The sequence below is a fragment of the Arenibacter latericius DSM 15913 genome, assembly GCF_000424985.1.
GTDB classification, from domain to species: domain Bacteria; phylum Bacteroidota; class Bacteroidia; order Flavobacteriales; family Flavobacteriaceae; genus Arenibacter; species Arenibacter latericius.
In genome coordinates, this window is the sequence record NZ_AUKX01000007.1 from 57,672 (window position 1) to 142,013 (window position 84,342).

The 84,342-nt window shown below is 36.2% G+C and carries 68 protein-coding genes (1 of these 68 cut by a window edge); 33 read left to right on the top strand and 35 right to left on the bottom strand.

Going from position 1 to position 84,342, the window contains the following annotated elements; all coding sequences use genetic code 11:
- From ilvA to pxpA, 8 genes are all read right to left on the bottom strand, one after another.
- Window positions 1-639, bottom strand: partial view of a threonine ammonia-lyase IlvA gene (gene ilvA, locus H344_RS0104670; protein ID WP_026809238.1) — the 5' portion only. 615 nt of this gene lie to the left of the window's left edge; only the first 639 of its 1,254 coding nucleotides appear in the window; the start codon lies at window positions 637-639; the stop codon falls past the left edge of the window.
- 70 nt (window positions 640-709) lie between these two features.
- Window positions 710-2,185, bottom strand: coding sequence for a ketol-acid reductoisomerase (gene ilvC / locus H344_RS0104675; protein ID WP_026809239.1), 1,476 nt, complete (start codon window positions 2,183-2,185; stop codon window positions 710-712).
- A gap of 45 nt (window positions 2,186-2,230) precedes the next feature.
- Window positions 2,231-2,755, bottom strand: coding sequence for an acetolactate synthase small subunit (gene ilvN / locus H344_RS0104680; RefSeq protein WP_026809240.1), 525 nt, complete (start codon window positions 2,753-2,755; stop codon window positions 2,231-2,233).
- A 124-nt stretch (window positions 2,756-2,879) separates the two neighbouring features.
- Window positions 2,880-4,613 (bottom strand): biosynthetic-type acetolactate synthase large subunit, encoded by a 1,734-nt coding sequence (gene ilvB / locus H344_RS0104685; RefSeq protein ID WP_026809241.1) that lies wholly within the window; start codon window positions 4,611-4,613, stop codon window positions 2,880-2,882.
- Window positions 4,614-4,690: 77 nt separating this feature from the next.
- Window positions 4,691-6,373 (bottom strand): dihydroxy-acid dehydratase, encoded by a 1,683-nt coding sequence (gene ilvD / locus H344_RS0104690; protein ID WP_026809242.1) that lies wholly within the window; start codon window positions 6,371-6,373, stop codon window positions 4,691-4,693.
- Window positions 6,374-6,783: 410 nt separating this feature from the next.
- Window positions 6,784-7,620 (bottom strand): 5-oxoprolinase subunit C family protein, encoded by an 837-nt coding sequence (locus tag H344_RS0104695; protein WP_026809243.1) that lies wholly within the window; start codon window positions 7,618-7,620, stop codon window positions 6,784-6,786.
- Window positions 7,613-8,350: a 5-oxoprolinase subunit PxpB gene (gene pxpB, locus H344_RS0104700; RefSeq protein ID WP_026809244.1), complete on the bottom strand. Its 738-nt coding sequence runs from the start codon at window positions 8,348-8,350 to the stop codon at window positions 7,613-7,615. Before pxpB ends, H344_RS0104695 begins: the two co-directional genes overlap by 8 nt.
- Window positions 8,347-9,090, bottom strand: coding sequence for a 5-oxoprolinase subunit PxpA (pxpA, locus tag H344_RS0104705; RefSeq protein ID WP_026809245.1), 744 nt, complete (start codon window positions 9,088-9,090; stop codon window positions 8,347-8,349). The genes pxpB and pxpA overlap by 4 nt, the downstream gene beginning before the upstream one ends.
- A gap of 663 nt (window positions 9,091-9,753) precedes the next feature.
- Between pxpA and H344_RS0104710 the strand changes: the two genes are divergently transcribed.
- Window positions 9,754-10,197: a hypothetical protein gene (locus H344_RS0104710; RefSeq protein ID WP_026809246.1), complete on the top strand. Its 444-nt coding sequence runs from the start codon at window positions 9,754-9,756 to the stop codon at window positions 10,195-10,197.
- Window positions 10,198-10,287: 90 nt separating this feature from the next.
- Here H344_RS0104710 and H344_RS0104715 read toward each other — a convergent pair whose 3' ends face one another.
- Window positions 10,288-12,789, bottom strand: coding sequence for an ABC transporter permease (locus tag H344_RS0104715; RefSeq protein WP_026809247.1), 2,502 nt, complete (start codon window positions 12,787-12,789; stop codon window positions 10,288-10,290).
- 50 nt (window positions 12,790-12,839) lie between these two features.
- A complete protein-coding gene (locus H344_RS0104720; RefSeq protein WP_026809248.1) occupies window positions 12,840-13,529 on the bottom strand; it encodes an ABC transporter ATP-binding protein in 690 nt (229 codons plus the stop codon).
- Window positions 13,530-13,609: 80 nt separating this feature from the next.
- Here H344_RS0104720 and H344_RS0104725 point away from each other — a divergent pair, with 80 nt between their 5' ends.
- The 3 genes from H344_RS0104725 to H344_RS0104735 all read left to right on the top strand — a co-directional run bounded on the left by H344_RS0104725 (window position 13,610) and on the right by H344_RS0104735 (window position 17,173).
- Window positions 13,610-14,302: an arylesterase gene (locus tag H344_RS0104725; RefSeq protein WP_026809249.1), complete on the top strand. Its 693-nt coding sequence runs from the start codon at window positions 13,610-13,612 to the stop codon at window positions 14,300-14,302.
- 195 nt (window positions 14,303-14,497) lie between these two features.
- Complete coding sequence (locus tag H344_RS0104730; protein WP_026809250.1) at window positions 14,498-15,223, top strand: YoaK family protein; 726 nt, start codon at window positions 14,498-14,500, stop codon at window positions 15,221-15,223.
- Between the two features lie 93 nt (window positions 15,224-15,316).
- Window positions 15,317-17,173, top strand: coding sequence for a Xaa-Pro dipeptidyl-peptidase (locus H344_RS0104735; RefSeq protein WP_026809251.1), 1,857 nt, complete (start codon window positions 15,317-15,319; stop codon window positions 17,171-17,173).
- Between the two features lie 115 nt (window positions 17,174-17,288).
- Here the strand turns inward: H344_RS0104735 and carB are convergent, their stop codons facing one another.
- Together carB and rpmH are read right to left on the bottom strand one after the other, a co-directional pair.
- Window positions 17,289-20,141: a carbamoyl-phosphate synthase large subunit gene (carB, locus tag H344_RS0104740; protein WP_026809252.1), complete on the bottom strand. Its 2,853-nt coding sequence runs from the start codon at window positions 20,139-20,141 to the stop codon at window positions 17,289-17,291.
- A 98-nt stretch (window positions 20,142-20,239) separates the two neighbouring features.
- The gene (gene rpmH, locus H344_RS0104745) at window positions 20,240-20,401 is read right to left on the bottom strand and encodes a 50S ribosomal protein L34 (RefSeq protein WP_026809253.1); all 162 of its coding nucleotides are present in this window, start codon (window positions 20,399-20,401) and stop codon (window positions 20,240-20,242) included.
- 207 nt (window positions 20,402-20,608) lie between these two features.
- On the opposite strand from rpmH, the gene H344_RS0104755 reads away from it, so the two are divergent.
- Window positions 20,609-21,514 (top strand): DUF6263 family protein, encoded by a 906-nt coding sequence (locus H344_RS0104755; RefSeq protein WP_026809254.1) that lies wholly within the window; start codon window positions 20,609-20,611, stop codon window positions 21,512-21,514.
- The gene (locus tag H344_RS0104760) at window positions 21,495-22,010 is read left to right on the top strand and encodes a hypothetical protein (RefSeq protein WP_026809255.1); all 516 of its coding nucleotides are present in this window, start codon (window positions 21,495-21,497) and stop codon (window positions 22,008-22,010) included. Before H344_RS0104755 ends, H344_RS0104760 begins: the two co-directional genes overlap by 20 nt.
- Window positions 22,011-22,185: 175 nt before the next feature.
- Here H344_RS0104760 and cls read toward each other — a convergent pair whose 3' ends face one another.
- From cls to H344_RS0104775, 3 genes are all read right to left on the bottom strand, one after another.
- Window positions 22,186-23,649 carry a cardiolipin synthase gene (gene cls, locus H344_RS0104765; RefSeq protein ID WP_026809256.1) on the bottom strand — a complete coding sequence of 488 codons (1,464 nt, stop codon included), beginning with the start codon at window positions 23,647-23,649 and terminating at the stop codon, window positions 22,186-22,188.
- Window positions 23,650-24,615, bottom strand: a complete 966-nt coding sequence (locus H344_RS0104770) for a lytic transglycosylase domain-containing protein (RefSeq protein WP_026809257.1) — start codon at window positions 24,613-24,615, stop codon at window positions 23,650-23,652. It lies immediately after the preceding gene.
- A gap of 109 nt (window positions 24,616-24,724) precedes the next feature.
- Complete coding sequence (locus tag H344_RS0104775; protein ID WP_026809258.1) at window positions 24,725-25,387, bottom strand: alpha/beta fold hydrolase; 663 nt, start codon at window positions 25,385-25,387, stop codon at window positions 24,725-24,727.
- Window positions 25,388-25,540: 153 nt separating this feature from the next.
- Here H344_RS0104775 and H344_RS0104780 point away from each other — a divergent pair, with 153 nt between their 5' ends.
- Window positions 25,541-25,834: an N-acetyltransferase gene (locus H344_RS0104780; RefSeq protein ID WP_026809259.1), complete on the top strand. Its 294-nt coding sequence runs from the start codon at window positions 25,541-25,543 to the stop codon at window positions 25,832-25,834.
- A gap of 220 nt (window positions 25,835-26,054) precedes the next feature.
- Here H344_RS0104780 and mtaB read toward each other — a convergent pair whose 3' ends face one another.
- The 3 genes from mtaB to H344_RS0104795 all read right to left on the bottom strand — a co-directional run bounded on the left by mtaB (window position 26,055) and on the right by H344_RS0104795 (window position 29,188).
- Window positions 26,055-27,389, bottom strand: a complete 1,335-nt coding sequence (gene mtaB / locus H344_RS0104785; RefSeq protein WP_084148736.1) for a tRNA (N(6)-L-threonylcarbamoyladenosine(37)-C(2))-methylthiotransferase MtaB — start codon at window positions 27,387-27,389, stop codon at window positions 26,055-26,057.
- A gap of 306 nt (window positions 27,390-27,695) precedes the next feature.
- Window positions 27,696-28,871, bottom strand: a complete 1,176-nt coding sequence (locus H344_RS0104790; RefSeq protein WP_026809261.1) for a GlmU family protein — start codon at window positions 28,869-28,871, stop codon at window positions 27,696-27,698.
- A gap of 65 nt (window positions 28,872-28,936) precedes the next feature.
- The gene (locus tag H344_RS0104795; protein ID WP_026809262.1) at window positions 28,937-29,188 is read right to left on the bottom strand and encodes a type B 50S ribosomal protein L31; all 252 of its coding nucleotides are present in this window, start codon (window positions 29,186-29,188) and stop codon (window positions 28,937-28,939) included.
- Between the two features lie 171 nt (window positions 29,189-29,359).
- Here H344_RS0104795 and H344_RS0104800 point away from each other — a divergent pair, with 171 nt between their 5' ends.
- The 7 genes from H344_RS0104800 to fumC all read left to right on the top strand — a co-directional run bounded on the left by H344_RS0104800 (window position 29,360) and on the right by fumC (window position 39,030).
- The gene (locus H344_RS0104800; protein WP_026809263.1) at window positions 29,360-29,884 is read left to right on the top strand and encodes a DUF4199 domain-containing protein; all 525 of its coding nucleotides are present in this window, start codon (window positions 29,360-29,362) and stop codon (window positions 29,882-29,884) included.
- Between the two features lie 35 nt (window positions 29,885-29,919).
- Complete coding sequence (locus tag H344_RS0104805; RefSeq protein WP_026809264.1) at window positions 29,920-30,879, top strand: glycosyltransferase family 2 protein; 960 nt, start codon at window positions 29,920-29,922, stop codon at window positions 30,877-30,879.
- A 43-nt stretch (window positions 30,880-30,922) separates the two neighbouring features.
- Window positions 30,923-32,632 (top strand): phospho-sugar mutase, encoded by a 1,710-nt coding sequence (locus H344_RS0104810; protein ID WP_026809265.1) that lies wholly within the window; start codon window positions 30,923-30,925, stop codon window positions 32,630-32,632.
- The gene (locus H344_RS0104815) at window positions 32,632-34,452 is read left to right on the top strand and encodes an ABC transporter ATP-binding protein (RefSeq protein ID WP_026809266.1); all 1,821 of its coding nucleotides are present in this window, start codon (window positions 32,632-32,634) and stop codon (window positions 34,450-34,452) included. The genes H344_RS0104810 and H344_RS0104815 overlap by 1 nt, the downstream gene beginning before the upstream one ends.
- Before the next feature lie 253 nt (window positions 34,453-34,705).
- Entirely contained in the window at window positions 34,706-36,883 is a 2,178-nt protein-coding gene (locus H344_RS0104820; protein ID WP_026809267.1) for an endonuclease MutS2, read from the top strand.
- Between the two features lie 169 nt (window positions 36,884-37,052).
- The gene (locus H344_RS0104825) at window positions 37,053-37,463 is read left to right on the top strand and encodes a thiol-disulfide oxidoreductase DCC family protein (protein ID WP_026809268.1); all 411 of its coding nucleotides are present in this window, start codon (window positions 37,053-37,055) and stop codon (window positions 37,461-37,463) included.
- Window positions 37,464-37,629: 166 nt separating this feature from the next.
- Entirely contained in the window at window positions 37,630-39,030 is a 1,401-nt protein-coding gene (fumC, locus tag H344_RS0104830; protein WP_026809269.1) for a class II fumarate hydratase, read from the top strand.
- Window positions 39,031-39,178: 148 nt separating this feature from the next.
- On the opposite strand, the gene H344_RS0104835 is transcribed toward fumC, so the two are convergent.
- Window positions 39,179-40,066: a hypothetical protein gene (locus H344_RS0104835; RefSeq protein WP_026809270.1), complete on the bottom strand. Its 888-nt coding sequence runs from the start codon at window positions 40,064-40,066 to the stop codon at window positions 39,179-39,181.
- 166 nt (window positions 40,067-40,232) lie between these two features.
- On the opposite strand from H344_RS0104835, the gene H344_RS0104840 reads away from it, so the two are divergent.
- Window positions 40,233-40,706 carry a GNAT family N-acetyltransferase gene (locus tag H344_RS0104840; RefSeq protein WP_026809271.1) on the top strand — a complete coding sequence of 158 codons (474 nt, stop codon included), beginning with the start codon at window positions 40,233-40,235 and terminating at the stop codon, window positions 40,704-40,706.
- Window positions 40,707-40,717: 11 nt separating this feature from the next.
- A complete protein-coding gene (locus H344_RS0104845) occupies window positions 40,718-41,515 on the top strand; it encodes an MBL fold metallo-hydrolase (RefSeq protein ID WP_026809272.1) in 798 nt (265 codons plus the stop codon).
- Window positions 41,516-41,594: 79 nt separating this feature from the next.
- On the opposite strand, the gene ettA is transcribed toward H344_RS0104845, so the two are convergent.
- The 3 genes from ettA to H344_RS0104860 all read right to left on the bottom strand — a co-directional run bounded on the left by ettA (window position 41,595) and on the right by H344_RS0104860 (window position 44,875).
- Entirely contained in the window at window positions 41,595-43,286 is a 1,692-nt protein-coding gene (gene ettA / locus H344_RS0104850) for an energy-dependent translational throttle protein EttA (RefSeq protein WP_026809273.1), read from the bottom strand.
- 350 nt (window positions 43,287-43,636) lie between these two features.
- Window positions 43,637-43,819 (bottom strand): CAL67264 family membrane protein, encoded by a 183-nt coding sequence (locus H344_RS0104855; protein ID WP_026809274.1) that lies wholly within the window; start codon window positions 43,817-43,819, stop codon window positions 43,637-43,639.
- Window positions 43,820-43,900: 81 nt separating this feature from the next.
- Window positions 43,901-44,875 (bottom strand): Gfo/Idh/MocA family protein, encoded by a 975-nt coding sequence (locus H344_RS0104860; protein ID WP_026809275.1) that lies wholly within the window; start codon window positions 44,873-44,875, stop codon window positions 43,901-43,903.
- 222 nt (window positions 44,876-45,097) lie between these two features.
- Here H344_RS0104860 and H344_RS0104865 point away from each other — a divergent pair, with 222 nt between their 5' ends.
- Window positions 45,098-46,726: an acyl-CoA carboxylase subunit beta gene (locus tag H344_RS0104865; protein ID WP_026809276.1), complete on the top strand. Its 1,629-nt coding sequence runs from the start codon at window positions 45,098-45,100 to the stop codon at window positions 46,724-46,726.
- Window positions 46,727-47,030: 304 nt separating this feature from the next.
- Here H344_RS0104865 and H344_RS0104870 read toward each other — a convergent pair whose 3' ends face one another.
- From H344_RS0104870 to menC, 3 genes are read right to left on the bottom strand one after another with little or no spacing between them, the layout of a single operon-like run.
- The gene (locus H344_RS0104870; RefSeq protein WP_026809277.1) at window positions 47,031-48,128 is read right to left on the bottom strand and encodes an AMP-binding protein; all 1,098 of its coding nucleotides are present in this window, start codon (window positions 48,126-48,128) and stop codon (window positions 47,031-47,033) included.
- Window positions 48,112-49,071 carry a CPBP family intramembrane glutamic endopeptidase gene (locus H344_RS0104875; RefSeq protein WP_026809278.1) on the bottom strand — a complete coding sequence of 320 codons (960 nt, stop codon included), beginning with the start codon at window positions 49,069-49,071 and terminating at the stop codon, window positions 48,112-48,114. Before H344_RS0104875 ends, H344_RS0104870 begins: the two co-directional genes overlap by 17 nt.
- Window positions 49,062-50,114, bottom strand: coding sequence for an o-succinylbenzoate synthase (gene menC, locus H344_RS0104880; RefSeq protein ID WP_026809279.1), 1,053 nt, complete (start codon window positions 50,112-50,114; stop codon window positions 49,062-49,064). Before menC ends, H344_RS0104875 begins: the two co-directional genes overlap by 10 nt.
- 48 nt (window positions 50,115-50,162) lie before the next feature.
- On the opposite strand from menC, the gene H344_RS0104885 reads away from it, so the two are divergent.
- Window positions 50,163-50,957 (top strand): SDR family oxidoreductase, encoded by a 795-nt coding sequence (locus H344_RS0104885; protein WP_026809280.1) that lies wholly within the window; start codon window positions 50,163-50,165, stop codon window positions 50,955-50,957.
- Here the strand turns inward: H344_RS0104885 and H344_RS0104890 are convergent, their stop codons facing one another.
- From H344_RS0104890 to H344_RS0104900, 3 genes are all read right to left on the bottom strand, one after another.
- On the bottom strand, window positions 50,958-51,638 hold the full coding sequence (locus H344_RS0104890) for a metal-dependent hydrolase (protein WP_026809281.1): 681 nt from the start codon (window positions 51,636-51,638) through the stop codon (window positions 50,958-50,960).
- Window positions 51,639-51,661: 23 nt separating this feature from the next.
- Window positions 51,662-53,632, bottom strand: coding sequence for a sensor histidine kinase (locus H344_RS0104895; protein ID WP_026809282.1), 1,971 nt, complete (start codon window positions 53,630-53,632; stop codon window positions 51,662-51,664).
- A gap of 491 nt (window positions 53,633-54,123) precedes the next feature.
- Complete coding sequence (locus H344_RS0104900) at window positions 54,124-54,891, bottom strand: XRE family transcriptional regulator (protein WP_026809283.1); 768 nt, start codon at window positions 54,889-54,891, stop codon at window positions 54,124-54,126.
- A 352-nt stretch (window positions 54,892-55,243) separates the two neighbouring features.
- Here H344_RS0104900 and H344_RS19720 point away from each other — a divergent pair, with 352 nt between their 5' ends.
- Window positions 55,244-55,960 carry a TIGR03915 family putative DNA repair protein gene (locus H344_RS19720; RefSeq protein ID WP_051254117.1) on the top strand — a complete coding sequence of 239 codons (717 nt, stop codon included), beginning with the start codon at window positions 55,244-55,246 and terminating at the stop codon, window positions 55,958-55,960.
- A 157-nt stretch (window positions 55,961-56,117) separates the two neighbouring features.
- Here the strand turns inward: H344_RS19720 and H344_RS0104920 are convergent, their stop codons facing one another.
- The gene (locus H344_RS0104920; protein WP_026809284.1) at window positions 56,118-56,645 is read right to left on the bottom strand and encodes a hypothetical protein; all 528 of its coding nucleotides are present in this window, start codon (window positions 56,643-56,645) and stop codon (window positions 56,118-56,120) included.
- A gap of 124 nt (window positions 56,646-56,769) precedes the next feature.
- Between H344_RS0104920 and uvrA the strand changes: the two genes are divergently transcribed.
- From uvrA to H344_RS0104945, 5 genes are all read left to right on the top strand, one after another.
- The gene (uvrA, locus tag H344_RS0104925) at window positions 56,770-59,601 is read left to right on the top strand and encodes an excinuclease ABC subunit UvrA (RefSeq protein WP_157378140.1); all 2,832 of its coding nucleotides are present in this window, start codon (window positions 56,770-56,772) and stop codon (window positions 59,599-59,601) included.
- 110 nt (window positions 59,602-59,711) lie between these two features.
- Window positions 59,712-60,398, top strand: coding sequence for an LOG family protein (locus tag H344_RS0104930; RefSeq protein ID WP_026809286.1), 687 nt, complete (start codon window positions 59,712-59,714; stop codon window positions 60,396-60,398).
- A 12-nt stretch (window positions 60,399-60,410) separates the two neighbouring features.
- Window positions 60,411-63,257 (top strand): gluzincin family metallopeptidase, encoded by a 2,847-nt coding sequence (locus H344_RS0104935; protein ID WP_316929557.1) that lies wholly within the window; start codon window positions 60,411-60,413, stop codon window positions 63,255-63,257.
- 170 nt (window positions 63,258-63,427) lie between these two features.
- Complete coding sequence (locus tag H344_RS0104940) at window positions 63,428-65,839, top strand: alpha-ketoacid dehydrogenase subunit alpha/beta (RefSeq protein WP_026809288.1); 2,412 nt, start codon at window positions 63,428-63,430, stop codon at window positions 65,837-65,839.
- A 126-nt stretch (window positions 65,840-65,965) separates the two neighbouring features.
- Window positions 65,966-66,328 (top strand): DoxX family protein, encoded by a 363-nt coding sequence (locus H344_RS0104945; protein ID WP_026809289.1) that lies wholly within the window; start codon window positions 65,966-65,968, stop codon window positions 66,326-66,328.
- Window positions 66,329-66,337: 9 nt separating this feature from the next.
- Here the strand turns inward: H344_RS0104945 and holA are convergent, their stop codons facing one another.
- Entirely contained in the window at window positions 66,338-67,339 is a 1,002-nt protein-coding gene (gene holA / locus H344_RS0104950; RefSeq protein ID WP_026809290.1) for a DNA polymerase III subunit delta, read from the bottom strand.
- A 26-nt stretch (window positions 67,340-67,365) separates the two neighbouring features.
- Here holA and H344_RS0104955 point away from each other — a divergent pair, with 26 nt between their 5' ends.
- The 3 genes from H344_RS0104955 (at window position 67,366) to H344_RS0104965 (ending at window position 69,974) form a co-directional block, all read left to right on the top strand.
- Entirely contained in the window at window positions 67,366-67,812 is a 447-nt protein-coding gene (locus tag H344_RS0104955) for a type I restriction enzyme HsdR N-terminal domain-containing protein (protein WP_026809291.1), read from the top strand.
- A 204-nt stretch (window positions 67,813-68,016) separates the two neighbouring features.
- Window positions 68,017-69,021, top strand: coding sequence for a glycosyltransferase family 2 protein (locus H344_RS0104960; protein ID WP_026809292.1), 1,005 nt, complete (start codon window positions 68,017-68,019; stop codon window positions 69,019-69,021).
- A 104-nt stretch (window positions 69,022-69,125) separates the two neighbouring features.
- Window positions 69,126-69,974: an OmpA family protein gene (locus tag H344_RS0104965; protein WP_026809293.1), complete on the top strand. Its 849-nt coding sequence runs from the start codon at window positions 69,126-69,128 to the stop codon at window positions 69,972-69,974.
- Between the two features lie 278 nt (window positions 69,975-70,252).
- Here the strand turns inward: H344_RS0104965 and H344_RS0104970 are convergent, their stop codons facing one another.
- Window positions 70,253-70,873, bottom strand: a complete 621-nt coding sequence (locus H344_RS0104970) for an L-threonylcarbamoyladenylate synthase (protein ID WP_026809294.1) — start codon at window positions 70,871-70,873, stop codon at window positions 70,253-70,255.
- A gap of 48 nt (window positions 70,874-70,921) precedes the next feature.
- On the opposite strand from H344_RS0104970, the gene H344_RS0104975 reads away from it, so the two are divergent.
- Entirely contained in the window at window positions 70,922-71,767 is an 846-nt protein-coding gene (locus H344_RS0104975) for an alpha/beta hydrolase (RefSeq protein ID WP_026809295.1), read from the top strand.
- A 35-nt stretch (window positions 71,768-71,802) separates the two neighbouring features.
- On the opposite strand, the gene H344_RS0104980 is transcribed toward H344_RS0104975, so the two are convergent.
- The gene (locus H344_RS0104980; RefSeq protein ID WP_026809296.1) at window positions 71,803-74,124 is read right to left on the bottom strand and encodes an ATP-dependent helicase; all 2,322 of its coding nucleotides are present in this window, start codon (window positions 74,122-74,124) and stop codon (window positions 71,803-71,805) included.
- Between the two features lie 327 nt (window positions 74,125-74,451).
- On the opposite strand from H344_RS0104980, the gene H344_RS0104985 reads away from it, so the two are divergent.
- From H344_RS0104985 to H344_RS0105000, 3 genes are all read left to right on the top strand, one after another.
- Window positions 74,452-75,729: an amidohydrolase gene (locus H344_RS0104985; RefSeq protein ID WP_034256162.1), complete on the top strand. Its 1,278-nt coding sequence runs from the start codon at window positions 74,452-74,454 to the stop codon at window positions 75,727-75,729.
- Between the two features lie 440 nt (window positions 75,730-76,169).
- A complete protein-coding gene (locus tag H344_RS0104995) occupies window positions 76,170-76,976 on the top strand; it encodes an OmpA family protein (protein ID WP_026809298.1) in 807 nt (268 codons plus the stop codon).
- A gap of 140 nt (window positions 76,977-77,116) precedes the next feature.
- Window positions 77,117-77,635 (top strand): DUF7935 family protein, encoded by a 519-nt coding sequence (locus H344_RS0105000; RefSeq protein ID WP_026809299.1) that lies wholly within the window; start codon window positions 77,117-77,119, stop codon window positions 77,633-77,635.
- 190 nt (window positions 77,636-77,825) lie between these two features.
- On the opposite strand, the gene H344_RS0105005 is transcribed toward H344_RS0105000, so the two are convergent.
- Genes H344_RS0105005 through H344_RS0105015 form a run of 3 tightly spaced genes read right to left on the bottom strand, consistent with a single transcriptional unit; the run spans window position 77,826 to window position 81,732 of the window.
- The gene (locus H344_RS0105005; protein ID WP_026809300.1) at window positions 77,826-78,743 is read right to left on the bottom strand and encodes a patatin-like phospholipase family protein; all 918 of its coding nucleotides are present in this window, start codon (window positions 78,741-78,743) and stop codon (window positions 77,826-77,828) included.
- A complete protein-coding gene (locus H344_RS0105010; RefSeq protein WP_026809301.1) occupies window positions 78,740-79,651 on the bottom strand; it encodes a patatin-like phospholipase family protein in 912 nt (303 codons plus the stop codon). Before H344_RS0105010 ends, H344_RS0105005 begins: the two co-directional genes overlap by 4 nt.
- Complete coding sequence (locus H344_RS0105015; protein WP_026809302.1) at window positions 79,648-81,732, bottom strand: M1 family metallopeptidase; 2,085 nt, start codon at window positions 81,730-81,732, stop codon at window positions 79,648-79,650. The genes H344_RS0105010 and H344_RS0105015 overlap by 4 nt, the downstream gene beginning before the upstream one ends.
- A gap of 148 nt (window positions 81,733-81,880) precedes the next feature.
- Between H344_RS0105015 and recG the strand changes: the two genes are divergently transcribed.
- Window positions 81,881-83,980 (top strand): ATP-dependent DNA helicase RecG, encoded by a 2,100-nt coding sequence (gene recG, locus H344_RS0105020; protein WP_026809303.1) that lies wholly within the window; start codon window positions 81,881-81,883, stop codon window positions 83,978-83,980.
- A gap of 74 nt (window positions 83,981-84,054) precedes the next feature.
- The coding region (locus tag H344_RS0105025) for an ISAon1 family transposase N-terminal region protein (protein ID WP_034256163.1) at window positions 84,055-84,342 on the top strand (288 nt) is incomplete at its 3' end.

The window sequence follows — 84,342 nt, forward strand, 5'->3', positions numbered from 1 at the left end:
CCCTTCTGGCTCTACTCCTATTATTTTTGTTTGAGGGGATAAGGTTTTAAAAACAGCACATAAGCCCGAAGCTAAACCACCACCACCAACTGCAACAAAAACATAATCAATTGGATCCTTAGCCTGTTCTAAAATCTCCAATCCTACAGTTGCCTGACCCTCAATAATTTTAGGATCATCAAATGGATGGATAAAGGTTTTCTTGTTTTTAGAACAAAATTCCATAGCAGCATTAGAGGAATCGTCAAAAGTATCACCTTCTAAAACTACGGTTACCCACTCACCTCCAAACAATTTTGTTTGCTCTACCTTTTGTTTAGGGGTAACACTTGGCATGTAAATAGTTGCGTTTATGCCTAAATGATTGCAGGCAAAAGCCACTCCCTGGGCATGATTTCCAGCACTAGCACAAACCACACCATTTACCAATTGTTCGGAATTAAGAGAGGAAATCTTGTTAAATGCTCCTCTAATTTTATAGCTTCTTACTCTGTGAAGGTCCTCACGTTTTAATAAAACATTGGAATCATAGGCTTTAGAATACCGAATACTCTGTGTTAATGGAGTGATATCCGCTACCTGACGAATCGTAATTGCCGCCTTTCGGACATCTTCAAGTTTGGGAAAATACGAACTCATATATAATAAAAAAAAGAAGACCTGTCTAGTTATTAAAACCTGACAGGTCTTATTATTGGATTAAAATAAATTAGACAATAGGTTTCATTGCGGTCATAGATGCACGCAACCTTGCTCCTACTATTTCTACTGGATGCTCTCGCAATGCCTTGTTAACGGCAATAAGCTTAGCATTATCTACTCCTACATGTTTTTCATCTGCAAAATGCTTACCAATTACATCGGTATCGATAGTTTTCATAAAATCGGCCAATAATGGCTTACAAGCATGATCAAACAAATAACAACCGTACTCTGCCGTATCAGAAATTACTCTGTTCATTTCAAACAACTTCTTTCTTGCAATTGTATTCGCAATTAAAGGAGTTTCGTGCAAGGACTCGTAATAAGCAGACTCTGCAATTATACCAGATTCTATCATAGACTCAAATGCCAATTCCACTCCAGCACGTACCATAGCTACCATCAATACTCCGTGGTCATAATATTCTTGTTCTGAAATATCATGGTCACCAGCTGGCGTTTTTTCAAAAGCAGTTTCTCCTGTTTCTGCTCTCCATGCTAATAGATTCTTATCATCGTTAGCCCAGTCTTCCATCATTGTTTTGGAGAAATGACCACTCATAATATCGTCCATATGCTTATGGAAAAGAGGACGCATAATATCCTTCAATTCTTCAGAAAGCTCAAAAGCTTTAATCTTAGCAGGATTGGATAGGCGATCCATCATATGAGTAATTCCACCATACTTTAATCCTTCAGTAATAGTTTCCCATCCGTACTGAATTAACTTAGAAGCATATCCTGGCTCAACACCTTTTTCAATCATTTTATCGAAACAAAGGATAGAACCGGTTTGTAACAATCCACAAAGAATAGTCTGCTCACCCATTAAATCGGATTTCACCTCAGCAACAAAAGAAGATTCTAAAACCCCTGCTTTATGACCTCCTGTTGCTACTGCGTAGGCTTTAGCCTGGGCAAGACCCTTTCCTTCTGGATCGTTATCTGGATGTACTGCAATTAAAGTAGGTACACCAAATCCTCTCTTAAATTCTTCTCTTACCTCAGAACCTGGACACTTAGGAGCTACCATAATAACGGTTAAATCATTACGGACATCCATTCCCTCTTCTACGATATTAAAACCGTGAGAGTACGATAAGGTTGCCCCTTTTTTCATAAGTGGCATAATAGCAGATACTACAGCTGTATGCTGCTTATCTGGAGTTAAGTTAACAACTAAATCAGCTGTTGGAATTAACTCTTCGTATGTACCTACATTAAATCCATTCTCTGTAGCATTTAAGTAAGACTGTCTTTTTTCTTTTATTGCTGCTTCCCTAAGGGTATAAGAAATATCTAGTCCAGAATCTCGCATGTTTAACCCTTGGTTTAACCCTTGAGCACCACATCCTACTATTACTATTTTTTTACCTTTTAAGGCCGATACTCCATCAGAAAATTCGGTAGATTCCATAAATCTACATTGTCCCAATTGAATCAATTGCTCCCTTAATGATAGCGTATTAAAATAATTTGTCATTTTCTTAACTCGATTTTTTATCCTGACGCTCGCCAGAGTTATTATTTATTGATTAAATTCTTTAAGTATTGCCGAAATTTGCATCTCTGATTTAGAAACTGCAATTCTTCCTGATCGAACAAATTGCATGATACCATATGGTTTTAATTGCTGGTACATTTCGTCTATTTCATTCCTTCTGCCACTTTTTGCCAAAACAAAAAAGTCTCTAGACACAGTAACAATCTGGGAATGACTGTCCTTAATTATATTTTGAATATTCCTTTCGTCGAACAACAGACTAGAATCTATTTTAAACACCGCTGATTCCTGATAAATAATCTCCTCATCGGTATGATAAAAAGCTTTGATGACCTCTATCTGCTTTTCAACCTGTCCAACGATATTACGCACCCAATCCTCAGTAGTATATACTACTATAGTAAATTTAGATACATTATCTATCTCTGATTTAGATACGTTTAAACTCTCTATATTAATATGACGTTTTAAAAATATCCCAGATATTCTATTCAGTAACCCTACGCTGTTTTCGGAGTATACTGATATCGTAAACCATTTTTTTTCCATCCCTTAATTTCTTGCCCTTCCGAGATATCGAAATTTTCGAGCAATTTTAATTTATATTTATTTTATTTCAAAAATGATTAGCCTTCACAGCACTCTCATTTTAAAAAGCTTCGGTGAGTTCTAATTATTTTAGCCTAATATCTGATACAGACGCTCCGGAAGGTACCATAGGAAAGACATTATCTTCTTTCTCTACACATACCTCAAGGAAATAAGCATCCTTAGAAGCCATCATTTCTTGAATGGTTGCCTTTAAATCCTTGCGCTCACTAATACGTTTTGCTTGAATGCTATACCCTTCCGCTATTTTTACAAAGTCTGGATTTACCATTACTGTAGATGCATACCTACTTTCAAAAAACAATTCTTGCCACTGACGCACCATTCCTAAGTGTTCGTTATTAAGCACTACGATCTTTACCGGTGTTTTATTCTGAAAAATAGTTCCAAGCTCTTGAATAGTCATCTGATAGCCGCCATCTCCAATAATTGCCACTACCTCTCTATCCATAGCACCCATTTTAGCTCCAATAGCTGCAGGCAAAGCAAATCCCATTGTTCCCAAACCTCCTGAGGTTACGTTACTTTTAGTTTGCTTAAATTTAGCATAGCGACATGCAATCATTTGGTGCTGACCTACATCAGAAACTATAATGGCTTTGTGACCAGAAGCTATATTAATTTCTTCCATCACCTCTGCCATGGTTAGCTTTTCCTTGGTAGGATAAACATCATTTTTTATAACCTGCTCAAACTCCACCTCATACTTTTTCTTAAACTCATTATGCCATGCTTCGTGTTTATTAGGTTTCACTAAGGGCAATATAAGTTCTAAGGTATCTTTGGCATTCCCCAATACGGCAACATCGGCTTTTACATTCTTACTTATCTCTGCTGGATCAATATCAAAATGAATTACTTTAGCTTGTTTGGCATAAGTAGCCAAGCTTCCAGTAACCCTATCATCAAAACGCATCCCAATTGCGATCAACACATCACACTCGTTTGTTAAAACGTTTGGAGCGTAATTTCCATGCATCCCCACCATTCCCACATTTAGAGGGTGTTTGGTGTCCATTGCTGAAAGTCCCAAAATAGTCCAAGCAGCAGGAATTCCCGCTTTTTCAACCAACGCTTTAAGTTGCTCTTCTGCCTCACCTAAAATTACACCTTGACCAAATACAATAAGTGGCTTTTTAGCAGAATTAATTAAATCTGCAGCAATTTCAATTGATTTTGGATCTGGCTTAGGGTATGGAGTAAAACTACGAACCCCTTTACAGTACGAATAACTAAAATCGAACTCCTCAAATTGTGCGTTTTTGGTAATATCTACCAATACAGGACCTGGTCTTCCTGACCTAGCGATATAAAAAGCTTTTGCCAATACTTCTGGAATTTCAGAAGCATTAGTTACTTGACAGTTCCATTTTGTAACCGGAGTGGAAATACCAATGATATCGGTTTCCTGAAATGCATCAGAACCCAATAATTCACGTGGCACCTGTCCGGTGATACACACCATAGGAGTAGAATCTATCTGAGCATCTGCCAATCCGGTCACTAAATTAGTTGCCCCCGGACCAGATGTTGCAACAGCTACACCTACTTTACCTGTTACCCTAGCATAACCCTGAGCAGCGTGGGTAGCACCCTGTTCGTGTCGGGTAAGTACATGGGTAAGTTTATCTTGAAACTTATATAGCTCATCATAAAATGGCATAATAGCACCTCCTGGGTAACCATAAATTAAATCTACCCCTTCTGCCAATAGACAGTGAATAATAGCCTCAGCACCACTAATTCTTAGGGATTTCTGATTTTCTAACTCTACCTTCTCCTTTTTCAATGTTTCCATAATCACAAACCAAATCGGTTAACATATTGGTATTTCTACCCTTTAAATCTCCTTATCCGGAAATTGTTTATTTACAGTTAAAACTCATCAGTAACACATCCTTGAGATGCTGACGATACTGTTTTTGAATATTTATAAAGGACGCCACGCTGAAACTTTAACGCTGGTGCTTTCCAATTAGCTCTTCTTTTTTGTAGTTCCTCGTCTGAAACTTCAATGTTAATGGTGTTTTTCACCGCATCGATGGTAATAATATCTCCATTTTCTACTAAGGCTATATTACCTCCTGTTTGCGCTTCGGGTGAAACGTGGCCTACTACAAATCCATGTGAACCTCCCGAAAAACGTCCATCAGTTATTAAAGCAACTTCTTTCCCCAAGCCTGCTCCCATAATAGACGAAGTTGGTTTTAGCATTTCTGGCATTCCAGGACCTCCTTTTGGCCCTTCATACCTAATAATAACCACATCTCCTTTTTTAACTTTTCCGTTTTTAATCCCTTCATTTACAGCATCCTCTCCATCAAACACATTTGCTGTACCTTTAAAGTACAATCCTTCTTTACCTGTAATTTTTGCCACGGCACCTTCTGTAGCTAGGTTTCCAAAAAGAATTCGAATATGCCCTGTTTCTTTTATAGGCTTATCCAATGTACTAACCACGTCTTGCCCCTCTAACAAATTAGGGACATCTTTTAAGTTTTCTGCTAGAGTTTTACCGGTAACTGTTAAACAATCACCATGAAGCATATCGTTATCCAATAAGTACTTTAATACTCCAGGTATCCCTCCTACTTCGTGCAATTCTTCCATTGAATATTTTCCACTTGGCTTAAGGTCTGCCAATAGCGGAGTATTATCACTTATCTTTTTAAAATCGTCTAAAGTAAATTCAATTTGAGCCGCTTTTGCAATAGCTAAGAAGTGAAGTACGGCATTAGTAGAACCACCAAGAACAGTAACCAACCTAAATGCATTTTCCAATGATTTTTTGGTAACGATATCCGAAGGCTTTATATCTTTTTCTAACAATAGGCGAAGTGCTTCCCCTGCTCTAACAGATTCTTGCTCCTTTAATTTTTCACTACTTACAGCTGGATTAGACGAATTAAATGGCAATGACATCCCTAAAGCCTCTATTGCAGATGCCATAGTATTTGCGGTATACATACCACCACAAGCACCAGCACCAGGACATGCTTTGTGTATAACTTCCTGAAATTCAGATTCATCTATGGTTCCTGCCACCTTTTGCCCATAAGCTTCAAAAGCAGAAATAATATCTAATTTCCTTCCGTTATGACAACCTGAAGCAATTGTACCCCCATATACTAAAATTGAAGGTCTATTTAATCGTAACATTGCCATTAAAGCCCCTGGCATATTTTTATCACACCCAACTACAGTAATAAGTCCATCATAGCTCATTCCCTGTACTACAGTCTCCATAGAGTCTGCAATTATATCTCTAGATGGCAATGAATAACGCATTCCCTGCGTACCATTTGCAATCCCATCACTAACTCCTATCGTATTAAAAATCAGTCCAATCAATCCAGCATTATCAGCTCCTTTTTTAATGTAAGTAGCCAAATCATTCAAATGCATATTGCAAGGGTTCCCCTCATAACCTGTACTACCTATACCAATTAATGGTTTTTGCAAATCTTCATCTGTTAATCCAATTGCATGCAACATAGCTTGTGCCGCTGGCAAGGTAGGATCCTGAGTAACGCTTTTACTAAACTTATTTAATTCCATTTATATCTATCTATTTTAATCCAGTCTAATAACCAAAGATAAAAGTTTAAAACCCATTAGTTCTTTAACATAAAAGAATGATTTAAATCCAGTCTCACCAATAGCAACTCAAGAAGTTGAATATCAGGCATATAGACCTGTAATTTATATCATATTCAGTCGGATTTTATTCTTCAGTATTTCAATTTATTTTATGCTTATAATGTCGAAAATCCTCTTCCTATCAATTTTCAATAAAAAAAGCCTGTATCGTTTATAATGGATACAGGCTTTTTTATAAATCAAAATAAATCCGTATCACCCCTATCAAGGGATAATAATGACGAAATTGATTATGATATTATTTATTTTCATGAGCATAAAATTAGATATTATAATTCAATATCCAAAAATATCTTATGTTTTTTGCCTTACAAGCTAAATCGGATTGAATCTCCAGATTTTTTTTGAGATAGTATGTCAATAGCTTTTTCAGCTAATTGTAATATTCTTGGGTATCCCCCTGTTGATTGTCCGTCTTTCATTAATACAATCAGTTTTCCTGAAGGGGTCAACTGGATCGTTCCTGGCAATGTTGCCGAAGTTAGCATTGACAAATTAGAGCCATCTATGGTTTCATTAAGCTGATAAGCCATTCTATTATTTTCTTTTGCTACAGAAAACTCTTTAGTAAACAGTTCCTCTAGTTGCTTATCCGTTAACTCATCAAATTCTGGGCCCCGATATACCTTTAAACTTTCTTCATCTAACATATCATCTACCTTCATCTCTGAAATTTTTGGAGTAAAATCCCCTGCAGGGGTATACGGCAAGCTATCTAAAGATTTTATACAGCTATTCTTAGTTACAGGAAAGTAAAAAGATCTACTACCCAAAATCGAAGCAGTTTTAAAACCATCTTTAATCGCTAAATAGGACCTAAATCCGCGTTCTAATCTACCATAACTAAGAACATCACCTTTTTTTATCTTAATTACCTTATAATTTGGGATGGGAGAATTATTTAGCATAGCCGTCATTTCGGCACCACCAAGAACAATAAAAGTTTCCGCCTGAAATTCTAGGGTTGGTCCTGTCATAGTTATTTCCATCACTGCTGCCGATTCTTCATTTTCCAAAAGAGCATTCACCCTAGAACCAGCGTAAGAATCCATTACCCCAGCAACCGGAACTCCTTTATCGCGATATCCAAACCTACCACAGTCTTGCACTGTAGTAAAAAATCCAGGTTTTAAAATTTTAAGCATCTAACTCTAATTTTTCAATTTGATAAATTCCAACTTCATTCTCTATAAGGTGTAGTTGATACTCGCCTTTTGAGATAGCATAAAACTGAATTTTATCGCCTACCTTAACAAAACAAGGGTCATCATTTTTTGAATCAAACATGGGCACAGAACAACTGCCAATTATATTCCAGCCCCCAGGAGATTCTTGAGGGTAAATGCCCGTTTGCTTTCCTGCTATAGCAACAGCTCCCTTTGGTACCCTAGGACGAGGTGTTGCCCTTCTAGGCACCTCTAATTCACTTGGCACACCTCCTAAATACATAAAGCCTGGTAAAAAACCTATACCATAAACGGTGTACACAGAAGAAGTATGGAGTGTAATAAGTTTATCTACAGAAATTTGTAATTTATTAGCTGTTTCTATTAAATCTACACCAAATTCCTCATCATAGCACACAGGTAACTTCCATAAATGCCTATTTTGTATAACTGTTTCCTTCTTATTATTATACCATTTCTTAAGTTTGGGTAATAATTCGTTGAAGTTAACAACACTACCTTTACTTACAAGAGTAAGCGAATTATAAGCTGGTATAAACTCCCATTCGGGTTCAAGTAAATGGTTCTCCTTAAGGTATCGGGAAAATTTTAAAATATCTAACAAAATATCTTCCTCCACTATTTTTGGCCACTCTACTAAAATGGCATGGAGACCAAATTGTCGGATCGAAATAGTATAGTTTTTCAATTTTTAATATAGATTTTATGCTTTGGTAACTCGTTGGAAAGATACGTTAATATTTGCAATGTAGAGGGAGCATCCCCATGAATACAATAAGTATCTGCTAATAACGCTATAGAGTCCCCTTTCACTGTTTTCACCTCTTGATGGGTAACCATATAACGTAGGTGATTTAAAACTGCATTGGGATCTTGAATTAAGGCATTATCCTGTGTACGAGAAACTAAAGAGCCGTCTGTATTATAATTTCTATCCGCAAATGCCTCGTACTTTATCTTAAACCCGTTTGCTAAGGCAACTTCTCCAACTATTGATCCATAAGGCACAAACAGCGCCACCCTCCCCTTATACTCTTCAATGGCCAAAATAAAGAGCTTTGCCAACCTACGATCCTTTGCAATATCGTTATACAATGCACCATGTGGTTTAATATGCGTTAAAGAAATATTTTGCTCCTTTAATATCCCTTCTAACTCTTTTATTTGAGTCCTTATACTTTCTATTAATCGTAAATCCAAAATATCCATGCTAATTCGCCCAAAATTTTCCTTGTCAGGATATGAAGGGTGAGCGCCTATAAATACATTGTGTTCCATTGCCAAGGCAACTACTTTTTTCATTGTTTGCCTATTTCCAGCATGGCCTCCACACGCAATATTACAAGAGGAAATATACGGCATAATTAAAGCTTCATTATCAAGCCCCTCCCCTAAATCGCAGTTAATATCAATGGTATATATTTTCATAAAAACCTCCTGATAAAATTAAAACCTTCTGTCCTACTAACATCTAGTTGATAATTATTTTTAATAGTTCGCTCCAAGGTGATTATATTTCCCATAAAAATCCCTTAGCATTTACTCCATTAAGTTCTCATTATTAAAAGGACGAATATCGAAATGCTCTATTCTTCATTTTAAAAACTACAGCGTTTTGGAATTACAGAACAAAACGCTTAAAAAGTGAAGATAGCAATTCATTTGATTCTCCAAAATTAATGGAGTGTAGAACATTTAGAGTAACAGCAATTAGAAGGGGTCTATTAAAATTTCCTAATCCTAATAGCCTGGAACAATTGCCTATTATAAAATCTAATTAGTAAGATTTGGGCCTTTCACAGTATACTCCCCAATCTGCCTGGTTAAAAACTAGGTATATTAAAAACATATAGACCGAAAAACAGATGGAATTCCTGGATATTTTAAGTACTTTTAACCGTCATGTAAGTATAATCGGATATTTTAAAGAAGATTTTCATAAAATACAAAGGGATAATATCACATACAACGTGCTGTTCATCCGAAGTTTTGCAGTTCATCTAAAACTTAGATTTTTTACAGCACCCACGTATAATAAACCTTAAAAATTATGGTTATAATAGTCCCAAATTAATTTCTTAACCTACTCAAATGACTTGTTTAGAATGTAGAGAAAAGCTTAGTTTTATTGATTATAAAAATGCAATGGACGCCTTTGGATTAGAGCTCTGCTCAAAACACAAGCTCCGAGTCGAAAAGATTATAAAACTTAAAGGCACACCAAAAGAAGCCATACAGTTATATTACGGCTTAAAAGACGCTGGAGTAGATCCAACGTTAGAATGGTGGGACGGCAAAAAGTCTGTAGACATTGCAATATCTAGGGTGCGTCTGAATATTGAAGTCGACACCGAATACCATCGTATCTCCCACGAACAGGCAATTACTGACTTGGAAGAGGCTATGCATTCCTTTAAAAACGGATTTACAACCATTAGAATACCTAATGTGATTATTGAACTCTATTTAAAGGAAACCGTACAAAACATATTGGGCATAGTGGAAGGGTTAAAAGCCAACATAAAGGCAATATAAATCCAAAATCAATTACCTCAGTCAGGATCTTTGCTCTTTTTACTTGGAATTAAACTCCAACCTAAATGTTGCAATTTAAGATAGCCATTATTAATCCCCTTCCTTTCTAAGTACAACTAAGGGTGGACTTGTAATTACGCTCCGGCTATTCATTAGCCCAATAAATAATACTAATAATACAATACCAGGAAACAACACTAAAAATGGCACCAAAGATGGTACAAATGGCGCATCAAAAACCCACCATGCCATTAGTTGACTACTTACTAAAGAAAGTACTATTCCTGAAAGGCTTCCTAAAACCCCTAAATACAGGTATTCCAAAGCGGTTATCCACAGAATCTGACTACTTTTAGCCCCTAAGGTCCTGAGCAAGACACTCTCCTTAATTCGTTGATATTTACCAGTACGAATAGCCCCCAAAAGCACAATTATCCCAGTAAGGATACTGAAGAAAGCCATAAAATTAATTATCCAGGAAATTTTATTAAGGAGCCCTTCTATAACGACTAATATCTGCCTAAGATCCAATATAGAAATATTGGGGAATTTATGGACCAGATCTCTTTGCAATCCAGCAGATATAGCCTGACTGGGAGCATTAGTGGTTAACACTCTAAATTGAGGGGCATTTTCCAAAACCCCCTTAGGAAAGACTATAGTAAAATTAGGCTGCATACTACTCCAATCCACAGTCCTAATACTAGCGACTCTGGTATTCACAATCACCCCTTGTACATTAAATGTAATTTTATCATCTAAGGATACTTTGGCATCTCTAGCAAAATTATCACTGATAGATATAGGAATTTCCGACTCCTGCTCCACTACACCAACCCAATCCCCAGATTCTAATGATTCTGACGAGGTTATACTATCCCTATAGGTTACCCGAAATTCGTGGTTTAAGATCCATCTTCTCACAGTGGAAGTAGTATCCTTACGTATCTCGTTAACAGATCTACCATTTAATTCTTGCACCCTCATGGTCACTATAGGAATATCATTCAACACAGATAAATCATTATCCTTTATAGTTCCTGCAACCTCTCCACGCTGCTCAGTTTGAACATCTAGAAGTATTATGTTGGGACTATTTGCTTGCTTTTCCATATTGGTCTGTGCTAGCAAAAAATCTTTTGTAAAATATAGGGTACTAATTAGAAAGGTTCCTACCCCAATTGACAGTATTAAAATTATGGTCTGATTTTGAGGTCGGAATAAGTTTAATAAACTCTGCCGGGCAGGAAAACTCCAGGAAGAGGGAAAATACACTTTAATCCCTCGCATTAAAAAATGGGCCACCGCAGCTAATATTGAAAAGGTAATTAGTATACCTGCAACAAATGCAACGGCATATCGCCATTCCCTTATCAGCCACAGTGAAAAAAGGAAAATAAATATAAAAATACCTCCCGAAACCAATACCCCCGATAATTTAGAAGCAGATTCGCTTTTATTTCCTATCCGCAATGCTTGTAATGGAGAAACGTATAGCGTACTCATTAAAGGGTATAAGGCAAACAAAACCGACATAAACACCCCTAATGCAAGCCCCATAAAAATCGCTTGTGGTGCCCACGAAACCTGAACCTCCACGGGCAATAATCCTTGTAATAGTATAGGAAACCCTTGTTGCAACAGCAAGCCTACCGTAGTCCCTATTAGTCCACCCACAAAACCTATTACAGCAATTTGGATTAAATAGATTAAGAAAGTCTGTCTTTTTGTAGCTCCCAAACACTTTAGCACAGCTACATTAGGTAGCTTTCCTTTTATATAGACATGAACGGCACTCGCAATACCAATGCACCCCAACAAAAGAGCGATAAACGCCACCAGATTAAGAAATTTTCCAAAATTATCATATCGCCTACCTAAATTTCGACTAGTTGATAAATGGGTGTCTAGATCTGCTTCTTCTGCTTCCAAAATAGGATTCAGGGTTTTATCTAACAGTTCTAGATCCATATTTGTGTCGGCCACAAAATAGTACTCATACTCCAATCGGCTTCCTTGCTGTATCAGTCCTGAGTTTTCAATAAATCGATACGGGATTACAACAGGAGGAGCTATAGAACTAAATATGGAAGAACTCCCTGGAATGGAATTAATAGAACCAGCAATTGGCAAAGTAACCTCGCCCACCTTTATACTGTCTCCAGGCACCACCCCCAATTGATGCATTACTGTAGCATCAACTAGAGCTGCACCCTTTTCTTGATACATCGATGCGGCTTCTTTAGGCTCCGTATCTATTTCCCCATAAAATGGAAATCCGCCTTCAACACCACGTATCTGCACCAATTTTGAACTGCCTTTATTTACAAATACAGCCATGGAAGGAAAATTAATTTCCTTGGCATTGGCACCCCCTAGAGAATCCATGATTCCCATAACCCTAGCATTGGGAGGCTGCTTACTATCTATAATAAAATCGGCACCCATTAGGGACTTAGATTGCAAAGAAATGTTTTTCTTAAGATTGTCCCCAAAAGACTGAATGGAAACTACTGCGGCAATTCCTATTACGATAGAAGCCATAAAAAGCACCAATTTTTTGGCACTAGCTTTCCCGTCCCGCCAAGCCATCTTTAAAATCCAAAGAAAGTCTGCTTTGGTATAATCGTTGGAATTCTTTCTCACAATATGGGTGTATTTTGGTCTACAACAATCTTTCCTCCTTTTAACCTCATCTGATGCTGCGTCATTTCTGCCAACTCCATATCATGCGTAACAATTACCAAAGTAGTGCCAGTATCTGCATTTAGATCAAACAGCAATCGAATTATCTTTTCACCTGTCTCGGCATCTAAATTACCAGTAGGTTCATCGGCAAATAATATTGAAGGTTGATTAGAGAATGCTCTAGCAACTGCAACCCGCTGTTGCTCCCCACCTGAAAGCTGTGAGGGGTAATGGTGTAACCGATTTGCTAATCCAACCTTCTCTAACAACTCTATTCCTTTTTTAGAGGCCTTCTTAACTCCCTGTAACTCTAAGGGTACTACTACATTTTCTAATGCGGTAAGCGTAGGTAACAATTGAAAGTTTTGAAACACAAACCCCACTTCTCTACTCCGCAGCAAAGCCCTCTCATCTTCACCTAAGCCTCCAAGATCCATCCCACAGAGTTCTATGCTCCCCGTATCTACCCTATCTAAACCGGCACAAAGTCCAAGCAAAGTAGTTTTTCCACTTCCAGAAGGACCTACTATAGAAAAAGTATCGCCTTTTTCTATAGAAAAATTAATGTCTTGGAGTACGGATAATTTTTTAGAACCACTAGAGTAAGATTTCCCTAGATTGCTTACGTTTAATATCTTTGCCATTATTCTTCTAATGTTGCTTTTGTTTCCTTTGTTTCAATTGGACAAAATAAGAAAATGATTTTAATTAAATCCATTATCACATGCGAACCCTGTTAAGCTTTTGTTATTTATTTATTTTAACCTTACTAATGTCTTGTGGGGAAAAATCACAGAAAAATGTCTCCAAAGATTCAATACAAAGTGAACAGGAAACATTAAAAACAACACCAACCGAGGATAATAGAATTATCCTATTCTATGGCAATAGCCTTACTGCGGGAATGGGACTTGATCCCAACGAAGCTTTCCCTGCACTCATTCAAGAGAAATTAGACACTCTTGGACTACCCTATAAAGTTATTAATGCAGGATTAAGTGGAGAAACTACTGCCAGCGGTAAGAATAGAATTTCTTGGGTGCTTAAGCAAAAGGTAGATGTCTTTGTTTTGGAGTTAGGCGCCAATGATGGGTTAAGAGGAATTCCATTGGTAGAAACTAAGAAAAACCTACAAGATATTATTGACGTAGTAAAAACAGAAAACCCTAATACAATCATTATCCTAGCTGGAATGCAAATTCCGCCCAATATGGGTCCGGAATACACCACAGAATTTAAAAACATATTTCCACAGTTAGCATCAGAAAATAATCTAATGCTAATTCCATTTTTATTAGAAAACGTAGCCGGAATCCCTGAACTAAACCAAGCCGATGGTATTCACCCTACAGCTGAAGGACAGCAAATAATCGCAAAGAATATATGGCCAATAATTAATAAAGCCATATCAAATTAAATATTTGAATTCCTAAACACCATAAAAGCGCTGCATTTATTAATTAACAACAACATCAAGTTTTAAATCAATAATCCGCTTAATTTTCCTATTCAGAAATTGAATTAAAAAACCGAACTTCACATGGCTCATAAACTATAAACTTACAATAGTCGCAAAAACTGATTAGGTTTTTGCACCCTATATAAAAATAAAATGTTTAGACATCAAGGTAAATTCAGAACCGCCAAACACAATTTAAAGATTGCATCCTTACTTTCCTTTGTTGCAGGAATTGTAAACGTTACCGGCTTTTTGTCTATCCATAAGCTTACCACAAACGTAACGGGGCACTTTGCTTTTTTTATTGATGAAATCCATAGATGGGAGCCGTGGCAAGGAACGGTATATTTACTTTATATTCTTTCATTCCTCTTTGGGTCATTTCTTTCTAGCACGTTAATAGAGTTGACTAATATTGGTGAAAGGATAAATATTTATATACTCCCCACTCTGTTGGAAGTGATAACTCTAGTACTCGTCGCAGTTTTGGTACATATAACACCAGATTTATCTGCAAGTATAATTGCCTGTCTCCTTCTTTTTGCAATGGGAGTCCAAAACTCGTTTGTAACCAAAATATCAGATGCCGTAGTGCGTACTACTCACTTAACCGGGCTTTTCACAGATTTGGGGATAGAGCTATCTTATTTAATGTTTCCTAAGAAACATGCGAATAAGAAACATGTCTTAACTAATATTAGACTACGACTTTATATTATTAGTTTTTTCTTCTTAGGCGGAATTATTGGTGGGTACCTATATACCATTATTCATTATAATGCCCTTTTAGTAGCTGCTGCATTACTTCTAATTGGCTTAATGTACAGCCGTATCAAGTTTAAGGCTATTTTAGTCAAAAGAAGGTATCAAAATAGATAGGAATAATCCCGAACAGACATAAATCTCAACTTTAAGAAAGGTTTTACGTAGTTTTATAGCTTATTCGTAAACTAAAATTCTAATTATCGTACTATGATTAAAAAAAATAACCTCGCGCTTTGCCTATCCCTCATTTTTGGGTTCATAAGCCTAATAAATGCTCAGACAGAAGAGGTTTCGGCAACTAAAAAGGCACTACCTATTTTTAATAATGGGGAAGCTCAAATAGTTCCTGAATTTAAAGATGCTTCAAAATGGATACGACACGATCTCTGGGTAGAAACCGAATTTGATACGGACGGAGATGGTAAAAAAGACAGGATGCACGTTTCGGTGACAAGACCGTACCAAACCGATACCGAGAAACTTAAGTTACCAGTGATATATATTACTAGCCCTTATTTTGCAGGGGTAGCTCCTTTTGTTGAAGGTAGTTTTTGGAATGTGAAACATGAGCTAGGCGAAGCTGCACCGCCACGCGTTCACCCCGAAGTGGTCCGTACTGGGGAAAGACCAATAATTTCAAATTCTCATATCCACACCTGGGTACCTAGAGGGTACATTGTGGTCCATTCCTCCTCTCCTGGTACAGGCCTCTCACAGGGCGCCCCTACCGTAGGTGGCGAGAATGAATCACTGGCTCCAAAAGCAGTAATAGATTGGCTAAATGGTCGTGCTAAGGGATATACAGAACCCTATGGCAAGGAACGAGTAAAAGCATATTGGTCTACAGGAAAAGTAGGTATGACAGGTACTAGTTATAATGGCACGCTCCCACTAGCAGCTGCTACAACAGGGGTAAAAGGCTTGGAAGCTATTATCCCGATAGCACCAAACACTTCCTATTACCATTATTACAGGTCTAACGGACTTGTAAGATCTCCAGGTGGTTATCTAGGTGAAGATATTGATGTGCTATACGATTTTATTCACAGTGGTGATGAAAGTAAACGAGCTCACAACAATGCCATTATAAGAGATACGGAGTTGAAAAATGGCATGGATAGAATTACAGGCGACTACAACGACTTTTGGGCAAATCGAGATTATTTAAATAAAATAGAGCCCATGAAAGCCGCTCTATTAATGGCTCATGGGTTTAATGATTGGAATGTAATGCCAGAACACAGTTATAGAATATATAAGGCTGCCAAGGACAAAGGCTTACCTACACAAACCTATTACCATCAAGATGGTCATGGTGGAGAGCCTCCATTAGAAATGATGAACCGATGGTTTACCCGATACCTACATGGAATTGAAAACGGGGTAGAAAACGACCCAAAGGCATGGATAGTAAGAGAGAATGATGCTAGAAACGAGCCAACTCCATATAAGGATTACCCAAATCCTGAAGCCGCTCCGGTGGTATTATACCCAACTAAAGGGGCACCAGAAGTTGGTGGTCTATCATTAAAAAAAGAAACTACTCAAGTAAAGGAAAAAATTATAGACAACTATTCTTTTTCGGGAGCTGTTCTTGCACAGGCAGAAAATACCAATCACCGATTGTTATATGTAACTCCAACCTTAACCAAAGATCTCCATATATCTGGGACACCTAAAGTTACTATTTCCCTTGCAAGCAATAAAGCTGCAGCGAACTTATCGGTTTGGCTAGTTTCATTACCATGGAACAACAACCGTAAAGCCAAAATTACCGATAATATTATTACCCGGGGATGGGCCGACCCACAAAACCATAATTCTTTAACGAATGGAGAACCTTTAAACCCAGGACAATTTTATGAAGTATCTTTTAGCTTAATGCCCGATGATCAAATTATCCCAAAAGGACAACAAATTGGGTTAATGATTTTCTCTAGCGATAGGGAGTTTACGCTTTGGCCAGAACCTGGAACAGAACTAACAGTAGATCTAGACAACACTAACCTAACAATTCCTATTGTTGGAGGTACAGAAAGTTTTAAAGAGGCTACTACAGAATAACCTATATCCAAATAGAATAGTAGGGAATTAAACCCCTTACAATAAAAAAACTCCTTTGCCACAAGATTAGGCAAAGGAGTTTTTTATATGGGGATATCCCCTATAAAATGGAAGCTTATTTGCTTAAGTACATCTTACGTCTAGCATAAAGGTTGTAAAACTGATCATCCTTTAAGTTCTCAATAAACAATATACTCTCCCCAGTACTCTTCATTTCTGGACCAAGATTTTTGTTTACATTAGGGAATTTCTCAAAGGAGAATACAGGCTGCTTAATTGCAAATCCTTCCTGTTGTGGATTAAAATTAAAATCCTTCACTTTTTTCTCACCTAGCATTACTTTGGTCGCATAGTTTACATAGGGCTCCTTATAAGCTTTTGCAATAAATGGAACAGTTCTAGAAGCTCTAGGGTTAGCCTCAATAATATAAACTATATCGTCTTTTATAGCGAATTGTATATTAATTAGTCCTACAGTATTTAAGGCCAAGGCTATTTTTTTGGTATGATCTTTTATCTGCTGCATTACAAGCTCCCCTAGAGTAAATGGAGGTAATATAGCATTAGAATCACCAGAGTGAATACCACATGGCTCTATATGCTCCATTATTCCTATGATATACACATCTTCGCCGTCACAAATAGCATCTGCTTCTGCCTCAATAGCACCATCCAAGTAGTGATCTAACAGAAGTTTGTTATTAGGAATCTTCCTTAAAAGATCCACGACATGCTCTTCTAGCTCATCTTTATTAATCACAATCTTCATTCCCTGCCCTCCAAGAACATAGGAAGGACGTACTAGAAGTGGGAAGTCTAGCTCATCGGCAAGATTTAAAGCCTCATCAGCAGTTTCTGCCACCCCAAATTTTGGAAAAGGAATGTCATTTTTCTCTAACAGTGTAGAGAAACTTCCACGATCTTCTGCTAAGTCTAAAGACTCAAAGCTAGTTCCTATAATTTTAATACCGTACTTTTCTAACTTTTCTGCAAGCTTAAGAGCTGTCTGCCCTCCTAACTGTACAATTACCCCTTCTGGCTTCTCATGTCTAATAATATCATAGATATGCTCCCAGAATACAGGCTCAAAGTAAAGCTTATCGGAAATATCGAAGTCGGTAGATACTGTTTCTGGGTTACAGTTAATCATGATAGTCTCATAACCACATTCAGCCGCAGCTAATACCCCGTGCACACAGCAATAGTCAAATTCTATCCCTTGTCCAATTCTATTAGGTCCAGAACCAAGCACAACAATTTTTTTCTTGTCACTTACTACACTGTCGTTCTGTACATATTTAGTGCCATCAGGTTTTTCAATTTCAGCTTCAAAAGTGGAGTAATAGTACGGGGTCATTGCTTTAAATTCTGCCGCACAAGTATCAACCAACTTATAAACCCTATTTATATTAAGAGCAACACGTTTATTATACACTTCACTTTCGTAACAGTCTACCATATGTGCAATCTGCCTATCAGCAAAACCTTTTTGTTTAGCCTCTAGTAACAAATCTTTAGTAAGGGATTCTATTGAATACTTACAAATTTCTTTTTCTAGTTGGTATAGCTCCTCATATTGACGTAGGAACCACATATCTATTTTGGTAATCTCATGGATAGTACTCAATGGTATTCCCATCTGAATAGCATCGTAGATTACGAAAACTCTGTCCCAACTTGGAACTGTTAGTTTTTGAATAATTTCCTCGTAATTAGTATACCCTTTACCATCTGCACCAAGTCCGTTTCTTTTAATTTCTAGGGACTGTGTAGCTTTGTGTAAGGCCTCTTGGAAAGAACGACCTATACCCATTACTTCACCTACCGATTTCATCTGTAGTCCTAAAGTACGATCAGACCCTTCAAATTTATCAAAGTTCCATCTTGGAATTTTAACGATCACGTAATCCTGAGTTGGCTCAAACAAAGCAGAGGTAGATTTAGTAATCTGGTTACTTAGTTCATTTAAGTTATACCCAATTGCCAATTTAGCTGCAATTTTTGCGATAGGATAACCAGTAGCCTTAGAAGCCAATGCCGAGGAACGAGATACACGCGGATTAATCTCAATAGCAATAATATCTTCTTTTTCATCTGGACTAACAGCAAACTGTACGTTACATCCTCCTGCAAAATCTCCAATACTACGCATCATTTTAATGGCCATATCGCGCATTCTTTGGAAAGTGCTGTCCGATAAAGTCATCGCAGGAGCTACCGTTATAGAGTCCCCTGTATGGATTCCCATCGGGTCCATATTTTCAATGGTACAGATAATTACAACGTTATCATTCTTATCACGTAGCAATTCTAACTCATACTCTTTCCATCCCATTAGTGCCTTGTCTATCATCACCTCGTGAATAGGAGAGATTTCCAAACCATTAGAAAGCATCTCATCAAAATCCTCAGGTTTATAAACTATAGATGCACCAGCACCCCCTAAAGTATAGGAAGCTCTAATCACCAATGGAAAACCAAACTCTTGGGCTATTTCCTTTCCTTTTAAAAACGAGGTTGCAGTAGCCTGTGGCGCCATACCTACCCCGATTTTAAGCATAAGTTCACGGAATTTTTCCCGATCTTCTGTAATATTTATAGCATCAATATCTACTCCTATAATTTCTACTCCAAAATCTTCCCAAATACCCTTATTATCTGCCTCAATACAAAGGTTTAACGCAGTTTGCCCACCCATAGTTGGTAGTACCGCATCTATATTTGGATGCTTCTCCAGGATTTCTCTGATTGAGTTGGTGGTTAACGGTTTTAAATAGACATGATCAGCCATAGTAGGATCAGTCATAATCGTAGCCGGGTTACTATTGATTAGGATTGTCTCTATCCCATCTTCCCTTAAGGACCTAAGCGCTTGGGTACCTGAATAATCAAATTCACACGCCTGACCAATAACGATGGGGCCAGAACCAATAATTAAAATGGAGTTTAAATCTTTTCTTTTGGGCATTGTAGTGAGTATTATAAATATAAAAACAAATCGGGCAAAAAAAAGGTGCTACTTTGGAAAAAGTAACACCTTTGTTAATTATAATAACAGTATTCTCATTATTTCTTGTGCTTCAACTCAGAAGATACAGATAATTTCTTTCTACCTTTTGCGCGTCTTCTAGCAAGAACTTTTCTACCATTAGCAGTAGCCATACGTTCTCTAAAACCATGTTTATTCTTTCTCTTCCTTTTTGATGGTTGAAATGTTCTTTTGCTCATCGTGGCGTATTTTTAAAAGTCTTCTTAAGTTTCTATTCTAAGTTCTATGGATTTTGCAAATGTACCAGACAAAATCCGGGTGCAAATATACAAAGAGTTTTTGCTTTGGCAAGCCTTATTAAAAAAATATTTTTTTATAATTGTCCACCTCTAGGCCGGTACTAATTTATTACTTTTGCATCGGTTTAATTAGAATCATAATTTCACATGAAGCGGTTTCTTCTTTTTACAATTTTTACCCTACTCCACATAGTGGTATTCGGGCAAGTTTCCTTGGGGTATAATTTGCACAAAGGAGACGTATTTAAGGTGAAGCAAGAAGCCGAGCAAATCATTACTCAAGAATTGGATGGAGCTTCCCATGTAATTACCAATTTAATTAATGGAGTTCTAGAATTTAAAGTTCTTAATGAAGTAGCAGAAGGTTATATAATAGCCCTTACCTTTAAAGATTTAAATCTTAGAATGACTTCTAGTATAGAGGGTGAATTAATGAATATTAAAGCTAAGGAGGTTGTTGTAGGAGATATGCAATCTAAAATATTCAATACTATATTAGAAAATCCAGTTACATTAACTCTAGCTAAAACAGGAGATATTCTTAACGTACAAGGGGGAGATAGCCTAGTCTCTAAAATGGCAACTGCCTCTGGTCTAAAAGATGAGTTTGCACTTAACCTGATGAAAAAATCCCTAAGAAAGGAATTTGGCTCAGAAGCCTTATCCAATAGTTACAAGCAAATGACTTACATCTACCCCAATAAAAAAGTACAGGTTAGCGATACTTGGGAAAACACCTACTCGGGGAAATTAAAAACAGCCACTACTTGGACTTTAAAGGGAATTTCAGGTCAGAAATCAACAATAACTGGGAAGGGCACCATAGTAATGGACGTAAAAGAACCCAATACCACCATGAAACTAAAAGGAAATCAATACACAACAATTTTGTCTAGCATTGATACCGGTTTCATTATAAAAATGACTGTGGAAGGAACATCTAAAGGAGTGTCTACCTTAGTGCAATTGGGAGACCAAGAATTGCCTACCACTATAAAATCTAAAATCACTTACGAATTAATTAATAAGGAACATGTTCAACAAAAACTTTAAGATAATTATTGCCGCACTGATTATTGCGTATGCGGTTTACCAATTTGTAGAAGGGAATATAGGTAACGGAATCTTCTTGATTCTATTAGCCTCTATTTTTGTATTTCTTTATTTTAGAAATGAAATTATCCTTTTAGCCTTCCTACGGATGAGGAAACAAGATCTTGAGGGTACTAAGAAATGGCTAAATAAAATTAAAAATCCCGAAACGGCTCTTACTCAAAAGCAACATGGGTATTACAACTACCTTAACGGTATAATCTTTTCCCAGACCAACCTTACTCAGGCTGAAAAATATTTTAAAAAAGCTCTAAAACTTGGCCTTAACATGGACTATGACGTAGCAATGGCAAAGTTAAGTTTGGCGGGTATTGCTATGCAGAAACGCAGAAAGAGGGAAGCTACTATGCTATTGCAGGAAGCCAAGAAGCTAGACAAGCAAAATATGCTTACTGATCAGATTAAGATGATGCAACAACAAATGAAAAAAATATAGGTGTTGAATAACTAATATGTCGTGAAAATTTAATTTTTATTTTTTAGACAGAATTAGTAATTTTCCCTAGTATAACGTTTATTATTTATATTTTAGAATCGCCAATACCGAACAGAAAAGTACAGGTATTGGCTTTTTTCATTCATTATAACAGCAGTGAAAATCGTTGATTAACCTATAGTAATGGCGCCCACAACCTACTAAAAGACTCCTTAAGCTTTCGTTTAATCCCCCTATTTTCCCAGCGGTCTAAGGTCACCTCTTCGCAATCTTCTAAGTCTATATTAAACTGATCTACCATTTGCTGATTAACATCCCTATTATACAGGAGAGCATTGATTTCAAAATTCATAGAAAAACTCCTGTAGTCCATATTAGCTGTTCCAATACTAGAGAACATATCGTCTATCACTAAGGTTTTAGCATGTACAAAGCCTTTAGAATACCTGTACACTCTAACCCCAGACAGAAGACACTCTTCAATATAGGAATCGGTTGCGTATTGAGCTGCCCAGGAGTCCGATTCATAAGGAATTATTATCTTCACCTCCACTCCACTCCTAGCTGCCGTTGTTAAGGCAGTAAGTATAGACGCATTAGGCATAAAATATGGGGTAGTAATTAACACACGATCCTTAGCCGAATTAATCATACAAAAAATAGCTTCCATTATATTTGCCCAATCACTGTCTGGTCCACTTGCAGCAATTTGGATAGCTACGGGCTCTTTAACACTCGGTTTCTTTTTGGGTAATAGAATTTCTTCAATTTCCTGCTCCTCCTTGGAAACAAAATTCCAGCTTAGAATAAAAGAAGACTGCAATGCCCCAACAGCACCTCCCATAACGCGCATATGAGTATCCCTCCAATAGGTATCGTTATCATAAGTGTTATCATACTTTTTATCCAGATTAATTCCGCCTACATACCCGATTTCCCCATCAATAACCACAATTTTCCTATGATCTCTGTAGTTCAGCTTACTGGTGGAATTGGAAAATAGAACAGGGAGGAAGGCAAAGTGTTGCACCCCGTTTTTGGTGAGCTTCTTTTTATTCTTGGAAGAAATATCACTACCTACATCATCATAAATCAACCTAACAATAACCCCTTCCTTAGCCTTCTTACATAAGACATCTATAATCTCATCACCAAATTCGTCATCGAGAACTACAAAATATTCTAAGTGAATATGATGTTTTGCATTCGCAAGGTCTTTTCTAAGCTGTTTAAATTTCTCCTCTCCATTTATAAGAATAGACACCTCATTATCAAAAGTAAGCACCGCTTTTTCATTGTTTTTTAACAGCCGATACACCTTAAGTATCCCTTCTCCAAATAGATCTCCTAAATCTTCTCTCTCCTCCGCATTAAGACTAATCTTATTTTTCCATTTTCTTAATCTATCGTCATCAAGGATATACTTTTTATCAAATATCTTATCTTTTCTATAATCTTGCCCAAAGAAATAATACACCAATAGCCCCACAAAAGGCAAAACGGCAAGCACAAAAATATAGGAGAGTGTCTTTACAGGGTTCCTATTTTTAAGGACAATAACAATAGAAAATACAATAACCAATAGATAATTTACTTCTAAAAGGACCTTCCAAACATTACCTTCTAGAAAACTAAACATCTACTTAGCTAATTTATAATAGCCTTTATGAGGTATTTCAATGATATACTTCTTTCTAGAATCATTGTTAAGGTGTGGCTCTCGCAACCATGGGTTATGTCTCTTTAAAATCTTATAATTGATTTCATATTCATGGGCAAAATCCGCAAAATTCGCGATAGGCTCATCTACCTCAATAGTAAAAGTAGGCACCTTTTTATATAGATCATTTTCCTCTACATGAAATCCATATTTCTCAGGATTTGAAAGAATCTCTTTAATCGCTAGTATACGAAATACGTAACGCCCTGTTTCTTGTCCCAAAAGAAGATCATAATAATCTTCTACCTTCTGAGTGTTCATATATCTTTGCATTCCTGCAGGACCGGCATTATACGCGGCAGCGGCCATCGTCCAACTACCAAATCTTTCCTTAGAACGTTTTAAATACTGACAAGCTACCTCTGTAGATTTTTCAACATGGTACCGCTCATCTACATTTTTATTTATCTCCAAACCATAATCCCTACCTGTACCACGCATAATTTGCCAAAATCCTGTTGCACCCGCAGGGGAAACTACATTTTGAAGTCCACTTTCAGCAAGGGCTAAATATTTAAAATCATCCGGTATACCATTTTTAGCCAAAATAGGCTCAATAATCGGAAAATACTTATGAGCCCTCTTCATAAACAACAAGGCATTAGATTGCCAATAGGTATTCACTAAAAATTCTCGGTCTACCCGCTCCATTATATCTGGATCTTCATATGGAACTATCTCCCCTGCAAAATTTAACCCCTCAGGAATCTCAATAGCCGTAATTCGGTAACCAGAATTTTCATTGCTTGTATTTCTAGCACTATCAACGCTAGCAGAATCCTCTACCATCGCTATATCTTGACTATTATTTTGAACTGCAAAAATTAATGTGCTTCCCACAAAGAGCACACCCAATATCATTAAAACATTCTTCACTAATTTCATATTGTTCTTTGTTGTTTGTTGTAATTAAAAAAAATAATTGAATTCTCACTAATAGTCTCTCTCTTAACACAAAAATCCAATTATGTCAAAGATATTAAATACATCCCCCTTATTGCAATATAATTGACGGTAAGTGCTCATTAAACCACCTATACCTGTGAATAATAATAGTATGAGTACCATTCTTCACTAAAATACAATCTTTAATATGACTTATTGGAAAAACAGGATCTTTCTCTCCATGAATATGTACTAGTTCTGGATCACATTCAGCCTGATTCCAATTTACAATATTATCAATGGACCAATCCAAGTAATATTTATCCCGTACAGACAAGTATTTTTCATAAAGCGCTAATCGTTTGGTAGCCATTTCCCCAAAAGCATATTTAGACAGCAGTTCTACATTATTTACCAAACCAGTTGGCAATAGCTTATGGACTTTGGTATATTTTGCAAATATCATGCGTTTAGGTAATTCTGACTTCTTTTTCACACTAGAAATAATTATTACTTTTCGCACCTGTATATGCTTAGCCATCTCCTGCACCATTATACCCCCAAACGAAACGCCAATTAGAACGGGATTTGAGTGCTTTATACGCGTGCACATTTCCAAGGCATAATCCTCTAGACTTATACCTTTACTTGGAATTCTCCAGTCTAAATAATGCTGAACAAACTTTTCTTCAGGAAGCCGTATATTCTCAAATATGGAAATATTTGCAGCCATTCCTGGCATAAAATAAACATGTATTTTACTGTTGACCATTAACTTAAGTATACACTAACAAATAGGAATATATCTTTTTTATTATTAAATTTGTACTCCGCCTATTTTTAACTACTTATCTTAACTATTCATTTTGGAGTATCATATGTAATATCATAATCCAAAACTAATGAATTAATAAAACGAATCTATATGAATGAAGTAGAAATTAAAGACAATAGTTTCTTGCGTCAATTTGAAACTAATCTTAATGGGCATTTAGCCAAAATAGAGTACGCTTCTCAGGAACGTAAAGTTTTCTTAACAAAATTAGTTATCCCTGAAGAAATCAATGATGCTAAGTTTAAGGAAAACTTTATTAAAAGTGTTTTAAACCACATCCAAAAGGAAAACCTGCGAGTAGTACCAACTAGCCCCGAAATCACCCGATTTTTGAGAAAAAATCGACAATACAAAGAAATGCTCCCCGTAGGGATTAAATTATAAGTCAACTACTCGAGAGTAAGCCACAAGGCATTAAAAGATATATATATTGATTTTGAGGCCCGCCTGAAAAATTCGGGCAAGCAAGTCTCGGAGTATTTATAACTATAAAAGAAAAAGCCTTTCGTAACGAAAGGCTTTTTCTTTTATAGCTACTTTTACACTATTTCTAGATTCGGAAACTATGGAGTTATTTAGGAGCTATATAATGCTTAAAAAAGAATTAACGAACTGTAACGCCCTCTTTTTCTAATATGGTACACCTCACCAATCCATCTTCCGCAATAGTATCTAACTTCACTTCATGTAACATATTACTCAACCCAGGATCCCATGGGTACTTTACTTTTACATAATTCTCCGTAAACCCATGAATATAGCCTTCCTTATTTTCACTTTCAAATAATACCGTGCGCGTTGTACCCAATTGTTGCTCATAAAATGCCCTACGTTTCTTAACAGAGAGCCCTCGCAACATTTTAGACCTTTTATTCCTCACTTTTTTAGGCACTACCCCTTCCATTTCAGCAGCAACGGTATTGTCTCTTTCAGAGTAGGTGAAAACATGCAAATAAGAGATATCTAAGTCGTTTAAAAAGTTATAGGTAGTTAGAAAATGCTCATCGGTTTCACCAGGAAAACCAACTATCACATCCACTCCTATACAAGCATCTGGCATTACCTCTTTAATCTTATTTACCCGATTTACATATAAATCAGACATATAACGTCTTCGCATTAATTTTAAAATCTCATCGCTACCACTCTGTAATGGAATATGAAAATGAGGCACAAAAGAGTTGCTATTCCCCACAAATTCGATGGTTTCATTTTTCAACAGATTAGGCTCAATAGAAGAAATTCTTAGTCGATGTATACCTTCTACAGTATCTAACGCCTTAACCAAGTCTAAGAAGGTGTGCTCGTGTTTTTTGTTTCCAAATTCACCCTTTCCATAATCCCCTATATTAACTCCGGTTAGAACTATTTCTTTAATTCCTTGTTCCGAGATTTCTTTTGCATTCTTCAATACATTCTGCAAGGTGTCACTTCGAGAAATCCCTCTTGCTAGTGGAATGGTACAATAGGTGCATTTATAATCACAACCGTCTTGCACTTTTAAAAATGCTCTAGTTCTATCGCCTATAGCATAGCTCCCTACATAAAAATCGGCCTCATTAATTTCACAGGAATGCACTTCCCCATAATCATTTTTAGACAGGTCGTTTACATAGTCTGCTATATTAAACTTCTCTGTAGCTCCTAAAACAAGGTCTACCCCATCTACCGCGGCCAAATCTTTAGGTTTAAGCTGTGCATAACAACCAATTGCCGCTACAAACGCATCTGGATTAACCTTTTGAGCCTGTTTTACAATAGTTTTAAACCGTTTATCTGCATTATCAGTTACCGAACATGTATTTATAACATACATATCAGCATGTTCTGTAAAATCTACCCGTGTAAAGCCCTCGTCTACCAGATTACGAGCAATTGTTGAAGTTTCTGAAAAATTGAGCTTACAGCCCAATGTGTAGAAAGCGACCTTTTTTTTCATATCCATCTCTCTTTCACCAAATTGACATTCAATTTAGTTTCCTTTAAAATTCTGCTAAATGCGGTGCAAATATACCAATAATCCAAAACCTAGTGGTAAGTTTATAGCGAAATAACACATCTTGAATCGCCACAAACTACAACTATCCTAAGCTAAAAATCTTTAATTGATGGTTGAATTTCAATTATTTTTAAAAGAAACAGCTCTATGAAAAACCGGAGGTTTAGATGATAATTTCAGCTTAAAACATCATCTTCCCATCGACAACAGGTTATAAGTAGCGCTTAATAAATTTAGACTCTACCCTTAATCATTGCGCCATTTTTTTGATTCCTCAAAAACATGCGTCAAGATTTTAGCATCCATTTCATTAAATTCTACTTCCCTTCTTGCCATCATCACTTTAGCAGCTTCAAAAGCTTTTTCTGGCTGGTAAGTACTAAAACCAGTTGCGCCACCCCAACTAAAACTAGGAATAAAATTTCTAGGGAATCCAGGCACATAAATATTACAATTTACACCAATCACAGTTCCCGTATTAAACATCGTATTAATAGCGGTTTTACTATGATCTCCCATCATTAACCCACAGAATTGTAATCCTGTAGGTTCAAATGTTTCCGTTTCATAATTCCACAACCTAACTAAGGCATAGTTATTTTTTAAATTGGAGTTATTAGAGCTAGCTCCAATATTACACCATTCTCCAAGAACAGAATTTCCCAAGTATCCTTCATGCCCCTTACTGGAATACCCAAAAATAACCGAATTACTAAGCTCCCCAGCAACCTTACTATAGGGACCAACAGTAGTAGCGCCATAAATCATAGTCCCCATTTTAACTACTGCTTTTTCACAAAGGGCAAATCCTCCACGAATAAGGTTTCCCTCCCACACTTCAGAGTTTTTCCCCAAGTATATAGGACCATCAGTAGCATTTAAGATGCTATACTCTACCTTTGCTCCTTCCTCAAGAAATATATTCTCGGGGCATATAAGGTCGTTTGTTTTAGAAATTGGAGCACTTTTTCTGCCTTCAGTAATAAGATCAAAGTCGGCCTGTAAAGCCTCCGCATTTTTAGAAAATATATCCCATGTATTCTCTATCCTTAAAACATCACCCTCATATTCAGTAGCACTATATGTAGAGAAGTCTATTTCTTCCTGGGCCTCACTAGCATAAAACGCAACTATCTCATCATGGTACAAAATAATCTCGTTTTGTTCTAGATTTAAAATTAAATCTACCAAATCGGGATTAGGCAATAAAGAAGCATTAATCAATACATTATGCTCCATTTCCACTAAGGGATATTTTTCCGACAAATAATCTTCGGTAATGGTGGTTGTGGTACTACCAAGATATTTCTCCCACTTTTCCCGAATGGTCAAAATACCTATTCGTATTTCTGCTACCGGTCTAGTATAGGTGAAGGGTAATAAAGCATTTCTTACAGTACCATCAAAAAGAATATAATTCATACAACTAATTTAAAACAAAAAAAGTCACGCTAATGCGTGACTTTTAATCTTTTTAGTAAAAAAGTTTATTTCTTAAATTTACCGTATTTATTCTTGAACTTATCAATACGACCAGCCGTATCCAATAACTTAGCTTTACCAGTATAGAATGGATGAGAAGTTCTAGAAATCTCTAATTTCACCAACGGGTACTCTACTCCCTCAACATCTAAAGTCTCCTTGGTCTCTGCTGCAGATTTAGTGATAAAAACCTCATCATTGGACATGTCCTTAAAGGCTACCAATCTATAATTTTCTGGATGTATATCTTTTTTCATTGTAAAAACGTTAATTCCTTCTTGATCTTGATTTCGAGGTGCAAATTTAATTATTTTTCTGATATGAACAATTTATATCCTTAAAAAAGAGAAAATAAATATAACTTATCTTTATTTGTAACAAATATAGGCCAACAAATACAAATCTAAAAACAACTTAATCATAAAAAAATGGAATTAGAAAAACCTAAAACTGGAAAATTTGCATCAACCTACGGACTAATCCTAGGTTCTCTAAGCGTTATATTTGGACTAATGCTTTATTCTTTGGATATGCATTATCAAGGCGGGATGATGGTTCTTGCAGTAAGCCTCATTTTAACGATTACCGTAATTACTATAGGTATGTTCCAGTTTAGAAAAGCGAACAATGGTTTTATGTCCTTTGGTCAGGCGTTAAAACTTGGAGTTGGTATTGGTTTAATAGGTGGTATTATCAGCATCTTATTTAATCAGTTAATGGTAGGTGTAATAGATCCTGATATGATGGAAAAGGCGATGACCTATCAAAAAGGACTACTCCTAGAAACCACTAATATGACTCCAGAGCAGGTAGATGCGCAAATGGAGATGGGCAAAAAATTTAATACAACCACTATGCAAATAGCATTTGGACTATTATTTAGTGTGATAAGTAGTTTTATATTATCCTTATTCCCTGCATTAATTTTAAAAAGACCGGAAACTATTCAGTAATTTGTACTTTTGAAAAGATTTTGCATTAGTACCGAATGAATATATCTATAATAATCCCTTTACTCAACGAGGAAGAGTCGTTAACAGAACTGCATGATTGGATTGTACGTGTTATGCAATCCAATCAATTTTTATATGAAATCCTATTTATAGATGATGGGAGCTCTGATAAATCTTGGAAAATTATCACCCAGCTAGGAAACAACAACCCTAATGTAAAAGGGATTCGATTTTTAAAGAATTTTGGTAAATCCCAAGCTTTACATGCAGGTTTTAAAGCGGCAAAAGGTGATGTAATTATTACCATGGATGCCGACCTACAAGATAATCCTGAAGAGATACCAGAACTATATAGGTTGATACACGAAGATGGTTATGACCTAATATCGGGGTGGAAGAAAAAAAGATATGATTCTATCCTTTCCAAAAATCTTCCTTCAAAATTATTCAATTGGGCCGCTAGAATAACATCAGGCGTTAAACTTCACGATTTTAATTGCGGGCTTAAAGCCTATAAAAAAGAAGTAGTAAAAACCATTGAAGTATCTGGAGAAATGCATCGCTATATTCCCGTATTGGTAAAATCGGCCGGATTTTCTAAGATAGATGAAAAAGTAGTAAAGCATCAGGCACGAAAATATGGCAAGACAAAGTTTGGAATGGAACGTTTTATTAATGGCTTCCTAGACCTAATCACCATTTGGTTTGTGTCTAAGTTTGCCAGAAGGCCAATGCATCTATTCGGGGCATTAGGTGTATTGATGTTTACTATTGGATTTGGATTTGCTATTTATTTAGGAGTAGATAAATTATTTATAAATCCTTCAGGACGTCTTCTTACAGACCGTCCTCAGTTCTTCTTTGCACTAATAGCTATGGTAATAGGTTCTCAATTATTTTTAGCCGGCTTTCTAGGAGAAATTATTGTTAGGAATAGAAAAAATGAGACCCGATACACTATTTCAGAAGGTTTAAACCTTAATCAAAATAAATAATAAATCTTTGTATTTTTAAATACATAATCAAACCAAAGATACTATGGAAGCAATAATGAAAAATGCTAAAGATTGGTTAACGGATTTTTTTGACACTAAGACAAAAGAAGAAGTAAAAGATCTAATCGAAAATAATACGGAAGAATTAAAAGATCGCTTTTATAAGGATTTAGAATTTGGAACCGGGGGAATGCGCGGTATTATGGGGGCAGGAACCAACCGTATAAATAAATATACCCTAGGCAAGAGCACCCAAGGACTTAGCAATTATTTAAAAATAGCATATCCTAACACCGACCTAAAAGTGGTAATCGCCTATGATTGTAGACACAATAGTGATACCCTTGCGCGTACGGTAGCCGAAGTATTTTCGGCCAATGGAATTCAGGTTTATCTTTTTTCTGAACTCCGCACTACTCCAGAGCTTTCATTCGCTGTTCGTCATCTTAATTGCCATGCAGGTATTGTTTTAACCGCTTCCCATAATCCACCAGAATATAATGGCTATAAGGTATATTGGACCGATGGCGGACAAATTGTACCCCCACAGGACGGAAAAATAGTTGCAGAAATAAACAGCCTTTCCTTTGAGGACATCAAATTTGAAGCAAATAACGACCTTATAAAATTAATAGGTAAGGAAGTAGACGAAGCCTTTATTGATGCCTGCGTAGCAAATGGAAGTTTTAACGCCAAGGGAAAGGACGACTTTAAGGTGGTATTTACCTCCCTTCATGGAACCTCTATAACAGCAGTTCCTGAAGTACTTAAAAGAGCAGGTTATAAAAATGTAACCGTTATTGAAGAACAGGCCAAACCAGATGGGGATTTCCCAACGGTAAAATCGCCTAACCCTGAAGAGCCAGAAGCCTTATCAATGGCCATAAAAAAGGCTGAAGAAATAGGTGCAGATATCGTAATAGGAACAGATCCCGATTGCGATCGCTTAGGGGTTGCCGTTCGTAATTTAGAAGGAAAAATGGAGATCCTAAACGGAAACCAATCCATGATTATGATGACCAAGTTCTTATTAGATCAACGAAAAGAAAAAGGCATTAATGGAAATGAATTTGTAGCTTCTACAATTGTTTCTACACCAATGATGGATTCTCTCGCTAAGGCTTATGGCGTAGAATGCAAAACTGCATTAACAGGCTTTAAATGGATTGCTAAAATGATTAAAGACTTCCCTGAACAGCCGTTTATAGGTGGCGGAGAAGAAAGTTTTGGTTTTATGGTAGGCGATTTTGTACGTGATAAAGATGCCGTGACCTCTACCCTACTCGCCTGTGAAATAGGTGCCAGTGCTAAAGCAAACGGCAGCTCTTTTTATAAGGAATTAATAGATAGTTATGTGGCCTTCGGATTTTACAAGGAAAAATTAATTTCTCTTACTAAAAAAGGAATGCAAGGTGCAGAGGAAATCAAGCAAATGATGATCGATTTTAAAGAGAATCCGGTAGAGTCAATTGATGGTTCTAAAGTAATAACCGTGGAAGATTACAACACAGCCACCTCTAAAAATGTAGAAACAGGTGAGGTAACTCCACTTGATATTCCAAAATCTAATGTACTGATTTACATTGCAGAGGATGGCACTAAAATGGCAGCTAGACCTAGTGGAACAGAACCTAAAATTAAATTCTATTTCAGCATCAATGCTCCTTTGGAAAAGGCGGCCGACTTTAAAGAAGTAGACGCCCAATTGGATGCTAAGATTAATAGAATTCTAAATGAACTGAAAATTGATTAATGGAGTACTTTAAAAAGATCCTTCGCTTTGCAAAACCATACCGTAAATACGGGTTTTTAAATATTTTTTTTAACATCCTCTACGCTCTTTTCAGTGCTCTAAGTTTTGCAGCATTGATTCCTATGTTAGATGTGTTGTTTACACCCGAAAAAAAGGTATTGCAAGAACCGGTTTACACTGGTTTTGGACAATTGAAGGATTACTTGCAAGATTACATCAATTACAAGGTAACAGCCTATTCTGGAGACGATGAAATGAAGGGTCTAGTCTTGGTTATTGGCTTGGTATTGGCGCTTTTCCTTCTAAAAAACCTCTTTAATTATTTGGCCATGTATTTCATCACCTTTTTAAGAAATGGGGTTTTAAAGGATATCAGAAATAGCATGTATAAAAAAATAGTAAATCTGCCCATTTCTTTTTATTCTGAAAAGAAAAAAGGAGATGTCATTGCTAGGATAACCTCCGATGTACTTGAAATTCAACATTCCTTTCTTTCGGTATTAGAACTCATTGTACGGGAGCCGCTGACTATTTTATTTACTATTATTATCATGTTCGGCATCAGTACGGAGCTAACCCTGTTTGTATTTATATTTATTCCCATTGCAGGTATGATTATTTCTAGGATAGGAAAATCCCTTAAAAAGCAATCTGACCGAGTGCAAAAAGAACAAGGTGATTTTCTTTCTATTGTAGAAGAAACTTTGGGCGGACTCCGCGTAATAAAAGCATTTAATTCCGAATCTAGATTCTACCAAACATTTAGTAGTTCTACAAATAGATTTTTCCGATATTCTAATCAGCTCCTTAACAGACAAAATTTAGCTTCTCCAACGGGAGAATTCCTAGGAATTTTAGTTATTGGTGTGCTGTTGTGGTTTGGGGGAAGAATGGTATTAATAGAGAAAACCTTAGATGCCTCTTCCTTTATAGCTTATATGGGATTAGCCTACAACATACTTACTCCTGCAAAATCTATTAGTAAGGCTTCTTTTGGTGTTAAAAAAGGGAATGCTGCAGCAGAACGGGTTCTAGAAATTTTAGAAACAGAAAATCCGATTGTTGAAAAACCAAATGCCATCGTAAAAGAGGATTTTAATACAGGAATCAATATTAAGGACATCTCTTTTAAATACGAGGATGAATACGTGTTAAAGAATTTTAACCTTACCGTACCCAAAGGTCATACCGTAGCCTTAGTAGGACAATCTGGAAGTGGAAAAAGTACCATCGCCAATTTAGTAACTAGATTTTACGATGTAAATGAAGGGGACATCCAAATTGACGGAACCAATATTAAAGATTTTACTAAGAAATCCCTACGGAATTTAATGGGGCTAGTTACGCAAGATTCTATCCTATTTAATGATTCTGTAAAAAACAACATTGGATTAGGAAAAGAAAATGCCACAGAGGAAGAAATTATTGAAGCTGCTAAAATTGCTAATGCTCACGATTTTATAATGGGGCTTCCTAATGGGTACAACACCAATATTGGTGACAGTGGAAACAAGTTAAGTGGTGGACAAAAACAACGTTTATCTATCGCCAGGGCCGTACTTAAAAATCCGCCTATTATGATATTAGACGAAGCTACCTCTGCTTTAGATACAGAAAGTGAACGTCTTGTACAGGATGCATTAGAGAAAATGATGCAAAACAGGACTTCTATTGTCATTGCTCACCGACTCTCCACCATCCAAAATGCAGATAATATTGTAGTGCTCCAAAAAGGAGAGATTGTAGAACAAGGGTCTCATGCAGATCTATTGGCAGCAAATGGCGTATACAAAAAATTAGTGGCTATGCAGTCCCTTTAATAAATAAGCTGTTTTATTTTAAATTAGCCCTTAGGTGATTAATATAAATTATCTAAGGGCTAATTATTTGCCTATTAATCCAAGCTTGATCCACCTTTTTATGCAGAGGCTATAATATTTGATAATACAATTTTGCCTTATCCTTATAAACCAATCCACTTCCATAATTCATAAACAAAAGTAGTTATCCTTGCCATGATATAGCTATTCATATCCCTCCTATTCCTTACCTTTGAAGCGTTTAAATGTTACTATGGCAAAAATAAGCAGCAAAACTCTTCAAGATTTAGAATTCAATACTGTACTTCAACAGCTATCCGTTAGATGTAATACGGAACTAGGGAAGGAAAATGTGCTTAATGTAGGCCCTATTGAGTCTCAGGAAGAACTTATGGCCACTCTCGGTCAAACATCAGAATACCTATCCTCCTTTACGAATGACAATACAATTCCCAATCACGGTTTTGATGCTATTTTAAACGAGTTAAAACTGCTTAAAATTGAGAATACTACGTTAGAAATAGGTGGATTTAGAAGGATAGCCTACATCTGTAATACGGTAGCCACACATATCAAGTTTTTTGTAAAGTTTAAAGATTACTATCCGCAGCTACTTAATGTGACAGAATCTATCACCTATCACCCAGAGATTGCGAAATCTATAGATATCGTAATCGATAAGTTTGGAGAAATAAAAAATACAGCTTCCCCAAACTTACAAGATATACGCTCACAAATAGGTTCGGTAAAAGTAAAGATTAATCAAAGTTTTGCTTCCGCGCTCTCCACTTATCAGGCTGCCGACCTATTGGATGAAATAAAAGAATCTGTAGTAGACAACAGACGTGTATTGGCCGTAAAAAGCATGTACAGAAAAAAAGTTAAAGGCTCTGTCATGGGATCCTCTAAGACAGGAAGTATTGTTTACATAGAGCCCGAAGCTACTTTGAGATATAGCAGAGAGCTTAATAACCTAGCATTTGAGGAAAGAGAAGAAATTCAAAAAATCCTAAAAGACCTTACCAATAAGATCAGGCCTTTTGCCATTCCATTAGCAGACTATCAAAACTTCTTGGCGTATATGGATATCACTGCGGCGAAAGCTAAATATGCATCGGAAATGGACGCTCTTTTGCCAGAAATTACAGAGAAAAGGGAACTTTATTTAAGGGATGCGTATCACCCTTTGCTATTCTTGAATAACAAGTATAAAAACGAAAAAACATATCCCCAAACCATTACCCTGCATCCAGAAAACAGAATCATTGTAATTTCAGGGCCTAATGCGGGAGGAAAAAGTATCACCCTTAAAACCATAGGTCTTTTACAACTTATGTTGCAGAGTGGGTTGCTTATCCCAGTACATGAACGTTCTAAAGTTTGCTTGTTCAATAATATTCTGACCGATATTGGAGACAACCAATCTATTGAAAACCACTTGAGCACCTATAGTTATAGATTGAAAAACATGAACTATTTTTTGCGTAAGTGCAATGACAAAACCTTATTCTTAATAGATGAGTTTGGTACCGGAAGCGATCCAGAACTTGGTGGGGCCTTGGCAGAAACATTTTTAGAGGTATTTTATGAGCGAGGGGCATATGGTGTTATCACCACTCACTATTCAAACTTAAAGCTTTTAGCTAATGAACTACCCCATGTTTCCAATGCAAATATGCTTTTTGATGGAAAGTCGTTAGAGCCCACCTTTCAATTAGTTATTGGGCAAGCAGGAAGCTCTTTTACCTTTGAAGTGGCCCAAAAAAATGGTATTCCTTATAGTCTGATTAATAAAGCAAAAAAGAAAATAGAACGCGGAAAAGTGCGTTTTGATGCTACTATTGCGAAATTGCAAAAAGAACGTAGCAAGATGAAAAAGACAGGGTCTAAGCTACAAGAAGAGGAATCCAAAGCTAGAATTGAGGCTCAAAAATTAGAAGAGCTCAACTTAAAGATCAAATCCAAATTAGAAAATTACCAGGAACTCTATGATCATAATCAACGAATGATCTATTTGGGTAACAAGGTAAATACTGCTGCAGAGAAATATTTTCAGACTAAAAAAAGACGCCCTTTAATCTCCGAATTACTAAAGATAGTAGAAACGGAGAACAGCAAACGCAAAAAGCAAACTCCAAAGGAGATAAAAGTCCAAAAGGAGAAGAAAGCAAAAGTAGAACAAGAGGTTATAAAGAAGGTGGAAGTAATCCGCGAAACTAAAAAAGTAGAAAAAAAGAAGGCGGAAGTAAAAGAGAAAAATAAGCCTCGCCCTATTTTTAAAATTGGGGATCGTGTACGAATGTTAGATGGTAAGGCAGTAGGAACTATAGATAACCTAGAAAAAAACAAGGCTATTGTAAATTACGGTATTTTCACCACCAATGTAAATGTAGACCAACTAGAATTGGTGCAAGCTGCCAAAAAAAAGTAATCTTTTAGCAGTTATATTGGTTAAGTTTTACTAGACAATTGCATTTTAAAAGGTCATATCATCAAACTTATCTACTGTATATAATGATGGTTATTACCCGACTTTATTTGATGTAGTTTGTACACTTTTAAATTTAGTATTATTCTTTCTACCACAGTATCTTTGTGAAATGGAAACAAGCCCAAAAAAAATTTTATTATTTGATGGCGTTTGCAATTTATGCAATAACGCCGTTCAATACGTAATTAAAAGAGATAAGAACGATACGTATCGGTATGCGGCACTTCAGAGTGATATTGGCAAAAAACTAACTTCTGAACGACATATAGACACCTCAAAGATAGACTCCATAATTTTAATAGAACCTGGTGTAGCCTATTATACTAAATCTGCCGCCGCATTAAAAATAGCAAAGTCCTTTGGAGGAGTTTGGGGGCTAGTAGCCATTTTGGAATGGATACCGGAGAGCATTAGCAATAAGGTTTACGATTTTGTAGCCAAGAATCGATATCGTTGGTACGGTAAAAAAGAAGCTTGTATGATCCCTACCCCGGAATTAAAAGCCAAGTTTTTAAATTAGCATAAATGAATACTTACATTGGGCATTCTATCATTTGACTCCCCCCAATTCATGATATCATTATTGCTTATTTAGAGAAACTACAATATAGAATGCTAGGGAATAAACTTTCTTTCTTAAGCATATAACCGTAAATTTGTAATTATCATTAAACGGAATATTAATTATGGAATATCGCATTGAAAAAGATACCATGGGCGAGGTAAAGGTACCGTCCAATAAGTATTGGGGCGCACAAACCGAACGCTCTAGAAACAATTTTAAAATTGGTCCAGCGGCCTCTATGCCCTTAGACATTGTTTATGGTTTTGCTTATCTAAAAAAAGCGGCTGCCTATACCAATCACGAACTCGGTGTTTTAGAAGTAGAAAAAAGAGACCTTATAGCGCAGGTTTGTGATGAGATTTTGGCAGGCAAGCACGACGATCAATTTCCGTTAGTAATTTGGCAAACTGGCTCTGGAACCCAGAGTAATATGAATGTTAATGAGGTAATTGCCAATAGAGCACATGAGCTTGCTGGAAAAAAAATTGGTAAAGGGGAAAAGACCATTCAACCCAATGATGATGTAAATAAATCCCAATCTTCTAACGATACCTTCCCTACCGGGATGCATATAGCTACTTATAAGAAAATTGTAGAAACAGCAATTCCTGGAATCACCCAGCTTAGAAATACATTAAACAAAAAAGCTAAGGAATTTGCCAATGTGGTTAAAATAGGCCGTACGCATTTAATGGATGCTACCCCCCTAACCTTAGGACAAGAAATTTCTGGTTACGTTTCCCAATTAGACCACGGGTTACGGGCATTAAATAACACTTTAGACCATTTAAGTGAACTAGCATTAGGTGGCACCGCCGTAGGAACAGGTCTTAACACCCCCGAAGGCTATGACGTACTTGTAGCAGAGTATATTGCTAAATTTACTGGACTACCCTTTAAAACAGCTGAAAATAAGTTTGAGGCTTTGGCTGCTCACGATGCCTTAGTAGAATCGCACGGCGCATTAAAGCAATTGGCAGTAGCATTAAACAAGATTGCTAATGATATAAGAATGATGGCTTCTGGACCTAGATCTGGAATTGGCGAAATAATAATTCCAGCTAATGAGCCTGGTAGTTCTATTATGCCAGGAAAAGTGAATCCTACGCAATGTGAAGCATTAACTATGGTTTGCGCCCAAGTAATGGGGAACGATGTAGCTATTACTATTGGTGGTACTCAAGGGCATTATGAGCTAAATGTCTTTAAACCAATGATGGCTGCCAATTTACTGCAATCGGCACAACTATTGGGTGATGCCTGCGTAAGTTTTGATGAGCACTGTGCCGTAGGAATAGAACCTAACCACGCTGTAATAGAGCAGTTGTTGAATAATTCATTGATGTTGGTAACCGCCTTAAATACTAAAATTGGGTATTACAAGGCTGCTGAAATTGCAAATACTGCCCATAAAAATGGAACTACCTTAAAAGAGGAGGCTATTAATTTAGGGTATGTAACTGCCGAGCAATATGACGAATGGGTTAAACCTGAAAACATGGTGGGTTCTCTTAATAAGTAAACTACATCGGGGTAGGCCCGCCTGAATGGAACGGGCAAGAGGGTCTCGGAGCATTTAAAGCTCGATTATTGAGTAAACCAAGGCACCAATAAATAGAAAGGCCGATCTAAAAACAGATCGGCCTTTTTTTGATTAATGGTAGTGTGTGTTATTTTAATTCGAATTTGGAAGTTCCCAATAGCTTTAAACTATTGTCATACACATTCACCATATAGTTTCCTTTTTGGAAATCTCCCGCTGGCTTATCTATAAAATCACATACATCAAGAGCACGATTCTCATAATAAAAGTCAGTACTCTTGCTATAAGTTACAGATGCACCAGAATCAGCAGTTTGTGAAGAACTATCTCCTAAAACATTCCCCTGCGGATCTAACACTTCTATAAAAAATTGTCTATCACCTGCTTGTGCTATAACATTATCAGCAACAGTAAAACAAACTTTTAATTTATCTGTAGCCCTAGCTCTTGAGGTAGAAACTAGTTTCCCACTATTTCTTTCTTTTACCGCATCTACACTAAACTTAGATAAGTTTAAGGTAGAACCTTTTTCAACTACATCAGCCAATTGGGTATTCTGCACTATTAAAGAATCATTAAAAACAGTTTGTTTTTCTAATTCAACATACGTACTATCTCTTTGCATTGCAAGGAAAGTATTAGATCTAGTAAGTGAATCTACTTTTCTCAATAACTGCTCGCGTTCCTTAGTAAGTATACCTACTTGCTTTCTATACCTGTACAAATTAGCTATATCTGCTTTCATCGTCTTTACGGAGTCAATATATTTTGCAATATTGTCCCTAGCAGAAATTAACTCCTCATTAGTAGCATTGCTTTCTAAGATAGCTTTATCGTACTCCGATTTTAAACTGGTAAGGTCTTCAACTACTAATTCTTTTTCTTTAGTTAATAAAGCCGTATTTTTTTGTTTATCCTGATAAAGACTTACTGTGTAGATAATTACACCCAGTAAGATTACCGCAAGTAAGCCTGCTATAACTTTTAATCCGTTATTGCTTTTTGTTTCAGTCATAATTTTAAATGTTAATTAATTTTCTTTGGTTAACTTGAATATTAGTTTGTATCAGTACTATATACGATATAGTTTGAATTTTGGATTTTTTTGGCAAAAAAAATAATTTATCTTCAAAAACTTAAGATGCTTCCACTAACTTTACAAATATTATTATTAAATAGCTATGTCCCTAGAAATCATCCCTTTTGAACCCGAAAATTCGGAGCATACTAATAAATTTAGAGCCTTAAACGAAGCTTGGTTAAAAAAATTCTTCTATTTAGAATCAAAAGATCGTAAGATTTTAATGGATTCTAAAGCTAATATAATCAATAAAGGCGGATATATTTATTTCGCCCGTTATAATGGTGAAATTGTAGGGTGTTATGCGCTTTTACCCCACAGCGCTAGTCAATACGAATTAAGTAAAATGGCTGTTGATCCAGTCTATCAAGGCTTAAAAATAGGACAAACGCTTTTAAAACATGCCATTAATATTGGTCAACAAAACAACTGGGAAAAGATTATATTATACTCCAGTACTCGTTTGGAAAATGCCATCTATATGTATAAAAAAATTGGTTTTAAGGAAGTCCAATTAGAGGAGAGTTTACCTTATAGCAGAAGTGATATTAAAATGGAAATGGCTTTAACCTAAAATTCTAGAATATGAAGACTTATCATTTATTTAGATTAATACTAGTAATAATTACTGTTCTTGTTTTAAGCTGTAAAGAAAAGTCTAAATCTGCCGCTCCTATAAATGAAATTGTTCCGCAGAAAGAAAACAAAGCAGTAGATATCCAAATTTCCCCCATTGAACACGCATCTGCCGTCCTCATTATGGATGACGTTACCATCTATATAGACCCAGTTGGTGAAATAGATTCTTATGATGATGTTCCCGAACCAGACTTAATACTCATAACCGATATTCATGGAGATCATTTTAGCTTAGAGACCCTAGAGGCACTAAATACGCAGAATTCTAAAATAATTCTTCCTCAAGCAGTGGCCGAAAAAATGCCTGAAAAATATACTCCTCAATTAGATATTTTAGATAACGGAGATCATAAAGTTCGTTTTGGAATTACGATAGAAGCTATTCCCATGTATAATTTAAGGGAAGAGGCAAAAGACTTTCATCCCAAAGGCCGAGGCAATGGTTATGTAATTAGCAAGAACGAGGAGCGCATATATTTCTCTGGAGACACCGAAGATATACCTGAAATGAGAGCGCTATCACAAATAGATAAAGCCTTCATTTGTATGAACCTTCCATATACTATGGATATTGAAAGCGCTGCAGAGGCAGTTCTAGAGTTTAGACCAAAACAGGTTTACCCTTATCACTACCGTGGCAATCCGGATGTAAGCGATGTTTCATTATTTAAAAAAATAATTAACAGTGAAAACCCGGATATAGAAGTGGTACAATTAGATTGGTACCCTAATATGGATTATTAAGACTAGTAGCTTCTACAAAATAAAAAATCCGCCAATACTTTGTTTAGCATGGCGGATTTTGTTGAATAGAAATGGTAATCTAACGGATTAATTTCTTGTATTTTAATCGTTTAGGAATTAAATCACCTCCTAAGCGTTTTCTTTTATTTTCTTCATATTCTGAGAATGAACCTTCAAAGAAATAAACTTGCGAATCCCCTTCAAAGGCTAGAATATGGGTACATATTCTATCTAAAAACCACCTATCGTGGGAAATAACTACGGCACAACCAGCAAAATTCTCTAACCCTTCTTCCAATGCACGTAAGGTATTCACATCCAAATCGTTAGTAGGCTCATCTAAAAGCAATACGTTTCCTTCTTCCTTTAAGGTCATTGCTAGGTGCAAACGGTTACGTTCCCCACCTGAAAGCATGCTCACTTTTTTATTCTGCTCATTTCCTGAGAAATTGAAACGACTTAAATAAGCTCTAGAATTTACCTGTCTTCCTCCCATGAGGATTAGCTCTTGCTCGTCACTAAAATTTTGCCATATTGTTTTTTCAGGATCAATATTAGAGTGATTCTGATCTACGTAAGCAATCTTAGCTGTTTCACCAACTATAAACTCACCTTTGTCCGGGGTTTCCTCTCCCATAATCATACGGAAAATAGTAGTTTTACCCGCCCCATTTGGACCAATAATCCCTACAATACCAGCTTGTGGAAGTTTAAAATTAAGGTCTTCATATAATAGTTTATCGCCATACCCCTTACTTACTCCTGTGGCCTCAATAACATTGGTTCCTAGTCGAGGTCCGTTAGGGATATAGATTTCCAACTTTTCGTCTAATTGTTTCTGATCTTGACTCATTAGCTTGTCGTAGTTCTGCAAACGAGCTTTCTGCTTGGTCTGACGTCCCTTAGCTCCTTGTCTAACCCAATCTAACTCCCTCTCCAACACTTTTTGACGTTTAGAAGCAGTCTTACTTTCTTGTGCCAAACGTTTCGATTTCTGGTCTAACCAACTAGAATAGTTACCTTTCCATGGAATACCTTCCCCACGGTCTAATTCTAAAATCCATCCCGCTACATTATCTAAAAAATATCTGTCGTGAGTAACCGCAATCACGGTCCCTTTGTAGGATGCCAAATGATGCTCTAACCAATGTACAGATTCCGCATCCAAGTGGTTAGTAGGCTCATCTAACAATAAAATTTCAGGCTCCTGCAACAACAACCTACATAAGGCAACACGTCTGCGTTCTCCTCCAGATAGGATTCCAATTTTTTTATCGGAATCTGGTGTACGCAAGGCGTCCATCGCAATTTCCAATTTAGTATCTAACTCCCAAGCGTTGCTAGCATCAATTTTATCCTGAAGTACTGCCTGACGATCCATTAATTTTTGCATCTTATCGGCATCTTCATACACTTCCGGAAGACCAAACATATCATTGATCTTATTATACTCATCCAAAATAGCAACGGTTTCTGCAACACCCTCTTTTACAACTTCTAATACCGTTTTTTCTTCATCTAACTGCGGCTCTTGCTCCAAATATCCTACTCTGTATCCAGGAGAAAAAACAACATCTCCCTGGAAGTTTTTATCTACGCCGGCTATAATCTTTAGTAAGGTAGATTTACCCGAACCGTTAAGTCCTAAAATTCCAATTTTAGCTCCGTAGAAAAAGCTTAAATAGATATTCTTTAAAACTGGGGTATTAGCTGTTTTATAGGTCTTGGTTACCCCAGACATGGAAAATATCACTTTCTTATCGTCTGACATATCTTAATTTTCGTGTTAATTGTTAAATTATTTTTCTTTGGACACTAGTCCCTAGGGTTCATTTTTATAAATGGCTCTTCTGCTAAGTTTTGAAGCTAATCTACTTTACAAAACCACTTATTCCTGAGTAACTATTTTAACTTAAACGGACCTATCCAAGGCCACATTTAGTAATTATAATAAGGTTATTCCTAAACCACCTCGATTAAAGAGCTGACAAAATTTATATAAGCCACTCACTTGTTCATAATTTTCACCCCTTACTCTTAAAGAGTTCACCCTCTTTTATAATACTGCTAATCTGCCAAAACATTCATGAGGGTTAATGAATAATGACCAACTAAAATAAATTACACTCTACCCTTTAAGGCATTAAACACCCAAGCAATGGCAAAAAAGCCAATACCTACAGAGGCAAATCCCCAACCAGCAACGTCATCATATCTAAAAGCACCTAATGCAATAAGTGCAAGTCCTACTATTATCATTATAAAGGTTGCCCATGCAAGCACCGTATTCTTATTCATTCCCATATTAAATTTGGTTTAAATTGTAGAAGGCCAAATATCGTAAATTTTATAAGATTATATCTGTCAAAATGCACTTAATTCAAACTATGAAAAGTTGATCCCATTTTGATTTCTCACCGTATCCATTAATCCAATAAGATCTAAGCTGTTTTGATGACTCCATAAATCACTCTCTATTTTCCCTTCTGCAAGACATGTATGCACTTCTTCAATTTCATAGAAATACCCCTTACCGTGAGTAGGCAGGTTAAACACTTTTTCTTCATTTTCTTTATTTATTCTATACCCTTGGGCTTGGTGCCATCGATTAGGTATAACAATAGTACCTTTCTCTCCCGCTATTTGTACCGTCATTTCAGATTTACTATTAAATCCAGAATATAAGATGGCGTGGGTATGTGGATATTTAAAAATCATAGAAGTTTGTATTTCCGCTCCATTTGTATGAAAGTCAGAGGTAGACAAGATCTCATCTGGTTTTCCTAATAGCAGATAGGCTAAAAATATAGGATAGATACCAATATCTAAAAGTGAGCCCCCTCCTAATTTAGGATTTAATACACGACCTTGCAAATCCCTATCCATTGCATAGAAAGCGAAATCGGCATGTAAATAAGTGACATTTCCAATTTCACCAGATTCCACCAAGGATTTCACTTTACGGATAGCAGGATTAAACCTGCTCCAAAGCGCCTCCATTAAAAACACCTTGTTTTTTTTAGCTGATGATATCATTCTTTCTACTTCCCGTTTATCCATGCCCAAAGGTTTCTCACATAACACATGCTTTCCTAAGTCCATCGCCATTATGGACAAATTTGCATGCAAACTATGCGGCGTTGCAATATAGACTACATCTACTTCCTCACACTCTAATAACTCTTCATAGCTTCCAAATGCTAAGGGCACACGGTACTCTTCAGCAAATACCTTAGCTTTCTCTGCACCTCTAGAGGCAACCGCACTAATTACAGCGTCTTCAACTAGCGCCAAATCCTTTACAAAAGAGTGTGCGATATTACCAAGCCCAATGATTCCCCACCGTATTTTTTGCTTCATACTATTCTTTATAGTTTTTTTAAAAATTTTGATAAAATTATTTTTTTTTGAGATACTCCTCTAAAAGAAGACAAGTCCCAACACTAAAGTCCTTAATACACAGTGGAATTGCATTAATTAGCAAATCCGTCTACTTTAAAAAAGAGATTATTGCCCCATATTTAATTTAAGTTAATAAATATAACTCCTTATCTTTAGTGCGCAAAGCAAACCCACGACTACATGGATATTAACTTCAACAAAAACGAAGACCACAATAAACTATTACTTTCGGAATTAAAGCGCAAACTAGCCAAAGTAAAACTTGGCGGGGGCAAACAGCGTTTAGATAAACAACATGCTCTTGGAAAAATGAGCGCTAGAGAGCGCATAGATTATCTTTTAGACGAGGGAACTAGTAGTATTGAAATTGGAGCATTTGTTGGGGAAGGAATGTACGAGGACCACGGTGGGTGTCCCTCTGGAGGGGTTATTGTGAAGATTGGGTATGTAAAAGGCAAACAATGTATTGTAGTCGCAAATGATGCTACTGTAAAAGCAGGTGCATGGTTTCCCATCACCGCTAAAAAGAATCTACGAGCACAGGAAATCGCCATAGAAAATCGACTTCCTATTATCTATTTGGTGGATAGCGCTGGCGTTTATCTTCCCATGCAAGACGAAATATTTCCAGATAAGGAACACTTTGGAAGAATATTTAGAAATAATGCTATAATGAGCAGTATGGGGATCACCCAAATTGCAGCGGTAATGGGTAGTTGCGTAGCTGGAGGGGCTTACTTGCCTATTATGAGTGATGAGGCTTTGATCGTTGATAAAACGGGTAGTATTTTTTTAGCAGGCAGCTATCTTGTAAAAGCTGCAATTGGAGAGGTAATAGACAACGAAACCTTAGGAGGCGCTACCACTCATTGCGAGATTAGTGGAGTAACAGATTATAAAGCTAAAGACGATAAGGATGCGCTAGAGACCATTAAAAACCTTATGGATAAGATTGGGGATTTTGACAAGGCAGGTTATAATAGAATAGCTCCCCTTAAGCCAAAAGATACGGAAAAAGACATCTATGGAATACTTCCTAAATCCAGGGCCGAGCAGTATGATATGTTAGAAATCATTAAACGCTTAGTAGACAACTCGGATTTTGAACAATATAAGGAAGGCTATGGAAAATCTATACTTACCGGCTATGCCCGTATTGATGGGTGGGCAGTTGGGATAGTAGCCAACCAACGTAAAGTGGTAAAAACAAAAAAGGGAGAAATGCAATTTGGAGGAGTAATTTATTCCGATTCTGCAGATAAGGCTACCCGGTTTATTGCCAATTGCAACCAAAAGAAAATCCCCCTAGTTTTCTTACAAGACGTCACCGGTTTTATGGTGGGCAGTAAGAGTGAGCACGGAGGTATAATTAAGGATGGAGCTAAAATGGTAAATGCAGTTAGTAACTCTGTAGTTCCCAAATTCACTATTGTTATAGGAAATAGTTATGGTGCAGGAAATTACGCAATGTGCGGTAAGGCTTACGACCCAAGGTTAATAGTAGCTTGGCCAAGCGCAGAATTAGCAGTGATGAGTGGTAATTCTGCAGCAAAGGTATTATTGCAAATAGAAACAGCTTCCCTTAAGAAAAAAGGTGAAAAAATCACCCCTGAAAAAGAAGAGGAACTATACAATAAAATAAAGCAGCGTTACGACGAGCAGATCTCTCCTTACTATGCTGCCTCTAGATTGTGGACCGATGCGGTAATTGATCCTTTAGATACCCGTAAATGGATTTCTATGGGTATTGAAGCAGCCAATCACGCTCCAATAGAAAAACCCTTTAATTTAGGAGTAATTCAGGTGTAACGACCTATTAATGTACCAATAAAACAGTGTGTAAATGTACTAATTACCTAATGGAACAAGGTTGATTTAGAAATGAGCCAATATACTAATGTATCAATTTGATAATTTGGAGCTGAGTTAATTTGGAAATATACTAAGGTGAATAATGTAATAATATGGAATGAAGTCATGTTGAAAAAAAAATTTTACTTGACTTCGAATCCACTCTGCCACCTAAATCTATGAATTATGTTAATGCCGAAATTTGTCTATTTAGGTATGTGACAATAAGAAAAATGCTCACAGTAAAATGCCACTGAGAACTTCAATTTAACCCCAAAACCCGTAGCGTTTCTCCCCTATTTACCTTTCCACTTCCTGTTTCTATAAACTTAGGAAGGGTATATATTTCCTTCGGAACTTGATATTTATTAATTGTATTGAGGGATTTTATATTATTTAGCAAGGTAGCGGTCTCCTCATGCCCTTCCACTACAAGAATTAATTTTTGTCCTAAACTAGCATCTACTTTCCCAGCTACAAAAAATCTATTGGGTATCAAACTAGATAACTGGGTTTCTATTTGTTCGGGAATTAACTTAATCCCACCGGAGTTAATCACGTTATCGTAACGACCTAACCATTTAAACTCCGTATTAGATATTAAATCAACCATATCATTTGTCACCACATCAATATCAGATATATGTGGCGCATTTATTACTAAACACCCCCGCTGATCCGTAGTGAAGTTAACTTGAGGAAGGGCTTTAAAAGTTAAATCTTCATTAGTTTCAGAGGAATTATTTTTGAACGTGTTTACTCCTTTCGCAGCGATATGGGTTACAGTCTCGGTCATCCCATAAGTCTCGTAGACTTTAGTGAAAGCACAGGATAGTTTAGATTTTAAATCTCCCGACATAGGGGCTCCCCCAACAATTAGTGTACCTATCAGAGATATATTAGTAAGAGAATTTTCTACTTGTAGCGGCACCATTGCCCCAAAATCGTAGTGCCCTTTAGCATGTTCCATTGGATGAGAATTAGGCGCTACACAATGTATATCCCATCCCAAGACCATAGCTCTAACCAACATCATTTTACCGGCAATAAAACGGGTAGGCAAACAGTGTAACGCCTTAGTGCCTTCCTGCATTTTAAAAAATGTACCAGTTGCCAAAGCAGAGTTCACCATGTACTTTTTTTGAAGCGGAATAATTTTAGGAATACCCGTAGAACCAGAGGTACTTACGTACACTGTATTGGAACTATCTAACCAATCTAGCAAGAAATCCCCAATAGCTATTTCATATTCCTCACCCTCCTTTATTAAGCTATATGCTAATTCTAAAAGCTCTAGAAAATCGTAGTGCTTCCCGTTGAATTTAAACCTAGGATGAACAAACTTATAGCTTCGGTCCATTTTCTTCTAACACTTTATATTCCTCCTTCAATAATACCTTCCCTGTAAGTCGCTCTTTCCAATTATGCCAGTTATACTTTTTAGAGAAAACATATATAAGAATAGGGTAAATCACCAATACTGGTACAAATACATCCCATCCCAATTTAGGTTCAGAGACATCTAAATATATCGACTCTGTCTGAAACGCCGTCCAATCTGCGGTAACCAATAAGGCAGTTAGTAAATTATTAGCAGCATGAAAACCAAGGGCCAATTCTAACCCCTCGTCCATCAGGGTAATAATTCCCAAGAAAAAACCAGTTCCAATATAATAGACCATAATACCATAGCCTAATTTATCTACCTCTGGATTAAATAAATGTAACAGTCCAAAGATCAAGGATGTTACCACCAAAGGCACCCATTTATTACCGACAACAATACCGATACCTTGCATTAAATATCCGCGCATAAAATACTCCTCAAAACTAGTCTGCAAGGGAATAAAGAGAATAGCTATAACGCAAAGGATTAAAAACGGCACTAGTTTAAAATTCAACTGATAATCTTCTGGGGAAAGATAAACATCAATCCCTAAGACTATTATGGTAATTCCTGCCCATAGTCCAAATGCGTAAAACACCCTTTTCCAATCTATCCTTTTTCTGCTAGTTGTAAGGGAAACAATAGATTGTTTGTGTATATATTTTACAGTGATAAAAGTAGCTAGCAATCCAAAAGCGAAAGATAATAACATAAGGAACAAAAACAGATTGCTTCCTAAAAGCTTAGACATACCGCTAACATCCATAGGCATTGGTCCAGACCCTAGGGATTTAATAACCAAAGCAGCCATAAGAGGAATCATTCCAATAACCTGCCACCCTAAGAAAATTAACAACAACCCAACTAAGTAAACCCAAGATTCACGATTACCCTTATACCCTTGTTCTATATACATATTCTTTCCAATAATTTTTCTTCCCAATTTATACTTTTCGCATATCCCAAATGACCATTTTTAACCGTTAACGGGCTAGAAAAGTTATTGGTATACAGACTGCCAGTGCCTAAGCCTTGAGGCAGTTTATTTTTTAAGGTATACGTCCATTGTGCAATAGCATTTAAGCCAATATTACTCTCTAAAGCACTAGTTATCCACCATTTAACATTAAGCTTATCTGCAATGTTTATCCATTCTTCACTACCTCTATATCCGCCCACCAAACTTGGTTTTAATATTATATATTGCGGTTGAATGGTTTGTAGCAGTTCTTCTTTGTTTGCAACCTTATTAATCCCAATAAGTTCTTCATCTAAAGCAATTGGGATGGGCGTATTACTACATAATTCTTTCATTGCCATAGTTTGCCCGGCTTTAATTGGCTGTTCTATGGAATGTATATTAAAAGGCGCCAAGAGATGAAGTTTCTCCATAGCTTCTGAAGGTGAAAAAGCTCCATTTGCATCTACCCTTAATTCTATTTGATCTGGATTATACGAGTCTCGAATGGAAGCTAATATTTCCAATTCCTTTTCAAAATCAATCGCGCCAATTTTCATTTTAATACAGCGAAACCCCTCCACCAACTTTTGTTGTATTTGCTGATGCATGAAATTCTCATCTCCCATCCACACCAAACCATTTATGGGAATGACCTTCTCTCCATTGGTAAATTCCGACGGATATAAGGTAAACGTATCTTTAGAATTCAAGGATAAAAATGCTTGTTCTACTCCAAACTGTATACTGGGATAATCAACAAGAGCTTTCCAAAGTTCTTCTTTTCCCAGATGGATATTTTCACAAGTCCATTTTAGTTTCTCCTCATAATTAGGAGTATCGTCGTAACTTAATCCTCTTAAAATACCACATTCTCCAATTCCTAATTCACCGTTATCTTCCAAAATAAGAAACCATATTTCTTTTTGGGTCATTACTCCTCTAGAAGTACCACTGGGTCTTTTAAACTGTAGAATGTATTTTTTATAAGTAGCTTTCATATTCAATAAGGCCAAATTTAACTATCTTTTTCTTTTTAATGAGATAAAATGGCAACAAACAAAAATAAGATTATATGGATTACAGGAGCATCTTCCGGACTAGGCAAAGCGCTTACTTTAGTACTTAGCAAGAAAGACCATAAATTAATTATTTCTTCTAGAAACAAGGATCAGCTCAATAAGGTAAAAAGTAGTTGTTCTAACCCAGAAAATATTGAAGTGCTTCCTTTAGATTTAGAAGATATCAGTTCAATGTCCATCAAAGTAGATAAAGCTATGCTAATTTATGGTTCCATAGACATCTTAATTAACAATGCCGGAATAAGTCAACGATCTCTAATTATAAATACAGAGATGAGTGTCTACAAGCAGCTTATGGATATAAACTATATGGGAACCATTGCGCTGACTAAAGCATTACTCCCTCACTTTGTGCGGCAAAGGCAGGGTCAGTTTGTTACTGTAACTAGTCTTATGGGTAAATTTAGCTCCCCTTACCGGTCTGGTTATTGTGGAGCCAAACACGCGTTGCACGGTTTTTTTGATGCCCTTAGAATGGAGCATGCCAAAGATAACATAAGCGTTACTATGATCTGCCCTGGATTTGTTAACACAGATATAGCCAGAAATGCACTCACTAGTACGGGGACTCCCCAAAAAGAGAACGATAAAGCCACTCAGAATGGAATGTCCCCAGAAATATTTGCAAAAAAAATGATGAGGGCAATTAAGAACAAAAAGTTTGAAGCCTACATTGGAAAACGGGAAGTAATGGGCATATACGTAAAACGCTTTTTCCCAAAGCTCCTACACCGAATGGTTTTAAGGAGTCAGGTACGCTAATTATACAGTTAGCTGTTCTCCTATATCCAATAGAATTAACTCTTTCCCTGCATCTGAAAAGGTTTTCTTTGCCTTTTCATGATCTATTTCAATAAACCCAAAAGTATCAAAGTGATACCCTAAGACCTTGTCACATTCTACAAAATCTGCCGCTATAACCGCATCTTTGGGTCCCATGGTAAAATTGTCTCCCACAGGCAAAATAGCAAGATCTAATTGAGCGAACAAGGGAATCAACTTCATATCCATAGTTAAGGCGGTGTCTCCAGCAATGTAAATCTGCTTTTTTCCTGAGCTTAAAATAAATCCTCCAGGTTGTCCTCCATAGGAGCCATCGGGAAAAGAAGAAGTATGTATAGCGTTCACATATTTTAAATCTCCAAAATCAAAACTCCAACTTCCACCGTGGTTCATAGGATGGGTAGAAAGACCTTTATTTTCAAAATAAGTGGCGATTTCAAAATTACTAACCACTACTGCTTTGCTCCTCAAGGCTATTTCTTCAACATCTAAGATATGATCTTGGTGAGCATGGGTAATTAAAATATAATCGGGGTTAAGATCATTAATATCAATTATCCCCTTTGCTTTTTCGTTTCCAGATATAAACGGGTCAACCAATAGGGTCTTACCTCCTACAGTAATTTGTAGTGAAGCGTGACCTAAAAATGTAATTTGCATATTGAACTTGTTTTAACCCAAAGTTATTTAAAATTGAACCAATAACGAACTCCTTCTGAAGTTTTGTCGATATTTAAGGTAGATTGCAACTGATTAGCCAAACGATTCATAAGACGTATTCCCATGGAAGCGTTCTGATTTAAGTCTGATTCCTCAGGTAACCCTACTCCATTATCAGAATATTCGAAATAACCTTTTTCGGAATCTTTACTTAAATAGATAGAAATCTTTTCTTCGGTTTCTTTCCTTACCTCATCGGGGAATGCATATTTAAAAGAGTTGGAAACCAATTCGTTTAAAATTAGGCCAAAGGGAATAGCCCTATCGATATCTAACTCTACCCCTTCCGCATCTATAATGATATTAATATTATGTCCTCCTTTTTTATATACTGATTGCACACTATTGATTAGGCTTTCTATATATCCCTGCATTTCAATAACCGATAGGTCTTCATTTTGATACAGTTTTTGATGTATTAATGCCATAGCTTTTACCCTACTCTTCCCTTCCTCTAACGCCTGTATTGCAGCCTTGCTTCTCGTATTTTTAGTTTGTAAGCTAAGCAGGCTTGAAACCATTTGTAAATTATTTTTCACCCGGTGATGTATCTCCTTTAAAAGCGAATCTTTTTCCACTAAAGCTGCTTCTATCATCTCTTTCTGATTCTCTATAAGTCGCTGATTTTTAATACTCTTTATATACGCATACACAAGTCCCGCAAAACCTAAAAGAGTGAAAATCAGGGAAATAAATACAATATTTATCCGTTCTTCCTTAGCTAATAGATCGGTTTTAGACTTATCTAAGTCTAGTTTTTGAGCCTCCATCATTTTTTTAGAATACTCAATTTCCTGTCCAGCTACTGCAGCCAACTGCTGCTTTTTCATTGATGTTTCATTTTTAACCAACGAATCATTTATCCTTACATTTCTTTTTAAGTAATCTACAGAACTTTTATAATCATTAGTTTTTGCAAAATAGGCAGCTAGCAGTCCATTTCTTCTAACAACATTTTCAACTGTCGCAGGCGCAGCCACTTTTTTAAGTAAATCTCTAGCCCGATCATATTCCTCCTTTTGAAGATAACAATCTGCTAACTCCAGTGTGTTTACTATTAATTCATTAGAGGGCCTTCCTAAATTACTCCCTTGCAAAGTGGTAATAGAGGTCTCTAACAATGGAATGGCAAGATCAAATTCCTTTAGAAGAGCATAACACTTGCCTATATTTCCTTCTATGATACCTTTAAGCAAATTGCCTTTTTCTATTTCAAGATCCGATTTATCTCTTCTAATATCAGTTAAGTAAATATTGATAAAACTTTCAGCTTTTTTAAAGTAGGTAAGTGCAGTAGGTGTAGATAAATCCAAAAACAAATAAGTCCCCACATTATTATGATATTCGGCTTGCCCATAATAATCGAACTCCCCCACCGTTTTCAACATCTCCTTAATATAATCGTCCATCGCCTTTCTATGGAGACCAAGATTAGAGTAAATGTCATAAAAAACAACCTTATCTGACAGCCCCAATTCCCTTTTCTCGTTCCTTATTTCAAATTGACGATCATAAAGTCCAAGTTTCGCATAATTATTATCAATCAAATCCAAAAGAATCCTCTTAGATTCTAAGCTTGTACCTTCCCATTTGCTGTACAACTCATTGGCTATAGCTACACTTTTGCTATAATCACCAATATCATAAAACAACTGCGCTTGCATTATTTCATACTTCATTATACTTAATGAATCGTTGACATTTTCTGCCTCTTTATGATACTTATTTACTATAGCCTGCCAATCATAGGCAGAGTTATCTTTATAGCGATTAGTACTATCAAAGAAAAGCTGAAACTTTTCTTCGGCCATTTGCAAACTCTGAAATTCTTGAAAAAGATTAGGTTTCACAACTTCCTCTTGGGCTAAAGCGCTCCCTAGGCCTATAGAGAATAGGGCAAATACCATTAGTATTTTTCTTAGGAATTTTGTCATTGTTTTAGTTGTGCATCCAAATTAAGTTACCCTTCCATATTAGTATGCTAATCCTTGGTAACAGTAAAGATGTAATATTTAAATTAATAATCAAGCATAAATTCACTTGCATTGTCTCGCCATTACCATCAACAATGACAAGATTCACTCCTATAAAATTAATCGATTTACCTGCCCACTGCTATAGTTAATTAGGTGTAAGTAAATTTGCTATTCAATTCTCTGAATCGATTCCTTATAATAAATAGGATTGAATTTGCTATAGTTAGCGTAGTCAATAAAAAAGGCAATACAAGTTAATTGTAGTGCCTTTAAGTATATGTAAAACGATAAGATTTGGGGTCTTTTATCAAGATTAAAAATAGCTTGTCTTTACAGTAAAGCTACAATAATGTTGTGTAACCATCCAATTTTGTGGTGAAGATTATAATTTGCAATATATTATGATTCTAGTTTCCCTAAAAATAATAGGATAGTACTTGTTACTATATTTAGTTATTTACCCTTTTAATCTGACTTTTCAGTTCTTCCATTGATTCCTGTAATTGTCGCAACAGTCCACTTTCCGAAGTGGCGTCTACACCAAAGGTAATTTTACTTCCCACTTGCCAAAGTTCCTGTAGCTCATTTGTCTTAACACGATAGGGTGGGTAATTTTCATTTATAGAAATAAGAGAAATCTCTGTAGGGTCTGGAGATCTTTCAATTTTCTTTACTAAAACGGCATCTTGTAGAACAACAACATAAATTTTATTGGGACTTATATCCTGCAATCCTTCCACAGCCTTGGCTAAAACCCACTCCCCTGGCCTCAAATTAGGTAGCATACTATCTCCTTCTACTTGAAAGCCACGATAAGTAGCATTTCTAAACTCCGGAAGAGGGATATCGAACGCAGGAAGTTGACGATACCAACTAGTATCTTGTATATTCTGAGGGTACCCTGCGGCAGCTTTAGCATTTACTAAAACCATATTCTCATTATCTGAGGAGTCTACAGTTACTACTTTTGGCATTACACTGCTATTTGCCGTAGATAAATTCTTATGAATACTATCTCCATACAACCAAAGAGGATTCACGTTAAATTGTTTGAGCAGTTGAGCAACTACAGTTCCAGATAATTTGGTCCTACCACGCTCTATATCAGCAGTAGTATTGGAAACTCCCAAAAGCTTGGCAAATTCTGCCTGTGTAAAACCTAATTCCCTACGAATCTCTGTAAAACGCTTAACTGCAATCTCTAAATTATCGTTCATATCCCAAAATTTAAATTAAAACTCCCAGATAGTATCCATTCTCTATAGGGAATAACAGACCATAAATATAATTCAAATATACACAATTTGGAGTATATCCAATAAAATTGTTGGATTATTTCCATATTTAGGAATAAATCCATATATTTGGATTAATTACAAAACGCTACATTATGACTATTGAAGAGCTACACCACAAATTAAGTCTATTAGCCCTAACTGCAATAGGAGATGAACCCTTGATAACACCCAAACCAAGGATTAGAAAACCTAAACTAAAAAGGTCTACACAGCCTAAGCCTGATTGTTTGGAAAACAAGAATTATATACAATTTAGTTTATTTGATTAAGCATGGAAAATGTAAAAATTTTACGATATGATGGAAGTCTAAATGGTTTCTTATGCGCCATATACCGGGCTTTCGAATCAAAATTAAGAGTAATCGATATTCAAAAAAGCGAAAAGGCTCAAAAAGGTTTATTTACGGAAGTAGAAACTATTATTACGGATGTAAATAAAGCTAGACGTGTATGGATAGGTATCCAAAAGAAAAACAATGCGGCGATCAAAAATATCTACTTTTCATTTCTGAGCGAATCAAAAGGGATTGAATTACTGCTGTATAAATACATTTGCTCTCTCTACAATACGACATCTGATACTGAATCAGAAGAAGAATTACAGACCATACGAATAAAACTATACCAATATTCAGGTATGGTATCTAGAGAAAAACTCCGAATTGAGTCGATCGCTAAATTCAGAGTTTCCCAAGATGGTATTTATTTTTCTGCGGTATCACCATACTATGATGTATTACCACTTTTAAGTAAATACTATAGATCAAAATTTCCTAATAAGGCGTTTGCTATCTACGATCTCAAAAGACGTTATGCTGTTTTTTATGATCTAGAGACAACACAAATAATTAGGACAGATCTTTCCAATATCCAATCTATAGGTCCATTATCTAAAACAAATTTAAAACCTTTAATTAAGAGGGAGCTTTTCACTCATGATTATACACCACATGCCACTAGTTTCTTTAGTGAAAAAGAGGCCGTTTAAGACAAACTAGAGTCTAAGAATAATCTAATCGTAATACTCAACACTTAATCTAAGACGAATTACTTCTTTACTCCCAAATAAAGAAGGTTTAAACCTAAGTTTTTCTTGGACTTATCATTAAAGTTCATTGAACCATCCAAAATCGGTTATTTAGAAATTATTTACTTTTTGCACCTACAAAATTATCGCTCTGATTCTTAAAGAGAACATTAAAAGTTGTTAAGCTACCATAAATACGAGTAATGTATTGTTGCAAGTCAACTTTTTCTTGGTCATCCAGATTAGAACTACTATTAATTTTCTGTTCCATCACCCTTATACGGTCTCGCACCATAACTATCTTATGAAAAAAAGTATCTATTGGTATTTTCTTTTCTGATAAATTGGCATCCCCAGGCTCTAGAACTAAGGTTCCCCCTTTCCATTTATCTGCTATTGGAGTAACGGAACTGGCATCACTCCACCTTCTAAGTATCTCTATTAAAGACTGTTCAACTTCAGAAAAGCTAATAGAATCTACCTCATCTTCCAAGGCCTCAATTACTTCAAAATCTGAATCAATAGCAATGGTTTCTAGGCCGCTATCCATAAAGGTTACCCAATAATGCTTGGAGGTCACATTAGTAACCACCCCTTTACCTAATTCTTGATGCTGTATTCGCGACCCTATTCCTAAAATCTGCATATATTATTATTTTAAATTTATATCGCTAATGTATATCTAAGCCATTAAATAACAAAAAACTAAATTGTACCGCCTTCATTTTTAAAGGTCAATATTGTAACTTCGCGCTTTGATGACAAAAACGATGGCATACGAAGAAAATATTGAGGTTCAGGGAGCTCGGGTACACAACCTAAAAAATATAGATGTTACTATCCCTAGGGAAAAGCTGGTAGTAATAACCGGACTTTCGGGTAGTGGTAAATCATCTTTAGCTTTCGATACCATTTATGCAGAAGGTCAACGAAGATACATAGAGACTTTTTCTGCTTATGCACGACAATTTTTAGGAGGATTAGAACGTCCAGACGTGGATAAAATAGACGGACTTTCTCCTGTTATCGCGATTGAGCAGAAAACCACCTCTAAATCTCCGCGTTCCACAGTTGGCACCATTACCGAAATTTATGACTTTCTTAGGTTATTGTTTGCAAGGGCGAGTGATGCCTACAGCTACAATACCGGTGAGAAAATGGTTAGTTATGATGATGAGCAGATTAAAGACCTCATAATATCAACCTATAAGGACAAAAGGATTAATATTCTTGCCCCGGTAATTAGATCTAGAAAGGGACACTATAGGGAACTGTTTGAACAGATTGCTAAACAGGGGTTTGTAAAAGTAAGAATAGATGGGGAAATAAAGGATATTGTAAAGGGCATGAAAGTAGACCGTTACAAAACCCATGACATTGAAATTGTTATAGACCGACTTAAAATTTCTTCTGGCCCTGAATTAGATAAGCGTATTTCTGAAAGTATTAATACTGCTATGTATAGCGGAGATAATATATTGATGGTTTTAGAAGAGGGCAAAGACGAGCCTCGCTATTTTAGTAGAGACCTTATGTGTCCTACTACAGGTATCTCTTATCCCTCACCAGAACCAAATACATTTTCTTTTAACTCCCCAAAAGGAATGTGCCCTGATTGTAATGGTTTAGGAAATATTCATGAGGTGAACGAAAGCAAAATATTCCCCAATAAAAAATTATCAATTACCGCTGGTGGTATAGCACCCTTGGGGCCTTACAAAAAATCATGGGCTTTTAAGCAAATAGAAATCATTGCCCAGCGTTACAATTTTAGTTTGGACGATCCCATATCTAAAATTCCAGATGAAGCAATTAAGATATTGCTATATGGAGGAAAAGAAAGTTTTGAAGTAGATTCCAAAATTTTAGGAGTTAAAAGAAAATATAAGATTGATTATGAAGGAATTTCGCATTTTATAAAAAGTCAGTTCCACGAAGCCAATTCAACTTCCATAAAAAGATGGGCTAAGGAATATATGGACAAAATTAAATGTCCAACCTGCGAAGGCACTCGCTTAAAACAAGCTTCTTTAAACTTTAAGATAGACGCTAAAAACATTGCTGAATTATCCAATTTGGATATTTCTGACCTAGCAGATTTTTTCGGGAATTTAGAAGAAAAGCTATCAGGTAATCAATTGAAGATCGCTGAAGAAATAATTAAAGAGATTAGAAGCAGAATCCAATTTTTATTGGATGTAGGCTTAAACTATCTTTCATTAAACCGTAGTAGCAAGTCTCTTTCTGGTGGGGAGGCTCAACGGATTAGACTTGCTACCCAAATAGGCTCTCAACTAGTAGGGGTACTTTACATTTTAGACGAACCCAGCATTGGTCTACATCAAAGAGACAATGAGCGTTTAATAGCTTCCTTAGAATCACTAAGAGATATTGGAAATTCTGTTATTGTAGTAGAACATGATCGGGATATGATAGAGCGTGCAGATCATGTAATAGATATTGGACCAAAAGCTGGAAAATACGGTGGGGAAATAATATCACAAGGGAGTCCTGCAGAGCTCAGAAATCATCACACCCTTACCGCAGCATATATAAACGGAGAGAAAGAAATAGAGGTACCTAAGACTAGAAGATCTGGCAATGGGAAATCTATAAAACTTACCGGTTGTACTGGTAATAACCTTAAGAATATTTCAGTAGAATTCCCTTTAGGTAAAATGATCGGGGTAACAGGAGTATCAGGAAGTGGAAAGTCAACTTTAATTAGTGAAACATTGTACCCTATTCTAAACGCTTATTATTTTAATGGCGTTAAAGAACCAATGCCTTATAAAAAAATAAGTGGATTAGAACATATAGATAAAGTAATAGACATTAATCAATCTCCCATTGGTAGAACCCCAAGGTCTAATCCAGCCACCTACACTGGAGTATTCAGTGAAATACGAGCCCTGTTTGCAAAGACCCAAGAAGCCGCAATTAGAGGCTACAAACCTGGGCGATTTAGTTTTAATGTTACAGGTGGACGTTGCGAAACTTGTAAAGGTGGTGGTTTAAGAGTTATAGAAATGAATTTTCTGCCAGATGTATATGTAGATTGCGAGACTTGTAATGGAAAACGATTTAACCGAGAAACCTTAGAAATAAGATACAAAGGAAAGTCAATTGCAGATGTTCTAGAAATGACCATCAATGAATCGGTAGATTTTTTTGAAAACATTCCTAAAATCCATAGAAAACTTAAAACCATACAGGATGTAGGGTTAGGATATATTTCTTTAGGTCAACAATCCACAACACTTTCTGGAGGAGAGGCACAGCGAATTAAGTTAGCAACTGAATTATCTAAAAAAGATACTGGAAACACCTTTTATATTTTGGATGAACCCACTACTGGCTTACATTTTGAGGATATTAGAGTACTTATGAATGTTTTAAACAAACTTGTAGACCAAGGGAATACCGTCTTAATTATAGAACACAACATGGATGTTATAAAAATGATGGATCATATCTTGGATATTGGTTATGAGGGGGGGCGAAATGGAGGAATGGTGGTTGCAAAAGGTACTCCTGAAGAAGTAGCTAAAGATAAAAAAAGTCATACTTCCAAGTATCTAAGAAAAGAATTAGGTTTGTAACTTTAGCAGTTTTGATATTATAAAAATTGCTATACTCAACATAATTTTGGACAGCCTAAGAATTTTTAGCACATTTAACAGACTTTAAAACAATTGATTTACGATATATTATGAGAAAAGAACAACATCACAAGGGATGGAATGAAATAAAAACCAACGATTCATGGGCATTATTTAAGATAATGGGAGAATTTGTAAACGGTTTTGAAAAAATGAGTGCCATTGGTCCTTGTGTTTCCATCTTTGGATCTGCCCGTACCAAACCAGAAGACCCCTATTATGAACTTGCCGTTAGAGTAGCTAAAAGCATTTCTGAAGCAGGCTATGGTATTATTACCGGAGGTGGTCCTGGAATAATGGAAGCAGGAAATAAAGGAGCTCATTTAGCTGGCGGCACCTCGGTTGGTTTAAATATAGACTTACCTTTTGAACAGCATGACAACCCATATATCGATAACGATAAAAGTTTAGATTTTGATTATTTCTTTGTCCGTAAGGTGATGTTCGTTAAGTATTCTCAGGGCTTTGTAGTTATGCCAGGAGGCTTCGGAACCTTAGATGAGCTTTTTGAAGCCATTACTCTTATTCAGACCAATAAAATTGAAAAATTCCCAATTATTTTGGTCGGCACAGAGTTTTGGACTGGATTGATAGATTGGATAAAAAGCTCCTTACTTAAGGTTGGAAATATTAGTCCAAACGATTTAGACCTAATTCAAATTGTTGATACAGAGGAAGAAGTAGTAGATATTATTGATGCTTTTTACAAAGGCAACCTACTTACTCCAAACTTCTAAAATCTTATCTACTTGAGAAAATTGTTGAATAGCTTACTAAGTAACCTACCCCTAATTATTTTATTATGGGGACACCTAAGTTATTCCCAAAACAGTAATAAAGTTACTGCTTCCTTGGATGAGGAAACAAAAGTAATAAGCATTCAACAGGAATTAACTTACTACAATCAATCTCAAGATACATTAAACAACATATTTTTAAATGATTGGGCCAATGCCTATGCCGATAAGAATACGGTATTGGCCAAAAGATTTGCTGAAGAGTTTAAAAAGAGCCTTCATCTAGCAAAAGAGGACGAACGTGGACATACCAAAATAATAAGTGCTGTAGACGACAAGCATCAAGGGCTAAGTTGGAGTTATACTACAGCCCGGGATATCGTTAAAATAGATCTCAATACTCCCTTACCTCCAAAATCCTCTATTAAACTATTTATTACCTATAAGGTTAAACTACCCCCCAATAAGTTTACACCTTACGGGTTTAATAGTAATAGGGAATATTTTCTTAAGGACTGGTATTTATCTCCCGCAGTTTATGATGGGGAATGGCACCTCTATTCTAATAAAAATTTAGAAGATTTATATACGGAAGTTACAAACACTACAATACATCTCACTCTTCCCAAAGATTTATACGCAGTTTCAAATTTTAACGAGTCTGATAAGTCTAGCCTAGGAGATAATCAACATATCACCTTAATTGGTACGGATCAAAAAAATGGAGAAATACTAATTACACCTTACAGGCGATTCACCAAACATGTAACACCAGCACTCACAGTAATTACAGATCTACAAACAATAAGGTATGATGAAATATCCTCCGGAATTTCAATTAATAGGATTACCAAATTTCTACAAGAAAGCCTAGGAGATTTTCCGCATCAACATTTATTGGTAAGTGAATGGGACTATGATAAGGACCCTCTATATGGAATAAATCAACTACCTAAATTCATAAGACCATATGAGGAGCAGTTTCAATTTGAAATGAAGTTTCTAAAAACTGCCTTAAACAGTTTTGTTAAGGAAACTATGTTCATAAATCCAAGAAAAGAAAAGTGGGTAACAGATGCTATTACAAATTATCTGATAATAAACTTTGTAGAGCAACATTATCCGGATCAAAAGCTTTTGGGAAAACTATCGAGCATTTGGGGTATTCGTGGTTTTCATTTGGCAAAAATGAATTTTAATGAGCAATATCCTTTGTTACATATGTTATCTGCTCGAAGAAATGTAGATCAGGCTTTAACCACTCCCAATGACTCGTTAATAAAATTCAACCAAAAAATAGCGAACAGATATAAGGCTGGATTAGGTTTAGCATATTTAGCAGACTATACTGGTAAAGAAAAAGTAGATAAAAGTGTTAGAGATTTTTACGAATTCTATAACCTGAAAGAATCCACGGCGGCAGATTTTAAGTTTATAGTAGTAGAAAATTCGGACAAGGATATCAATTGGTTTTTCGATGAATATGTATCTACCACCAAGAAAATTGATTTTAAAATAACGAAGGTTTTAAAATCTCAAGACTCTTTATCGGTCACCTTAAAGAACAAACAAGGAACTAATGTTCCCATTTCACTATTTGGAATTAAAAACGATTCTATTGTTTCCAAATATTGGTTCACCAATATTACTGACGAGAAAACCTTCCATATTCCTAGAGAAGACGAGGAGCGATTAGTACTAAATTATGATCAGACCATTCCTGAATTTAACCAACGTGACAATTGGAAATCTCTCAATGGATTCTTTTCTAGTAACAAAAGATTGAAATTTCAATTCTTTAAAGATGCTGAAGACCCATATTTTAATCAAGTTTTTTATGTTCCAGTTCTAAGTTTTAATAAATATGACGGACTTGCCCCTGGGATACGTCTCCATAATAAAACCCTATTAGAGCGTCCTTTTGTTTTTGATGTAGCTCCTTCCTATGCTCCCAATGAAAAAACCCTTGTGGGCTATGGAAGTTTTAATTTTAGACAGTATCACGCAAAAAAAGGGTTATACGTTACCAACTATTCTTTAAGAGGGTCTACTTCACATTTTCAAAAAAATTCTCGATACACCACTATTAGTCCTTCAATTGGTTTTGGCTGGAGACCAGACAACTTGCTATCTAACAAACGAAACTATTTACTTTTTAGGTCTGTAAATGTCTTTAGGACAGTTGACGAAGCCCTTGAAAGCAGTGGCTTAGAGACTGATCCAGATTACAATGTACTTAACGCTAAATACATTCATACTACCAATAACATATTAAATTATTTTTCCTGGTCATTTGATGCACAACATTCCAATGTTTTTACCAAAGTTGCCTACGAATTAGAATATCGAAAGCTTTTTGAAAACAACACTCAATTTAACATACGTTTTTTTGCTGGAAAGTTTATTAACAACAAATCAGCTGGCGACAGCAATTTCTTTAGTTTTTCCCTAGATAGACCAACAGATTACTTGTTTGATTATGATTACTTAGGAAGGTCTGAAGGTTCCGGAATTTATAGTCAGCAAATTATAGTAGCAGAAGGTGGATTTAAATCGAAATTAGAAAATCCATTTGCAGACGATTGGATGGCAACCGTTAACTCTAGTGTTAATCTCTGGCGATGGGTAGAGCTTTATGGCGATATTGGTTTAGTGAAAAATAGGGGGCTAAAAGAACGTTTTGTTTATGATTCTGGGATCCGTCTAAATCTATTGACTGATTATTTTGAACTTTATTTCCCTATCTACTCTAATAATGGTTGGGAAATTTCTCAGCCCCAGTACGATCAAAAAATTAGGTTCGTGATTACCTTAAGTCCAAGGACCTTAACCGGCTTATTTACTAGAAAATGGTTTTAAAACTTTACCACATTCTTAAAATATGCGGTATTTTTTGCGACATCAACAACGATTAATTTATCAAAACCCTAAACGTTAAGGATTTATTAAGTAATATCGTATTTTATCGGTTGCAAAAACCATTATGATTTGATACTTTTGCGTAAACCTTTAATTCCGTTGATTCCGTAATGAATATAGATTCCGAAACTAGTAGCGACATTTCATTTGATGATTTTCAAATTCAAATATTAAAGGATTACGAAATTGCAGTTACCAGTAGGGAGTGTAGTTTGTTAGGAAGAAGAGAAGTTTTAACTGGTAAAGCGAAATTTGGAATTTTCGGTGATGGTAAAGAGCTACCACAACTCGCTATGGCTAGGTCTTTTATGGACGGAGATTTTAGAAGTGGTTATTACCGAGACCAAACCTTTATGATGGCCTTAGGCCTACTTACTCCAAAGCAATTCTTTCATGGCCTCTATGCCACAACCGATATCACTAAAGATATTATGAGTGCTGGTAGGCAAATGGGAGGACATTTCACTACCTTCAGTTTAAACGAAGATGGCAGTTGGAAAAATCTTACCGAACAAAAGAATAGCAGTGCAGACATCTCTTGTACAGCAGGTCAGATGCCTAGACTTTTAGGCCTAGCACAAGCCTCAAAAATATACAGAAACGTTAAAGGAATTAATAGTGACAAGTTTTCTAAAAATGGAAACGAAGTTGCATGGGGTACTATTGGTAACGCCAGTACTAGTGAAGGAGCTTTTTTTGAAACTATAAATGCTGCTGGAGTATTACAAGTACCAATGGTAATCAGTATTTGGGATGATGAATATGGGATATCCGTGCATGCCAAACACCAAACCACAAAAGAGGACATTTCTAAAATATTAGCTGGTTTCCAACGTGACAAGAAGGATGACGGATTTGAAATAATAAAGGTAAAGGGCTGGGATTATACAGCACTTATACACGCTTATGAAAATGCAGCCGATATAGCTCGGGAACAGCACGTTCCAGTAATCATTCACGTTACCGAACTCACCCAACCACAGGGTCATTCCACCTCTGGGTCTCACGAACGCTACAAAAGTGAAGAACGCTTAACTTGGGAAAGGGAAAATGATTGTAATAAAAGGTACAGAGAATGGATTCTCTCCAATAAAATTGCAACAGAGGAAGAGTTAAATAGCATTGAAAAGAATATTAAAAGACAGGTCCGAAGCGCAAGAAAAGAAGCTTGGGAAGAGTTTTTAACCCCACACAGGGAGCATAAAAAAACACTGGTAAACATATTAGATAATGTTGCCAATTCTAGCCCCAACAAAAACTTTATTGAAAAACTCAAAAATGATTTAATTGCCAAGGAAGATCCTATTAAAAAAGACCTAGCCTCTACCGCAAGAAAAACCATGCGCTATCTTTTGGGTGAAGACACCAAGGAAAAGGATGTTTTAGCGAATTGGCTAGATTCTTTTATGGAAGAGTCTGAAGCTAAATTCAGTTCTTTCCTTTACAATGAACAAGAGAATAGTGCCCTCTATGTTCCAGAAGTGAAGCCTTCCTATGACCAAGATACTACAGCTGTAGATGGCAGAGTTATACTAAGGGATAATTTCGATAGATTATTTGAAAAATACCCTGAAGCCTTAATTTTTGGGGAAGATACAGGTGCTATTGGCGATGTAAACCAAGGCTTAGAGGGATTGCAAAAAAAATATGGTGAGCTAAGAGTCGCCGATACGGGAATTAGAGAAGCAACTATTATTGGTCAGGGAATAGGAATGGCCATGCGAGGCTTACGCCCAATTGCAGAAATCCAATATTTAGATTATATTTTCTATGCTTTATTTACCTTGACAGATGATTTAGCTACCTTGCTATATAGGACCGTGGGAAAACAACGTGCGCCATTAATTGTAAGGACAAGAGGTCACAGGCTAGAAGGTATATGGCACTCCGGCTCTCAAATGGGTGGCCTAATCCACTTATTACGAGGCATGTATATCCTCACGCCAAGAAACATGACCAAAGCTGCAGGCTTTTACAACACTTTATTGAAAGGCAATGAACCTGCACTAGTAATTGAAAGCTTAAACGGATATCGTCTTAAAGAGGACAAACCTAATAATTTAGGAGAGCTATGCACTCCTATTGGCGTAGTAGAAGTCGTGAAACCTGGAAAGGATATTACGCTTCTCTCCTATGGATCTACTTTACGAATTGTAATGAAGGTTGCCCAAGAGCTACAACAAGTAGGTATAGATGCAGAAGTAATAGATGCGCAAAGTCTTTTACCTTTCGATTTAAATCACGACGTATTAAAAAGTATCCAAAAGACCAATCGATTATTGATAATAGATGAAGATGTTCCTGGTGGATGTTCTGCATACCTAATCCATGAAATCATGGAAAAGCAAGGGGCATATCAGTATTTAGACAGCGCTCCACAAACCCTAACAGGAAAACCCCATAGACCAGCATACGCCACGGATGGAGATTATTTTTCAAAACCTAATGCAGAAGATATTTTTGAAAAGGTCTATTCCATAATGCGCGAATCTAACCCTAAGGAATTCCCTAAATTAAGATAAAACCCATTTATTTTTTTAAAGAATAGCCTTGCTTAAATACAGTTTTATACCAAAAAATATATGTTTTAATTAGGCAAATAGCTATTTTTATCAACGAAAATAGTTATTAATTAAATTGTCCCCCAAATGAAAGATCTTGGTTTACTTCTTTTACGAGTTGGTTTATCCGCATTGATGCTTACCCATGGAGCTCCAAAGTTTTTAAAACTAATACAAGGTAATTTTGAGTTTGGTGATCCAATAGGAATTGGGGCCGCTCCTTCTCTATTTTTAGCAGTAATCGGAGAATTTATATGTCCTATTTTAGTGATTATAGGTATTAAAACCCGTTGGGCTTCTGTACCTGTTATTATAACCATGTTAGTAGCCACATTTCTAGTTCATGCCAATGATCCAATATCCGTTAAGGAAAAAGCACTATTATTTTTAGTAGGTTTTACAAGTATAGTTTTATTGGGACCAGGAAAGTTTAGTCTGGACAAAAAATAATATTGTTCTCTATCGGAATATTTTCACCACCAACTCCTTTAATAGATCTTGGTGAGAAATACTAGCGCCTACCCCTTTACTCTTTACATCTAGCTCCCTTAGCTCAGATATAATTGCACTTACCCGCCTCATAGGATAGTTTCTTGCTGCAATCTGGATTTCCTCTACAAAATAAGGCCTTATGCCCAAGGCGCTGGAAACGCTTTTTGGAGAATGGTCATTTAATCCGTGGTAATTTAACAACTGATTAAAAAAGGAATACAATAAAGTCACTGTCAATACAAAGGGATTGTCTTTAGGGTTCTGAGCAAAATAATTTATAATCCTTGTGGCTTTCACCACATCTCGTTCACCAATAGCCTTTTTTAGTTCAAAATTGTTAAAGTCTTTACTAATTCCTATATTTTCCTCAATTGCTTCGGGTGTAATTTGGATGCCCTTAGGAACAACAAGACATAGTTTCTCTAGTTCTTTATCTATTTTTCCTAAATCGGTACCCAAGAATTCAACCAAAAGATTCGCCGCTTTAAAGGTGATATCGTACCCCCTAGATTTTAAGACGGTTTTAATCCAATCTGCTACCTTATTTTCATAAAGCTTTTTGCTTTCAAAAATAACCCCTGTTTTATTGATAGCCTTGTATAATTTTTTACGCTTATCTAGCTTATTATACTTATAGCAGATTACCAACACCGTAGATGGCTGCGGATTTGATGCATAGGAAACCAAATTCTCTATTGTTCGAGATAAATGCTGTGCCTCCTTTATAATCACTACCTGCCTTTCTGCCATCATAGGGTACCTTTTAGCATTCCCTACAATATCATCTACACTAATATCCCTTCCATAGAGAACCATCTGATTAAAACCACGCTCCTCTTCCGAAAGCACATTCTTTTCAATAAACTCAGAAATTTTGTCGATATAAAAAGGTTCTTCCCCAGTCAGGAGATATATTGGTGCTATATTTCCTTTTCTTATATTGCCTACAATTTTCTTTACTTCGTCCATTTCAAAAAATTTGTCAACTTTGCATCATGGAGTCATTAAACTTTCCATCATATTCGTTTCGCTTCAAAAATAGGGAAAATAAAATCTATATTTTTGATGTAATCCGCAAAAAATTCGTGGTTCTACAACCAGAGGAATGGGTACGTCAACACGTGGTGCATTATTTGCTTAATGAGAAAAATTACCCAATTAGTCATATCAATGTTGAAAAGCAACTCCTTGTCAACAATTTAAAAAAACGCTATGACGTTGTAGTCTTTAACCCCGATGGAGATATTCTACTATTAGTGGAGTGTAAAGCCCCTAAAATCAATATTTCCCAAGATGTATTTGATCAGATAGCGAGATATAACCTTCAACTTAACGCAAAGTACCTAATGGTAACTAACGGCCAGAACCATTATTACTGTAAGATGAATACAAAAGAAGAAATGTATAGCTTTCTAAAAACCATTCCCCACTACACCCCATAATAAAAAGAGATTTTTTTCTGTTTAATAACCATTAATAAATTAATATACACTTCTAAGCATTTAAGCACCAATTGGTAAGTAAAATTTATAGAGGAAAAGGGAGGCACATTAAAATTATTCTAAGGAAATATTTCTTTACTTTGCCTTCTTAATTTATTCTTTACAAATCTATAAAACCCCTCTTTTTATGTGGGGAGTCCGCACATGTTGAAAATCGCAGTTGTAATTTTAAATTGGAATGGAGAAGCTCTTCTAGAGAAGTTTCTACCATCGGTAACCGCATATTCCAAAGAAGCCGATATTTATGTGGCAGATAATGCCTCAACAGATAGCTCTATAGCTTTCCTTAAAAAAAACTATCCAGATATTAGAATTATTCGCAATAGCAGCAATGGCGGTTATGCCAAAGGATACAACGATGCCTTAACCGATATTAAAGCTGATGTGTTTTGTCTATTAAATTCGGACGTAGAGGTAACAAAAGATTGGTTAACCCCTATAATCAAAGAATTTTTAAACAACCCGAATGCCGCTATTATTCAACCCAAAATTTTGGATTATAAAAAAAAGTCACATTTTGAATATGCTGGGGCAGCAGGTGGATTTATTGATAAGTTTGGATACCCCTTTTGTAGAGGGCGCATATTTCAGGAATTAGAACAAGATAACGGCCAGTACAACGATACCACCGAAATTTTTTGGGCTACGGGGGCTTGTATGTTTATAAAAAGTAAGGTATTTCATCAGCTTCAAGGTTTTGATGAAGATTATTTTGCTCACCAAGAGGAAATAGATTTATGCTGGAGAGCCAAAAATAAGGGATATAGTGTCTATTATGTAGGAAATTCAGAAATCTACCATTTAGGAGGAGCTACGTTAAGCAACATGAATCCCAAAAAGACATTTTTCAACTTTAGAAACTCCTTATTTTCCCTCCTTAAAAACCTTCCAACTAAGAAGAGTTTCCCCGTAATTTTTCTTCGCTTTATATTAGATGGAATTGCCGGAATCCGATTTGTTCTTCAGGGCAAACCGAAACACTGCTGGGCCATAGTACAAGCACATTTTAGCTTTTACAAACATTTTAACACAATGTACAAAAAACGGGAACTTCATCAATTTACAAACCAATATTATAGCACAAATTCTATTGTATGGTCACATTTCATTAAACACATTAATTTTTTTAACATTTTAGTAAAAGATTAACTATCTTAGATCCTTAGATTTGGACATTTTATATATTTTTGATTCCGAGCTAAAACATACTTTTGAAGAGTATCAAAAAAACATCATTAATTATTAGAGTCACTATGAAAAAAATTATTTTAGGCTGTTTAGGAGCTACACTTTTATTGTCCTCCTGCGTTTCACAAAAGAAGTACGCTACCCTAGAGGCTAAAGCTAAAGAAACTCAAGATTTACTAAATTCTGCAACCGTAAAGCTAAATACATGCTTAGAGGACAAGGCTGCAGCAATGTCCAAAATGCAGACTTTAGAAGATCAAAATGCTTTCTTAAAGGCTAACAATCAGGATTTAATCAACAATATGGGTAACCTTACTACACTTACAAGTAAAGGAGCCGACAATTTAGAGAAGTCATTAGAGAGTCTTAGAGAAAAAGATCTTACAATTAGAAAGCTTAACGACGCACTTACAAGAAGAGATTCTGTAAACCTTGCACTTGTACAAAGCTTAAAGGGTGTACTTGGAAACTTGGATGATGAAGATATCGAAATCAGCGTTGAAAAAGGAGTGGTATTTGTTTCTATCTCTGACAAGCTTTTATTTAGAAGTGGAAGCTATACTGTTACCAACAAAGCTAAGGACGTTTTAGGAAAAGTTGCTCAGGTAGTTAACAACAAGCCAGATTTTGAATTTATGGTTGAAGGACATACTGACCCACGTTCTTATAGAAGTGGTGTTTTATTAGACAACTGGGATTTAAGTGTTAAGCGTGCTACATCTGTTGTTCGTATCTTACAGAACGATTACAACGTAGATCCAAAGCGTATGACTGCTGCTGGTAGATCTCAGTACGTTCCTGTATCTGCAACTGACAATGCTAAAAATAGAAGAACTCGTATTGTAGTACTTCCAAAAATCGATCAGTTCTATAACATGATTGAAGAAGGAATGAAAGACCCTTCTATAAACTAAGGGATACTTCCAATAGTAACTAAAAAGCGACCAAATTGGTCGCTTTTTTTTATGCTTTATATTAATACAAATTCCCATAAACAGGCTGTTACCACCTAATTCCCTTATAATTATAACTGATAGTTCAGTAAGATTTTTATTAGATGTAGTTCTATTTCTTTATTTATGAGTAACAAGAATTTATAAAACGGAGACTATGTGATACACTTAGATAGCACAAGATTCTATAGAAGCATGTTCCCTGATAATAATTACCAAAGTATTACAGATATAATAGATTAGAATATATCTATATCTCCCTTTCCTTCCCTAACAATTACCGCCTCATCTTCGGACATATCTATTACTGTAGAAGCAACATTATCCCCATACCCACCGTCTATAACAATATCTACAAGATTCTTCCATTTCTCATAAATCAGTTCAGGGTCAGTGGTATACTCTATCAACGTATCCTCATCCCTTATAGAAGTAGAAACAATAGGATTCCCTAAGGCCTCTACCAAAGTTCTAGCTATCCCATTATCTGGCACCCTTATCCCTACTGTTTTCTTCTTTTTAAAGGCTTTTGGCAGGTTATTATTCCCAGGGAGAATAAAAGTATAAGGGCCAGGTAAAGCGCGCTTAAGAACCTTAAAAGTAGCAGTATCTATTTGTCGCACATAGTCAGACAGGTTACTTAAGTCGGCACAAATAAAAGACCAATTTGCCTTGGCTAATTTTACACCTTTAATTCGTGCAAGCTTTTCTAAGGCTTTGTTATTTGTTATATCACATCCTAAGCCATAGACTGTATCTGTAGGATATATGATTAAACCACCTTTGCGCAATACCTCCACCACCTTGTTAATTTCTCTAGGATTAGGGTTTTCAGGATAAATTTTAATAAATTCAGACATATTATATTTTCAATATAAACGTTATCATTAATAAGAAATTAAAGTATTATGAGTAAGATACCGTTTATTCTAATTCTGAGTCTCCTCTTAAGCATTACTACATCTTGTTCCAAAGATAGTATAGAAACGGACACAAGCTCTTTGGAAGCAAAAACCATGCTTAATTTAGAGTACGGTACCTCCTCACATCAAAAATATGACATTTATCTTCCAAAAAACAGAACTATGGACACTAAAGTGCTGATTTTGATACATGGAGGTGGATGGAATGCTGGTGACAAGTCCGAAATGGATCCTTTTAAAGATTTTATCAGAGAACAATTACCAGAAATAGCTGTAGTGAATATGAACTATAGATTAGCCGATATAAACAATCCACCATATCCGATGCAGATAAATGATATAGATATGATAGTTAACCAATTGCGAGATAAGGTAAAAGAATTTCAAATCTCCACCGACATCGGTTTTATTGGCGCTAGTGCTGGTGCACATCTTTCACTTTTATGGAGCTATGCCCATGACACAAAAAAGCAAGTAAAGATGGTCTGTAGCATTGTAGGACCTACTAATTTTTTAGACCAAGCTTATACCGAATCCACGAATTCAGAGCTAAGAGAATTATTAGACCAGTTTGGCACCAATTCAGAATTACTGAAAGCGGCAAGTCCATTACACCAATTAACGTCTAATTCCCCGCCTACCATACTATTTTATGGAGCTAAAGATCCATTAATCCCCATTTCTCAGGGAATTGATTTAAAAGACAAATTAATGGAATTGAATGTAAAGCACCAATTCACTCTCTATCCTGAAGGTGGTCATGGGTGGATTGGAATAGATCTCTTGGATACATCCCTAAAATTAAAGGCCTTTATCCAAGAGAACCTATAGTCTATAAGTACCAAAAAATAATTTTCTTTAATAATCTAAAGCACCTCCAATTTAGCAAAGCGGAGTAATAGTTTTTTCACATCCCCTTTATCAAATTTTATTTCTGCCTTTTTATCGTTTCCTACACCTTCAATTTTAATTACTCTCCCTCTACCGAATCTCGTGTGATTTACCATAACTCCCTCTTCAAGAGCTGGATCTATGTTATTTGTATTCCCCACTGGAACACCTAAATCTGGTTTCATCTTACGCAGCTTACGCAATTGACTTTCCTTAGGTTTATTTACAGTTGGCGGGGTACCTTTTACCGGTTTCACTTGGCGCAACCTACTTTTATCGACGTCACCAAAAACATCAACATCTATTAATGGTCTATACCTATGACTTTTTATTGGAGTTAAGTTCTCCACATATTTTTCGTCTATTTCTTCAATAAATCTACTCGGTTCTGCATCTATCAATTTCCCCCATCGGTATCTATTCTGAGTAAAAGTGAGATAAGCTTGCTTTTCAGCTCGGGTAAGGGCTACATAAAACAACCTTCTTTCTTCTTCTAACTCAGTTCTCGTATTCATACTCATAGCTGATGGAAATAAATCCTCTTCCATTCCAACTATATACACGTAGGGAAACTCTAATCCCTTAGCTAAATGAATAGTCATTAATGCCACTCGGTCATCGTCACCTGTATCTTTATCTAGGTCAGTTGCTAAGGCTACATCTTCTAAAAACTCCCCAATATCCCCTTTAGCATCAGCAATTTCTTTTTGGCCTTCAACAAAATCTTTTATTCCGTTAAGAAGCTCTTCTATATTTTCCATTTTACCAATTCCCTCTGGGGTTCCGTCCTTTTTAAACTCTAACAACAGGCCAGTCTTTTTGGTAACGTGTTCTGCAAGTTCAAAAGCATCTGCGTTTTCGTTCATAATCTGAAAACTCTTGATCATGTTTGCGAAATCACTCAACTTTCGTTTTGTTCCGGAATTAATTTTAAGCCCTATGCGATCTAGGTTCTCTATAACTTCAAAAATAGATCGGTTATAGTGATTAGCAGCTACAGTTAGCTTGTCCATGGTGCTCTGCCCTATTCCTCTAGCAGGAAAATTGATCACACGTTTTATCGCCTCCTCGTCCTTAGGGTTAATTACTAACCTTAAATAGGAAAGCACATCTTTAATCTCCTTACGCTGATAGAAAGAAAGTCCGCCATAAATTCTATATGGGATATCCCTCTTTCGAAGGGCATCCTCAATAGCCCTAGATTGGGAGTTAGTCCTATAAAGCACAGCAAATTGCCCATTAGGCAATTGCTCTTGCATTTTATGCTCAAAAATAGAACCAGCTACAAACCTACCTTCTTCTGCATCGGTAGGACTTTGGTGAACTTTAATTAGTGGACCATCGTCATTGGAGGTCCAAACTACTTTTTCTAACTGATTTTTATTATTAGCAATAATGGAGTTAGCAGCATTTACAATGTTTTTTGAAGATCTGTAATTCTGCTCCAAACGATACATTGCCACATTATCATAATCTTTTTGGAAGTTGAGGATATTACTAATGTTGGCTCCTCTAAAAGAATAAATACTTTGAGCATCATCTCCTACCACACATATATTTTGAAATCTATCTGAGAGTGCCTTAATAATTAAGTACTGGGAATGGTTTGTATCTTGGTACTCATCTACCAAAATATATCGGAACCTATCTTGGTATTTTGCCAACACTTCTGGAAACCTAGTAAGCAGCTCATTGGTACGCAAAAGTAAATCGTCAAAATCCATTGCACCTGCTTTAAAGCATCGGTCTACGTAATTTTGATATATCTCCCCCATTCTAGGTCTTTTAGCCATTGCATCGGCCTCTAACAGATCAGGATTATTATAGTACGCCTTTACGGTAATAAGACTGTTTTTATAGGAGGATATTCTATTCTGTACCTGTTTGTATTTGTAGATATCCTTATCTAGCCCCATTTCCTTAATAATAGATGCAATTAGCCGTTGGGAATCTTGGGTATCATAAATCGTAAAATTACTTGGGTACCCCAACTTATCTCCATCAAAGCGCAATAACTTGGCAAAAACAGAGTGGAAAGTTCCCATCATTAAGTTTTTAGCTTCCGCGCTACCCACAATATCCGAAATACGACTCTTCATTTCCCGAGCTGCCTTATTGGTAAAGGTAAGCGACAAAATATTAAAGGCATCTACCCCCTGATTCATAAGGTAAGCTATACGATAAGTAAGCACCCTAGTCTTTCCAGAACCAGCTCCGGCAATCACCATTAATGGACCGTCTTTGTGTAATACAGGGGCTTTTTGAGCCTCATTCAACTCATTTATATATTTCTCCAACTGTCTATTGAATTTAAATCCTTAAGGAGCGGTGAATTTAGCCATAAATAGCCTTATCCAAAAATGGAATGTTTAATAATTATGAACATCACATTTAAAACCTATCCTATATTTCAATATATTTATACATCAAAGTTAATCTTTACCTCGCCATTTTAGGCTTGAGGCAAGAGCTATGCTATTATAATCAATAAACCCTTTCCTTACGTTTAACGTGAAGGTAACGGACGAGCTCTTATTATAAAATAGACTCTCCGGGATTAATTTTCCAAATTTCACTTTTCTGACAAGGTGTCGAGAAACAATTAAATTTAAAAACATTTTTTTATGAGATATTACGCGATAGTCACTGTCTTCTTCTGTAGTTTATGCCTAACGGCCCAAAAATATAACCTAGAAAAAGATTATCAAGAAATTGAACAACAGGTGATAGAATGGCGACGCGACTTTCACCAGCATCCAGAACTTTCCAATAGGGAGTTTAAAACCGCAGAGAAAATTGCTGCCCATCTTCGCTCCTTAGGGATAGAGGTACAAACAGAAGTGGCTAAGACTGGAGTTGTTGGGGTGTTAAAAGGAAAAAAGGAAGGAAAAGTAATAGCCTTACGCGCCGATATTGATGCCCTCCCTGTAGTAGAAAGAAACAATCTCTCTTTTAAATCAACTGTAGTAACCGAATTTTTAGGTCAAGAAGTAGGGGTTATGCATGCATGCGGTCATGACACACATACTGCCATTTTAATGGGTGTTGCAGAAATTTTATCAAAGCACAAAGACAAGATAAAAGGTACCGTAAAATTTATTTTTCAACCTGCTGAAGAAGGCCCTCCACCAGGGGAAGAAGGTGGTGCGTTATTAATGGTGAAAGAAGGTGTTCTTAAAAATCCGGATGTTGACGCCATATTTGGCTTACATATTAATTCCCAAACTCCAGTTGGGGTTATCCGCTATAAATCTGGAGGTACTATGGCAGCAGCACAAAGCTTTGAGATTAAGGTTAAAGGGAAGCAAAGTCATGGTTCCCAACCCTGGGCCGGAGTAGATCCTATATTGATCAGTGCCAAAATAATTGATGGTTTACAGACTATAATTAGTAGAGAAGCAGAACTTACTAATGAGGCTGCCGTTATTACGGTAGGTAAAATAAACTCAGGAGTAAGGTTTAATATCATCCCTGAGTCTGCTGAAATGATAGGAACTATTAGAACATTGGACTACGACATGAAAGAACTAATTAATCGTAGAATGAAGGAAATGGTTCCAGCAATTGCAAAAGCTTATGGTGGAGAAGCTACCATAGAAATTAAAGAAGCAACAGAAATCACCTATAACGAACCTGATTTGGTGAATAAAATGCTCCCCACTCTTAAAAGGGTAGCTGGAAACACCAATGTTCAGACTCAAAAAGCGGTTACTGGAGCAGAAGATTTCTCTTACTATCAAAAAGAAGTTCCTGGATTCTTTTTCTTTTTGGGCGGTATGACCCCTGGGTCAGAGGAGTCTTTTCCTCATCACACCCCAGACTTTATGATAGACGACAGTGGTTTATTACTAGGTGTAAAAGCTATGACAGAAATGAGCTTAGACTTTCTAAATCTTAAATAAACTACCTCGGGGAAAGCCCACCTGTATTCTGTACGGGCAAGCCCACAAGGCATTAATTGGTGAAAAAATATTGATTTCGAGCCCCGCCTGAAAAATTCGGGCAAGCCCGCCTAGGAGTATTAAATCCTCCATTATCGAGTAAATTGTCTACCCTAGTAAGAAATGGAGAACACTTATTAAATGTGTGGCACAAGAGCATGCTAACTTCACTTAGCGCGTAATATTACCAATTTTAATTGGCGCTAATGAAAGTTAATTCGCTCCTTATTTCTGTTTAATATTTATAACACCCCTAATTCAAATTTTAAAATAGCTTATAAAAGTATATGGAGACCAATAATTTAGATAATAGTTCTAGTTTCAAATTAACCCTTCATAATTAAAGTATTTGGTTAAATTTGCTCTTTTCAATAAATTAAGAATAAATTTTAATAATATATATGAAAAAGAATTTAGTTACTGCCCTAGTCTTATTATTAACGATTACTGTTACACATGCCCAAAGCAGAAGAGAATTGTTAAAGGAAGTTGAAGATCTTGAAACACGATTACGGGATGCTGAAAATGCATTGTCTGAAGTTAAACGTCAAGAAAGAATTAATTCTGCAAAAGTGGAATCTTATGAAGCTCAGGTAGAGGAATTAAAAACAACCAATACAAGCCTCTTGCAAAATTTAAACAATTTTACAGAAGCTTCTACCAGACGTTCAGAAAACATCAGTAGTACTTTAAATAGCCTACGACAAGTAGAAGGGCAATTAAGCACAATAAAGGAGGCCTTAACAAGTAGGGATTCTATAAACTTGGCTGTTTTCACCCTATTTAAGCAAACTTTAGGTCCAGACCCCAAAATTACCATGAGCAAGGGGGCCATTACAGTAAGTTTGGATAATGATTTTCTATTCGGAGGTCAGTCTAAAAGCACAAAAATTACTCCCTCTGCTGAGACCATAATAGGTAAGATTGGCAATATATTAAAAGCTAATCCTACTATGGATATAGAAATTGTTAGCAACAGTAATTTGGTTAATACTGATGCAAAGAAAAACAACAACTGGAAGATATCTACTCAGCAAGCTGCTACAGTTGCTAGTATTTTTGAGGACGATTATGAAGTGGAGCCAAAAAGAATACGTGCTACCGGCAAATCTGAATTAGGGTTATACAGCATAGAAACAGCTACAGAAATCATCGTTCAACCAAAGTTCTATGAATTCTATCAGTTGGTAAAAGACACCATGAAATAATCAACGTTAATCCAAAGTGTAAAACACCAACAAGCTTAACACATAATCTAAAATATGGCCTGCAAATAATTTAAGTGGGCCATAATTTTTTAGGGTTTAATCCGTTTAATCAACTACAAACCAAAAATTCCTAGACAATTATGAACGAAGTTGATATTTTACAACTATTTGCCTATCTCTTACCGGCTGTAGTAACTGGTGCCGTGGCATTTTACTTTTTTAGGCTACACACCAAAAACGAGGATGGTAGAAGAAGGTATCTTTTGCATAAAGATTCACAAACTAAAACCCTTCCCATTCGGTTACAAGCATACGAACGCATGGCTTTGTTCTTAGAAAGAATTTCTATACCCAGTTTGGTTGTACGTATATCTCCAACTTCCAACAATAAAAACGATTATGAAAACTTATTAATCAAAAGCATTGAAAACGAGTTTGATCATAATCTTTCCCAACAGATTTACATGACCGATGAGTGTTGGAACATAATAAAAGCTGCTAAAAGTGCTACTATTCAGATTATAAGAAAGGCAGGTATGAGCGAATCTGATACTGCAGACAAATTAAGAGAGGACATCTTAAATGCAAGTATGGACAAAGCTTCACCCTCCGCTACAGCGCTATCTTTTGTAAAAAAAGAGATTCGTGAACTTTGGTAGTATTACACCTAGGCAATTTGCTTCTATTATTTTGTTAAAATTCACGCTACATAAAATTGTACGAAGGTATATTTGCGATACATAAGTCTACAAGAATTTCATGACAACGGAAAAGATTTAAAGCAAACCTCACCATAAACCATATCTAATCAAATCGTTATAGAAGTAGTATCGTAATTTTTAAAGAAGTTTATCTTCCGGTCGGACTTAGATCTTTCTCCGGAGCGCTGGCAAATTTTTCCTCCGCATAACTAAACCCCTGTTGCCACCATTTAGTCATTAATTTTTTATTAAAGACTAAGGAATTCTCCGTTAATTTAGTTGGCGTATAATATAGGTTTAATTGTACACCACGATGTTTTGCTGCTAGTACGCCTTCAGAAATATCGTGATATTCTATTTGATCTAATACAAAGCCATAAATACTTAACATTAGGGAAAACGGATTTTTACCTAACACCTTATTGTGCTCCATATTTTCTGACTCTAGCACAATAGCATCAATTTCAGTTGCTCCACGCCTTATAGCTTCCCTTATTGGAATTACACAGCCTAATCCTCCATCACCATATTCAAAGCCATCTTTTTTCACCAAGGACATAAAGGGGATATAATTGCAAGATATCCATATCCAATCACAGAATTCGGCATAGGTAAAATCTTTTATAGATTTATATTCTACTCTGTTTTTAGACAGATTGGAAACGGTGACTACCACATCTTTTCCAGTTCTTTTAATAGCTTCAAATTCTTCTAAAGAGAAGTTCTTTTTAATAGTCCTGCGCAAAGCCTTACTTTCTCCAAAAGTCCTTCTTTTTTTTACAAACTGCAGGATAGAAGTTAGATAGTTTATAGATACATATTCTCTCCCCTCCTTTTTCCGTACCACAAAAGGGTTAAGACTAAAAATGGAACGCTGATTAACATTAGTATAAAGATCATGCAGTTTAGCAATATTCTTCAATGCCAATTGGGGAATTAGTAAACTACCGGTAGAGGTACCTACCAAGATATCATATTCCCGCTTCTCTACTTCCATTAGGTATTGCGCCACACCCCCAGCAAAAGCGCCTTTACTTCCTCCTCCACTTATTACCAATGCTCTCATACAATTGCGGTTTCTATTTGGTTGGTTTCTGCATTTTTATATTTGGCAAAATTAAAGCCACTCTCCCACCATAATGTCATCCTTTCCTTATCAAAAATTAGGGAGTTGGTAGTGAGGACCGTAGGAGTATAATAAAAATTTATTATTGCATCATTGTGGGTAGCAGAAAACTTACCTATTCTAATGTTTTGGTGTTCTATTCTATCTAACATAAAAGCAAACATATTGGTAAGCAGCGAAAAAGCATTTTTAGAAGGCATCCTATTTAATTGGGTTACCTCAGTCTGCAATATAATAGCATCTACCACTTTAGCGCCTCTTTTTATTGCCTCTTCTATAGGCACCATACAGCCAAGACCACCATCTGCATATTCACAGCCATTTCGTTTTACCAGACTCATAAAGGGCGTGTAATTACCAGAAATCCAGATCCAATCACAAAATTTCTCATAGGTATAATCTTTAATAGATTTGTATTCTACTTGGTTTAAGGATAGGTTAGAAACTGTAACAACGATATCTAGTACTTTTGCTTTTAACTCCTCAAATTCACTTCTAGAAAGTGTGTTTTTTATCAATTTTAATAAGTTATAACTTTCTCCAAAGGTTTTACTCCCCTTTAGAAAGTTTTTCATTACGTTATAATGGCTAATTGCAATGTTTTCTATACCGTGTTTTTTAGTGATTACAAACGGGCAATTACTGAAAATCTGATTCTGATCTACCGAAGTATACACCTGTTTTATCTTTTCAATTTTATCTAGAGCAAGATGTGAAATTAATAAACTACCGGTAGAGGTTCCTAGAAATAGATCATATCTGTGATTCATTTCCTCTATTAAATATTGAGCCACACCACCTGCAAAGGCTCCTTTACTACCTCCCCCAGAAATAACCATTGCTCTCATTCCTCTAATAATTTTTTATTCATATAACGCAATTCTTCTCCGTTTAGTTCTTCTCTTAGGTTTCCCATTCTCTCTTTCATCCCATCCTCTAACAATAACAGATCAATCAGTCTCCGGGAAAACTGTTTAAATTGCCAAGAATGATGCTGCGCTGCTTCTATCAAATCTAATAGGTTTTTATCTGAAAAACCAACCACTTCCTGTAACATTCTAAAAGCATTCTGTCTTACCTCAAAAGGGAAATTTACATCAGTATAACCACTGAGTTCCTCATAATACTTCCTACTGTTATGAGGTTCATAATCCTCAGTAACCAAAGCTAAAGTCAGCCACAATATCCGAATATTTTTATCAGAAAACCCATAGATGCCTCTAGTGCTATTTAAGTAATGGATTCTATGTTGTGGGAAATATATCCATAATTTATACAATATATGCTCTAAAGTAAGGTAACTTTCATCTAGAAGGAGTGATTCGAACTCCTCTTTTAATTCCAATGGAATCTGGTCTGCAGTTGTTGCAATGGCTTGTCTTATCCTAACATCACCTGTCTCCAAAGCTTTTTTAATAAACTTTTTTGACAAGTTCTCATAATAGGATCTAATTATCTTAGCCTTCAATTGTGCAGATGCTGTTCGATTCCAATAATTCCATATCACCTGTGCTTTTTCTGTTTTAGCAGTAAGTAATTCTTCCTGAAGCTTATAATATGCTTTTAGGTCTTTAGATTCAGCTATCAAAATATCCTTAACTTCTAAATAGGGGAATGTTGTTCCGTTTAACCATTTTTCCTTAAACCAATCAAGTTTAGTACCACTGGCTAGTTCCATTTCCCTTAAATAATCATCTATGTCTACATTTCTATATTTATGGCGTTTTAGGTATTGCACAGTTCCAGCTTTATACACTTTATCTCCCAAATGTTTTCGTAAGATATGTAATGCCCATGCCCCCTTTTCGTAAAAGGTAAGACTACTAGAATTAGGATCTGTTAAGGACTCTCCCCTATTGTTATTAGAGGATTCTTTTAGTTGTTGAGCAGACTCATATAATTTCCAATAATAATATTCATCCCCAAAAATTTCCTTTTCTGCTAGAAGGGCGTAATAAGTAGCGAAACCCTCATGCAACCAATGAGAACGACTATCTGTTTGGGTTACCAAGTTTCCAAACCATTGGTGAGCCAATTCGTGCGCGTTTACGTTTACATAGTTCCTATCTTTAAAAGCAATAGAATCCAAAATAAAACTGTCAGAAAATATGGTTGTTCCTGTATTTTCCATTCCTGCATATAGGAAATCGCGCACTGGTACCTGATCGTATTTCAACCAAGGGTACGCAACTCCTATCTCTTTCTCTAAAAATTTAAAAATCTGCTGGGTATACCTATAGGTAGGTTCTGTTAAAAGGGAGTCCTCTGGGTAATAATATAAATTTATTGACATTCCCTTTTCCGAAAAGAGTTCCTTTTTGTTATACTTTCCTATGGCAAAGGCTAAGAGATAGCTACTCATTGGACGGTCCATATTAAAATCCCACTTTTTGAGGTTTCCAAATTCTTTGGTGCCAACCAATTCCCCATTTGCAATTACCTCATAATTCTTATCGAAACTAATGCTTAGGTCAAATTCTACCTTTTGGCGCATATCATCAAAACTGGGAAGCCAATGGCTAGTATATTTCCCCTGCCCTTGTGTCCATACCTGATTATTAGTAGACTTATTGTTCCACCCGATAAAATAAACAGTTTGTTTTGGCTTGGCAGTATAAGTAATTTCCAAGGTGTAATTTCTGTTTTTTCTAAAGCGATTATAAACAACAATATTTTTTCCGTTGTTTAAATACTTAACCTTTTTGTTGTTTAGCAGAACGGAGCTTATTTCTAAATTTTGAGCATCTAGAAAAACGGTATCTAAATGCTGAAGCATACGCAATCTATAGTTTACCCTACCGATAATCTTTTTTTTTGGCGCATCTACGTATAGCTCCACCTTTGCCTGGGTAAAATTCACCTTATCCTGATGCTGTGCTGTAGCTCCAAGAAAATGCAGCAAAATGATAATAAGTATAAGTTGTCTCATAGGTTTAGACAAGGGTCTTTTCAAATTTAGCATTTTTGTTTATTGCAGTTAATTGCAGTAAGTCCTATTTTAGTACAATAATTAAACTTGGTCGAGATTTTTCTCGACAAGCGTTCAGAAAACTTGGCAAATTAATTATTATAAACGAATGAACCCCAACATCCTTCAATCTCCCATTGCCTATTTAAAAGGCGTAGGCCCCAATAGAGCGGAAACATTAAAGTCGGAGCTTGGGATAGAAACTTGTCAAGACTTACTTCATCTATTCCCTAATAGATATATAGACAAAACACAATATTATAAAATAACCCAGCTACAAAGAACAAGTGCCGATGTTCAAATAATAGGTAAAATAATAAATATTAAAACTGTAGAACAAAAAAGAGGCAAACGTTTGGTAGCAAAATTCACCGATGGCCAAGGGGAAATGGAATTGGTGTGGTTTAGAGGGCAAAAGTGGATCCGAGAAAATATAAAAATAAATGTCCCTTATGTAATTTTTGGAAAAACAAATTGGTTTAATGGCACCTTTTCTATGCCCCATCCAGAAATGGAGTTGCTAGAAGATCATGAGAAGGGACTTAAAATAGGAATGCAACCAGTATACCCCTCCACTGAAAAATTATCTAATAAGGGAATTACAAATAGAGTGGTAGGGAAACTAATACAGCAATTATTCATAGAGACCAAAGGTAGATTCTCGGAAACCCTATCCCCTAAGATTTTAACCGAGTTAAATTTGTTACCTAAAAATGAAGCGCTTTTCAATATTCATTTTCCTAAAAACCAAGAATTATTGGCGAAGGCACAGTTTCGGCTAAAGTTTGAAGAGCTTTTCTATATACAATTACAGCTTATTGCTAAAAACATGCTCCATAAGCAGCGTATTAAGGGTTATTCTTTTAACAAGGTTGGATTGTTATTCAATGAATTTTATAAAAATCACCTTCCATTTGATCTTACCAATGCTCAAAAAAGGGTGATAAAAGAAATCCGAGCTGATCTTGGCAGCAATGCACAAATGAATAGATTATTACAAGGCGATGTAGGCTCCGGAAAAACTATTGTAGCATTAATGACAATGCTATTGGCGATAGACAATGGCTTTCAGGCATGTTTAATGGCCCCAACAGAAATATTAGCAAATCAACATTTTACTGGGATTAAAGAACTTTTAAACAATATCGGAGTAAATATTGCGCTACTTACAGGTTCTGTCAAGAAAAAAGATCGTAAAATAATCCATGAGCAATTAGAAAGTGGAGAACTCCATATTTTAATAGGTACCCACGCTCTACTAGAAGACAAAGTGCAATACAAAAATCTAGGACTGGCTATTATAGATGAACAACATCGTTTTGGAGTTGCACAAAGAGCCAAGTTATGGCATAAGAACGATATTCCCCCTCATATCTTGGTTATGACTGCCACCCCAATCCCTAGAACTCTTGCCATGAGTTTATATGGCGATTTGGATATCTCTACAATTGATGAACTACCTCCAGGTAGAAAACCAATAAAAACGGTACACCGATATGACGCCAATAGATTAAAGGTCTTTAGGTTTATAAGGGATGAAATAAAAAAGGGACGTCAAATCTATGTAGTATATCCATTAATTCAGGAATCGGAGGCACTGGACTATAAGGATCTAATGGATGGATATGAAAGTATTGTTAGAGATTTTCCAATGCCAGAATACCAAATTTCCATTGTACATGGAAAAATGAAGCCTGAAGACAAAGATTATGAAATGGATCGTTTTGTAAGGGGTGAAACTCAAATAATGGTGGCGACCACTGTTATAGAGGTGGGAGTAAATGTTCCCAATGCCTCGGTTATGGTAATAGAGAGTGCCGAAAGATTTGGACTTTCACAGCTTCATCAGTTAAGGGGAAGGGTTGGCCGAGGTGCAGACCAAAGTTTTTGTATTTTAATGACCGGCCATAAACTATCTTCCGATTCCAAAACGCGACTTGAAACCATGGTAAGAACAGCAGATGGTTTTGAAATTGCCGAAGTTGACCTTAAGTTACGAGGACCAGGAGATATAATGGGTACACAACAAAGTGGGGTGTTAAACTTAAAAATAGCAGATATTATTAAGGACAACGAAGTTTTAAAAACAGCTAGATATTATGCCCTTAAACTTTTAAAAGAAGACAGCCAACTAGAGAAGCATCCAGAAATCAGACACACTTACGCTCAAATAGTTAAACATAAAAATATTTGGAACTATATAAGTTAAAGCATGTTTTAACGGCTCAACACAAAAAGTTGTGGAGTAACCAAAAATAAAAGAACTTTGGAGCAAAAACACGTATGCTCTCAGATTCACTATCATCCATAGCCAATTTATTGCTTCCCGAAGTGCTTGTCACCTATTTTGATTTAAAGAAGCACGAGATTAAAGGAGAAGAACTTCACTTTTATTTTACGGAACAGAACAATGCCCCCGAGGGACATGGTGATGCGAAGCTCCATTCCAAAGGTTTCTTTCCAGAGGCTACGGTTCAGGATTTTCCTATACGTGGAAAGAATGTCTTTCTGCACATCATACGCCGCAGATGGGTCGATCAGGACACAGGTTCAGTGGTCACAAGAGATTGG

Excerpts from the sequence above, each read along its gene's own strand:
- ilvC (WP_026809239.1), bottom strand. The coding sequence starts at position 2,185 with ATGACAAATTATTTTAATACGCTATCATTAAGGGAGCAATTGATTCAA.
- ilvN (WP_026809240.1), bottom strand. The coding sequence starts at position 2,755 with ATGGAAAAAAAATGGTTTACGATATCAGTATACTCCGAAAACAGCGTA.
- ilvB (WP_026809241.1), bottom strand. The coding sequence starts at position 4,613 with ATGGAAACATTGAAAAAGGAGAAGGTAGAGTTAGAAAATCAGAAATCC.
- ilvD (WP_026809242.1), bottom strand. The coding sequence starts at position 6,373 with ATGGAATTAAATAAGTTTAGTAAAAGCGTTACTCAGGATCCTACCTTG.
- H344_RS0104695 (WP_026809243.1), bottom strand. The coding sequence starts at position 7,620 with ATGCTTAAAATTTTAAAACCTGGATTTTTTACTACAGTGCAAGACTGT.
- pxpA (WP_026809245.1), bottom strand. The coding sequence starts at position 9,090 with ATGAAAATATATACCATTGATATTAACTGCGATTTAGGGGAGGGGCTT.
- H344_RS0104710 (WP_026809246.1), top strand. The coding sequence starts at position 9,754 with ATGACTTGTTTAGAATGTAGAGAAAAGCTTAGTTTTATTGATTATAAA.
- H344_RS0104715 (WP_026809247.1), bottom strand. The coding sequence starts at position 12,789 with ATGGCTTGGCGGGACGGGAAAGCTAGTGCCAAAAAATTGGTGCTTTTT.
- H344_RS0104720 (WP_026809248.1), bottom strand. The coding sequence starts at position 13,529 with ATGGCAAAGATATTAAACGTAAGCAATCTAGGGAAATCTTACTCTAGT.
- H344_RS0104725 (WP_026809249.1), top strand. The coding sequence starts at position 13,610 with ATGCGAACCCTGTTAAGCTTTTGTTATTTATTTATTTTAACCTTACTA.
- H344_RS0104730 (WP_026809250.1), top strand. The coding sequence starts at position 14,498 with ATGTTTAGACATCAAGGTAAATTCAGAACCGCCAAACACAATTTAAAG.
- H344_RS0104735 (WP_026809251.1), top strand. The coding sequence starts at position 15,317 with ATGATTAAAAAAAATAACCTCGCGCTTTGCCTATCCCTCATTTTTGGG.
- carB (WP_026809252.1), bottom strand. The coding sequence starts at position 20,141 with ATGCCCAAAAGAAAAGATTTAAACTCCATTTTAATTATTGGTTCTGGC.
- rpmH (WP_026809253.1), bottom strand. The coding sequence starts at position 20,401 with ATGAGCAAAAGAACATTTCAACCATCAAAAAGGAAGAGAAAGAATAAA.
- H344_RS0104755 (WP_026809254.1), top strand. The coding sequence starts at position 20,609 with ATGAAGCGGTTTCTTCTTTTTACAATTTTTACCCTACTCCACATAGTG.
- H344_RS0104760 (WP_026809255.1), top strand. The coding sequence starts at position 21,495 with ATGTTCAACAAAAACTTTAAGATAATTATTGCCGCACTGATTATTGCG.
- cls (WP_026809256.1), bottom strand. The coding sequence starts at position 23,649 with ATGTTTAGTTTTCTAGAAGGTAATGTTTGGAAGGTCCTTTTAGAAGTA.
- H344_RS0104770 (WP_026809257.1), bottom strand. The coding sequence starts at position 24,615 with ATGAAATTAGTGAAGAATGTTTTAATGATATTGGGTGTGCTCTTTGTG.
- H344_RS0104775 (WP_026809258.1), bottom strand. The coding sequence starts at position 25,387 with ATGGTCAACAGTAAAATACATGTTTATTTTATGCCAGGAATGGCTGCA.
- H344_RS0104780 (WP_026809259.1), top strand. The coding sequence starts at position 25,541 with ATGAATGAAGTAGAAATTAAAGACAATAGTTTCTTGCGTCAATTTGAA.
- mtaB (WP_084148736.1), bottom strand. The coding sequence starts at position 27,389 with ATGAAAAAAAAGGTCGCTTTCTACACATTGGGCTGTAAGCTCAATTTT.
- H344_RS0104790 (WP_026809261.1), bottom strand. The coding sequence starts at position 28,871 with ATGAATTATATTCTTTTTGATGGTACTGTAAGAAATGCTTTATTACCC.
- H344_RS0104795 (WP_026809262.1), bottom strand. The coding sequence starts at position 29,188 with ATGAAAAAAGATATACATCCAGAAAATTATAGATTGGTAGCCTTTAAG.
- H344_RS0104800 (WP_026809263.1), top strand. The coding sequence starts at position 29,360 with ATGGAATTAGAAAAACCTAAAACTGGAAAATTTGCATCAACCTACGGA.
- H344_RS0104805 (WP_026809264.1), top strand. The coding sequence starts at position 29,920 with ATGAATATATCTATAATAATCCCTTTACTCAACGAGGAAGAGTCGTTA.
- H344_RS0104810 (WP_026809265.1), top strand. The coding sequence starts at position 30,923 with ATGGAAGCAATAATGAAAAATGCTAAAGATTGGTTAACGGATTTTTTT.
- H344_RS0104815 (WP_026809266.1), top strand. The coding sequence starts at position 32,632 with ATGGAGTACTTTAAAAAGATCCTTCGCTTTGCAAAACCATACCGTAAA.
- H344_RS0104820 (WP_026809267.1), top strand. The coding sequence starts at position 34,706 with ATGGCAAAAATAAGCAGCAAAACTCTTCAAGATTTAGAATTCAATACT.
- H344_RS0104825 (WP_026809268.1), top strand. The coding sequence starts at position 37,053 with ATGGAAACAAGCCCAAAAAAAATTTTATTATTTGATGGCGTTTGCAAT.
- fumC (WP_026809269.1), top strand. The coding sequence starts at position 37,630 with ATGGAATATCGCATTGAAAAAGATACCATGGGCGAGGTAAAGGTACCG.
- H344_RS0104835 (WP_026809270.1), bottom strand. The coding sequence starts at position 40,066 with ATGACTGAAACAAAAAGCAATAACGGATTAAAAGTTATAGCAGGCTTA.
- H344_RS0104840 (WP_026809271.1), top strand. The coding sequence starts at position 40,233 with ATGTCCCTAGAAATCATCCCTTTTGAACCCGAAAATTCGGAGCATACT.
- H344_RS0104845 (WP_026809272.1), top strand. The coding sequence starts at position 40,718 with ATGAAGACTTATCATTTATTTAGATTAATACTAGTAATAATTACTGTT.
- ettA (WP_026809273.1), bottom strand. The coding sequence starts at position 43,286 with ATGTCAGACGATAAGAAAGTGATATTTTCCATGTCTGGGGTAACCAAG.
- H344_RS0104855 (WP_026809274.1), bottom strand. The coding sequence starts at position 43,819 with ATGGGAATGAATAAGAATACGGTGCTTGCATGGGCAACCTTTATAATG.
- H344_RS0104860 (WP_026809275.1), bottom strand. The coding sequence starts at position 44,875 with ATGAAGCAAAAAATACGGTGGGGAATCATTGGGCTTGGTAATATCGCA.
- H344_RS0104865 (WP_026809276.1), top strand. The coding sequence starts at position 45,098 with ATGGATATTAACTTCAACAAAAACGAAGACCACAATAAACTATTACTT.
- H344_RS0104870 (WP_026809277.1), bottom strand. The coding sequence starts at position 48,128 with ATGGACCGAAGCTATAAGTTTGTTCATCCTAGGTTTAAATTCAACGGG.
- H344_RS0104875 (WP_026809278.1), bottom strand. The coding sequence starts at position 49,071 with ATGTATATAGAACAAGGGTATAAGGGTAATCGTGAATCTTGGGTTTAC.
- menC (WP_026809279.1), bottom strand. The coding sequence starts at position 50,114 with ATGAAAGCTACTTATAAAAAATACATTCTACAGTTTAAAAGACCCAGT.
- H344_RS0104885 (WP_026809280.1), top strand. The coding sequence starts at position 50,163 with ATGGCAACAAACAAAAATAAGATTATATGGATTACAGGAGCATCTTCC.
- H344_RS0104890 (WP_026809281.1), bottom strand. The coding sequence starts at position 51,638 with ATGCAAATTACATTTTTAGGTCACGCTTCACTACAAATTACTGTAGGA.
- H344_RS0104895 (WP_026809282.1), bottom strand. The coding sequence starts at position 53,632 with ATGACAAAATTCCTAAGAAAAATACTAATGGTATTTGCCCTATTCTCT.
- H344_RS0104900 (WP_026809283.1), bottom strand. The coding sequence starts at position 54,891 with ATGAACGATAATTTAGAGATTGCAGTTAAGCGTTTTACAGAGATTCGT.
- H344_RS19720 (WP_051254117.1), top strand. The coding sequence starts at position 55,244 with ATGGAAAATGTAAAAATTTTACGATATGATGGAAGTCTAAATGGTTTC.
- H344_RS0104920 (WP_026809284.1), bottom strand. The coding sequence starts at position 56,645 with ATGCAGATTTTAGGAATAGGGTCGCGAATACAGCATCAAGAATTAGGT.
- uvrA (WP_157378140.1), top strand. The coding sequence starts at position 56,770 with ATGGCATACGAAGAAAATATTGAGGTTCAGGGAGCTCGGGTACACAAC.
- H344_RS0104930 (WP_026809286.1), top strand. The coding sequence starts at position 59,712 with ATGAGAAAAGAACAACATCACAAGGGATGGAATGAAATAAAAACCAAC.
- H344_RS0104940 (WP_026809288.1), top strand. The coding sequence starts at position 63,428 with ATGAATATAGATTCCGAAACTAGTAGCGACATTTCATTTGATGATTTT.
- H344_RS0104945 (WP_026809289.1), top strand. The coding sequence starts at position 65,966 with ATGAAAGATCTTGGTTTACTTCTTTTACGAGTTGGTTTATCCGCATTG.
- holA (WP_026809290.1), bottom strand. The coding sequence starts at position 67,339 with ATGGACGAAGTAAAGAAAATTGTAGGCAATATAAGAAAAGGAAATATA.
- H344_RS0104955 (WP_026809291.1), top strand. The coding sequence starts at position 67,366 with ATGGAGTCATTAAACTTTCCATCATATTCGTTTCGCTTCAAAAATAGG.
- H344_RS0104960 (WP_026809292.1), top strand. The coding sequence starts at position 68,017 with ATGTTGAAAATCGCAGTTGTAATTTTAAATTGGAATGGAGAAGCTCTT.
- H344_RS0104965 (WP_026809293.1), top strand. The coding sequence starts at position 69,126 with ATGAAAAAAATTATTTTAGGCTGTTTAGGAGCTACACTTTTATTGTCC.
- H344_RS0104970 (WP_026809294.1), bottom strand. The coding sequence starts at position 70,873 with ATGTCTGAATTTATTAAAATTTATCCTGAAAACCCTAATCCTAGAGAA.
- H344_RS0104975 (WP_026809295.1), top strand. The coding sequence starts at position 70,922 with ATGAGTAAGATACCGTTTATTCTAATTCTGAGTCTCCTCTTAAGCATT.
- H344_RS0104985 (WP_034256162.1), top strand. The coding sequence starts at position 74,452 with ATGAGATATTACGCGATAGTCACTGTCTTCTTCTGTAGTTTATGCCTA.
- H344_RS0104995 (WP_026809298.1), top strand. The coding sequence starts at position 76,170 with ATGAAAAAGAATTTAGTTACTGCCCTAGTCTTATTATTAACGATTACT.
- H344_RS0105000 (WP_026809299.1), top strand. The coding sequence starts at position 77,117 with ATGAACGAAGTTGATATTTTACAACTATTTGCCTATCTCTTACCGGCT.
- H344_RS0105005 (WP_026809300.1), bottom strand. The coding sequence starts at position 78,743 with ATGAGAGCATTGGTAATAAGTGGAGGAGGAAGTAAAGGCGCTTTTGCT.
- H344_RS0105010 (WP_026809301.1), bottom strand. The coding sequence starts at position 79,651 with ATGAGAGCAATGGTTATTTCTGGGGGAGGTAGTAAAGGAGCCTTTGCA.
- H344_RS0105015 (WP_026809302.1), bottom strand. The coding sequence starts at position 81,732 with ATGAGACAACTTATACTTATTATCATTTTGCTGCATTTTCTTGGAGCT.
- recG (WP_026809303.1), top strand. The coding sequence starts at position 81,881 with ATGAACCCCAACATCCTTCAATCTCCCATTGCCTATTTAAAAGGCGTA.